This window comes from Sphingomonas sp. MM-1, assembly GCF_000347675.2.
Taxonomy (GTDB): domain Bacteria; phylum Pseudomonadota; class Alphaproteobacteria; order Sphingomonadales; family Sphingomonadaceae; genus Sphingomonas_E; species Sphingomonas_E fennica.
In genome coordinates, this window is record NC_020561.1 from 399,846 (window position 1) to 512,610 (window position 112,765).

Consider the following 112,765-nt stretch of genomic DNA (forward strand, 5'->3'; position numbering starts at 1 on the left):
GCCGCGCGCGTGGCGATCGGCGGCCTCGACGCGGCCGAACGCGCCAGCCTCGTCCACGCCAGCGTAGCGGAGGAGATCGGCCCGCTCGCCGGCCTCGATCCCGGCCGCGCCTCGGTGTCGGTCCGCGAGGTGGGCGACGCCATGACGGTAACGCTGGATTATGATGCGTCGGACGATCCCTTCCTGCGCTTCGGCCTGGTGCCCCTGCCCGATCGCCGCATCCGCCGCACCGCCGCCATCCGCCTGACGGGGCTTTGACGATGCGCCCCTTCCCCTCCCCCCTGGCCGCGCTGCGCCGGGATGCCGGCGGCGGCGTCACCATCCTTGCCGCCGCATCGATGATGGCCTGTCTCGGCTGCCTCGCGCTGGCCGTCGATCTCGGCTCGATCTATTTCGAAAGCCGCAGGCTTCAGGGCGTGGCGGATGCCGCGGCGATCGCCGCCGTCGCCGATGTCGTCCACGCGGACGCCGCCGTCCGCGCCACGGTGCAGGCGAACCGGCTGCCGGAGCCGGTCACCCAGAAGGTGGAGCTTGGCTCCTGGCGCGCCGATCCGGCGGTGCCGCTGGCCCAGCGCTTCACGCCGTCCCCCTCCGATCGCTCGGCGGCGCGCGTCACGCTCGGCACCGATGCCCGGCTCTATTTCGGCATCGTCTCGCTCGGCCGGCGCCACACGCCGATCCAGCGCAAGGCGATCGCGGCACGCTCCAACCTCGCCAGCTTCTCGATCGGGTCACGCCTTGCCGGCCTGCAGGGCGGCATCGCCAATGCGCTGCTCTCCGCGCTGGCCGGATCGCAGGTGAACCTGTCGGTGATGGATTATAATGCGCTGGCCCAGGCCGATGTCGATCTGCTCGCTTTCTCCGATGCGCTGCGCGCCAGTCTCGACCTCACGGCCGCCTCCTACGATCAGACGCTGTCGGCCGATCTCACCACCGGGCAGGCGCTGGAAGCGATCGCGCATGCGCTTCAGGATCAGGGATCGGCCGATGCCGCCGCCGCCGTCCGCAAGCTGCTCTCCACCGTCGCCGCCGCCAAGCCCGCCGCGCTCGACAACCTGATCGATCTCGGTCCGATCGGCGCGCAGGACCATGCCGTCCCCGGCCAATATGTGAAGGTCAACGCCTTCGATATGACCCGCGCGCTGCTGGAGCTCGCCAACGGCAACCGCCAGGTGGCGCTCGATCTCGGTGCCTCGATTCCCGGGATCACCAAGACGACGGTGAAGCTCGCCATCGGCGATCGCCCGGCCGATTCCCCGTGGCTCGCCGTCACCGCCAAGGGGGAACCGGTGATCCGCACCGCCCAGACCCGCGTCTATATCGAGGTGGAGGTGCTGCCCGCCGGATCGCTGCTCGGCATCGCCAATATCCGCCTGCCCTTGTTCATCGAGCTAGCCGCCGCCGAGGCCAAATTGTCCGCGATCGATTGTTCCAACCGCCGTGCCGGCGGCGCCACCCTGCTGGTCCGCCCGTCGATCGGCCACGCCGCGATCGCCAACCTCTATCCGGCGGATATCTCGAACCACAAGCAGCCGTTGGTGGAAGGGCCGGCCCCGCTGGTCAGCGTGCCGCTCGTCACCGTCACCGGCCAGGCCCGGGTCGATCTCACCGCGCCGGTGTGGAAGACGGTCGCCTTCTCGCCCGCCGAGATTTCGGCCCGCACGGTGAAGTCGGTCTCGTCGGACAGCCTCATCCAGGGGCTCGTGCTCTCGCTGATTTCCGGGCTGAACCTGAACGTGAACATCATCGGCCTGGGGATCGGCACCGGGCCGGTGGGCCAGCTGATCGGCAACACGCTGGCGCCGGTCGCGCCGGCGCTCGATGGGCTGCTCAACGCGCTTACCGACCTGCTCGGCCTGCACCTCGGCCAGGCCGACGTCCGGGTGAACGGCGTGCGCTGCGGCGCGCCGGCGCTGGTGGCGTGAGCGCGGCCGGGGGCCGCGCCCGCGCTCAATAACCCATCAGCTTCAGCACTTCCGCGCGCGATCGTTCGTCGTCGCGGAACACGCCCATCATCCGGCTGGTCGTCATCACCACGCCCGGCGTCTGCACGCCGCGCGCGGTCATGCAGGCATGCGTCGCCTCGATCACCACCGCCACGCCATGGGGGGCGAGATTGTCCCAGATGCAGTCCGCCACCTCGGCCGTCAGCCGTTCCTGCACCTGCAGCCGGCGGGCGAAGCCGTGCAGCACGCGGGCGAGCTTGGAAATGCCCACCACCCGCTCGCGCGGCAGATAGGCGATCGCCGCCTTGCCGATGATCGGCGCCATATGATGCTCGCAATGCGACTGGAAGGGGATGTCCTTCAGCAGCACGATCTCGTCATAACCGCCCACTTCCTCGAAGGTGCGGCTCAGATGGCGGGCCGGATCGTCGCCATAGCCCTTGCAATATTCCTTCCACGCGCGCGCGACGCGCTTGGGCGTATCCAGCAGGCCTTCGCGCGTGGGATCGTCCCCCGCCCAGCGCAGCAGGGTGCGGATCGCCTCCTCGACGTCTTCCGGCACCGCGATCTTCGCGGGGGTTTCCATCATCTCGCCCATGGCGGCTCCCATCCTCATCCGGCCGTCCTTCATCATTGAACATGCCCTTGATGAAAGCGCCTAGCCATCGGAGGCAGGCTTGCCAAGCATGGTCGGGCCGGCGGATCGGCCAAAATCCCCGATGAAGACGCGAACTGGCCCGCCGGCCCCGGCCGGATGGAGGATCAGGCCGCCTCCGCCTGCTCGGCCGCGTCCGCCAGCTTGCGGGCGATGCGGAAACGATGGAGCAGCGGCTCGGTATAGCCGTTGGGCTGCCCCGTTCCTTCGAATACCAGCGCGCGCGCCGCCTGGAAGGCAATGCTCTCCTCCGGTTCGGTCGCCATCGGGCGGTAGAGCGGATCGCCGGCATTCTGGGCATCCACCTTCGCCGCCATCCGCCGAAGCGCAGCCTCCACCTCCTCGGCGGTGCACACCCCATGCAGCAGCCAGTTGGCGATATGCTGGGAGGATATGCGCAACGTCGCCCGATCCTCCATCAGGCCGATATCGTGGATATCGGGCACCTTGGAGCAACCGACCCCCTGGTCGATCCAGCGGACGACATAGCCCAATATGCCCTGGGCGTTATTGTCCAGCTCCTCGGCGATCTCCTCCGCCGTCCAGTTGCGCCCTTCCGCCAGCGGGATGGTGAGCAGCCCGTCCAGCGGCGGCACTGCCTCGCGGGCGATCTCCGCCTGCCGGGCGAACACGTCGACCAGGTGGTAATGCATCGCATGCAGCGTCGCGGCCGTCGGGCTCGGCACCCAGGCCGTGCTGGCCCCGGCGCGCGGATGGGCGATCTTCTGGGCCAGCATGTCGGCCATCCGGTCCGGCGCGGCCCACATGCCCTTGCCGATCTGCGCCCGGCCCGAAAGGCCGCAGGCCAGGCCGATGCGGACATTGCGATCCTCATAGGCGGATATCCAGGCCGCGCCCTTCATCTCGCTCTTGCGGATCATCGGCCCCGCCTGCATCGACGTATGGATCTCGTCGCCCGTGCGATCGAGGAAGCCGGTGTTGATGAAGGCGATCCGATCGCGCACCGCGTGGATGCAGGCCGCGAGGTTGGCGGAGGTCCGCCGCTCCTCGTCCATCACCCCCACTTTCAGCGTGTGGCGGGCGAGGCCCAGCATATCCTCGATCGCGTCGAACAGCCGATCGGTGAAGCCCGCCTCCTCCGGCCCGTGCATCTTGGGCTTGACGATATAGACCGATCCCGCCCGGCTGTTGCGGAAACGGCCGTGCCCGGCCAGGTCGTGCATCGCGATCAGGCTGGTGACGATACCGTCCAATATGCCCTCCGGCGCCTCCGTGCCGTCCGGCAGCAGCACCGCCGATGTCGTCATCAGATGGCCCACATTGCGCACGAACAGCAGGCTGCGGCCCGGCAGGGTGAAATCGGTGCCGCCGGGCGCGGTCCAGGCGCGGTCCTCCTCCAGCGCCCGGGTCATCGTCCGGCCGCCCTTGTCGAAGCTGGCGGCAAGATCGCCCTGCATCAGCCCCAGCCAGTTGGCATAGGCCGCCACCTTGTCCTCGGCATCCACCGCGGCGACCGAATCCTCCAGGTCCACGATCGTGGTCAGCGCCGCTTCCAGGACGACATCGGCAATGCCGGCCGGATCGGTCGCGCCGATCGGGCTTTCGGAATCGATGCGAAGCTCGATGTGCAGGCCGTTATGCCGGAATAGCAGCCCGCCCGGCTTGCGGCCCACCAATTGCGCCGGATCGGCGAGGACGGGCTCGCCGCCCGCGAAATCGGCCCATTGCCCGGAAGCCAGCGGCACGGCCTCGTCCAGGAACGCCTTGGCCCGCGCGATCACGGCGGCGCCGCGTTCGGCATCATAGCCACCGGGCTTCGCCGCGCCGGGCAGCGCATCGGTGCCGTAAAGCGCGTCATACAGGCTTCCCCAGCGGGCATTGGCCGCATTCAGCAGGAAGCGCGCGTTGAGCACCGGGACGACGAGCTGCGGCCCCGCCATCCGGGCCACCTCCTCGTCGACCTGCCGGGTGCCGATCTCGAACGGCGCGGGCTCGTCGGCCAGATAGCCGATCGATCGCAGGAAGGCGCGATATTCCCTGGCATCGATCGGCTTGCCCGCCCGCAATTCGTGCCAGCGATCGATCTCGGCCTGCATCCTGTCCCGCTTCGCCAGCAGGGCGCGGTTTTCCGGGGCGAATCGCGCGAACAGCCCGGCCACCTCCGCCCAGAAGGCAGCGGCCTCCATTCCCGTGCCGGGCAAGGCCCTGGTCTCGATGAAATGGCTCAACGGCTCGGCTATGCGCAGTCCGGCGCGCTGGACATAGGCTGGCATGCGATCTCGACTCCCAATGAAAACCACGTGCGATCATGCCGCATCAAGCGGCACGCCATCGAACGCCTTTTCTGGGGAGGAGCAGGCTCCGCCTATATCGGCAATCCATGCGGGGCATGCAACCCCGCGCCGCCGCGAATCAGTCGATTCGCGCGACGGCCAGCGTTTCGGCCGGCAGCACGCGGGCCAGATCGGTGCTGATACGGCGGACGCCGCCGGCGCCTCCGCCCATCGCCCGGATCAGATCGGGCGCGCCGACGACGATCGTCTGCCGGCCCGCCGCATCGGCGCGCAGCCGCGCCATGCTCTGCGGGTCGTTCAGGATTTGCCTTGAGATCGAACCGGTTGCCGCCGGCTCGCCCAAGCGGTCTGCGATCACATGCCGCACCGCTATCGCATCGACGCCGTTTTCCACCAGCAGCTGATAGCCGCTATTCTGGGCCATGGCCGGCCCGGAAATCATCATGGAAACAGAGCAGAGCAACAGCCCAGCCACGGTATAAATGCGCATTTCGTCATCCTCTCCCGGCAGCCGCTGGCGTTTGCGCTCTCATCGGCGGATCAAATCCTGCACGGAAGTCGGGGGTGACGCAAGTCTCCCCTGATCGCTAGGATCGCGGGCATGAACCACCCCGCCCCCCTCGATCGCGAGGAAGCTCATATCCTCGAACGCGCGGCGGCCGCGCCCATGCTGGCCCAGGTGGAACGCTGGGCCGCCATCAACAGCGGATCGCGCAACCTTGCGGGCCTTGCCCTGATGGCGGAGGAACTGACCTCGGCCTTCGCCGTCCTGCCGGGCGATATCGCGCTCCTCGAAGCGGCGCCGGCGGATGCCGTGGCGGCCGACGGCGCCCGCGTCGCCATCGCCCACGGCCGCAACCTCCACCTCGCTGTCCGCCCCGACGCGCCCGTCCAGATCCTGCTCACCGGCCATATGGATACGGTATTCGCCGCCGATCATCCCTTCCAGGCGCTGCGCTGGCTGCCGGATGGCACGCTGAACGGCCCCGGCGTGGCCGACATGAAGGGCGGCATCGCCGTGATGCTCGCGGCCCTGTCCGCCATCGAAGCCAGCCCGCTTGCGCCGCGCATCGGCTATGAGGTCGTCATCAACAGCGACGAGGAAGTGGGATCGGCCGGCTCCGCCCCGCTGATCGCCCGCGCCGCGCGGGGCAAGGCGGCGGCACTCACCTATGAACCTTCGGCCCTGCCCGATGGCACGCTGGCCGGCGCGCGGCCCGGCAGCGGCAACTTTTCGGCCGTGATCACCGGCCGGGCCGCCCATGCCGGCCGCAACCCGGAAGACGGGCGCAACGCCATCGTCGCCGCCGCCGATTGCGCGCTCCGCCTCGCCCGCGCCGCGCGCGCCGGCCTTTCCGTCAATCCGGCCAGGATCGATGGCGGCGGCCCCAACAATGTCGTGCCGGATCACGCGATCCTGCGCTTCAACCTGCGCCCCGCCACGCCACAGGACGAAGCCCAGGCGAGGGCGATCATCGATGCCGTCATCGCCGAGGTCTCGGCCGAGCATGGCGTCTCCATCCATCTCCATGGCGGCTTCGGCCGTCCGCCCAAGCCGATGGATGCCGCCGCCGAGCGGCTTTACGCGCTGGTCCGCGATTGCGGCGCCGATCTGGGCCTGAAGCTTGGCTGGAAGCCCACCGGCGGGGTATGTGACGGCAACAACATCGCCGCCTGCGGCGTGCCCGTGGTCGATACCATGGGCGTCCGCGGCGGCGCGATACATTCCGGGGAGGAATATCTGATCGTCGATTCGCTGGGCGAACGCGCCCGCCTGTCCGCCCTCGTCCTGCTTCGCCTTGCCGCGGGGCGTCACGCATGAGCTTCGTCATTCGCCCGTCCCGCCCGTCGGATCTCGATTCGCTCTACGACATGGCCAAGCTCACCGGCGGCGGCTTCACCAACCTGCCGGCGGATCGCCCGTCGCTTGCGGCCAAGCTCGAACGTTCGGCCGCCGCCTTCGCCAAGGCGGAAGATGTCGAGGGGGACGATCTCTATGTGCTGATCCTGGAAGATACGCTGACCGGCAAGGTCGCCGGCACCGCGCAAATCTTCGCCAAGGTCGGCCAGCACTGGCCCTTCTACAGCTATCGGCTCGGCACGCTCACCCAGACCTCGCAGGAGCTGAACCGCACCTTCCGGGCGGAAATGCTCACGCTCACCACCGATTATGAAGGCTATTCGGAAGTGGGCGGCCTCTTCCTCCACCCGCGCGAACGCGCTGGCGGGCTGGGCTTGCTGCTGGCCCGCAGCCGCTACCTCTTCATCCGCCAGCATCGCGCACGCTTCGGCAAGCGGGTGCTGGCGGAGCTGCGCGGCGTGATCGACGAGGCCGGCGGCTCGCCCTTCTGGGACGGGCTGGCCGGCAAGTTCTTCGGCATGAACTTCCAGGAGGCGGATGCCTTCAACGCCGTCCACGGCAACCAGTTCATCGCCGATCTGATGCCCAAGCATCCGATCTACACCGCCATGCTGCCGGAAAGCGCGCGATCGGTGATAGGCCTGCCGCATCCCAGCGGCCGCGCCGCCATGCGGATGCTGGAGAATGAAGGCTTCCGCTACGAAGGCTATGTCGACATCTTCGATGGCGGCCCCACCATGGCCGCCTCGATCGACGATATCCGCTCGATCCGCGACGCGGCCGACGCCAAGCTGCGCAGCATCGATGCCGAGGAGGGGATAAACGTGCTCGCCGCAACCGGCCACCTCGCCGATTTCCGCGCCTGCTACGCCCAGGTCGATGTGGAGGCGGACGGCCGCGCCACCATCGATCGCCGGGCCGCCGATCTGCTCGGCGTCGCGGCCGGCGATGCCATCACCTTCGTGGCGCGCTGAACCATGGCAATCATCGAGATCAATTTCGACGGCATCGTCGGCCCCACCCACAATTATGCCGGGCTCAGCCTCGGCAATCTCGCCGCCACCGCCAATGCCGGCCGCACCTCGCATCCCCGCGCGGCCGCGCTCCAGGGCATCGCCAAGATGCGCGCCAACCTCGCCTTGGGGCTGCCGCAGGGGATATTGCCGCCCCATCGCCGGCCCGATCGCGCCTGGCTGGCTTCGCTGGGCACCACGGCGGAGGATGCCGATCCCGGTCTCCTCGCCAATGCCCTTTCCGCCTCGCCGATGTGGGCCGCGAATGCCGCCACGGTATCGCCCGCGCCCGACACGGCGGACAGCCGCTGCCACCTGACCGTCGCCAATCTCGTCACCATGCCGCATCGCAGCCATGAATGGCAGGGGACGCTCGCCCAGTTGCGGCTGGCCTTCGCCGATGCCGCGCATTTCGCCGTCCACGGCCCCGTGCCGCCGCCCTTCGGCGATGAAGGCGCCGCCAATCACATGCGGCTCGCCCCCAGCCACGGATCGCCCGGCGTCGAGATTTTCGTCTATGGCGAGAAAGGCGGCCCCTTCCCCGCCCGCCAGCATATCGAAGCCAGCCGGGCGGTGGCCCGCCTCCACGGCCTCGATCCGTCCCGCACCCTCTTCGCCGCCCAGTCGGAAGAAGCGATCGCCGCCGGGGCCTTCCACAACGATGTCGTCGCGGTCGCCGACGGCCGCGTCCTCTTCGCCCACGAACAGGCATTCGCGGACAAGGACCGCTTCTACGCGGACCTTCGCCGGCTGATGCCCGATGTCGAGATCGTCGAGGTCCCCGCCGCCCGCGTCAGCCTTGACGATGCGATCCGCTCCTACCTGTTCAACGCCCAGCTCGTCACCTTGCCCACAGGCGAAAGCGCGCTGATCCTGCCCACCGAGGCGCGGGATACGCCCGCCGTCTGGGCCTGGCTCAACGATATGGTCGCCGGCAACGGCCCGATCCGGCGGCTGGAACTGGTGGACGTGCGCGAATCCATGTCCAACGGCGGCGGCCCCGCCTGCCTGCGCCTGCGCGTCGCGGCCGACCCGGCGACGATCGACCCGCGCTTCCTGGTCGATCCCGCGCGGCTCGATGCCATCGCCGCCCTGGTCGAGCGCCACTGGCCGGAGGCGATCGCCCCGCAGGACCTCGCCTCCCCCGATCTATGGGTTCAGGCCGAGGCCGCGCGCGCGGCGCTGCTGGACTTCCTCGGCCTAAGCGAGCTGATCTGAAGATCGTGGCCTTCCCGCCGCTTTAGGGCCGCGCTCCCGTCCTCGCCGGGCTGGACGCGCAGGCGATGGCGATGGACGCTCACCCCATGTCCGAATCCATTATTCTCCAGCTTCTCCTCGACGAACGCGCCATCTACCGCCAGCTCTGCCGCTTCGCGGAGGCGATGGACCGGCGCGAATGGCACCGCCTCGATGATGTGCTGCTGGAAGATGCGGAGGCCGATTACGGCATCGGCCGTCGCTTCGGCCGGGCGGCGATCGTCACGGAAATGCGCAGCTTCCTCGATGGTTGCGGCCCCACCCAGCATCTTCTCGCCAATGTCGTGATCGATGTGGACGGCGATGCCGCGACGAGCAGCGCCTATGTGGCGGACATGCATGTCGGCCTTGGCGATCGCGCCCACCTCACCTTCCGCACCCTGGGCGATTATCGGGATCGCTGGGTCCGCACCCCCGCCGGCTGGCGCATCGCCGAACGGATCAAGCACAACCGCGCCCATGTCGGCGACATGGCGGTGCTGGGCCCCGGCCCTCAATAGCTTCCCCCTCGCGGCTTGGCTTCGCGCCTCGCATGCACTAGGGCTCCGGGCCTTCCGAGAAGGACCAGCGCTTGCCTGTTCAGACCAAGATTTGCGGCCTTTCCACGCCCGAAACGCTGGGTGCGGCCATCGCCCATGGCGCCGCTTATGTCGGCTTCGTCTTCTTCGCGAAAAGCCCGCGCAACCTCGATTTCGATCGCGCCGCCGCGCTCGCGGCCCTCATTCCCGGCCATGTCCGCAAGGTGGGCGTGCTCGTGAACCCCGATGACGCCTTCGTCGATCGGGCGGTGGCGGCCGCCGGCCTCGATATCCTGCAACTTCACGGCGCCGAGCCGCCCGAGCGCGCCGCCGTCCTCGCCCGCCGCCACGGCATCGGCATCTGGAAGGCCATTCCGGTCAAGGCCCGCGCGGATCTCGCCGCCGCCGCCCGCTATCGCGACGCCGCCGATCGCATCCTTTATGACGCCAAGACGCCAGACGAGGCCGATCTGCCCGGCGGCATGGGCCTGCGCTTCGACTGGCATCTGCTCGAAGGCTTCCGGCACCCGCTGCCCTGGGCGCTTTCGGGCGGCCTGGATGCCCGCAACCTCGCCGAAGCCGTCGGCGTCACCGGCGCGGATCTGGTGGATACGTCCTCCGGGGTGGAAACCAGCCCCGGCGTGAAGGATGTGGACAAGATCGCCGCCTTCCTCCAATCGGCGTCACAGCTATGACCCCAACTCCAGCCATACCCAATTCGCTTCGCACGCAGCCCGATGCGCGCGGCCATTTCGGCCAGTTCGGCGGCCGCTACGTCGCCGAGACGCTGATGCCGCTGATCCTCGATCTCGAGCGCGAATATCGCGCGGCCAAGGCGGACCCCGCCTTCAAGGCCGAATTCGACGATCTGATGAAGCATTATGTCGGCCGCCCCAGCCCGCTTTATTTCGCGCCCCGGCTGACGGAGCATCTGGGCGGCGCGAAGATCTACCTGAAGCGCGAGGAACTGAACCACACCGGCGCGCACAAGATCAACAACTGCATCGGCCAGATCCTGCTCGCCCGCCGCATGGGCAAGACGCGGATCATCGCCGAAACCGGCGCCGGCCAGCACGGCGTCGCCACCGCCACCGTCGCCGCGCGCTTCGGCCTGCCCTGCACCATCTTCATGGGCGCAGTGGACGTGGCGCGCCAGCAGCCCAACGTCTTTCGCATGAAGCTGCTCGGCGCCGAGGTCGAAGCCGTCCAGTCCGGCGCGCAGACGCTGAAGGATGCGATGAACGAGGCGCTGCGCCACTGGGTCGCCAACGTCCACGACACCTTCTACATCATCGGCACCGCCGCCGGCCCGCACCCCTATCCGGAACTGGTGCGCGATTTCCAGTCGGTGATCGGGGATGAAACCCGCGCCCAGATCATGGAGGCGGAAGGCCGCCTTCCCGATACGATCATCGCCCCCGTCGGCGGCGGATCGAACGCGATCGGCATCTTCCACCCCTTCCTCGACGATCCCGATGTCGCGCTGATCGGTGTGGAGGCAGCGGGCGACGGGCTCGATACGCCGCGCCATGCCGCCAGCATCGCCGGCGGCTCGCCCGGCGTGCTCCACGGCAACCGCACCTATCTGCTCCAGGACGAGGACGGCCAGATCGCGGAGGCCCATTCGATTTCCGCCGGGCTCGATTATCCGGGCATCGGGCCGGAACATAGCTGGCTGCACGATATCGGCCGGGTCCGCTACGAACCCTGCACCGATGCCGAGGCGCTGGCCGCCTTCCAGACGCTGTGCCGGCTGGAAGGCATCATCCCCGCGCTCGAATCCGCCCATGCGCTCGCCGTGGCCGAACGGATCGCGCCCACCATGGGCAAGGACGAGATCCTCGTCGTCAATGTCAGCGGCCGGGGGGATAAGGATATCTTCACCGTGGCAAAGGAACTGGGGGTGGAACTGTGAGCCGCCTTGCCGCCACCTTCGCGGCCTGCGCCGCCGAGGGCCGCGCCGCGCTCGTCACCTTCGTCACCGGCGGCGATCCCACGCCTGCGGCCACGGCCGATATCCTCGATGCGCTGGTCGCGGGCGGCGCCGACGTGATCGAACTGGGCATGCCGTTCACCGATCCGATGGCCGATGGCCCTGCCATCCAGCGGGCGAATCTTCGTTCGCTCGGCGCTGGAACAACCACCGCCATCATATTGGATATCGCCAGGAATTTCCGGCAACGCCACCCGCATGTGCCGCTGGTGCTGATGGGCTATGCCAACCCGATGGTGCGCCGTGGTCCGCAATGGTTCGCCGGGGCCGCGGCCGAAGCGGGCGTCGACGGCGTGATCTGCGTCGATATCCCGGTCGAGGAGGATGACGCGCTGGGGCCGACGCTCCGGGATGCCGGCATCGACATCATCCGGCTCGCCACCCCCACGACGGACAAGGCCCGCCTGCCCGCCGTGCTCGCTGGCGCCTCCGGTTTCCTTTACTACGTCTCGGTCGCCGGCATCACCGGGCTTCAGCAGGCCGCGCAGGCCAGCATCGAGGCGGCGGTGGCGGGGCTGAAGGCGGCCACCGATCTGCCGGTCGCGGTCGGCTTCGGCGTCCGCACGCCGGCGCAGGCGGCTGCCATCGCCAGGGTCGCCGATGGCGTCGTCGTCGGCTCCGCGATCGTGGAGGCGATCGGCGCCGCAGCCGCCGAAGGTCGCGATTCTTCGTCGGATGTATTCAATATCGTCAAAGGGTTGAGCGACGCTGTTCGCACCGCCCGACAGGAGCAGGCAGCATGAGCTGGATCGACAGGGTCCGCAAATCCATCCCCTTCATCGCCAAGCGGGAGACGCCGGACAATCTCTGGCATAAATGCCCCGGCTGCGGGCAGATGGTGTTCGTCAAGGAATATGAGGAAAACCAGTCGGTCTGCCCGCGCTGCGATCATCATGGTCGCATCGGCCCCGACGCGCGCTTCAACCAGCTTTTCGACGGCGGCGTCTATACGCTGCTGCCGATGCCGGCGGTGCGCGAGGACCCCCTCAAATTCCGCGATTCCAAGCGTTATACCGATCGCATCAAGGCCGCCCGCGCGGCGACGGGCGAGCAGGATGCGCTGATCAATGCCAAGGGCCTGATCGAAGGCAAGAAGGCCGTGGTCGGCGTGCAGGATTTCGCCTTCATGGGCGGATCGATGGGCATGGGCGTGGGCGCCGCCTTCGTGGCCGGGGCCGAAGCCGCGATCGCGGAACGCTGCGCCTATGTGATCTTCACGGCGGCCGGCGGCGCGCGGATGCAGGAAGGCATTCTTTCGCTGATGCAGATGCCCAAGACGACCGTGGCGATCGAGATGCTGCGCGAGGCCGGCCTGCCCTATATCGTCGTCCTCACCGATCCCACCACCGGCGGCGTCACCGCATCCTATGCGATGCTGGGTGACATCCAGATCGCCGAGCCGGGCGCCCTGATCGGCTTCGCCGGCCAGCGGGTGATCGAACAGACGATCCGCGAAAAGCTGCCGCCGGGCTTCCAGCGCGCCGAATATCTGCTGGAACATGGCATGGTCGATATGGTCACGCATCGCCACAAGCTGCGCGAGACGCTGGCCACCCTCGTCGATTATCTGGTGCCGGAACCGGCCTGAAGGCAATGTCGCCGCGCGGATGCGATGCCGGCCCGCCATTTCCGATGGAGGCCGGCGGGAGAGGTCCGGGCGGCGGAACTGGCGGGCGCGGCGCTTCGGTCCGCGCGCCGCACCGAAAGTAACCGTCCATGGCCGATCACGCCGTTTCCAGCGACCCCGCCGTCCAGGCCCAGCTCGATCGGCTGGCAGCACTCTCTCCCGGCCGCGATATCCTGGGGCTCGAACGCATCCGCGCACTGCTCGATCGCCTCGGCAATCCCGAACGCAGCCTCCCTCCCGTCTTCCACGTCGCCGGAACCAACGGCAAGGGATCGACCTGCGCCTATCTGCGCGCCGCGCTGGAAGCGGCCGGCCATAGCGTCCACGTCTATACCAGTCCGCACCTCGTTCGCTTCAACGAACGTATCAGGATCGCCGGGCAACTCATTGAAGATACAACCCTTGCCACCTTGCTGGCCGAGGTGCTGGATATCGCAGGCGATATTTCGCCCAGTTTCTTCGAAGTCACCACGGCTGCCGCTTTCCTGGCCTTCGCCCGCACGCCGGCCGATGCCTGCATCATCGAGGTGGGCCTGGGCGGCCGGCTGGATGCTACCAATGTCATTGCCCGGCCGGCGATCTGCGGCATTGCCCAGCTCGGCATCGATCATCAGGCATTCCTGGGCGACCGGATCGAGGATATCGCCGCCGAAAAGGCCGGGATAGCCAAGCCGGGCGTCCCGATCGTGACGCAGCATTATCCCGCCCCCGTCGCCAACCGGATCGGCGAGGTCGTCCGCGCGGCCGGCGCCCCCTGGCTCGCCAAGGGCGGGCAATGGGATTCGGTCGCTTATCAGGGGCGCATCCATTATCGCGACGAGGCGGGAAAGCTCGATCTGCCGCTTCCCCGTCTCCCCGGCCAGCATCAGACGCAGAATGCGGCGCTGGCGATCGCGATGCTCCGCCACCAGCAGGCCGTTCCCGTGCCCGTTTCGGCGTTACGCGCGGCGATGGGATGGGCCGAATGGCCTGCGCGGCTCCAGCATCTGGCCACCGGCACGCTCGTGGATCGCCTGCCACCCGGTTCCGATCTCTGGCTCGACGGCGGGCATAATCCCGCGGCCGCGCGCGTGATCGCCGATTTCTTCCGCGGCAAGGTGCCCGCGGGGCGGCCTTTCCACATCATCCTCGGGCTGCTCGAGAACAAGGACCCGCTCGGCTTTCTCAAGCCCTTTGCCGGGCGCACCGCCACAGTCCACACCGTGCCCATCCCCGGCCACGCCCATCATCTTCCCGCCGCATTGGCGGCCGCCGCCCGTTTGACGGGGCTCGGTGCCATGACGGCGGCAGACCCGATCGACGCCATCGCCTGGATCGCCCGGCACGCCGATCGCGCCCGCCCGCCGGTTGTCCTGATCGCGGGCTCGCTCTATCTCGCCGGCAACGTGCTGGCCGCAAATGGCACGCCGCCAACCTAATTGTCATTTGATATCAGGTGGAAACGCGCCATTCCTGACAGCCCATATCAGGCGGCGAACTGCTCCCTAATCACCCGCCGCAGCAGCTTGCCCGTCTCGTTATAGGGCAGCTCATCGACGAAGCGGATCGCCTGCGGCACGCGGCTGGAACGCAGCCGGCCCCGCACCAGCGCCTGCAATTCCTCCGCCGCCGCCTGCGCCCCGTTGGCCAGCACGATCGCGGCGGCCACGCCCTCGCCCCATTCCGGGTCGGGCATCGCCACCACCGCGCACTCAGCCACCGCCGGATGCGAGGTGAGCACCTCCTCGATCTCGCCGGGGGAGATATTCTCGCCGCCGCGCACGATCACGTCGTCCGCGCGCCCGTCGAGGAACAGGAAGCCCTCCTCATCCACCCAGCCGCGATCTCGGGTCGGGAACCAGCCGTCATCGTCGGTCTGGCGCCCAAGGCCATGATATTCGCCCGCCACCTGATCGCCGCGCACGAACACCAGCCCCGCCTCGCCGGGGCCGAGCAGCCGCCCGTCCTCGTCGCGGATGGCCAGTTCCACCGTCGGCAGCGGCCGCCCCACCGATCCCAGCCGGCGTCGCACCGCCGGATCGTCCGACTGCGCGGCCGCGCGGTGCGACGCCGGGTCCAGCAGGCAGATGGTGCTGCTCGTTTCCGTCAGGCCATAGGCGTTGGTGAAATCCACGCCGGGGAACAGCGCCATCGCCCGCTCGATCACCGGCAGCGGCATCTTGCCGCCGCCATAGGCCAGCGCCCTGAGCGCCGGCAGGTCCGCCTGCTCCCCGGTCGCGTCGAGATGCTCGACGATCCGTTGCAGCATGGTCGGCACCAGGAAGGCGTTGGAAATGCCGTGCACCCGCGCCAGCGCCAGCCAGCCGCCCGCCTCGAAATTGGGAAGCTGCACCATCCGCCGCCCGGCATAGATCGAGCTCAGCACCGCCGAAATGCCGGCGATGTGGTATGGCGGCACCGTCACGATGGCGGCATCGCCCTCATCCGCGCCCATGAACTCCACCGTGCCGAGGATATAGGCCAGCAGATTATCGTGCCGCAGGATCGCGGCCTTGGGCACGCCGGTCGTGCCGCTGGTGAACAGCTCCACGGCGATGCCGCGTTCCTCGTCCGGCGCCACCAGATCCTCGCCGCCGCCCGCCTTCGCCAGCGCCAGGAACTCGCCCGCGGCGATCGCGCTGATGCCGGCCGGCACCGCGCTCCGCCCGCTCACCAGCAAAGCGGGCGAAACCCGTTCCAGCAGGGCCGCGATCTCGGGCTCGGTCAGGCGGTAGTTGATCGGCACATAGGGTATGCCCGCCAGCGCCGCGCCGAACAGCGCGACCGGCGCCGCCGGCCCGTTGATGTCGAGGAAGGCCAGCCGCTCCGCCCCGCGCGCGATCGCCAGCGCGGCAGCACCCTTCGCCGCCGTCAGCAGCTCGCCATAGGTCAGGCTCTCGCCGTCGCACACCAGCGCCACGCGGTCCGGCATGGCGTCCGCCGCCATTTCCAGCAGCATGAAGATGTTCATCGCCGCCTCCTCAGTCGGATGAAGGCAGCGCCTTGGCCTGCTTGATGCCGATTTCCCGGCCGGCCACGGTGATCGTGCCCTCGCCGCCCTTGGTGCAGAGGAACTCCATCGTCTCCTCCGCGTCGGTATAACGCTTGCCGGTCAGCGATCCGCCGGCCAGCGCCGGATCGATCGTGGCGCCGTCGCCGGCCTCGTCGCCCGCCAGTGCCGGCGCACCGCCGATGCGCAGGTCCAGCGGCTCGGCGGGCACCCGCAGCACCATGATCTGCGTATCGCAGACCGCGCTTTTCAGCTTCATTCCCGCCTTATACTGTCTCGCCGCCATTCCGGCCCTCTCCGCCACAAAATGAACGGGATTCAGTCTAGGCGCGGCAGCGGCCGGGTCAAGGGGATTGATGGCGCCTTTTTATCATCCCCTCCGCCCTCACAGGTCGCCGCGCGGCTCCCTGGGCAGGCCCAGCCCGCGTTCGGCGATGATGTTGCGCTGGATCTGGCTCGATCCCGCATAGATCGTGTCCGAACGGCTCATCAGATGGGCATGGACCAGCCCGTCATAGCGATAATCCCCGCCGCCTATCTCGCCCGCCACGCCCAGCACGTCCATGGCCAGATCGCCGAGATCGCGGTGCCAGCGCGACCAGTATAGCTTGGAGGTCAGCGCCGCCTCGTCCAGCTCCGGGCTGCCGGCGTCGTTCAGCATGCGTAGCGCGTTGAAGCGCATGATCGAAAGCCCCGTCCAGGCATCGGCGATACGCTGGCGGATCAGCGGGTCCCGCGCCCGGCCGTTCGCCTTCGCAGCGGCGATAAGCTGGTTCATCTCCGTCTGGAAATGCATCTGCTGGACCAGCGTGGAGACGCCGCGCTCGAAGCCCAGCAACCCCATCGCCACCGCCCAGCCGTCACCCGGCCGGCCGACAAGATCGGCCGCCTGCGCCACCGCCCCGTCGAAGAACACCTCGGCGAACTCGCTCTCGCCGGTCATCTGGCGAATCGGCCGCACGGTGATGCCCGGCTGGTCCATCGGCATCAGCAGGAAGGACAGGCCCTTGGGCCCCTTGCTCCCCTCCTCGCTGCGCGCGACCACGAAGATCCAGTCGGCGATCGATCCCATCGAGGTCCAGATCTTCTGCCCGTCGACGATCCATGTGTCGCCGTCCAGCCGCGCGCGGGTGCGGACATTGGCGAGGTCGGACCCGGCGTTCGGCTCCGAATAGCCCTGGCACCAGATCGCCTCGCCGCGCGCGATCCCCGGCAGATGCCGCGCCTTCTGCTCCTCGGTGCCGTAGGCGATGATGGTCGGCCCGGCGAGTTCGATGCCGATATGGCCGATCCGCGACGGGGCATGGGCGCGGGCATATTCCTCGGCGAACACCACCTGCTCGGCGATGCTGGCGTCGCGGCCGCCATGCTCGGAAGGCCAGCCGATGCAGGAAAGCCGCGCCTGGCCCAGCTCCTGCTCCCAGGCGCGCCGTTCCTCGATCATGTCGACATGGTTGTTGAGGCCGCGCAATGCCTTGAACGGCCCGTTCAGCCGTTCTTCCAGCCAGGTCCGCGTCTCGTCCCGGAATTCCGCCAGCGAAACCGCCATCATATCCCCTCAAAAGGCCGCAGTCATTTTGCCATGGCGATGCGGCAAGGCTCGCTTCTTGTCAAATCCATCGTCGTTATGCGTAGCCCATGAAACATATCGTTCCGCAAAATGACGACATCCACACTCAAGCCATCGTCATATGAAGCAAGGGATAGGGCCGCCCCTCGTCGTCCCGCTCCGATCGCCCGGCAACCCGGAAGCCCAAATGCGCGTAGAAGCCCACCGCCTTGTCATTCTGCTCGTTCACGTCCACGGAAAGGGCCGTCCCGCCAAGGCCTGCCGCGCCCCCACGGGCATGATCGATCATCGCCGCTCCTATCCCGCGCCCGTGCATCGCGGGATCGACGAACAGCGAATCCACATGCGCCTCCGAAAGGCCCATGAAGGCGATCGGCCGGTCCCCCCCATCCACCGCCACCCACAGCGCGGCCCGGGGCAGATAGGCATCGCGCACCATCGCATCGATCGCGGCAAAGTCCTCCGCGCTCAGGAAATCATGCGTCGCGAGCACCGCCTCGCGCCAGATGGCATGCAGCCGCGTCACGTCGGCCGGCCGGGATCGTCTTATCCTCATGGTCATCGCACCGGGATAGACCGCCGCGCGGAGATTGGCAGCCCCCGGCCGTTCAGCCGACATGCCGGCGAACGAAATCCACCCGCATCGCCAGCGGGCCGCGCGGTAGCTCGATCAGATCATAGCCCAACTCGGCATAGGCCTGTCGCATCGCATGGAAGGTTGCCTCCGCCTCGGCCGGTTCCTGCCGGCGTTCCGCATCCTGGGTGAAGATTTCGGCCCAATAAGGCGCGATGAACACCGTGGGATTGTAACGGAACAGCTCGCCCGCCCGGCGGACATGATCCGGCACCGGCAGATCGCAGAGCCGCAGATAGCCGATCACATCCGGCACCCCGCGATCGAAGATCACCGGCCCGGCCATGGCCCGCGCCTCGCGATGCGATCGCAATTCCCAGCCCAGCATCAATTCGGCAAAGGCGGCGCGGTCATCCCATGGCAGGGCATGGCCGCCGATCGCCTGCTGATCCTGGATGATCGCCCTGCCCGCCTCCGGCATGTGGGCGAAGCCTTCAGCCGCCAGCGCGCCGACAAGGCTGCTCTTTCCCGAACCCGGCCCGCCGGTGATGATGTGGAGATGATCGGTCATGGTCCTCCCGCGCCGCCGATGCGGCCGCCTTCGTCGAAATCCTTGCCAGCGCCGCTCCATCCGCATAGAAGCGACGCCACATCAAGAGTTGGGGCGACGCCCAACGCCAACCTGCCGTTCCGGGCAAGGTGGCACTCCCCTTCGGGGGAGGATGTGGCCGAGCCGGCAACGAAACGGATCAAGCCACGGGCGTTCGTCTTCAGGAAGAAGGACGTCAGAGTGCCCATCAGGATTCCCGATCAGCTCCCCGCCGCCCGCACGCTGGAGGCCGAAGGCGTGGTGGTGATGCGCGAGGCGGATGCCGTGCGGCAGGATATCCGCCCGCTTCGCATCGGGCTGCTCAACCTGATGCCGGACAAGATCCGCACCGAAACCCAGATCGCCCGGCTGATCGGCGCCACACCCCTTCAGGTCGAGCTTACGCTGGTGCGCATCACCGGCCACACCCCGCGCAACACGGCCGCCGATCATATGGCCACCTTCTACCGCGCGTGGGAGGACGTGCGTTCCGAACGCTTCGACGGCTTCATCGTCACCGGCGCCCCGGTGGAGCATCTGCCCTTCGCCGAGGTCAGCTATTGGGATGAGCTGCGCGACATATTGGACTGGACGCAGACGCACGTCCATCACAGCCTCACCATCTGCTGGGCGGCCCAGGCCGCGCTGCACCATCTCCATGGCATGCCCAAGCATGATCTTCCCGCCAAGGCGTTCGGCGTGTTCCGGCATGACAATCGCGCGCCGGGTTCGCCCTATCTGCGCGGTTTCCCGGACGACATTCCCGTCCCCGTCTCGCGCTGGTCGGAAGTCCGGCACGATGACATCCCGGCGGAAAGCGGCCTTGAGATCCTGCTCGACAGCGATGAGACCGGCCTCTGCCTGCTGAACGATCCCCGCCACCGCATGCTGCACATGTTCAACCATCTGGAATATGACACGCAGACGCTGGCGAACGAATATTTCCGCGATGCCGCCGGCGGCGCGCCGGTGCCGCTGCCCGCCAATTATTTCCCCGAAGGCGATCCCGCCCGCCCGCCGGAAAACCGCTGGCGCGGCCTTGCCCATCTGCTGTTCGCCAACTGGATCAACCAGATCTACCAGACGACGCCGTTCGATCTCACCGCGATCGGCACCGGCCAGCCGCTCGACGCGGCCGCCTGAACGATACGCCCCGATCTTCGAGGAGCGGCCGATCCGAACCCATCGGATCGGCCGCTTCGCCTCATGTATCCCGTTCATGCCGGCCCGCCGCAACCTTGCCGCCAAGGCCATCCAGCCGGCCCAGCATCATGCCGCCCCATCCAACGCCATGCCCGCGCGCACCACGCCGCTCCCTCCCGCGCCATGCCAGCGCAGGCTGGCATCGGGCCGAGGCTGGCGCATGCACATCGCCCAGCACGGAAAAAAACCGCCAACCCCGCCGAATAAATCCAAATTAATCTAGGCCGTGAACCCATAAAAGTTGCCGCCTTCTCAGCCCTATGCCAGACCTTCCCGCGATGAAGGAGGGCAGATGACTGAAGTGCCATTCGTGGAGCGCAGGTTCGAGCTTGATGGCGGTAAATTGGTCGTCTGCTTTTTCACGCCATCGAAAGCGCCTGGAGGCGAGTTCCAATGCCGTTATGTCATAGGATGGCCGGAACGAGAGGTTCGCCGGTATGCGTGCGGTCTGGATGGGCTCCAAGCCCTCATGTTGGCCATGCGCATCGTCCATACCGAACTTATCGAGAGTGATGCGTATAAGGCCGGACGCCTTACTTGGTGCGATCAGGCTGATCTCGACCTTCCACCCACTTGGGGCGAGGGATCGCTATATGACCCGCCTCCACAGCCATAAACCTTTCAATCCCGCTTAGATTCTGATTCAGCGACGGCATGAGCCGATATGACCTGACTGACTTTGAGTGGCGCGTGATCGAGCCGCTGTTGCCCAATAAGCCGAGGGGCGTGCCGCGTGTCGACGACCGGCGCGTTCTGAACGGAATATTCTGGGTGCTGCGATCGGGCGCTCCATGACGCGATCTGCCGGAGCGCTATGGCCCGCGCACCACCTGCTACAACCGCTTTGCGCGATGGCGGAAGGCTGGCGTCTCGGATCGAATGATGGACGCCGTCACCGCCGCGCACGATGCCGACATCCAGATGATCCACAGCACTTCCGTTCGCGCCCACCAGCAGGCAGCGACGGCAAAAAGGGGGATCGAGATCATTGTCTCGGTCGCTCCCGAGGCGGGCTCACGACCAAAATCCATGCGGTCGTCGACGGGCAAGGCCTCCCGATCCGGCTGAGCCTGACCGCGGGGCAAAGCCATGACGGCCAAGCTGCTGACGATCTGCTCAATCATGTTGGTGCCGGAACAATCATTCTGGCGGACAAGGCCTACGATTCCGATCGCATCCGGGGTCTCTCCGCGAGAAAGGGGCATTCGCCAACATCCCGCCAAAGTCCAACTGCCGGTCAAAACCGTACTTCAGCACTTGGCTATACCGAGAGCGGAACCTGATCCAGCGCTTCTTTTCCAAGCTGAAGCACTTCCGCCGCGTTGCCACCCGCTACGACAAGCTGGCCGAAAACTTCCTGGCCATGGTCCAGCTCGCCTCAATGCGACTGTGGCTCCGTGCTTATGAGTCTACGGCCTAGGTTGAGAACCCATACAAGTTGTTGATATTTTCTGGTAAATATCTGCCTGCGATAGGTTCGAGCAGGAGCGGCGATGGCACGGCATTTGTTTTGGTTGTCGGATGAGGCGTGGGCGGCGATCGAGCCACATCTTCCGCATGGGCGCCCGGGCAAGCCTCGGGTCGACGATCGGACGGTGATCTCTGGCATCCTGCATGTGCTCAAGACAGGCTGCCGGTGGCGCGATGTTCCGGCTGCATATGGGCCGCCGACCACCATCTACAATCGCTACAACCGGTGGGCATCGCGCGGCATCTGGCAGCGCTTGTTCGAGAAGATCGCTGGTGCCGGGCCGGTGCCGGACGAACTGTCGATCGACAGCACGCATGTGAAGGCGCACCGCTCGGCAGCGGGCTCAAAAAGGGGGAGTGGCAGGAAGCGATCGGCCGCTCGCGCGGTGGGCGGACCTGCAAGGTCCACTGCCTGGCCGATGATCGCGGCCGACCGGTTGCCATCGCCCTGACACCCGGCAATGTCGCCGACATCAGCATGGCGGTGCCGCTGCTAAGCGTCACCGCTCCGGCCCGACGCCTGATCGGCGACAAAGCCTATGACGCCAACAGCCTGCGCCGCTGGCTCGCCGAGCGGCGCATCAAGGCCGTGATTCCGTCCACTGCCTCACGCCGCACGCCCTACCCGCTGAACAGGCGCATCTATCGCCGCAGGAATGTTATCGAGCGCCTCTTCTGCAGGCTCAAGAACTGGCGCCGCATCGCCACGCGATATGACCGATATGCCACCAATTACCTCGCCGCCATCGCACTGGTCGCCACCATCGCCGAGTGGATCAAATGAGTCCCCAACCTAGTCGCTTAATCACGACTCATCACCATCGACGCCAGCCGGCGCTGGCATGACGCTGCCAGGAAGGCCCGCCTCCGCTTTTCCTGCCGCATGAAGGTTCAACCGAAGTCCGATAGCAGCCGAGCATCGAACCGATGCCCTCAGCCTATCGGCAGACGGAAGCCCCATCCACGGCCATGCTCTCGCCGCTCACGAAGCTGGCGGCATCGGAACATAGCCACACGGCCGCTGCGGCGATCTCCTCCGGGCGGCCCATGCGGCCCATCGGTACGGTCGAATCCATCAGTTTCTGGCGTTCGGGATCGCCGCCGATCGATTTCGCCATCATCGGCGTGTCGGTGGTGCCGGGGCAGACGGCGTTCACCCGGATGCCGCGCGCCGCATATTCCTTGGCCGCCACCTTGGTCAGCCCCAGCACGCCATGCTTGGCCGCCGTATAATGCGGCATGCCCGGCGCCGCGATGAAGCCCGCGCCCGAGGAGATGTTGCAGATCGCGCCGCCGCCCTGCCGCAGCATGACCCGCGCCTCATGCTGCATGCACAGGAACACGGCGGTCAGGTTCACCGCGATCACGCGGTGCCATTCGTCCAGCGGAAAATCCTCGAACGCGCCCCAATTGCCGCTGATCCCGGCCGCGTTCACCGCGCAGTCGATCCGGCCGAACCGGGCGACGGCAACGTCGAACAGCTCGGCCACCGTTTCGGGATCGGCCAGGTCGCCGCCGAAGCCCAGGCCCTTGTCGCCCAGCCGCGCCGCGACGCGCCCGGCGGCCTCGCCCGAGATATCCGCCACCACCACATTGGCGCCGGCGGCGGCGAACTGCTCAAGGCAGGCCAGGCCGATCCCGCTGGCACCGCCCGTCACCAATGCCGTCTTGCCCGTGAAATCCATCAGATCGACCTCGATACCACCAGCTTCATGATCTCGCTCGTCCCGCCGTAGATGCGCTGCACGCGGGCGTCGCGCCACAGCCGGGCGATGGGATATTCGTTCATGTAGCCGGCGCCGCCATGCAGCTGCAGACAGGCGTCCACCACCTCCCACTGCATCTCGGTGTGCCACAGCTTGGTGGCCGCGCCTTGGAACTGGTCCAGCTCGCCGGCGATATGGCGGGCCAGCGCCCAATCCAGATGGGCCCAGCCCACCTGTAGCCTGGTCTTGATATCCGCCAGCACGAACTTGGTGTTCTGCTGGTCGAAGATGGTCTTGCCGAAGGCCTGCCGTTCCTTCACGAACTTCACCGCCTCGTCGAAGGCGCGCTGCGCCGCCGCCTGCGCGCCGATCGCCACCGAAAGCCGCTCCTGCGGCAGCTGGTTCATCAGATAGGCGAAGCCCTGCCCCTCGGCGCCGATGCAGTTGGTGATCGGCACGCGGACATCCTCGAAGAACAGCTCCGACGTGTCGGCCGAATGCTGGCCGATCTTGTCCAGGTTGCGCCCGCGCTTGAAGCCTTCGCGGTCGGCCTCCACCAGGATCAGGCTGATCCCCTTGGCGCCCAGCGCCGGATCGGTCTTGGCCACGACGATCACGATATCGGCGTTCTGGCCGTTGGTGATGTAGGTCTTGCTGCCGTTGATCACATAATGATTGCCGTCGCGCCGGGCGGAGGTGCGCACGCCCTGCAGGTCCGATCCGGCGCCCGGCTCCGTCATCGCGATGGCCGCGATCGCCTCGCCCGACACCATCTTCGGCAGCCAGGCCTGCTTCAGCTCCTCGGACGCATAATCCACCAGATAATCGGCGGCGATATCGGTATGGAGCGGCAGGCCGGCGGTGGAGCCGGAATACCACAGCTCCTCGTCCACGATCGCGGCATAGCCGAAATCCAGGCCCAGGCCGCCATATTGCTCGGGAACCTGCGGGCAGAGCAGCCCCGCCTCGCCGCACTTCAGCCAGAAGTCGCGGTCGACGATCCCCTCATGCTCCCAGCGGTCCAGGTTCGGAACCAGCTCGCGCTCGAAGAGCTTGCGCACCGTCTCCCGGAACTGTTCGTGGTCCGCCGTATAGGCCGTCCGCCCCCCGACATTCAGCATCGCATTCCTCCTACCTTTTGGGTTTCAGGTGAATGCGATTCATTTTTCTGTCAATGGAGCTCCGCGACATAGCGGGCTTCAAAGCCGATCAGCTCGTCGGTCCGCCCGGCGCGCACCTTCTCCGCCCAATCGGGATCGGCCAGCAGCGCGCGGCCCACGGCGACCAGATCGAACTCGCCCGCGTCCAGCCGCCTCTCCACCTCGTCGATCGGCCCCGGCGCGATCGTCGCGAACAGCGGCGTCGCCGGCGGCACGTCCAGCCCGACCGTGCCCACCGCGATCGTCGGCAGGCCGCTGATCTTCTTCACCCATCCGGCGAAGCTCAGGTCGGACCCGGCAAATTCCCGCCGACTGAACCGTGCGCCCGAACAGTGGAATATGTCGACGCCGGCCTCGGCCAGCACCTCCACCAGCAACGCCAGCTCGCCCGGATCATTCGCCAGCCGCACCGACCCGTCAGGCGATTTGTCCTGCGATATGCGGATCAGGATCGGGAAATCCGGCCCCGTCGCCTGGCGCATCGCCCGCACCACCTCGGCCGCGAATCGCGCCCGTTCCTTCAGCGTCGGCCCGTTCCAGCCGTCGCTGCGCAGGTTGGTCCCGTCCCAGAGGAACTGGTCGATCAGATAGCCGTGCGCCCCGTGGATCTCCACCGCGTCGCAGCCCAGCTTCGCGGCATTGGCCGCGGCTTCGGCATAAGCCGCGATGGTATCGGCGATCGCCTCCTCGCTCATCGGCTCGGCCACCGTCTTGCCCGGCCAGGGCAGGCCGGAGGGGCTGTCGATCGGCGCTTCGGGCAGGGCCTTGGTGGCCTCGTCCGGCCGGGCGCCGACATGCCATAGCTGCGGGGCGAATTTCGCGCCGGTGGCCTTCACCCCATCCACCACGGCCTGCCACCCCGCCAGCGCATCATCGCCGAACAGGTTGGGCACCGCCGGGTCGGAGCGCGATCCGTTGCGCCGGATGCCGGCGCCTTCGGACAGGATCAGCCCGACCCCGCCTTCGCCGCGCCGCCGGTAATAAGCGGCCACGTCCGCGCCGGGCACGCCGCCCGGCGATCGCTTGCGCGTCATCGGCGCCATCACGATGCGGTTGCGCAGCTTCAGCTTGGGGTGATCGAACGGCCGGAACAGCGGCGATGCGCTCATTCCGCGGCCTCCACCAGCGTCGCGGTGCCGGCCGTCGCCGCCTGCTTCCCGGCCTGGCGGCCGAAGAAGGTGCAATCGGCAAGGCTCATGCCCGAGCTGTAGCCATGCCCCCAACGCGGCAGGCCCGATGTCGCGCGGCCGGCAGCGTAGAGGCCACGGACCGCCCGGCCGGCGCTGTCCAGCACCTCGCCGGTCGGCAGGGTATTCAGCCCGCCCAGCGTGAAGAAGGAGAAGAAGCTCTCGCTGAAGTTCAGCTCCAGCGCCACGAACGGCCCCTCGTTCAGCACCTTCAGCCATTGCGGATGCTTGCGGTAGACCGGGTCGTGCCCTTCGGCGGCATAGCGGTTGAAGGTGTGGACGGTGGCGGCCAGCGTGCCTTCCACCATGCCCAGTTCCTGCTCCACCTCTTCCCAGGTCTCGCCCACGGCGGCGATCTCGATCCGCGAAAGCTCGAACGGACGCTCGAAGATCGCATTGTCCGCCAGCAGGAACACGCGTCCGCCCGGCTGGTCGATCATCGTGCGGCTGACGCGGCCGTGATAGCAATCCTCGTTGATGAAGCGCTGGCCGCGTTCGTTGACGATGATGCCGTAGACCAGCGACGGCGGCATGATCCACGGGCAGGTGGTGAAGAACTGGTCCATGTGGATGGCATCGCCGCCCGCGCCCATCCCCATCAGGATGCCGGAACCATTGTCATTCTCGCCGATCGGGTCGGACAGGCGCAGCGCCTCGGGCGCGTAGCGGCGCAGCATATCCTGGTTCATGCAGAAGCCGCCGGTGCAGAGCACGATCCCGCGGCTGGCCCGCACGAACTGCGGCTTGTTGTCGATCTTCACGACCAGGCCGGTGACGGCGCCGTCGCGATCGGCCACCAGCGAGAGCACCCGCGCGTCGCAGCGCACCTCTACGCCCAGCTCGCGCGCCTTGGCTTCCAGCACGTCGACCAGCCGGCGCCCGCCGCCCCAGCCCATATGCTGGATCACATGGCCGCGCGGCGCGGGCCTGGACTTTTCGCTGAACGGCCAGGCTTCCTCGCTGCCCGACCAGATCAGGGTATCGTCGGTCTCGGGCTCGATGATCTTGCCCGGCACGAAGGTGCCCTTATAGGGCACGCCCTGATCCTTGAGCCACTGGAAGTGCGCCAGGCTTTCCCGCGCATAGAGCGAGACCTTGGCGGCATCGGCATCGGGGCCGCCCGCCATCATCAGATAGGCTTCCAGCGCCTCGACGCTATCGTCGAACCCGGCTGCCTGCTGCACGTCCGTGCCGCCGCCGACATAGATCTCGCCGCCCGAAAGCGCGGAGGCGCCGCCGCTGCCCGATCCCATCTCGAAGATGGTGGTCCGCGCGCCGGCCCGTGCTGCCTCGATCGCGGCGCTGGCGCCGCTCGCGCCGAAGCCGACGATCGCGACCTCGGTCTCGATGTCCCAGTGCGCCACATTCTCATGCGCGAAAGGCCGCGCGGTAGTGAAATCGGTCATGCCCTATCCTCTCCGGCTCCGCCTTTTGGCTGGCGTTCGCCCCTCAGGCCGCGTCGCGGGCCTTGATCATGTCCAGCGCGACGTCGACGATCATGTCCTCCTGCCCGCCGACCATCTTGCGCCGGCCGAGCTCGACCAGGATCGCGCGGGTGTCGAGGCCGTAATCCGCCGCCGCCTTCTCGGCATGGCGAAGGAACGACGAATAGACGCCGGCATAGCCGAGCGCGAGCGTCTCGCGATCGACGCGGACCGGCCGATCCTGCAAGGGACGCACGAGATCCTCGGCCGCGTCCATCAGCTTCATCACGTCGCAGCCATGGTTCCAGCCCTTGCGGTCGACGGCGGCGATGAACACCTCCAGCGGCGCATTGCCCGCGCCCGCGCCCATGCCGGCAAGGCTGGCGTCGATGCGGATGCCGCCTTCCTGCACCGCGACGATCGAATTGGCGACGCCGAGCGAGAGATTGTGGTGCGCGTGCATGCCGCGCTGCGTCTCTGGCTTCAGCACCCGGTCATAGGCCTGGAAGCGGGCACGAACGCCATCCATATCCAGCGCGCCGCCGCTGTCCGTCACATAGACGCACTGCGCGCCATAGCTTTCCATCAGCAGGGCCTGCTGGGCGAGCTGCTCGGGCTCGATCATGTGGCTCATCATCAGGAAACCGGACACGTCCATGCCCAGATCGCGGGCAATGCCGATATGCTGCCTGGAAACGTCCGCCTCGGTGCAGTGGGTCGCCACGCGCACCGAACGCACGCCCAGGTCATAGGCGCGGCGAAGCTCCTCGACCGTGCCGACGCCCGGCAGGATCAGGGTGGTCAGCACCGAACGGGTCAGCACATCGGCCACGGCCTCCAGCCATTCCCAGTCGGTATGGGCGCCGAAGCCGTAGTTGAAGCTCGCGCCCGAAAGCCCGTCGCCATGCGCGACCTCGATGGCGTCGACGCCGGCCTCGTCCAGCGCCTTGGCAATCGCCCGGACATGATCGAGGCCATACATGTGGCGGATCGCGTGCATGCCATCACGCAGCGTCACGTCCTGGATGTAGAGCTTGGTGGTGGTGGGATCGAAGGTCATCGTCACTTTCTCCCGTCCCCTCCCGTCATTCCCGCGAAAGCGGGAATCCATGGACGCGGGACGTTTCCAAATCAGCCGTTCCACCTCCGTGGATCCCCGCTTTCGCGGGGACGACGGGAGGGGGGAGTGCCGCTCAGGCCGCGGCCTTCTGGTCCAGCAGGCGGCGCGCCATCAGCTCGCCAGTCGCCTTGGCGGCGGCAGTCATGATGTCGAGATTGCCCGAATAGCTCGGCAGGTAATCGCCGGCGCCCTCCACCTCGAGGAAGATCGAGGTCTTGATGCCGGTGAATTCGCCGCGGCCGGGGATCTTCAGCTTGTTGTTGTCGCCGAAGCGCTCGAACTGCACTTCCTGCTTCAGCCGATATCCCGGCACATATTCCTGAACCTTGGCCACCATCGCCTTCACCGATGCGCGGATCGTCTCCTCATCGGCCCCTTCGGAAAGCGTGAACACCGTGTCGCGCATGATCATCGGCGGCTCGGCGGGGTTGAGGATGATGATCGCCTTGCCCTTTTCGGCGCCGCCCACCTTCTCGATCGCGCTGGCCGTCGTGCGGGTGAACTCGTCGATATTGGCGCGGGTGCCGGGGCCGGCCGACCGCGACGAGACGGAAGCCACGATCTCGGCATAATGGACCTTGGCCACCTGGCTCACCGCCGCCACCATCGGGATGGTCGCCTGGCCGCCGCACGTCACCATGTTGACGTTGCCCTCGGCCAGATGCTCTTCCATGTTCACGGGCGGAATGGTGAAAGGGCCGATCGCCGCCGGCGTCAGGTCCACCACCAGCTTGCCGTCGGCGCGCAGCGCCGCATCGTGCACCTTGTGGGCATAAGCGGACGTCGCGTCGAAGACGATCCCGATCTCGGGATAGACGTCCATCGCCTTCAGACCGTCGAGCCCCTCATGCGTGGTGGCGACGCCGCGCTCGCGCGCCATAGCCAGCCCTTCGGACTTCTCGTCGATGCCGACGACAGCCACCAGCTCCATATTCTGGGGATATTTGATCATCTTGATCATCAGGTCGGTGCCGATATTGCCCGAACCGATGATCGCCGCCTTCACCTTACCCACGTCGCTGCTCCTCAGACGAACCGGGCGACGCAGCGCCCGATCCCATGCAGTTCCATCTCGAAAACATCGCCCGCAACCGCCGGCGCCAGCGGCACCAGGCTGCCGGAAAGGATGACATCGCCGGCATTCAGCGTCACGCCGTAAGCGCCCAGCGTATTGGCCAGCCATGCCACCGCCTGCAGCGGCGAACCCTGCACCGCCGATCCATAGCCTTCGGAAAGCGGCTCGCCATTCTTGGTCACGGTCACATGAAGGCCCGGCAGGTCCAGCCCGCGCGGATCGACGCGCGCCTCGCCCAGCACGAACACCCCGCAGGAGGCGTTGTCCGCCACGGTATCGACGATGCCGATCTTCCAGTCCTGGATGCGGCTATCGACGATCTCGAAGCAGGGCGCGATGCTTTCGGTCGCGGCCAGCACGTCCTCGGCCGTCACGCCGGGGCCGTTCAGGTCCGATTTCAGGATGAAGGCGATCTCGGCCTCCGCGCGCGGCTGGATCAGCCCCGTCGCGGCGATGTCGATATCGCCTTCCACCCACATGCGATCGGTGAGGAAGCCGAAATCGGGCTGGTGCACGCCCAGCATGTCCTGCACGGCCTTGCTGGTGACGCCGATCTTCTTGCCGACCACCTTCTCGCCATCGGCCTGCCGCCGCGCCAGCGCATCCAGCGAGATGGCATAGGCATCGTCGATGGTGAGCGCCGCATCGCGCGCGATGAGCGGGGGCACCGTCCGCCGCTCGCGCAGGGCCTGATAGAGTTCCTGCCCGTAAAGTTCCGCCTTGCTCAAAGCCTGATCCTCCCGATCGGTCTCGTGGCCACGCCCTTCTCCACCCTTACAGGAAGAAGAAGGACGGCCCCTCGCCCATCAGGCCGTTCGTCAGGTCCGGCCCCATATTGTTCGGATCGTTGGCGACGTGCGCGCGCGCGGCATTGAGGTCCAGCCAGGGCTGCACGATCGGGCTGCTATTGTAGATCGCGCGTCCGCCCAGCAGCGGCATCAGGTCGTCGACCAGATCAGCGCACCGCCGCACCACGCTGGACGACTGGTAGCGATAGAGGGTGCGCTTATCCATCGGGATCGGCTCGCCCGTCTCCGCGACCGCGATCAGATCGTCGAAGTTGCGGCGGAGGGTCAGCTCCATCTCGTCGAGCTGCGCATAGGCCTTGGCGATGGCGTTCAGCAGCACGGGATCGCTCTTGGAAGCCTTGCCCGTGTTGGTCGAAACGCGATCCTTGGTGATCTGCAGCGCCGCATCGATCGCCGCGCGGGTGCCGCCCAGCGCGGAGGACGAGACCAGCCGCAGGAACACCTGCGCCCAGGGCAGGCGGAACAGCGGCGCGTCATTCTCCTTCTGTCCCGGATTGGTGCAGAGGAAGCCGTCGGACGATTTGTGCGTGCGATAATCGGGCACGAAGGCGCGCTCGACGACGATGTCGTGGCTGCCGGTGCCCTGCAGGCCGAACACGTCCCAGGTGCGATCGATCGCATAATCGCTGCGGGGGACCAGGAAGGTCCGCATGTCCGGCGGATCGCCGGCGTTGAGCGGCGGGATCATCGCGCCCAGCAGCACCCACTGGCAATGCTCGCTGCCCGAGGAAAAGCCCCAGCGACCCGACAGGTAGAAGCCGCCCTCCGCCCGCTCCACCTTGCCGACCGGCTGGTAGGAAGAGGATACGAGGATGCTATCATCCTCGCCCCACACGTCCACCTGCGCCTGGTTGTGGAACAGCGCCAGCTCATAAGGATGGCCGCCGACGACGCCATAGACCCAGCCCGTCGACATGCAGCCCTGCGCCAGCAGCTTCTGCACCTCGAAGAAGACGTTGGGATGCATCTCGTAACCGCCCCAGCGCTTGGGCTGGAGGATGCGGAAGAAGCCGGCCGCCTGCATCTCGGCGATGGTCTCGTCGGGCACCTTGCACTCGGCCGTGGCCTGCGCCGCGCGGGCCTTCAGCGCCGGCACCATCGCACGGGCGCGCTCGATCAGCTCCTCAGCCGATGGAATCACCTGGGAGCCTTTCGAATTCAATGCAGTTGCCATCCAACTCTCCAAAAGAAACCCGCCTTGGCAGTGTCGCCGCCTGGCGACTGCCCCCGCCGGCAGGTTCACCTTATTCGTAGCGAAACTAGCATCCGCCTACGCAAGTCGTCAACACAACATGATATGATTCGCGCGGTCGCGAAGAGCAATGCGGGCGAGCGCCGCCCATGCCGATTCGAGCCACAAACAGATATGCGCAACAATTTGGCCTTTACGTTACGCATTTCCTATGTTGGATGGCCGATCGAAAAGGCATCGAATGAAGGAGGCAGGATATGGCTGACAAGGTGGCGGTCGTCACGGGTGCGAGTCGCGGCGCGGGCGCGGGCATCGCCCGGGCGCTGGGCGCGGAAGGATATAAGGTCTACGTCACCGGCCGCACCACCAAGGAGGGATCGGCCGATCTCCCCGGCACCATCCACAGCGTCGTCAAAGAAATCCAGGACGCCGGCGGCGAAGCCGTGGCCGTCGCCGTCGATCACGCGAAGGACGATCAGGTCGAAGCGCTGTTCAAGCGGATCGAGGCCGAGGATGGCCGGCTGGACGTCCTGGTCAACAACGTCGCCCATATCCACGATCAGCTCATCACCCCCGGCGGCTTCTGGGAACGCCCGCTCGGGCTGGTGGATATCCTGAACGTCGGCCTGCGCTCGCAATATGTCGCCAGCTTCTATGCCACGCCGCTGATGATCCGCACCGGCGGCGCGCTGATCGCCTTCACCTCCTCCTTCGGCAGCGTCTGCTACATGCACGGCCCGGCCTATGGCGCGCAGAAGGCGGGCGTGGACAAGTTCGCGGCCGACATGGGCGTCGACCTGAAGGATCATGATGTCGCCGCGGTCGCGGTGTGGATGGGTCCGCTCGTCACCGAACGCACCCGCCGCGCCGCCGATGAGCGGCCGGATCAATATACCGAATTCCTCAAGATCGGCGAGACGCCGGAATTCACCGGCCGGGTGATCGCTGCGATCCATCGCGATCCGAAGCGGATGGAGCTTTCCGGCCAGACGGTGATCGGCGCCGAGCAGGCCGAAATCTACGGCATCCAGGATAATGGCAAGACGCCGCCCTCCTATCGCGAGATGCTCGGCGCGCCGCGCATTCCGCACCCCGCCATCGTGCGCTGATCCACGGCGCGACCAAGCGGTACCATGAAGGAAAGGCCCGGCATCGTCCGGGCCTTTTCCGTTCCGGGCGGAGGCGCTAAGCGGCGGCGATGGCGAAGGCGAAACGAACAGGCCGCAAGCGGAAACCGGCGACGACATCGTGGCCCCGGCGCATCCTGCGCTGGAGCATCCGCGGGGCGATCGCCTTCGTCGCCGGATCGCTGGTTTGGGTGCTCATCTACAAGTTCGTGCCGCCCCCCGTCACCTTCACGATGATCGGCAATGCGGTGGACGGGCGCGGCATCCACAAGGACTGGATGAGCCTTTCGCGGATGGACCCGAACATGGCGCGCGCCGCCATCGGCGGGGAGGACTGGAATTTCTGCTCGCACAACGGTTTCGACTTCAAGGCCATCCAGCAGGCGATGAAGGAGAATGCCGATGGCGGCCGTATCCGCGGCGGATCGACGATCAGCCAGCAGACTGCGAAAAACGCCTTCCTGTGGCAGGGCGGCGGCTATTTCCGAAAAGGGCTGGAAGCCTGGTTCACCGTCCTGATCGAAACGATCTGGGGCAAGAAACGGATCATGGAGGTCTATCTCAACATCGCCGAAACGGGCATCGGCACCTATGGCGCCAATGCCGGCGCCCAGCGCTATTTCCGGCACGATGCCTCGCATCTGACCGCGACGGAGGCCGCCCGCATCGCCGCGGTGCTGCCGCTGCCCAAGAAGCGCGAGGCCGTCGCCCCCACCGGCTTCACCCGCCGCCACGGCAACCGCATCGCCACCCGTATCGGCGTGGTCCAGCGGAGCGGCTTCGATCGCTGCCTCCGCTGATCGGCACGATCAGCCGCCGGGCGCGGCGGCGCGGCGACCCAGCATTTCGTCGACCCATTCGGGCACCAGCAGGCCCGCCGGCCCGACCCGGCTTTCATGAAAGATGTGGCTTCCCGCCGAGGGGTCGAGATTGAGCTCGAGCGTCTCGGCGCCACGATAGCGCGCGGTCTGGACGAAACCGGCCGCCGGATAGACCGCGCCCGACGTGCCGATCGAAACGAAAAGGTCGGCCTCCGCCAGCGCCTCCTCGATACGCTCCATCTGGTAGGGCATCTCCCCGAAGAACACGATGTCGGGCCGCAGCGCACCCTCGCCTCCGCATAACGGACAGGCCGGGCCGTCGGCCAGCGTCCCCTCCCACCGCACGCGCCCGCCGCATTCCCGGCAGAACGCGGATTTCAGCTCGCCATGCATATGCAACATCCGCCGTGCTCCTGCCCGCTCGTGCAGGTCGTCGACATTCTGGGTCACGATCAGCAGTTCGCCCGGCCATTCGGCATCGAGCCGCGCCAGCGCATGATGCGCGGCATTTGGCACGACCCTCGCCAGCGCCGCGCGCCGCATGTCGTAGAAATTCTGGACAAGCGCCGGGTTGCGCGCCAGCGCCTGGGGCGTGCAGATTTCCTCGACGCGATGCCCCTCCCAAAGCCCGTCCGGTCCCCGGAACGTGGCCAGCCCGCTCTCCGCCGAAATGCCGGCCCCCGTCAGGACCAGGATGGTTTCGATATCACGCATGCCGCCACCATAAGCCGCGATCGCGGACATCGCCATGTCATGGCGCTGCAATATCGGCGCCATAAAGCCCCGTCATGGCGACACGTTTCCTACCGTCCATGGCCGGCGCGAAAGCCCAGGGTTCCGCGCGCGAATGGATGATCGCGATCGGCGCGGGCCTGCTGCTGTCGGCCGGGCTGGTGGCGCTGATCCGCCCCGCGCCGCCGGAAGGCGACTCCGGCGAGGCCGCCGTCTCCGCGCCATCGCCGATCACCGCCGAGCCCCAGGCGCCACCCCCGCCCGCGATGCCGGAGCCCCAGCCCGCGCCCGCCGCGCCATCGGCCAATATATCGGGGCTGATCCTGCGCGGCGTCATGGGGCCGAGCGCCACGGGTGCCGCGATCATCGAATTTCCCGGCGGTAGGCAGGGACGCTTCGTCGTCGGACGGGAAGTCCTGCCCGGCGTGGTCGTGAAGGCGATCGAGCCGCAATCCATCTTGCTTTCCGCCAACGGCACGGAAAGCCGCCTCGCCCTGCCCGGCGCGGACATCGCCTCGCTCGGCGGCCCGGCCAGGCCCGCCGCCCCGCCCGATCTCGCATCCCAGACCAACGCCTTCCGCACCGGCCTGACCCCCGTGAAAAGGGCGGACGGCCGCGTTACCGGCTTCACCATCCGCGAAGGCGTGAACATGCCCGCCTTCGCCGGGGCCGGCCTCAGGCCCGGTGACGTCATCGTCGGCGTCAACGGCCGCGCCTTCGCGAGCGAGGATGAGGTGAACAAGCTCGCCAACGAAATTGCAATCTCGCCGATGGTGACGTTCGAATATCGGCGCAACAACCGGACCATGGAGGCAAGACTGGAAACGACCAACCCGTAAACATGCGGTTCATTGCAGTTTCATGACAACAATATGACCGTCGGATGGCGAGGATATTTCAAATATATTTCATGTATATTCTCGGTCGTCTCATTCATCCCCTGTAATATTACTATCATTTTACCCCTCTAGGGCGACCCTCGCATCGGCACTGTCGAATCCCACGGGGCGGATTCGGGGAAAGCCGGCGGCCTGCCAAACACAGAGGGGCAAATATGAGCTATCTTCGTAACATCCTCCTCATGGGGAGCGCGCTTTCGCTGGTCGCGTGCGGCGCTGACGACGTCGCCTCGCCGGGCGACGGCGTCATCGTGACGCCCACGCCGACTCCGACCCCCACGCCCACCCCGACGCCGACTCCCACGCCGACGCCGACCCCGACGCCCACCGATTGCCCCACCGGCACCACCAACGGCGGCATCATCAGCGGTTTCCGCAACTGCGTGCTCCAGGGCCGCATCTCTTCGAACCTGCTGCTTCGGAAGATCGACGGCCTCGTCTATTCGCTTTCGGGCCGCGTCGACGTCGGCACCGATGTCGGCGGCGCGGGCACCGGCGGCCAGAGCGCCGTGCTCACGGTCGAACCGGGCGTGACCATTTTCGGATCGTCGGGCAACGACTTCCTCGTCGTGAACCGCGGCTCCCAGCTCTTCGCCGAAGGATCGGCCACCGATCCGATCATCTTCACCTCGCGGTCCAACGTCGAGGGCACGGCGACCGACAGCAGCCAGGGCCTGTGGGGCGGCGTCGTCCTGCTCGGCCGCGCGCCGATCAGCGATTGCAACACCAACACCACCGGCGGCGCGGTCGACTGCCAGAACGTGGTCGAAGGCACCACCAACGCGCTCTACGGCGGCGCCACGGCGAACGACAACAGCGGCACGCTCCGCTATGTCCAGATCCGCTATTCGGGCTTCGCGATCGCGCCGGGCAACGAGCTTCAGGGCCTCACCCTCGGCGGCGTCGGTTCGGGCACGGTGCTGGATCACATCCAGATCCACAACAGCTCGGACGACGGCATCGAAATCTTCGGCGGCCGCCCGAACCTGAAATATCTGGTCATCACCGGCGCGGACGATGACGGCCTCGATACCGACCTCGGCTACAAGGGCTTCATCCAGTTCGTGATCGCCGTGCAGCGCGACGCCAATAACGGCGACTCGATGATCGAGGCGGACTCGAACGGCAACGAAAACGCCACGCCGCGCCAAAATACGCGCCTCGCCAACTTCACCTTCATCCAGCGTTCCGAAGTGCAGGGGGAAAACACCATCCTGCTGCGCGGCGGCACCGACTATACGATGGTGAACGGCATCGTCATCGGCACCAGGAACTGCCTCGACATCGACGGCCAGGGCGGATCGACCACCCAGCCCGCCGATCCGGCCAGGGACGAAGCCGGCCCGCCGGTCTTCCATTCGATCGTGATGTCCTGCCCCACGCCGTTCCGTGACGAGACGGATACGCCCGCGGCGGAAATCCAGACGATCTTCAACAGCGGCACCAACAACAATGCCAATTACACGCCGACGCTGACGAACGTCTTCATCAACGGCGCCAACGAAGCGGCGGTGACCGCGTTCGACGCGAGCACGCTCGGCAGCTTCTTCCAGCGCACCAACTATATCGGCGCCGTCCGCGACGCGAACGACACCTGGTATGCCGGCTGGACCTGCAACGCGAGCTACGTCTCGTTCGGCAGCAGCAGCCGCAACTGCACCGCGCTCTGATCCGGCGCGCCTTCTGAACCGGGGGCGGCGGCCGCATGGGCGCCGCCCCGCACTCGTTATCAGGGATTCCGGGGGACATATGACGAAACCTCTCACCATGGGCAGCCTGCTCCTGCTCACCACCGCGCTGGTGGCGCCCTCCGCGCTGGCGCAGACAACGGGCGCGGCCGATCCGCAGGAGAAGGTCGAAGTCTCGATCCCCGGCGGCAGCGGGGGCGATATCGTCGTCACCGGCCGCAACATCCCGGAGCCGATCCGCGCCACGCCCGAGGTCGTTTCCGTCCTCTCGACGGCTGAAATCGCCCGCACCGGCGAAGGCGACATCGCCGGCGCGCTCCAGCGCGTGACCGGCCTCAGCGTCGTCGGCAACGGTTACGTGTATGTGCGCGGCCTCGGCGATCGTTATTCGGCCGCCCTTCTCAACGGCTCCCCCCTGCCCTCGCCCGAGCCGCTGAAGCGCGTGGTTCCGCTCGATATCTTCCCGACCAACGTGCTTTCCTCGGCGCTCGTCCAGAAAAGCTATTCGGTGAACTATCCGGGCGAATTCGGCGGCGGCGTGATCAACCTCACCACCAAGGCCGTGCCCACCAAGCCCTTCCTGGAATTCGGCGCCAGCGTCGGCGCGAATACCGAGACCACCGGCAAGCTCGGCTACACCTATTACGGATCGAGCACCGACTGGATCGGCTTCGACAGCGGCAATCGCGACGTGCCCGACGGCATCAAGCAGGCGATCAAGAGCGGCAAGCCGATCAACGGCGGCAACTACACCACGGCGGAGCTGCAGGGCTTCGCCTCCAGCCTCATCAATGCGCCCACCACGCTCCTGCAGCGCAACGGCGATATTCCCGCCAACTTCTCGTTCGATCTGTCGGGCGGCAAGTCCTGGGATACGGCCGGCGGGCAACTCGGCCTGATCGCCGCGGCCTCCTACAGCAACAGCTGGCGCACGCGCGACGTGCTGCAGCAGAGCTCGCTCGATCCGGAGCTCGCCGGCACGCCGCAAACCAATTTCAACACCGTCATCACCGAAAACCGCGTGCTGCTGAACGGCCTGCTCGGCCTTGGCTACGAATTCGGCGACGGCCAGGCGATCCGCTGGACCAACCTCTACATCCGCGACGTGCTGAAGCAGGGCCGCCTGTCGTCCGGCTTCGACCGCAACGTCTCCGATCCGGTCGCGGGCCAACCCGATCCGCTGATCAAGCAGAACACCTACTGGTTCGAACGCCAACTCATCGACACCCAGCTTGTCGGCGAATTCAAGTTCGGCAATTTCGATGTCGACCTGCGCGGCACCTATGCCAACTCCAAGCGCAAGTCGCCTTATGAGCGCGGCTTCAGCTACACCTACAACAACACCGCGCACGATTATATCAACAACCTCGCCTCGGGCGGGCAGAGCGCGGACATCGCCTTCAGCGACCTCAACGAGAATGTCTATGCCGCCGCGGGCGACGTCACCTATCAGCTGCCGACCGCGCTGAAGGCGAAGGTCTCGGCCGGCTACGCCTATACCAAGACGGACCGCAGCTCCTCGCGCTACCAATATCAATATTTCCGGCCGGATGGCGCTTTGCCGTTGGCGGTGGCGCAGGAACGGCCCGACTATCTGGTGTCGGACTATAATATCTACACCTACAACATCCAGCTGCGCGACGTCTCCTCCTCGCAGGGCGCGGCCGCTTATGATGCCGGGCTGGAGATCAACGCCGGCTATCTGCAGGCGGAGGCGGAATTCCTCCCCGGCCTGTCGGCAACCGCCGGCGTGCGCTACGAAGATGCCAAGGAAACCGTGCGGCCGATCGGCGAAGGGCTGGTGCAGACCAACCTCAAGAAGGATTATTTCCTGCCGGCGGCCACGATCACCTGGAACTTCGCGGAGGACATGCAGCTTCGCATCGCGGGATCGAAGACGATCGCCCGGCCTCAGTTCCGCGAGCTCGCCGAGCAGCTCTATCAGGATTATGAATCCGATCGCCAGTTCACCGGCAACCCTCGCCTGGTGGACAGCAAGCTCACCAATGCCGAGGCCCGCTACGAATATTATTTCGGCCGGGGCGAGCGGGTGACGGTGGCCGGTTTCTACAAGAAGATCGACAATCCGATCGAAACCGTGGCCTTCTTCGCTGGCGGCGGCGCGCTCCGCACCGGCTTCGCCAACGCGCCCGAAGCGCAGCTCTACGGCGGCGAGATCGAGCTTCAGAAATATTTCCCGCTTGAGCCCGTGTTCGGCAGCGCGGATTTCTGGGCCTCGCGGCGCCTGCTGGTCGCGGCCAACTACACCTACACCCATTCCAAGCTGAAGGTCGGCGACCAGATCGTCTATGGCCCGCAGCAGGATCAGATCGCGGCCAACCTGCTGTTCCGGGATGGCGCTCCGCTTACCGGCCAGTCCGATCACATCGCCAACCTGCAGATCGGCTTCGAAAGCACGGACAAGATCTCGCAGCAGACGCTGATGATCACCTATGCCAGCAAGCGCGTCACCAATCGCGGCCCGATCCAGGGCGAGGCACGCCAGCCCGATATCGTGGAAAAGCCCGGCCTGCGCTTCGATCTGGTCGCGCGCGAGGAAGTGAACTTCCTCGGCTCCACCGTCGAGATCAAGGCCGAGGCGCGCAACCTCACCGCCACCAAATATCAGGAATATCAGCAGTCGGATGCGGCGCGCATCTACCTCAACCGCTACGACATCGGCCGCAGCTTCTCGCTGGGCGCCAGCGTAAAGTTCTGATCTTTCTCGAAAGTCTAAGGCGCGCGTTCCGAAAGGAGCGCGCGCCTTTCCCTTGCGGACGGCCGTGCGCAACCCGCCCTCGGCGGAAACCCCGTCAATCGCCGTCGAACGCCACCAGCGCCCCGACCGGCACGCCCTCGGCCTCGATCTTCGCCACGCCGCCCAGATCGGGCAGGTCGATCACGAAGCCCGCGCCGCCCACCATCGCGCCCGCCTTGCGGAGCAGCCGGATCGCCGCCAGCGCCGTCCCGCCCGTCGCGATCAGGTCGTCGACCAGCAGCACCCGGCATCCCGGCACCACCGCGTCGGCATGCATCTCGATGCGATCCTCGCCATATTCCAGCGCATAGTCGACACCCACCGTCCGCCCCGGCAGCTTGCCGTTCTTGCGGATCAGCAGCAGCCCCGTTCCCAATCTCTGCGCCACCGCCGCACCGAAGATGAAGCCGCGCGCCTCGATGCCCGCGACCAGATCGAACGGCCCGTCATGCATCGTCGCCAGCCGGTCGATGGTCGCGGCCAGCCCTTCGGCATTCAGCAGCAGCGTGGTGATGTCGCGGAACTGGATACCGGGCTTCGGGAAATCGGGAATGGTGCGGATCAGCGCGGCCAGATCGGCATTGGCGGTATCGGTCATGCAGCGGTTCCCGTGGTTGGCATCACGGTTGATAAGGCAGCGACCGCTTATGGCATAGCCCCGCTACGGTCATCTTTGCCCAAACGAAATCGGCGGGAGCAGCCTCCAGGCCGCCCCCGCCGACAATCTCGATCCGGCCGAAACCGGCCTGAATGGCGGGCGACCGGAACCCGGCCGCCCGCTCATCCTCAGTGCTTGATGCCCGACCAGACGTTCCGGTAGGCCATGAAGGCCAGCCCGGTGGCGATCAGCAGGAAGATCACCACGGCAACGCCGGTGCGGTGGCGGCTCTCCAGCTTCGGCTCCGCCGTCCAGACGAGGAAGGCCGAAACGTCCTGCGCCATCTGGTCCACGGTCGCCGGAGTGCCATCGGCATAGGTGACCTGGCCGTCCGCCACCAGCGGGGGCGGCATCGCGATGTTCAGGTTCGCGAAATAGGGGTTGTAGTGCAGCCCCGTGCCGGTCTTGGAATCCGGGAACTTCTTCAGCAGTTCCGCCGGCTGGTCCTGATACCCGGTCAGCAGCGAATGGACATAGGCGGCACCGTCATGGCGGGCCTTGGTCATCAGCGACAGATCCGGCGGCAGCGCGTTGTTGTTCGCCGCACGCGCCGCAACCTCGTTGGGATAGGGCGTGGGGAACTTGTCGGCCGCCTCGGCCTTGCGCGTGGCGGGCTCGCCCGTGTCCGGGTTCACCGAAGGCACTTCGATGGCCCACTGCTTCGCGATCGCTTTCACCTCAGCTTCGGTGAAGCCGATTTCGTGCAGGTCGCGGAACGACACATATTTCAGCGAGTGGCAGGCAGCGCAGACTTCCTTGTAGACCTGGAAGCCGCGCTGGAGCTGCTGGCGATCGAACCGGCCCAGCGGACCGTTGCTCGCCAGCGCCAGCGGCTTGGGATGGAGGTGGAACTCATGCTCGGCGGTGGCGGCGGGCGGCTCCTTGATGAAGTTCACCGCGCCGACGACCAGCGAGAAGAGCAGGACGAATGCAAAACCCAGCCCGACGAGGGCACCGATGGGACGGACCATTATCGTTACCCCTTATTCCGCGGCCACGGCCTGCGCGTCGCCGGCGACTTCGCCATGCTTCGCGAGCACCGCCTCGGTGATCGAACCCGGCAGCGGCAGCGGCCGCTCGATGCGCGAGATGATCGGCAGGATGATCAGGAAGTGGGCGAAATAATAAGCCGCCGCGAGCTGCGAGATCATCACATAGGGTTCTTCCGCCGGCGCGCCGCCGCAATAGCCGAGGACGAGGACGTCCAGCACGAGAATCCAGAAGAACATCTTGAACGTCGGGCGGTAATTGCCCGAACGGACCGGCGACTTGTCCAGCCACGGCAGGAAGAACAGCAGCAGGATGGCGCTGAACATCGCCAGCACGCCCCACAGCTTCGCCGGCAGGATGAAATCCACCGTGAAGGCGCGCAGGATCGCGTAGAACGGCCAGAAATACCATTCGGGCACGATGTGCGCGGGCGTCGAAAGCGGGTTCGCCGCGATATAATTGTCCGGGTGGCCGAGATAGTTCGGCGCGAAGAACAGCATGATCGCGAAGATGATCAGGAACACGCCCAGCCCGAAGCCGTCCTTGGCCGTGTAATAAGGGTGGAACGGCACCGTATCCTGCGGCCCCTTCACATCGATGCCGGTCGGGTTCGAGGAACCCGGAATGTGCAGCGCCCAGATGTGCAGGATCACCACGGCGGCGATCACGAACGGCAGCAGATAGTGCAGCGAGAAGAAGCGGTTGAGTGCGGCGTTATCCGGCGCGAAGCCGCCGAGCAGCCACGTCTGGATCGGCTCGCCCACCAGCGGGATCGCACCGAACAAGCCGGTGATCACCTTGGCACCCCAGAAGCTCATCTGCCCCCAGGGGAGCACATAGCCCATGAAGGCGGTGGCCATCATCAGCAGGAAGATGACGAGGCCGAGCAGCCACACCATCTCGCGCGGGGCCTTGTAGGACCCGTAGAAAAGGCCGCGGAAGATATGGAGATAGACGACGATGAAGAAGAAGCTGGCGCCGTTGGCGTGCGCATAGCGCAGCATCCAGCCTGAATTCACGTCGCGCATGATATGTTCGACCGACGCGAAGGCGATGTCGCCGTTCGCCGCATAGTGCATGGCGAGCACGACGCCGGTGATGATCTGGATGGCGAGCGCCGCACCCGCGAGCACGCCGAAGTTCCAGAAATAATTGAGGTTGCGCGGCACCGGATAGCCGGCGCCCACCGCGTTATAGACGAGGCGGGGCAGCGGCAGGCGATCGTCGATCCACTGCATCACCGGATGCTTCGGCGCGTAATGATTTGCCCAGGGAAAACTCATTTCAAATCACCTCAGCCGATCTGCACGACGGTGTCGGACTTGAACGCATATTCGGGAACCTGGAGGTTCTTGGGCGCGGGGCCTTTCCGAATACGGGCGGCGGTGTCGTAGTGCGAACCGTGGCAGGGGCAGAAATAACCGCCGAACTCGCCGCGATTCTCACCCTCGCCCGCGCCCAGCGGCACGCAGCCGAGATGGGTGCAGACGCCCATGGTGATGAGCCACTGCTCCTTGCCCGCCTTGGTCCGTTCCGCCAGCGTCTGCGGATCGCGCAGGCTGTCGACGGGAACGGCATTGGCCTCCGCGATCTCCTTGGCCGTCAGGTGACGGATGAAGAGCGGCTGCTTGCGGAAGATCGTCTTGATCGCCTGTCCTTCGGCGATCTTGGACACGTCGACCTCGATGGAGGCCAGCGCCAGCACGTCCGCCGACGGATTCATCTGATTGATCAGCGGCAAAGCCACCGCGACCGCGCCCACGCCAGCGAAGCTGACGGCGGCGACGTTTATGAAGTCGCGACGCCGAACGCCTTCGCCTTCAGGCACGTCTGTTGGTTGTACTTGTTCGAGCGTCGCCATTCCGGAACCCTTGCGCTGCCACGAAATAAGCGCCCGCAAGGCAACCACCGTTGGCGACCACCCCTTAGACGCGACCGCCTGTTATTATCCCCCAGCGGTTCGGGCGCTGATAGCGTCGCATAGCACTCTTTGCCAACAGCATTTTGCGCACTCTTGCCCGGCCGGGACATATTCGCCTAGCGGGGCGCATGCGGATCGCTCTGTTCCAGCCCGACATCGCGGGCAATGTCGGCACCATTCTGCGCCTGGGCGCCTGTTTCGGCGTGCCCGTGGACATCATCGAGCCCTGCGGTTTTCCCTTTTCCGAACGCGGCCTCCGGCGCGCGGGCATGGATTATGCCGCCAGCGCCGATATCGCCCGCCATGCGGACTGGGATGCGTTCCGGGCCGCCACCGCGGGCCGCATCGTGCTGCTGACCACCAAAGCCGCCGTCCGCCTGCCCGAGGCGCGATTCCTGCCAAATGATATCCTGCTGATGGGGTCCGAAAGCGCCGGCGTTCCCGATCATGTCCACGAAGCGGCGGGCCTGGCCGTCAGGATTCCGATGCGGCCGGGATTCCGGTCCTTGAATGTCGCGGTCTCGGCTGGCATCGCGCTCGCCGAAGCCATTCGCCAGAACGGGAGCTTTCCGGAATGATCGAACTCGATGCCGAACAGGCGGCCGCGCGCGCCTGGTTCGAATCGCTGCGTGACCGCATCTGCGCCGAATTCGAAGCCATCGAGCGCGAGGCCGGCAGCGATGCCGCCTTCCAATACACCCCCTGGAATCGCGATGGCGATCCCGAGGCCGAAGGCGGCGGTGGCGTCCAGGGCGTGATGAAGGGGCGCGTTTTCGAAAAGGTGGGCGTCAACGTCTCCACCGTCGGCGGCGAATTCGCGCCTGAATTCGCCAGGACCATCCACGGCGCCGCCGAAAATCCCGGTTTTTTCGCGACCGGCATCAGCCTCGTCGCGCACATGGCCAATCCGCATGTGCCCGCCGTCCACATGAACACCCGCTTCCTGGTGACGACCAGGCGCTGGTTCGGCGGCGGCGCGGATCTCAATCCGCCCATCCCCAACGATGCCGATACCGCCGATTTCCACGCCCGGCTGAAGGCCGCCTGCGATGCGCATGACGCGGATTATTATCCCCGCTTCAAGCAGTGGGCGGACGATTATTTCTATATCCCCCACCGCAAGGTGCATCGCGGCGTGGGCGGCATCTTCTACGATCATCTCGAAGGCGATTTCGAAGCGAACTTCGCCTTCACCCGCGATGTGGGCGAGGCATTTCTCGATATCTTCCCCCGCATCGCCCGCCGCCGGATGCACGATCCGGCCAGCGCCGAGGATCGCGAACGGCTGCTCGCCTATCGGGGCCGCTATGCCGAATTCAACCTGGTCTATGATCGCGGCACCCTGTTCGGGCTCAAGACCGGCGGCAATATCGATGCGATCCTGATGAGCCTGCCGCCCGTCGCCACCTGGGCCTGAGCGCGATGCCGCTCGATCCGCTGCCGGCGGGTCAGCTCGCAGCCGTCGTCACGTCGCTGGAGATGCGTGCCCGGCCTCGGCCCGCGCCGATGCCGGCCTCGCCTCTCCGTCTCGTCCGCTGGACGGCCCCGACCAACGACGCCTATCGGACGCTGTTCCGCCGGGTGGGATCGCCATGGCTGTGGTTTTCGCGGCTGGCCATGGCCGAGGAGGAACTGGCCGCGATCCTCGCCGATCCGGCCGTGGAGCTGTTCGCCGTCGCCGATCCCCGCGGGATCGAGGTGGGCATGCTGGAACTGGACTTCCGCAGGCCCGGCGAATGCGAGATCGCCTTTCTCGGCCTCGTGCCCGATCTTGCCGGCCAGGGGCATGGCCACTGGCTGATGGCCAACGCGCTGGCGATGGGATGGCGCGCGGGGGTGGAGCGGATGTGGGTGCACACCTGCACGCTCGATCATCCCGGCGCGCTGGCTTTCTATCGCAGGTCCGGCTTCACGCCCTATGCGCTGGCGGTCGAAACCTTCGCCGATCCCCGCATCGCCGGGCTGCTGCCGCGCGACGCGGCGCCGCATGTGCCCCTGATCGCGCCCGATCCCGCTTAATCGAACAGCCGCGCCAGGTCCGGCCCCGTCAGCCGGCGATAGATCATCGTCAGCGTCGTGACGAAATAGACGGAAAGCACCGCGCTGACGCAGCCGGAAAGCAGCGCCAGCAGCAGGCGCCCGATCGCCTCCAGCCCCAGCAGCTTGCCCAGCCCGATCAGCACCGCCCCGCCCGCCAGCGATGCCGCGCCGCCGATCAGCAGGCTGCCGATGGCGAACAGCAGCATCACGCCCGCCAGCTTGGGGAAATACCCTTTGGTCAAGGCGAAGCTGCGCCGCAGCGCCGGCAGCACGCCCACCGGCTCCGCCACGATCACCACGTTCACCAGCAGCAAGCGGATGCCGACGAAGAACACGGCCGCCAGCAGCGCCAGCATATAAAGCATCAGCAGCAGCGCGGCGCCGCCGCCCATCTGCGGCGGCCCGCCCTGGCCGGGCAGCAGCGGGGCGACCGGCATGAAGGCCAGCATCGCCGCGAACGCCAGGATCAGGCTGGCACCGATCGCCACCGGCAACCGCCGCGCCGCATGGCCCAGCGCCTCCCCCACCGAAACGCCGCCGCCAAGCGCCAGCCGCGATATCGTGAGCGAGGCGAGCAGCGTCGACAGGAAGAGGATCGGCAGCGCCAGCACCCAGGGGCCGGCCGGCGTCCCGCCTTCCACCCGCGCGGGCATCGCCAGTTCCACCAGCGCGCCGGGCACCACCAGCAGCGTCAGCGCCACGGGCACCAGCAGCCCAGCCTCCCGCGCAACGAAGCGGCGGGCATCATCCCAGGCTGCGGTAATCGATAAGGCCATGCATGCTCCACGACCGGCGATGGCGATAGCGACTATGCCGGCCAGCACCCTCTACAGGGCGGGGGCACGGCCATGCAATCGGGCCTTGATCCTTTATTGCACGCATCCCAATTGGGGCGGATGAACCATGCCACGCCCGCCGTCGAATGGCCTGCCGCCATCGAATGGAACGTATCCGCCGGCCTCACCCCCTATCCCGTCGCGCTGGCGGCGATGGAGGCGCGCGTCGCCGCGATCGCCGCCGGCGATGCGGGCGAGCAGATCTGGCTGGTGGAACATCCGCCGCTCTATACGGCCGGCACCAGCGCCGATCCGGCCGAGCTTCTGGCCGGCGATCAGTTCCCCGTGTTCCGCGCCGGGCGCGGCGGGCGCTACACCTATCACGGGCCGGGCCAGCGGGTCGGCTATGCGATGATAAACCTTGCCGCGCGCGGCAGGGACGTGCGCCGCTTCGTCCACCAGCTCGAAGGCTGGCTGATCGATACGCTGGGCGATTTCGGCGTCGCCGCGCGCCGCGCCGAAGGCCGCATCGGCATCTGGGTGGACGATCCCGATGGCCGGGAAGCAAAGATCGGCGCCATCGGCGTGCGGGTGACGCGCTGGGTCACCTATCATGGCTTCGCCGTCAACATCGCGCCCGACCTCTCCCATTTCGGCGGGATCGTGCCCTGCGGGATCGCCGAATTCCCCGTCACCAGCATGGCCGCCCTCGGCCGTGCCGTGCCCATGGCCGAATTCGACGCAGCGCTCGCCGCCCGGCTCGATCCCTTCCTGGATTCGCTCTGCCAGCCCTGCCGCGACGCTTGAGGCACCGGCCGCGACCCGTTACTCCACCACCATCCCACAACCAGCCCGACCATCCAGGAGCCATTGATGCGCGATATTCTTTCCAAGCTGACCATCGGGGCGGCCGTTGCCGGCGCGCTTCTCGTTTCCGCCTGCGGCGGCAGCAAGGAAACCACCAGCACGGTCGTCGACACCAACACCGCCGAATCCTCGATGGAAGGTTCGGTGAACGACGTGACGGCCGTCGATGCGGCCGGTGCCAGCGACAATATGGTGATGGACGACAGCGCGGTTCCGGCCGACAACGCCGCCGAAACCAACGGGGCGGAGGCCGCGACGAACGCCCAATAAGCGCTCGTCCAAAGCTATTTGAGGCGGGGGCCGTCCGGCAGCGGGCGGCCCTTTTGCCGTCTCCGCCGGGGCCTGGGTGAGTCCCAACGGCCACAATCCGGCGCAATTTTGATGTTCACCCTTTATCTCCGCCCCCGCTTCATGCTTAACAGCCGCCATCAGTGGAGGGTGCAATGGTTTCACGTATAGGGCGGTTTGCCTTGGCGGCGCTGGCAACGGTGGTCACGGCGCAGGCGGCCCCAGCGGGCGCCTCCTATCTTTTCTGGGTGAAGCCCAGCTTCACGGGCGAACCCGTGCGCGGCGACGAACCGGGCATCGGCATCGCGCTTCCCAAGGCGACGCCCAAGGAATTGCAGGCCCACCTGCTCTGGAACATGCGCGCCGGCCTGAACGTGGCGGCGCTCCAATGCCAGTTCTCGCCTTCGTTGATGACGGTGCGCAATTATAACGATCTGCTGCGCCACCATGCTGGCGAGCTGAACGACGCATACAATACGCTGAACGCCTATTTCAAACGCACGACCAGCAAGACGTGGCAGAAGGCCTTCGATCAATATACGACGAAGACCTATAACGGCTTTTCCACCATGCACGCCCAGATCGGCTTCTGCGAAACGGCGGCTGCCATCGGCCGCGACGCGATCGGCCAGCCCAAGGGCAAGCTCCATCTGACCGCGGAAAACCGGATGCGCGAATTCCGCAACAGCCTGGTGCCGCAGAATGACGGCATCTTCGCGACCCGGCAGGTCCTCGCGCCGCGCCAGCTCGTGTCGCTTGCCCCGCAATGCTGGGACAAGAAGGGCCGCTACGTCGAGCGCAAGTGCGGCTGAGCTGACGCCCCGGCCGCGTCGGGACGCGGCCGCCGGCGCCTATCGCACGCCGATCAGCTTGTGCACCTGCGCGGACAGCCGCCAGCGGGGATTGGCAAGGACGAAGGCGATCGCGGCGGCGGTGGTTCCGGCGCGGTCCTCGCCGTCCATCGGCGAAACCAGGAAATGGTCGAAATCCCATTCCTCCATCGCGCGATGATCGTTGCCCGGCTGGGGCCAGACGATCTTCAGCTCGTTGCCGCGCCGCTGGACGATCTCCGTCCCGGCCTTGGGGCTCACGCAGATCCAGTCGATCCCCGCGGGCGCGGCGATGGTGCCGTTGGTCTCCACCGCGATCTCGAAACCGCGATCATGGAGCGCCGCGATCAGCGCGTCGTCCACCTGCAGCAGCGGCTCGCCGCCCGTCATCACCACGAAGGGTACGCCCCCTTCCGCGCGATCGAGCCCGGTCTCCCATAGCTCGCCGACCCTGGCAGCCAGCGCCTGCGCATCCGCGTAGCGCCCGCCATTGTCGCCATCCATTCCCACGAAATCCGTGTCGCAGAAGCGGCAGTCGGCGGTCGCGCGATCCTGTTCCCGCCCGGACCAGAGGTTGCAGCCCGAAAAACGGAGGAAGACGGCGCGGCGCCCGGCCTGCCTGCCCTCCCCCTGCAGGGTCAGGAATATCTCCTTGACCGCGTAGCTCATGGCCGGGCGGCGTAGATCGTCGGATCGGGGATGCCCGCATCCTCATATCCGCGCTGGCGCAGGCGGCAGCTGTCGCACAGGCCGCAATGCAGCCCCTCCGGCGTCGGATCGTAGCAGGACCAGCTCTGCCCCGCATCCAGCCCCAGCCGCACCGCCTCGGTGGCGATATCGGCCTTGGTCATGTGGAGAAGCGGGCTGTGGATCGTGAAGCCCCGACCCTCGACGCCCGCCTTGGTGGCGATGTCCGCCAGATTCTGGAACGCCTGGATGAAATCGGGGCGGCAATCCGGGTAGCCGGAATAATCGAGCGCATTCACGCCCAGGAAGATGTCCCGCGCGCCACAGGCCTCCGCCCAACCGAGCGCGAGCGAAAGGAAGATGGTGTTGCGGGCCGGGACGTAGGTGACCGGGATGGCATCTTCCTCCACGCCCGTCTTCGGCACGTCGATCGCATCGGTCAGCGCCGATCCGCCGAACAGGGAGAGATCTAGCGGCATGGTGATGTGGCGCGCCGCGCCCAGCATCGCCGCGATCCGCGCGGCCGCGGCCAGCTCCACGCTATGCCGCTGGTTATAGTTGACGGTCAGCGCGTTGATGGCGAAGCCCTGCTCGCGCGCAATGCCGCCCGCCACCATGGAATCGAGCCCGCCCGACAACAGCACTACGGCTCCGGGCCTGTCCTGGCTCATCTCTGTTACCTCTTCGCTTTCCCTCGGGTCCGCCGGCAACGGCGGAGGCGGCGCTCCAGACGGGCATCCGTCGTCGCGGAATTGCCGCCTGCCCTTTGGCTGATGACAAATGCCGGCGTGCAGCCCCGATCCTCCGGGCCCTTCCGCCAGGCTCGCCGCCGCTCTAGCCGATTTTGTGCGGCCGCGAAAGCAGGCGGCCGGCACCGAGCGGAAAGGCCGCGCGAACGGATGGGCGGCGATAAAAGAAGGGCCGCCCAAAGGGACGGCCCAGTTAGCCCGATCAGGGCTGGTTAGGGAGGGAATGTGCCAAACGCCGACACATGATTTCTTCTACACCGGCGCGCCTAAACCCGCGCTTAACGGCGGGTTATGCGCCGGTTAAGGCCAGGGTCCAGGCTGGCGCTCTTGGTCGGGCAATCGCCCATCCGCTGCGCATCGGCGGTGAAGGAGAAGGGCGCGTTGCCGGCGATGCCCTGCGTATCGATCGTCGCCGAACGCGGGGTCAGCAGCTTCAGCGTGGTCCGGCCCCAGCCGCTGCCGGGGCAGCTATAATGCACGGTGGCGCTGGTCCGCCGGTTATCGATCACCAGCCGGCTACACGGCGCGCCCGGATGGCGAAGCTGGACGAGGGTGCCGGCATCGGCAACGCAGACGTTGCGCGGCGCCTCGCCCTCCGGCTGCAGCCGCCACAGGCCGGGTTCCAGCATGCCGCCCGCGACCAGCGGCTGCGGCGCGGCATAAGCCGCTGGAACGGCGATGAATGGCGAAGCGATGGTAAGCATACGCAACAAGAACGAATGACGTAACATGACATCAACCCCGAATTCCCGCTGCGTTCGACCATCAACAAGCCGGTCCGGCAGCGTCGTCTTCTGACGTGGTCACGTTAAATCTTATACAACAGCCACCGATGTCGGGCGACCGCGTCGCCGCCCCGCATCCGGCATTTTCGTCGAAAGGTCTGTGAGCTTCGTCACTTCATCGGCTGATCGGTCGCTTTCGTCAGTCCGTGAAATCAGCGAGCGCGAAGCTGTAACGGCGCGAACAGAATTCGCAGTCGACATGGATCATGCCGTCCGAATCGGCCATCTCGGCGCGTTCGTCCGCCGGAAAGCGGGCGATGACCGAACGGATATGGTCGGCATTGCAGCGGCAATTCTGGCTGAGCGCGATGAGGGGCAGCACCCGCACCTCATCCTCCTCGTGGAACAGCCGCCAGGCGATCCCGTCCAGCGGCAGCGCGCCGTCGATCAGCTCGGCATCGGTGATCGTGCCGGCCAGCGCCACCACATGATCCCATTCCTCGTGGTTCTGGCGGACGTGCAGGCGCTCGCGCCCCTCCTCGCCTTCCGGCAGATGCTGGATCAGGATGCCGCCCGCGACATGCCCGTCGCGATCATTGCCGCCGGTCGCCAGGCGAACCAGGCTCGGCAACTGATCCGACTGGTTAAAATAGCTCTCCGCCGCCGCCGCCAGCGAACCGCCTTCCAGCGGCACGATGCCCTGATAGCGCTCGCCCGTGGCCGCCTGATCGAAGGTGATCGCCAGATAGCCGCGCCCGAACAGGGCGAACAGCGAAGGATCGGCCGGCATCTCGGCCAGCCGGTCGGCATCGTGGCGCACATAGCCGCGCATCTCGCCGCCGCGATAATCGCAGACGAGCAGGTCGACGACGCCGCCCTCCGTCTGCGCCTGGACGGTGAGCTGGCCGCCGGCATCCTTCAGCGTCGATCCCAGCAGCGCCGTCAGCGTCAGCGCTTCCGCCAGGAGGCGGCCGATCGCGGGCGGATAGCCATGGGCGGAAAGCACGCCATCCAGCACCGGCCCCAGGCGAACGATGCGACCGCGCGCGTGGCGCGACGGGATGGTGAAGGCCAGCGCATGATCGACATGGCCGCCAACCTGGATTTCGCTCTTGCCGTTACCGTTGGTCTTCAAGATCAATTCCTTGCGGTTCCGGCAGGGGCCGGAATTTCCAGGCCCCCATGTCGGTATGGAGGCGCCGGGATTCCAGCCCCTGCCGGAACGTTTGGGACAGGTCCGGCTTCAGCCCAGCAGGCCGAAGCACCACAGAAGCACGGATTTCTGCGCGTGCAGGCGGTTTTCCGCCTCGTCCCAGATCGCGGAATTGGGGCCGTCGAGCACCTCGTCGGTCGCTTCCTCGCCGCGATGCGCGGGCAGGCAGTGGAGGAATACCGCATCAGGCTTGGCGCCCGCCATCAGCGCGGCGTTCACCTGATAGGGCGCCATGGCCGCCAGCTTCTGCTCGGCATGCGCCTGCCCCATCGATATCCAGGTATCGGTGACGACCACGTCGGCGCCGTCCACCGCCGCCATCGGATCGCGCAGGATCGGCACGGTCAGCCCGCGCTTCAGCGCCGCGTCCAGCACCTCCATCGACGGCTCATAGCCCGTCGGGCAGCCGGCACGCACCTCGAAGCCCATCAGGCTTCCCGCCTCGATGATCGAATGGAGCACGTTGTTGCCGTCGCCCAGCCACGCCCAGCGCGTGCCGGCCAGCGCCTTGCGATGCTCGATCACGGTCAGCATGTCCGCCATGATCTGGCAGGGATGGCTGTGATCGGTCAGGCCGTTGATCACCGGCACGGTGGCATGTTCCGCCATCTCGATGATCTTGGCGTGATCGTCCGTGCGGATCATGATCGCATCGACGAAGCGCGAAAGTACCCGCGCCGTATCGGCGATCGTCTCGCCCCGGCCCAGCTGCATCGATCCCGCGTCCATCACGATGGTGGTGCCGCCCAGCTGGCGCATCGCCATGTCGAAGGACACGCGGGTCCGCGTCGAATTCTTCTCGAAGATCATCGCCAGCGTGCGGCCGGCCAGCGGCGCATCCGCATCCGCCCTGCCCTTCGGCCAGCCGGCGCGCGCCGCCTTGCGGTCGATCGCGTCGTTCAGCATCGCCGCGATCGCATCCCCGCCGGCATCGGCGAGGTCCAGGAAATGCCGGCTCACGCGGCGGCCGGCGGAGTGTAGCTCCGCGCGCCTTCCGAAAGCTTCTGGATGCATTCCTCGATATGGCTGTCGTCGATCACCAGCGGCGGCAGCACGCGGAACACGTTTTCGCCCGCCGCCACCGTCAACAGGCCATGATTATCGCGCAGATGGGCGACGAAATCGCGCGATACCGCCGGCTCCTTCATCTTGATGCCGAGCATCAGCCCCTTGCCGCGAATCTCCTCGAACAGGTGATCGTGGTTGGGCATCAGCTGCTCGAACGCCTGGCGCAGCCGCTCGCCCATCCTGGCGACATGATCCAGGAAGCCGGGCTCCAGCATCACGTCGAGGATCGCCTGCCCGGCCGCCATCGCCAGCGGATTGCCGCCATAGGTGGAGCCGTGGGTGCCGATCACCATGCCCTTGGCCGCCTCTTCCGTGGCGAGGCAGGCGCCCAGCGGGAAGCCGCCGCCTATACCCTTGGCCGCGGTCAGGATATCGGGGGTGATGCCGTAATGCTCATAGGCCCACATCTTGCCGGTGCGGCCATAGCCGCACTGGATTTCGTCGAGGATCAGCAGCAGGCCATGCTCGTCGCACGCCTTGCGCAGCCCCCGGATGAATTCGGGCGTGCCCGCCGTCATGCCGCCTTCGCCCTGCACCGTCTCCACGAGGAAACCGGCCGTCTCCTCGTCGATCGCGGCAAGCGCCGCTTCGAGATCGTTGAACTTCACATAGGTGAAGCCGGGCAGCAGCGGTTCGAAGCCGTCGCGCATCTTGGGCTGATCGGTCGCGCTGATCGCGCCCAGCGAGCGGCCGTGAAAGGCGTTCTTGAAGGTTATCAGCTTGTGCCGCTGGGGGTTGCCGTTGGCATAATGATAACGGCGCGCCGTCTTGATCGCGCATTCGATCGCCTCGACGCCCGAATTGGTGAAGAACACCGTGTCGGCAAAGCTGTTGTAGACGATGCGCTGCGCCAGCGCCTCGCCTTGCGGGCTGCCGTAGAGGTTGGAGACGTGCATCAGCGTCGCCGCCTGATCCTGAATCGCCCTGGTCAGATGCGGATGGCCATGGCCGAGCGCGTTGACGGCGATGCCGGCCGCGAAATCCAGATAGCGTTCGCCTTTCTCGCCGATCAGGTAGCAGCCCTCGCCTCGCACCGGCCGCACGCCGCACCGCGGGTAAACGGGCATGAGCGGGGTGATGGCCATCGAAACTGCTCCTTTCGCGAGAAAAAGGTCGGGAAAACTCCGGAAACGCAAAAAGGCGGCCCTGTCCGGCCGCCTTGTTCGGAACGGGCTTTTATCGCCGCCTCGCGGCCGCGACAACCCCTTGTCGATTCGCCGTTCGCGGAACGGCTTGGGCTAGTTCTTCAGCTTCCAGCCGCGGGCCAACAGCACATAGCAGATGGCGCCCAGCGCGGCGTTCACCGCCAGCAGCGCCGCCGCGCCGATCAGGATCGGCGAATCGGCGATGCCGATGAAGCCGTAGCGGAAGCCCGAGATCACGTAGAAGAAGGGGTTGGCATGGCTGATCTTCTGGAAAGCCGGGGCCAGCGCCTCGACCGAATAGAAGGTGCCCGAAAGCAGCGACAGCGGCTGCACCACGAAATTGGTGACGGCGGCCGCATGATCGAACTTCTCCGCCCAGATCGACGTCAGCACGCCCAGGAAGGAAAGCAGCGCCGATCCCATCAAGCCGAACCACACCACCGCCCAGAAATGCTGGGGCAGCACCTCGACGCCCGGCCAGAAGCACATGGCGAGCCACACCGCCAGGCCCACCAGCACCGCGCGCGTCATCGCCGCGGAAACCAGGCCGAACAGCACTTCGCCCGGCGACAGCGGCGGCATCAGATAATCGATGATCGTGCCCTGCATCTTGCCCACCAGCAGCGAGAAGCTGGAATTGGCGAAGGCATTGTTCATCATGCCCATCACGATCAGGCCGGGCGCGATGAAATTGGCGAAGGGTTCGCCCATCACCGAACGGCCGCCACCGCCCAGCGCGACCGTGAAAATCACCAGGTAGAGAAGCGTCGTCACGGCCGGCGCCCAGATCGTCTGGAGCTGGACCTTGAAGAAACGCCGCACCTCCTTGATATAGAGGGCGCGCAATCCTCCCCAGTTGACGAACGGGATCACCGGCACGCCGGGGGCGGAGCGCACCAAGTTTTCGGGCTGGTCGATCATGGGACATGCGCCTATCGACTGGCGAGCCCCACCGCAAGCGGGGCGAGAGTTAAGGACGACGAATGGCCTGGACGGACGAACGGATCGATCAGCTGAAGCGCCTCTGGGAGGCGGGCAACACCGCGAGCCAGATCGCCGAGGAACTGGGCGGGGTCAGCCGCAATGCGGTGATCGGCAAAGCCCATCGCCTCGGCCTGCAATCGCGCCCGTCGCCGGTGCGCGGCGGGGATTCCAGCGCGGCCGATGCCGCGCCCAAGGCCGCCGCGCCGAAGGCCGAGCCTGCGGCGGCCGCGCCTCCGCCTCCGCCTCCGGCGGCGCAGCCGGCTCCCCCGCCGGTCGCCAAGGCCGCTCCGCCCGCTCCGGCACCCACGCCGGCGCCCACAGCCGCCGCGCCTGCCGCTCCGGCCGCCCCGCAGACGGTGTTCCGCTCGATCGGTCCGGGCGGCTTCCAGCGCCAGTCCCCCGGCGAGCAGCAGGCCCCCTCCACGCCCGCCCCGCCCCGCCGGCTGGTGCCTGCCAAGCCTTCGGCCGAGGTTGCCGGCAAGACGAGCCTGCTCGACCTCAACGACAAGATCTGCAAATGGCCGATCGGCCATCCGGGCGAGCCGGATTTCCATTTCTGCGGTGAGCCGATCAATCCGGGCTTCCCTTATTGCCTGGATCATTGCTCGGTGGCCTATCAGGCGCAGCTTCCGCGCCGCGATCGCCGTCCGCCGCCGCCCATGCCCTATGGCGGCCCGCGCGTCCGCTAAAGGGATCGATATCCGATCAGAGATGAAGGGGCGGCCACGCAAGCGGCCGCCCCTTCATGCTTGCAGATCATATTGCTTGAAGAGGTCGTAGAGCGTCGGCCGGCTGATGCCGAGCAGCTTGGCGGCGTTGGAAACATTGCCCTCCGTTCGCGCCAGCGCCTGCCGGATCGCCCGGCGATCGGCCATCTCGCGCGCGGCCTTCAGGTTTATCAGCTCCGCATTGTCGGCCATATCGAGATCGAGATCGGCGGCCGTCAGCAGCTTGCCCTCGGCCATGATCACGGCCCGCTTCATCCGGTTCTCCAGCTCGCGGACATTGCCGGGCCAGGTCCAGTCGTTGAGCGCCGCCAGCGCGTCCGGCGCGAAACCGCGCACCGCAGGATTCATCTCCTTGGCGAAGCGGGTCAGGAAATGCTTGGCCAGCAGCGTGGCATCGCCATGCCGCTCCGCCAGGGTGGGGATGCGGACCACGATCTCGGCCAGCCGGTAGTAAAGATCCTCGCGGAAGCTGCCGGCGGCGATCATCGCTTCCAGGTCCTGATGCGTCGCGCAGACGATTCGCGTGTCCACCGGGATGGTCCGCCGGCTGCCGATCCGCTCGATCACCCGCTCCTGCAAGAAACGCAGCAGCTTCACCTGGAGCGGCAGCGGAATGTCGCCCACCTCGTCGAGGAACAGGGTGCCGCCCTCGGCCAGCTCGATCTTGCCCTCGGTGGTCTTGACCGCGCCGGTGAAGGCGCCCTTCTCGTAACCGAACAGCTCGGCTTCCAGCAGATTTTCCGGGATCGCCGCGCAGTTGATCGCCACGAAGGTGCCCTTGGCGCGATCGCTGGCATTGTGCAGGCCGCGCGCCAGCAATTCCTTGCCGGTGCCGCTCGCCCCCAGCAGCATCACCGAGACATTGGCGTTGGCGACGCGCTCGATCGTGCGGGCGACCTTCAGCATCTCCGGCGCCGCGGTCACGATGCTGCCGAGCACGGTCTGCCCGCCGGCGCCGGACGCGGCCAGCCGGGCATTCTCCTGCTCGATCGCGTGCAGGTGGAAGGCGCGGGCCACGATCAGCCCCAGCGTGTCGATGTCCACCGGCTTCTGGTAGAAATCATAGGCGCCCGATGCGATCGCCCGCAGCGCGCTCGCCCGCGCGCCGTGGCCGGATGCGACGATCACCTTGGTGTCGGGCTTCAGCCGCAGGATTTCCTCCAGCGTGGCGAAGCCTTCGCTCACCCCGTCGGGATCGGGCGGCAGGCCCAGGTCCAGCGTCACCACCGCCGGCTCCATCGCGCGCAGGGCATCGATCGCGGCGGTGCGATCGCCCGCGACGATGACGTCATAATCCTCATAGGCCCAACGGAGCTGCCGCTGGAGCCCCTCGTCGTCCTCGACGATCAGCAGGCGTGGTTTGTCGGTCATCTGGCTCATGATGGTTCCAAGGCATTAACGAATCGGTCGGGCCGCGCGGTGATCTGCATCACTGGCAGCACGATGGAAAAACGGGTGCCGGCGCCCTCCCGGCTTTCCACCTCCAGCCGCCCGCCCATGGCGGCGATCAGGCTCCGCGCCTCGAACGCACCGATGCCGAAGCCGCCGGGCTTGGTCGAGGCGAAGGGCTTGTAGAGCCGCGTCCGCACGAATTCGGCCGACATGCCCTGCCCCCTGTCGACCACGGAGATCACTGCCTCTAGGCCGCGCCGCTCGATATGGAGCCAGACCGGCTCGCCCGGCTGGCTGACGTCGATCGCATTCTGCACGATGTGGCCCAGCGCCTGTTCCAGCCGGGGCGGATCGGCCGCGGCCACGATCTCCTCGCTGCCTTCCACCCGCACCGGATGCTGGTGCGCGCGCGATGCCACCACACCTTCGGCCAGCGCCCGCAGCGCCACCGGGCGGGGTTCCGCCGGCCGGCCGGTATTGTGCTGGGAAAGCCGGGCGAGCAGATCGTTCATCTTCGCGGTGGAGCTGCGCAGCGTCGCGATCATGTCCGCCCGGAAATCGGGATTGTCGGCATGCCGCTCCGCATTGCGCGTCAGCAGGCTGAGCTGGCTCACCAAATTCTTGATATCGTGCATGATGAAGGCGAAGCGGCGGTTGAACTCGTCGAACCGGCGCACCTCGTTCAGCGCCTCCTGCCCCCGCGCCTCCGCCAGATAGCTTGCGACCTGCCGGCCGGCAACGCGCAGCAGATCGAAATCCTCCCAGTCCAGCCCCCGCTCCACGCGCGGACGGGCCAGCAGGACGATCCCGACGAGCTGGTCGTAATGAATGAGCGGCACGCCTGCCCAGGCGCGCTGTTCCGCCAATATCCATTCCGGCATCGTCGCCGCTTCCTCGCCGTCGGGGTGGGCGCGGACGTCCTCGAAATCGAGGATGCGGCCGCTCGCCTCCACCAGGCGGACGAAGGCGGCGTCGGCGGCGACGCTGGGCACGTCCATGGTCGGCCAGTTCCACTGCGCGACCAGCATCAGCCCGCCGCTGCCGTCCGGCCCCAGCAGCATGCCCGCCGGCGCCTCCATGATGTCCGCGATCGCCTGGATCACCCGCACGTCCAGCGGATCGGCGCCTTCCTCGGGCCGGCCGATCGTATCGGTGAAGCGCATCCATTCCACGCGATAATCGTAGCGATGCTGGAACAGGTGCTTGGCGATCTTCACCTTCAGCCAGGCCCGGATACGCCCGATCGGCAGGAACACGATGGCCGCCACCGACATGCCGAACACGACCGTCACCTGCGCAAGCTGCGCATAATCCCCGCCGATCAGCTCGATCAGGCGAGCGACGATCACCATCGCGATCAGGTAGAAGCCGATCGCCATCAGCGACAGCGACTGGAAGGTCACGGCGCGCGATATCCGCATCCGCCAGCGCGTGTTCCGCCGGCTGGCCAGCGCGAAGAGCGGCGTGAGCAGCGGCATGATGATGCCCCGCCCCTCGTAGAGCGGAATCGGCCAACTCTGGCCCAGATAGGCTACGGTGTAGAGGTTGAGATCGTAGATCCACATCGCCGCCAGCGCGATCATCGGCAGGCGGATGCCCCAGCGAGCGTCTGGCGTGGCGGCGGTGTAGAGGTTGTGGACGAGCACCAGCGCGCCCACCGCGAAGCTCATCCGCAACAGCAGGACCGCGAAGAACAGGGCGGCCGCCGTCGTCGGCGACGAGGGAACGAGGTGCCCGACCAGAAGATCGACCAGGATCTGCGCGCAGCCGACCCCCACCAGCACCCCATAGAGGCCGATGATCGCGGACCGCATCGCCAAGCCGGTGCCCAGGCGCAGCAGCCCGAACATGAAGCCGAGCCAAGCCAGGTTGCGCGCCGTTTCGCCGATGCTGGCCGCCTGCGAGCCCGGCCCCATCAGCGCCACCGCCGCCGCCCACACCGACGTCAGCGCAAAAGCGGCCATCAGCGCCCGCCGCTGCATCCCGCCGCGCGGCCGCCAGACCTGCCATAGCGCAAGCGCCATGAACAACGCCGCGGCAATGCCGTGGCCCCAGACGCCGACAGCGTCAATCATCCCCACCCAGCTCCTCTCCGGGCATATGTGCCCGAACCTCAGGCCCGATGAATAGCAAGAAATGCCGCGCGAAGGAAAAGCCCATCGCAAGGAGCCCGATCATCCCATGGCCGCCGGCCTTCGATGCGCGGCCACAATTCGCAAGATCAGCGGCCGGAAAAGTTCGGTGATCCGCTATCGCCGAAATTGACAAATAAATCCTGAACCATGCTATCGCTCATCGGAACGGGAGTGCCGCCCCAGTTGTTCCTGGGAGGGACATCGCCCGCGAAGGCCGGTGAAGTCGTGTAGCAGCAGGAGGTTTATGAGCGCGCCGCACAAGATCACACCGGTCATCCTCTCCGGAGGGTCCGGCACGCGGCTCTGGCCCCTGTCCCGCTCCATCCGGCCCAAGCAGTTGCTGAACCTGACGGCGGATCGCTCGATGCTCCAGCTCACGGCCGCCCGCGCCGAGGATGACAGCCGGTTCGATCCGCCGATCATCGTCGCCAACGAAGCCCATGCCGACGAGATCGAACGCCAGCTCGCGGATGTCGGCATCCGCCCGCAATCGCTGATCCTGGAGCCGGTTGCGCGCAATACCGCCCCCGCGATCGCGCTGGCGGCGCTCTCGGTGGCACCCGATGCCGTCCTGCTGGTGATGCCCAGCGATCATGTGATCGGCGATGTTCAGGCTTTCCACGCCGCGATCACCGATGCCCTGCCGCTGGTCGAGCAGGGCTGGCTCGCCACCTTCGGCATCGCGCCCGATGGGCCGGAAACCGGCTATGGCTACATCAAGGCGGGCGCGGAGCTCGCCCCCGGCATCCGCAAGGTGGACAGCTTCGTCGAAAAGCCGGACCGGGCCACCGCCGAGGCCTATCTCACGGAAGGCAGCTATGCCTGGAACGGCGGCATCTTCCTGTTCCGGGCCGACGCCTATCTGGCCGCCCTCGCCGAACACGCGCCCGCGATCGCAGAGGCCGCCAGAGCCGCCATGGCCGGCGCCACCAGGGCCGGCCCGCGCATCCATCCGGCGGTGGAGGCGTTCCGCGCCTCGCCTTCCGACTCGATCGACTATGCCGTGATGGAGAAGGCCGATCGCGTCGCGGTGGCACCGGTCAACATGGGCTGGTCCGACGTGGGAAGCTGGGATGCGCTCCATGCCATCACCAGCCGCGACGATGCCGGCAATTGCCACCATGGCGAGGTGATCGCGCTCGATACCAATAATTGCCTGTTCCGCACCGATGGCCCGCTGGTGGCCGCGGTGGGCGTCAGCGACCTGATCGTGGTGGCGACGGACGATGCGGTGCTCATCCTCCCGCGCGGCGCAAGCCAGGACGTCCGCCGCATCGTCGACGAGCTCAAGCGCACCGGCCACATAACGCTGGACCGCAAACGCTAGAATTTTCCTGCCGGAACGATTGCCGGATTTCGATGTGCCGCGCCAGGCGGGGGAAAACGAGCGCTTAGCCACCCTCCCTCGTCCTTCCCGCGAAGACGGGAGCCGCACACTCGCGCGGCTACTCCATTGCCTCGAACGCCATCGGCTCAATCCAGCCAGCCATTGCCAGTCTTAGGCGCTTTGATAAGCGTCGATGAAATGGTAGATTTCCGCGATGATCTTCTGGCTGCTCTTTGCCTTCGACGCGGTGATGACGGCGGTATTGCTGTTCTTCTTTACCATCGGCATCGCGGATCGATCCGTTTCGGCATCGAATATCGGCCTGTGGCTGCTGCTTCTTGGCGTGGCGGCGGCCTTTCTACTGGGCGGCCTCGCGCTCAAGCGCCGGGCGCATGACCGGATCGGCGCCGCACTGCTCCTGCTGCCGGCGCTGCCGGGCCTGGCCTATCTCGCGTTCGTGCTGATGATGGTGGTGATGCAGCCGCGCTGGAACTGAGTCGCCGCCGTAGCCCCCCTCAATCGCCCGCGAACACGAAGGGTGTCAGCCCCCTTTCCCGATCGTTGAGCAGCAGGGCGCGGCCGATCGGCGGTTCTGCCCGCTGCGGGCAATCCAGCCGGGTGCAGCGGCGGCACCCCATCCCGACTGGCACCGCCGCCCCGGCAAGATCCACTCCGCGCGCATGGACCACCGCCGCCGCATGTTCGGCGGCGACGCCGATCCCGATGGCGAACTCCGCCCGGATACCCTGCGGCGAGCGCACTTGCGACCGCACCGTCCGCGCCAGCGTGAACCAGCGCCCGCCATCCTCCAGCGCGACGAGCTGGCGCACGATCTCCCCCGGCCGGTCGAAGGCGTGATGGACGTTCCACAACGGGCAGCGCCCCGGCGCGGTCACGAGCGGCGATGCCGACGCCCCGGCATAGCGCTTCGACGCCTGCCCCGCCCGATCGATCCGAATCATGAAGAAGGGCAGCCCGCGCGCGCCGACGCGCTGCAGGGTGGTCAGCCGATGCGCCACCATCTCGAAGCCCGCGCCAAAACGGCGCTGCAACAACTCCAGATCGTAACCGGTGGCCTCGCACGCCCGGAGGAAGCGTCCGTAAGGCATCATCAGCCCGGCGGCGAAATAGGAGGTGACGGTGCGGCGGAACAGCCGTTCGGCGACCCGGTCGCCAAAGGCCGCGCCGGCCACCAGCGCCTCGATCTCCGCCCGCGCCTCCAGCTGGGCGAGCTGGAACGCCGCCTGGAAGGTGCGCGATGCCGGGTCCAGCATCTCCGACAGCTGCACCTGCCGGGCATGAAGGTCGAGCCGCCGCAACCGATCGGGCATCGCATCGACCGGCAATATACGGATCGCCAGCTGGTGCTTCACGCGCAGCCGATCGACGATCGCGCCGTAAAGGTCCCCCGCCCCCAGCCGCAGCTCGTCGGCCAGCGCCTCGGCGGCCGCGTCCAGATCGGGATAATGGTTGCGCCAGCGTTCCGTCTCGCGGCGCACCGCCGCAAGCGCGCCATTCTCCTCCTCCGCCAGCCCCGCGCCCGCGTCACGCAGCCGATCGAAGGCGCGGGCGAAGGCTTCCGCGCCGCCGGGGGCCGCCGCCAGCCATTCCGCCAGCTCCGCCCGATCGATGCCGAGGTCCGCGAACAGCGGGTCGGCCAGCCTGCGCCGCATCGCATCCGCCCCGCCGCCCGGCTCGTCGGCGGTCAGCATCCGGGGATCGAGGTCGAACCGATCCCCCAGCCGCAGCATCAGCGCCGCCGTCAGCGGCCGCTGGTTGCGCTCGATCAGGTTCAGGTAGCTGGCCGATATGTCGAGCGCCTCGGCCATGGCCTGCTGGGTGAGGCCAGTCGTGCGCCGCAGCCGCCGCACCGCATGCCCCGCGAAGATCTTGCCGTCGGCCATGACCGCTCCCACCCGTCCCGCCTTTGTAAATATATTACCGATTTACTTCTATCGGCACTTATCCGTCCACCCCTTTACGCGATAATCGGCCTGCCCACCCTCGCGGATCACGGGAATTCCTTCCAATTGACGGGACATCGCCGGGTCATCCCCCGGAGTTCGGATTGTAAAGGAAATTACCAATGGTCGATTTCACCGATCTCGTTGCCGCCCCGGAGGGCCGGTTCGACGGCATCCGCCGCACCTATTCGCCCGCCGATGTCGCACGGCTTCGGGGATCGGTGGCGATCGAGCATACGCTGGCGCGGCGCGGCGCGGAGAAGCTCTGGGCCTCGCTCCGGTCCGAACCCTATATCAACGCGCTGGGCGCGCTTACCGGCAACCAGGCGATGCAGATGGTCCGCGCCGGGCTGAAGGCGATCTACCTGTCCGGCTGGCAGGTCGCGGCGGATGCCAACACCGCCGGCGCCATGTATCCCGATCAGTCGCTCTATCCGGCCAATGCCGGGCCGGAGCTTGCCCGCCGGATCAACCGCACCCTCCAGCGCGCCGACCAGATCGAACATAGCGAGGGCGGCGCCAAGCGCGACTGGTTCGTGCCGATCGTCGCCGATGCGGAGGCCGGCTTCGGCGGCCCGCTCAACTGCTTCGAGATCATGAAGGCCTATATCGAGGCCGGCGCCGCCGGCGTCCATTTCGAGGACCAGCTGGCTTCTGAAAAGAAGTGCGGCCATCTGGGCGGCAAGGTGCTGATCCCCACGCAGGCGCATATCCGCAATCTCCAGGCCGCCCGGCTGGCGGCGGACGTGTGCGGCGTGCCCACCGTGCTGGTGGCGCGCACCGACGCGGAAAGCGCGAAGCTCATCACCTCGGACGTAGACGAGCGCGACCATGAATTCCTGACCGGCGAACGCACGCCGGAAGGCTTCTTCCGCCTGAAGGACGGCACCGGCGTCGATCATTGCATCAAGCGCGGCATCGCCTTCGCCGAACATGCCGACCTGCTGTGGTGGGAAACCAGCCATCCCAATCTGGAGGATGCCAAGCGCTTTGCCGAGGCCGTGCAGAAGGCCCACCCCGGCAAGATGATGGCCTACAACTGCTCGCCCAGCTTCAACTGGGAGGCGAAGCTGGACAAGGACACCATCGCCCGTTTCCAGCGCGAACTGGGGGCCATGGGCTACAAGTTCCAGTTCGTCACGCTGGCGGGCTTCCACAGCCTGAACCACGGCATGTTCGAGCTGGCGCGCGGCTACAAGGACCGCGGCATGGCCGCCTATTCCGAGCTGCAGCAGGCGGAATTCGCCAGCGAGGCGCAGGGCTACACCGCGACCCGCCACCAGCGCGAAGTGGGCACCGGCTATTTCGACCTGGTGGCCGAGGCGGTCTCGGGCGGCATGGCATCGACCACGGCGCTGAAGGAATCGACCGAAGCCGATCAGTTCGCCGTCGCGGCCGAATGATCGCACCACAGGATGAAAGGAGAAGCGTGATGACCGAACCCACCCGGAGCCGTGCCGTCTTCTCGACGGAGGATTTCCAGCTGCTGAAGGAAGCGGTGGCCCATTATATCAAGGCGGTTCAGGACAAGCCTGAATCCGTGAAATACAGCAACCTCTATCATCGCCTCGGCCGGCTTAGCTGAGGCACCAACGGGCTTTTCCTGGGGAGGAGAAGGCGCCCGCCGCGGGAGAAATCCCCGGCGGGCGTTTCCGCGTCACGGCTGCTGCCGCCAATGCCTCTTGAGGAAGGCCGCCAGCTTCGCCGTCTGCCGGGCATCCAGCGAAACCGCCTCGCCCAGCGCCGGCGCCTTGGGCCAGCCGGCATCGGCGATCGTCAGCCCTTCGGCCGAGCGTGTCCCCGCATAGCGCGGGATGACATGATAATGAACATGAGGATCGACCATCATCAGCATGAGATAATTGATCTTCTCATAGGTGACGGCGCGTTTCAGCGCCGCCTCGATATCGGCGCTCACGGTGCCAAGCTCGGCATAAGCGGCGGCCGGCAGCGATCCGAACGCCTTGGCCTCGCCGCGCGCGGCCAGCACCAGGCTGCCCAATGTCGGCTGATCGGGCCGCAGCAACACCACCCAATGGCGATAATCGGCGATCAGGGTGGCCGGATAGCCGAAGCGCAGGATGGTATCGTTCATGCCAGCCACGACCGTATCTCCCGCCCGCGCGCCTGGGCAAGCATCGCTTGGCCGAGCTGGACGAGATGGACGACGAACGAGATCACCGTCCACCACGCCACCGCGATCAGGCCGATATCGGGGCGCTGGAACAGCATGGAGACGAACAGGATCACCATGTTCGGGTTGCGCCGCGCGGTTATCAGGCGGAAATCGGAATCGACCTTGCGCCATACATGGATGTGCATGCCGAAGCGGCGGATGAACTCGCCCTCCACCAGCCGCTGCAGCACATAGACGCCGACGATCACGGCCAGCAGCGTCCACAGCATATCCGCGCCGATCGGCCGGCCATAGGCCGTCAGCCCCACGCCCCACGCCCACCACCAGAAGGGTGGATGGACGAGATCGATGCCATGATCGAACACATTGCCCCACCATGAGGATGTGATAGTGCAGCGGGCGAGCTTGCCATCCACCGTGTCCAGCACCATGAACACCAGCCCCATCGCCATGCCCGACCAGTAGTGGCCGTGCCAGAAGGCGATCGTCGCCGCCACGCACAGCGCGGCGCCCAGCGCCGTCACCATGTTGGGCGTCATGCCGATCCGCGCCGCAATCCGCGTCGCCACCAGCGCCCATTCCGGCCAGAGATATTTGGTCAGCAGGTCGGTCACGCCCTTATAGGCGCCGAAATAGCTGGCGCGCTCGGCCGCCTTCACGGTCGCCGGCGTCAGCGGCATGGCGAACGGGGTTTCGCGCTTGCGCAGCTCCTCGTTCACGATCGCCGCCCCGTCCTCATAGGCCGTCAGGCGCAACGCACCCGCATCGGCCAGCGGCCGGCCTTCCGCCATCGCCCGCGCCACCGCCGCGCGCTCCGCCGCGTCACGGACATGCGCGATCACCGGCACGCCGCCGATCGTCAGCACCGCGCCAGGCTGCCCGGCATGATAGCGCAGCCAGGGCGGATCGAACACGAAGGCGCGGTTCACCAGCACCGCCGGTGCCCCTTCCGCCGCATCGCCGAACGGCAGCTTCGCCGCCTTCGCCATCCGGCGAGTGCGTTCGTCTATCGTCATGCCCCAGATGCGGGTGGGATTTTCGCCGACGAGGTGAATCGCCGGATGGGTATCGGGCAAGGGGCGGATCCTGTGCTGGAAAGGAAAGCCCCTAGATATCGCAACGCGCCCGCGGTTCAACGGCGCTCATGCCTTTTCCTTTCGCCGCCGTATCGCAACCGGCAGAAGCGACAAGGGATATCTCGCAAGCGCGGGCCACTTGCTCTATTGCGCGTCCATCCATGTCGACGCCTGCCCCCCTCCGCCGCGGATCGATCCGCGCCATCCTGCTCAACACCGGCTGGATGCTGGGCGGCAAGGGCTTCGGCGCGGTGCTCAGCCTCATCTATCTGGCCATCGTCACGCGCTCGCTCGGCCTCGACGGGTTCGGCCAGTTCTCGCTGGCGCTGGGCGCCGGCCAGGCATCGGCGACGATCGTTTCGTTCCAGAGCTGGCAGATCATTGTCCGCTACGGCATGCGCTACGTCCATGAAGGGCAGAGCGATGCGCTCGCCCGCCTGGTGCGATTCGCCATCACCATCGATATCATCGCAGCCTTCGTCGGCGTGGCGCTGGTCATCGGCGGAACCCTGCTGCTGGCCGGCCGCTTCGGCTGGACGGACAGTTTCGCCTGGCAGGCGATCGGCACCAGCGCCGTGCTGGTCCTTTCGACGCATTGGACGCCGATCGGCGTGCTCCGCCTGCACGATCGCTTCGCCGCCGCCACCTTTGCCGAGGCGGTGACGCCATCGGCCCGCTGCATCGGGGCGCTCATCGTCTGGCTCACCACGCCCAGCGTGATCGCCTATCTGGCGGTGTGGGCGGTGGCGGAGGCGCTGACGGCGCTCGCTTACTGGTATGCCGCGCACCGCGTCCAGCCGTTCCGTTGGCCCCAGGGACGCATCCGGGACATCGTCGCGGAAAATCCGGGCATCGGCCGCTATGCCATGTTCACCAATCTCACCTCGATGCTGGGGCTGGGCAGCAAGGAATTCGCCGTCCTCATCATCGGCCTGGTGATCACGCCGGCCGCCGCCGGCAGCTTCCGCCTCGCCCAACAGCTCGCGCAGGGGCTGGCCAAGCTTTCCCAGCTGCTGGGCCGGGCGATCTTCCCGGAACTGGTCCGCAGCCATACCACCGCCGGCAACGAGGCGTTCGATGCGCTGCTCGCCCGCACCCTGCGGATGACGGCGATCGGCGGCGGCATCGTCTTCGTGCTGCTGCTCACCATCGGCAAGCCCGCGATCGGCCTGATCGCCGGCAAAGAGTTCCTGTCGGCCTATCCCGTGCTTCTGGCGCTCGGATCGGCCGCCGCCGTGGATTTCGCCGCCGTCGGCTTCGAACCGGCGCTGACGGCGATGGGCCGCGCCGATCTCGCGCTCAGGGTCCGCATCGTCTCCACGCTGATCCTCGTGGCGCTTCTGGCGGTCCTGCCGCAATATTTCGGGGTGATCGGCGCCGGTGTCGCGGTGCTGATCGCATCGATCATCACCTTCATCCTGATGTGGCGCACATTGCTGCGCCATCGGCGGCCTGAGCGTAATATGGGACCGGCCGAGTCGCCGGGAATCCGGGGACAATAGTCTCGCAAGCGCAGGCGGCGCATAATGGCGCCGATCGGGAGGGAGGCTCGAAAATCATGCGTGAAACAGGGGTATCGAACGCACGGCCGCGCCTGATGGCGCCGTTGTTCCTGGCCGTGATCGCCAGCGCCTGCGTCGCCCCGGCCCCGGCGCCCGCGCCGGCCAGGATCTCGCAGACGCCCGTCGGCCCGCCGCAGCCCCGCACCGCGCCGTTGCCCGCGCCTGTCGTTCCCCACCCGCCGGCCGGGCTCGAAGCCCGCATCGCCACGCTGGGGCAAAGCTTCGCCGGCAGCGTTGGCATCGCGGTGCGCGATGTCTCCACCGGCTGGGCAGTCAGCTACAACGCCCAGCGGCCGATGCCGCAGCAGAGCGTCAGCAAGCTCTGGGTATCGATGGCGGTGCTGGACGCCGTCGATCGCGGCACGATCAGCCTGTCGGAACCCGTCACCGTCCGGCGCGACAACCTGACCGTGTTCCACCAGCCGGTCCGCGCGATGATGGGCGCCAACGGCTTCGCCACCACTTATGGCGCGCTGATGCGCATCGCCCTCACCCAGAGCGACAATACCTGCAACGACATGCTGCTGCGCCGGGTCGGCGGGCCGGACGCGGTGCGGGGCATGATCCTGCGCAAGGGCCTGGGCCGCATCGCTTTCGGCCCCGGCGAAACCCTGCTGCAAAGCGGGATCGCCGGTCTCGAATGGCGGCCGGAATATGCGCAGGGCAACGGCTTCCAGGTGGCCCGCGCCGCCTTGCCCTATGCCCGGCGGCAGGCCGCGATGGACCGTTACCTCGCCGACCCCATGGACGGCGCCACGGCGGAAGCGATCGCGGGTGCGCTGGCCCGGCTCAAGCGCGGCGAGCTGCTCTCGCCCGCCTCCACCCGCTTGCTGCTGACGACGATGGGCGACAGCCGCACCGGCCCGCAGCGGCTGCGCGCCGGCCTCGCGCCGGGCTGGACGCTGGCGCACAAGACCGGCACGGGCCAGGAACTGGGCGGGCTGGCCACCGGCTATAATGATGTCGGCGTCATCACCGCGCCCGACGGCCGCAGCTATGCCGTGGCCGTCATGATCGCCAGCACCCGCCAGCCCATCCCCGTGCGCCAGCGGCTGATGGCCGATGTCGTCCGCGCCGTGGTGGCAAGCCATAGCTGGCTGGGATCGGCGCCCACCATCGCAGCGCAATAACCGCGATGCGATAGCAGGCGCGCCGCAGCCCACGTCGAGGATATTCACGATGCCGAACGAAAGACGGCCCGGAACCGAAGTTCCGGGCCGCAGGAATAGTCCGGCCTCACCGCTGGGGTATAGCCGGACCCGGGTCGCCTCGAGAAACCCTGGAAGGGAGGAAATCTGCCCTTCGAAACTCTTTCGCGGCGCAGCGCCGCTGACAAAAATTTTTCTAGGGCATGGCCGTGAGGGCAAACGTTGGTCTATCGTGAAAATAACGTGAAACCGACTTCGCTCACCCCTCCCCGATTCGTCGTGCGCCTGCACGGGGATTTCCGCATCTCTCAAAGGGATGCGGGGATCGTTACGGACTCGCTGACGCCTTCCAGCCGCAAGGCGCGGGCGCTGCTGGCCATCCTCGCCACCTCGCCCGAACAGCTCGTCAGCCGCGAACGGCTGATCGGCCTGCTGTGGAGCGAGCGCGGCGAGACCCAGGCCAGGGCCAGCCTGCGGCAGACGCTCGCGGAGCTGCGCCGCCTGCCTTATGCCGATGCGCTCCTGATCTCGCGGCGCGAGATACGCCTCGCGCCGACCCTGTTCGAAACCGATGCCGATCGCATTACGGCCTATGCCGCAGCGCAGGATTTCGCGGGGCTGGCCGCCGCACTCACCGATATCGACCGGACGATTCTGGCCGATCTGGAAGGGCTCGATCCCGCCTTCGACGACTGGCTGTTCGTCGAGCGCGAACGCCAGCGCAACCGCCTGGTGGTGGAGGTGCTGGCGGTCGTCGGCGCCGCGTCCGACCCCGAAAGCCTCGGCCATCGCCGCTCCATCCTCAGCGCGCTGCAGCAGGTGGATGGCGGGGACGAGGCGATCGTCCGCCTCGGCCTCTCGCTCGATCATCAGGCTGGCGATCACGCCGCCGTCCATCGCCGCTATCGCCAGTTCCAGGGCGCCCTGAAGCGCGATTACGACGCCCAGCCATCGGCGGAGACGCAGCAGCTCTTCCGCCGGCTGATCTCGGTCGCCCCGGTTGCGCCCGCCGCCGCGACGCCGCCACCCGCCCCGATCGCCGCGCCGACGATCGCGCCGGACAGCGTGCCTCACATCACCGAACGCCACGAGCCGCCGATCATCGTGCTCTCGCCCTTCGTCACCATCGGCGAGGGCGACGACGCGGCGATGGTCGCCCAGATCATGCACGATGATCTGCAGACCGCGCTCGGCGGCTTCCGCGACCTGCGCGTGCTGTCGATCGCGGACCCGACCCCGGAAAGGCTCGCCGCCGTGTGCGGCAGCTCGATCGCCAGCTATGCCTTGGGCGGCACGGCGCGCGCGCAGGATGGCGGCTTCCGCGTCAACCTCCGCCTGACCGCGCTCGATCGCGGCGTGCTCGTCTGGAGCCGCCAGATCACGGTGCAGGCCGCCACGCTCGGCAGCGTGGTGGACGAGCTGGTCGCCAGGATCGCCGGCGCCATCCTGCCGGTCGTGGTGCGCGATATCGGCCAGGCGCTCGATACCACCACCGGCGCGACGCCGGCCTCCAGCTCGCTCTATTTCGGCGCCCGTGCGCGGCTGCTCTCTTCCTCCACGCTGGCCGAAGTGCGCGAGGCGGCGGAGCTGTTCGAGAAGGTGATCGAGGAGGACCCCTCGATCGTCAACGCCCACCTTCACCTCGCCCGCATATACAATACCGATTTCATGCTGCGGCTGGCCGGGCACGATCCCGCGCCGCTGCGCGCCCGCGCCTTCGAGCTCAGCCTGCGCGCCGCCGCGCTCGATCCCGCCAACGGCCATGTCCATTCGCGGCTCGGCTGGTGCTATCTCCGGCGCGGCGACATCACGCAGGCGGTGCGCCGCTTCGAAAATTCGGTGGAGATCGGCCCCTATCACGCCGATGGCCTGAACGAAGCCGGTTTTGGCCTCTGCCACCTCGGCCTGCTCGATCGCGCGGGGGAGCTCATCAAGCGCGCGTTCGAGCTCAACCCCTTCCCGCCCGACGAATATTTCTCCGATGTGGCCGTGCTGGCGATGCTGCGCGGGGAGCATGACGAGGCCGAGGCCCAGTTCGAGATTTCGCGCGATCCCGCCATCCATTACCAGGCCGTGCGCTGCGCCAATCTGGCGCTCGCCGGCCGGATGGACCGCGCCCGCGAGGAAGCGGATATCCTGCGCAAGGCCTTCGCCCCGCTCTGGCACAATCCGATACCGCTCACCGATGCCGATATCGTCGCCGGCATCCATGTCTTCCTGCCGCTGCACGAGGCGGGGCATCGCGACATGTTGGAACGCGGCCTACGCGCGGCCGGCCTCTGCATATCGGCCTAGGGCGGCTTCGCCCGTCGGCTGGCGCAGGCGGCGGAACCATGGTGTTTCGGGCGGCGGCGGACAGGCGACGGGGCGATCAACGCCTTGCGCCAGCCTGTTTACCAGCCGCTCCGCATCGCGCCGCTTGCGGCTGATCACCCGGTCCGGCGCCGGCATCTCCCGCCCGGCGCGTTCCCGGAACAGCGCCGCCAGCCGATCCCAATTGCGATCGCGGAAGTTCAGGCGATCGGCGATCCGCAGCACGAGCCGCCTGTCGGCATCCGGCCAGTTCCGCGTGCAGGCGCCGACATCCACCAGCGCCACCGTCAGCGGGCGATGCGCCAGAGCGGGCGGCGCGTGGCTCACCATCACCGCATCGTCGCGCTCAATCAGCCCGGATCGATAGGCGCGGAATATCGCGCCCACGCCGATCATGCCGCAGGAATGAAGCTCCGCCGCGCGGATCGCCCCCAGGCTCGCCGCGCCCAGCACCGGCACGCCTTCCGCCAGCGCCGCCAATATCTCCTTGTGCCACACGCTCGGCCGCGTTTCGAAAATGCCGTCCACCAGCCCGATCGCGCGGGGCCGTTCGGCCAGCGCCCGCACGATATCGCCGCAGGCCGCCGGCGGGCGCAGCGCGATTCCGGGGGGAATCGGCTTGCCGCTCCCCCACAGGCTCGGCCCGGCAAAGAGGATCGCATCCCTCATGCGAAGGCCGACGGCCGTTCATGATCGCCGAAGCCCGGCGCCAACAGCTTCACGGTGGCAAGGCCGCTCGCCCCACCGCCCAGGTCGACGCAGACGATCGCATCCGCCCCCGCATCCCGGCAACGCTCCGTCAGCCGATCGCGCAGTTCCACCGCGTCGCCCGCCACCCAGGGCGGACCGGCGGGAAAGGGCCGCGCGCCATCGGCCTCGAACGCCAGCGTTTCCTTGGCGATCCCCAGCCGCTTTCCGGCCGGATCGCGATAATCCTCGTCCTCCAGATCGTCGCGCGCGCCGGCGATGAACATGATCCGGGCCTGCGCCGCCTCGCCGATGGCCGCCATCAGCGCCGCGGCAGGGTCAGGGTGGCAGGCGGACCCAACGCCCGGCGGCAGGACGAGGGTCGCCGCCCGGTCCATCTCCACCAGCGCGCAATAATAAGCCGGCACGCCGATCCCCTCGCCGATGTCCCACGCCATCAGGCGCAGGCCGGCATGCGCGATGCGGGCCAGCGCCGCGCGGATTCGGCGATCGGGAATGGCGCCAAGGGCGATGCGGGTGGCGCGCTTGGCGGCATGCGGCCGCTCCAGCCAGCGCGCGCGCCCTTCGCGCTCCAGCAATTCCAGCAGCGCCGCCACGATCGCCTCGTCCCGATCGGCGCCGGATGCCAGGCCGTTGCTGCTCTGCCGGATATCGGGCGCCACATCGCGCGCCAGATCCATGGAAACCATTTCCAGCGGCACCGCCATGCCGCCCCCGCCGACCAGATCATGCCCCGCCAGCCATTCGCGCGGGCGATCGCCGTCGAAGAGGCCGGGCTGGCCCGGCGCCATCGGCACACGCGCCCACAAGGCCGCCTCGCGCGCCCGCGCGGGCCGGAAATTGCCGTCGCCTTCGATGGTTTCGGCGCGGTGAAGCTCGATCGATTCCACCAGCGCCGAGATACGCGCGATAGCCGGATGGGCGCCCTTGCCCATCGATACGGCCAGCGAACGCGCCATCGGCCGCACCGCCTGGAACACCGGCAACCCGATCCGGTCGAGCCCGGTCAGGTCGGCCAATCGGGTGATCCCTGCCGCCGCCGCCAACGGACGAAGGCGCGCCAGCATCTCTGCCGGCGCGGCCTTCCGATAATGCTGGGCGGGAACGGTGCGGACCCGCCGCACCGGATCAGTTGTGGTTGCCGCCACCCGCGCTGCCCGGGTCCGCCAGGCCGCGCAGCGTTTCGTGGCTGCCGGCGGGCAGGCGCACCGCGGTAAGGGTCGGGCCGGTGGTGAAGGTCGCTTCCAGTTCGGCGATCGCATCCTGCGCGATCTGGTCGCCCCCCGGCGCCGCGACGAACGATTCCTCAGCCGCGAACACGTAACCGATGGTCACGTTCGGATTGGACGGGTCCGTGACCCGGATCGCATAGCGTGCGGCAGATGAATCCAAAGCTGTCGGCATAGTAAACCCCCTCGTCTTAACCAGGCCTTTGGCTAACAGAACTTAAGATGGACTGCCAGCGTTAAGGATCGCTTAAATCAGCAATACGTCCGTTAAATGACGATCCTTTGATCCATATCGGATGATGCCTGGATCGATTTGCGGCAAGCGCCGCGCTGGCCAGCTTCGGCCGGCGGCACCCCCGCGCCGCCGGCCGGCCCTGGTCAGCGTTCGTAGGCCTTGGGCAGCGCCCCGTCGTTCGCCGTGCGATAACGGTCGCGCAGCTTGTCCTGTCGGGTGCGGAGCGGCTGCTCCACGCCGTCGATCCATACCGAAAGGACGGCCGTGGAAAGCTCCAGCGGATCGCCGTCCCAGATCACCACGTCGGCGCGCCGGCCGGGGCGCAGCGATCCGATCTCGCCGCCCATGCCGATCGCCTCGGCCGGCAGCGAGGTGATGGTGGCAAGCGCCGCGCCCCAATCGAGCCCGGCCGCCCCCGGTATCTTGCCCAGCGCCACCAGATTGCCGGCATATTGCTTCACCTGCCGGGCCTGGCGGGCGTCATTGTCGTTGATCATGCCGATGCCGACGGTGACGCCGGCGTTGCGCAGCCGCCCGATGTTGGACTGGGTGGCCGCCAGCGATTCGAACGAAGCCGGCAAGTCCGCCAGCGCCGAGGCGATGACCGGCACGCCCGCCGCCTTCACCTGCGCCGCCACCGTCCACGCCTCGGTCGCGCCGACCAGCACCAGCTTGAGCGTCGGGAATTCCTTCTTCAGCTCCAGCGCCTGCAATATGTCGCTGCCCCGCTCGACATGGGCGAGAAGCGGCACCTGCCCGTTGACCACGGGCACCAGTGCAGCCGCGTCCGGCCGGGTCAGCAGCGCATCGTCGCCGCGCCTGCCGGCGGCCTGATCCCGCGCCTCGGCCAGCGCGTTGCGGAAGGCGGCATAGGTCGCCGGCCGGCTGCCGCCCGCCTGCGATGCGCCTTCCTCGCCGAACTCGACGAACTGGAACGCCCTGGCCTTGGTGATGGGGCTCATATCCGCGCCCAGATCGATCACCGCGCCCTGGCCGGCGAAGATCGATCCGTCGCTTTCCGGCGCCACCACCGCGCGGGTCACGCCTTCGGCCCGATTGAGCGTGATCGCGCTGGTGCGCGGGTTCACGGCCGGCGCCACGTCCAGCGCGGCGTTGAACGGCGACTTGCCGGCGGATGCGTCGTTGGTCTGGCGCACGCCATCCACCTCGACGATGCCGAGCCGGCTGAACCCGGCGACGAGGCCCGGCGTCACCCATTTGCCCTCGGCGTCGATCACGCGCGCGCCGGCGGGCACGGCCACGCCACGGCCGGCGGCGGCGATGCGGCCGTCGCGCATCACCACGGTGCCGCCGTCCACGGGGCCGGAACCGTCGCCGATGGCGAGCCTGGCATTGGTGATCGCCACGGTCTCGGCCATGGCGGGGGCGAACGGAGCGGCGATCAGCGCCGCCGCGGCGAGCAGGACCGCCTTCACTTCACATCTCCTTCGCCGGGCTGGCCCAGCTCGAAATCGGATACAGGCCGGCGCTTCGGATCCAGCGCGTCATACATCAGCGCCCCGTCGATCCAGACCTTTTCGGGCCGGGTGTAGACGCTCAGCGGATTGCCGTTCCACAACACCACGTCGGCCATCTTGCCCGGCTTCAGGCTGCCCGTCCGGTCGTCGATACCCAGCGCCTTGGCGGCGTTGATGGCAAGCCAGGTCCAGGCCACCTCGTCGGGAATGTCGATGCCCATGCGGCGGCCGGCGGCCAGCGCCTTGGCGGTTTCCTGGTTCAGCCGCTGGATGCCGTTCTCGTCGTCGGAATGGACGATCGCGCAGGCGCCCGCATTGTGGACGAGCGGCAAATTCTCCTTCACCGCGTCATAGGCTTCCATCTTGAAGCCCCACCAATCGGCCCACATCGCCGCGCAGATGCCGTTGGCCTTCAGCAGATCGGCGATCTTGTAGGCTTCCACGGCATGGTGGAACGCCGTGACCTTATAGCCGAATTCCTTCGACATATCGATCACGTTGGCCATCTCGTCCGCGCGATAGCAGTGGTTGTGGACCAGTATCTTGCCGCGCAGCACATCGGCCAGCGTGTCCAGCCCCAGATCGCGGGCGGGCGGCTCGCCGCCGTCCTTTTCATATTTGTCCCACTTGCGGCGATATTCCTCGGCCTTCGCCCAGGTCTGGCGGTCGACCGCGATATTGCCCATCCGCGTGCCCGGCGCCTGGCTGCGGCCGCCATAGACGCGCTTGGGGTTCTCGCCGCAGGCCATCTTCAGGCCGTAAGGCGCGCCGGGGAACTTCATGCCCTGCATGGTGCGGGCATAGACGTTCTTCAGCGTCACCGATCGGCCGCCGAACAGGTTGGCCGATCCGGGCAGGATCTGCAGCGTGGTGACGCCGCCATTGGTGAGCGCCCGGCTGAAGCCCGGGTCCTGCGGCCACACGCTATGTTCCGCCCACACCTGCGGCGTCACCGGCGAAGTCACCTCATTGCCGTCGGAATGCGCCTGCACCGCCGGGCTCGGATAATCGCCCAGATGGCTGTGGACGTCGATCACGCCCGGCGTCACCCACTTGCCTGTGCCGTCGATCACGGTGGCACCCTGCGGCGCATCCACCGTCTGGCCGATGGCCACCACCTTGCCGTCGGCGAACAGCACCTGTCCGTTCTCGATCCGGCCGCCCTCGCCGTCATAGATGGTGACGTTCGTCACCAGCGTCGGCACGCCGGGATAGGCATGGTAGGTCGATGGGAAGGGATCGCTGGAAGGCATCGCCCGCGGCGCATCCTGCGATGCCGGCTTCCGCTTGCCCTCGGCGGCCGATCCGGCGGCCACCGCAATTCCCGCCATCAACGCGATGGCGAATTTCCTATTGAACACCGTGCATCCACTTCTTGATGAGGGGAGAGATGAGGACCAGCACGACGCCGATCCCGATCGAGACCACGCCGATCGTCCAGAACACGTTCACATAAGTATCCAGGCTGACCTTCAGGTTGGTCACCTGCCCGCCCACCGTCTCGACGCTGGCGACCTGGGCGACCATGCCGGCCACATATTGCGCGACGGAGATGGAAAGGAACCACAGCCCCATCATCAGGCCGACGATGCGGGCGATCGAAAGCTTGGTGATCATGCTCAGCCCCACCGGCGAGATGCACAGTTCCGCCATCGAGTGGATCAGGTAGAGCAGCGCCAGCCACCAGAGCCCGACCTTGAAGTCCGCGCCCGCATAATGCGATCCCCAGACGAGCGCGAGGAAACCCAGCCCCACGCCGGCCAGCGCCACGCCGAACTTCACCGGGATCGAAGGCTCCAGCCCGCGCTTGGCGAGCGCCGTCCACATGATCGAGAAGAAGGGCGCCAGCGCGACGATGAAGAAGGCGTTGAAGAACTGGGTCTGCCCCGCCGTCATCTCGAACAGGCCGAACACCGAAAGATTGGTGTTGCGGTTGGCGAAGAGCGTGAGCGAGGAACCCGCCTGTTCGAACAGCGTCCAGAACACGACGTTGAAGATGATGAGCACGCAGGCCGCGAGCATCATCTGGAATTCCACCTTGCTGCCGACCTTGTAGGACCATGCCAGGATCACCGGCACGGCGACGAGGAAGGTTCCGAACAGCAGCTTGCCCATCAGCGGCAGCGCCAGCAGATAGCCCAGCATGCCCTCGCCGGACTTGGGCGCGGGCGAGTTCATCAGGTTCACGAACAGGAACCAGACGAGCGGGATCGCGACGATCGACAGGATGTAGATCAGCCAGGAACGGTCCGGGCCGGTCCGCACCGGCGGCTCGCCATAACCGTCCAGCTTGCCGCCGTCGAACTGGATCAGCGACCAGGAGAAGAGCATGCCCAGCGCCGCGAGGCCGAAGCCCGCCCACCAGCCGACCGCCACCGAAAGCCACGGGCAGAGGAGCTGCGAGAAGAGCGATCCCAGGTTGATGCCCATGTAGAATATGGTGAAGCCGGCGTCGCGGCGGCGGTCGCCGGGTTCGTAGAGCGTGCCGACGATGGTGGAGATGTTCGGCTTGAAGAAGCCGTTGCCCACCGTGATCATGCTGAGCGCGATCAGCATCACCATGGTGAAGAAGGTGCTGCGGTCGCCGCCGGCCTCGAAGCCGCCCTTCTGCACCGTGCGGGCGACCGATCCGTCGGCCGCGAGCAGCGATACCGTGCCGTCCTCATTGCCCTTGATCGCCAGGCGCGTGTCGCCGTCGATCACATATTGCTGCTTGGCGGCGGTCGATTTGTCGACCTGCACCTCGTAACGCTGCCCGTCGATCACCGCATAGGGCTTGGCGGTTTCGCCGCCGAAGCAGAGCGTGAAATAGCCGAGCGCCATCAGGATCGCGCCGAACTTCACCGATCGCTTCGATCCCAGATAACGGTCGGCGATCAGGCCGCCCACCAGCGGGGTCAGATAGACCAGGGCGGTGAACCCGCCATAAAGGCCGGTAGTCGTGCTGTCGTTGAACAGGAAATGTTCGGCGAGGTAGAGCGTCAGCAGCGCCCGCATGCCGTAGAAGCCGAATCGCTCCCACATCTCGGTGGTGAAGAGCCGCGCGAGCTGGCGCGGGTGGCCGAACCATGTGGGGCCATCGGTTCGTCGGGCGGATGCGGCGCCGGTTTCCGGGCTCGCATCGGCTGCGGGTTGGACCATCAGGATCACTTTCGATATGATATGCCGGGTGCCGAGCCCCGGCCGGATTGGCCGGCAGACTAGCGCCGATATTTCCCGTGTGAAGAAGATTGTTGCGCGGCGTCGGCGCTGATACCCATCGCGCCATGTTCAACGATCGCTCCTCCGCCATCGCGCTTCTCGCCTCCCGCCGCTCCGGCAAGCCGCGCGACATGGTCGCGCCCGGCCCCGATGCCGGCGAGCTTCGCCAGATATTGGCGATCGCCACGCGAACGCCCGATCACGGCAAGCTCGCGCCCTGGCGCTTCGTGGTCGTCCCGGCGGAAAAGCGCGATGCCTTCCACGCGCTGCTCCGCCGCGCCTATCTGGAGGGCAAGCCCGATGCCGGCCGGCTGGAACTGGAATCGATCGATCAGTTCGCCCATCAGGCGCCTGCGCTGGTGGTCGCGATGGCCAGGCCCGCGCACGCCAGCCACATCCCGCTCTGGGAACAGGAATTGTCGGCCGGCGCCGCCTGCATGAACCTGCTCACCGCCGCCCATGCGCTGGGCTTCGTCGGCGGGTGGCTGACCGGCTGGCCCGCTTATTCGGATATGGTGCGCAACGCCTTCGGCGGCGCGGACGAACGCATCGCCGGCTTCATCTTCCTTGGATCGCCTTCCCGCCCGCTCGAGGAACGGCCCCGTCCGGCCTATGAAGCGGTCGTTTCGTCGTGGGAACCAGACTTCGCTTGACGCGCCGTGCTGTATTATTACAGCATTACGCCGATGACTCAGGAAGCCCGTCCCGTCTATCTCCGCCTGCGCGATCATATCGCGGCCGCCATCCTCGACGGCACCTATGCCGATGGCGATCCGCTGCCCTCGGTGCGCGCCTTCGCGGCCGAACATGGCGCCAACCCGCTCACCGTGGCGAAGGCGTATCAGAGCTTCCAGGAAGACGGGCTCGTCACCGTCCGGCGTGGGGTGGGCATGTTCGTGGCGGAAGGCGCCACGCGCCGCCTGCTCAAGGCCGAACGCGAAACCTTCCTCAGCGAGGAATGGCCCCGCATCGCCGAACGCATCCGCCGGCTGGATCTCGATCCGGCCGACCTGCTCGATCGGGTCGCCGGCTGAATTTTCCGATATTCGGGCTTCCGTAACGGCCCCGCAGACGGCATGGGCTCCCCCGACTGACATTTAGGGGATTGGTTCATGCTCATCGCTTTGCTGCCCGGCGACGGTATCGGCCCGGAAGTCATCGAACAGGCCGTCCGCGTGCTCGATGCCGTGACGGGCGATGCCCTTTCCTTCGAACGCGGCCTCGTCGGCGGCGCGGCCTACAAGGCGGTGGGCCACCCCCTCCCCCCCGAGACGCTCGATCTCGCCCGCCGCGCGGACGCCATCCTGTTCGGCGCGGTCGGCGATCCCGATTGCGATGCGCTGGAACGCCATCTCCGCCCCGAACAGGCGATCCTCGGCCTGCGCAAGGAACTGGGCCTGTTCGCCAATCTCCGCCCCGCCCGGCTGTTCCCGGAACTGGCCGATGCCTCGGCGCTCCGGCCGGAAGTGGCGGCACGCATCGATCTCGTCATCGTCCGCGAAACCAACGGCGACGTCTATTTCGGCGAAAAGGGCATGCGCACCACCGCCGATGGCCTGCGCGAAGGCTATGACATCATGTCCTATAACGAGGCGGAAGTCGCCCGCATCGCCCGCGTCGGCTTCGAAACCGCGCGCGCGCGCCGGGGCCGCCTCTGCTCGATCGACAAGGCGAACGTGCTCGAGACCTCGCAGCTCTGGCGCGATGTCGTGATCGAGGTTTCGCGCGACTATCCCGATGTCACGCTCAACCACATGTATGTGGACAATGCCGCCATGCAGCTGGTGCGCGATCCGGGCCAGTTCGACGTGATCGTCACCGGCAACCTGTTCGGCGACATCCTGTCCGATCAGGCATCGATGTGCGCGGGCTCGATCGGCATGCTGCCCTCCGCCACGCTCAACAGCCGCAGCCAGGGCCTTTACGAGCCGATCCACGGCTCCGCGCCCGATATCGCCGGCCAGGGCAAGGCCAATCCGCTCGCCACCATCCTTTCGGCGGCGATGATGCTGCGCTATTCGCTCGGCAAGGCGGCGGAGGCCGACCGGATCGAGGCCGCCGTCGCCGCCGCGCTCGCGGCCGGCGCCCGCTCCCCCGATCTCGGCGGCAGGATGTCCACCGCCGAAATGGGGGATGCGGTGCTCGCGGCGCTCTGAGGCGCGCGCCGAATCGGGCGCCCGCCCCCTACTTCGCCAGTTCGCGCTCGACCGCCTCGACGATCTCGGGGCTGTCGGGCGCCACGTCCGGCGCGAAGCGCGCCACGACATTGCCGTCGCGGCCGATCAGGAACTTCTCGAAATTCCACAGGATGTCGCTGGGGTTGGCGCGCTTGAAGCCGTAACCTTCCAGCTTCGCCTCCATCCCGTCGCCGCCCTGGGCCTCGGGCTTCGCCGCGATCAGCGCGGCGTAAAGCGGATGGCGATCGGCGCCGTTCACCGCGATCTTGGAGAACATCGGGAAGGTCACGCCGAAATTGGTCTCGCAGAAGGACGCGATCTCGTCGTCCGTCCCCGGCTCCTGCGCGCCGAAATCGTTTGCCGGAAAGCCCAGCACCGCGAAGCCCCGGTCGCCATATTTCTCGAACACCGCCTCCAGCGCGGCATATTGCGGCGTCAGCCCGCATTGCGAGGCCACGTTCACCGCCAGCAGCACCTTGCCGGCATGATCGCCCAGCGTCGCATCGCCGCCGTCGATCGCCTTCAGCGGAATATCCCGAATTGCAGCCATTTCATCCATCTCCTCTGGTCGGGCGGCACCATATTCGGCCCCTTGGCATACGCAAGGGCGCGCTGGCGGATTGACGCGGCTTGCCCCGCCGCTGCAAAGCGATCCCCATGAAGAAGCTCACCGGACAGGATCGTTCCATCACCTCGCGCTGGCGCCCCGCCACCCAGGCCGTTCGCGGCGGCACGGCGCGCTCCAATTATGGCGAGACGAGCGAGGCTTTGTTCCTCACGTCGGGCTACGCTTATGATTGCGCGGGCGATGCCGCCGCCCGCTTCGCCGGCGATCAGCAGGGCATGACCTATTCGCGCCTGCAGAACCCGACGGTGGAGATGCTGGAACAGCGCATCGCTCTGCTGGAAGGCGCGGAAGCCTGCCGGACGATGGCGAGCGGCATGGCCGCGATGACGGCGGCCCTGCTCTGCCAGCTTAGCCAGGGCGACCATATCGTCGCCGGCCGCGCCGCCTTCGGCTCCTGCCGTTGGCTTACCGATACGCTGCTGCCCCGCTTCGGCATCACCGCGACGATCATCGACGCGCGGGACAACGATGCCTGGCGCGCCGCCATCCTGCCGAACACCAGGCTCTTCTTCTTCGAGACGCCGGCCAATCCCACGCTGGACGTGGTCGATCTGGAAGCCGTGTGCCGCATCGCCAAGGACGCCGGCATCCTCACCGTGGTGGACAACGCCTTCGCCACGCCGCTCCTCCAGCGGCCGATGGATTATGGCGCGGACGTGGTCGCTTATTCCGCCACCAAGATGATGGACGGCCAGGGCCGGGTGCTCGCCGGCGCGGTCTGCGGCACGGCCGATTTCATCGAGAACACCCTGCTTTCCTTCACCCGCAACACCGGCCCCACCCTTTCGGCCTTCAACGCCTGGGTGGTGCTGAAGGGCCTGGAAACGCTCGACCTCCGCATCCGCCGCCAGAGCGAGAATGCGCTGAAGGTCGCCCAATTCCTCGAAAAGCGTGTGCCCCGCTTGCTCTATCCGGGGCTTGCCAGCCATCCGCAGCACGATCTTGCGATGAAGCAGATGTCGGCCGGCGGCACGATATTGTCGCTCTACCTCGATGGCGGACGCGCGCAGGCGCACGGGCTGCTCGATGCGCTGGAGCTGGTCGATATCTCCAACAATATCGGCGATTCGCGCTCGCTGATGACGCATCCGGCCTCCACCACCCACAGCGGCCTTTCGGAGGCCGTCCGCGCGGAAATGGGCGTGGAGGAAGGCATGCTCCGCCTGAATGTGGGGCTGGAAGATCCCGAGGACGTGATCGAGGATTTCGATCGCGCACTCAAGGCGGTGGGCCTCTGATGCCGTTCGCCGCGCTCTTTCCCTATAGCGCGGCAACGCGGGACGTGATGGTCCGCGTCTCCGTCAGCTTCCTGCCGGAGCAGTCGGAACCGTCCAAGGGCCGCTGGTTCTGGACCTATCATATCCGCATCGAGAATGACGGACCTTTCGCCGTCCAGCTCCTCCACCGCCACTGGACGATATCGGACGGGCGCGGCGGCAGGCATGAGGTGCAGGGCGAAGGCGTGGTGGGCGAGCAGCCGGTGATCGAGCCCGGATGCAGCTATGATTATGTATCGGGCTGCCCGCTCCACACGCCGACGGGGACCATGGAGGGCAGCTATCATATGGTGGGCGAGGATGGATCAAGCTTCGACGTGCGTATTCCCCGCTTCCAGCTCATCGGCCCGGCGGTGACGGGATGAAGCGGACCCACCTTCCCCTGAACGGCCTGCGCGTGCTGGATGCGGCCGCCCGCCACCTTTCCTTCACCCGCGCGGCGGACGAACTGGCGGTGACGCCGGCGGCCGTGGGCCAGCAGATCCGCGCGCTGGAAGATACGCTGGGCGTGGTGCTGTTCCGCCGCACCGCCAAGGGGCTGGAACTGACGCCGGAAGGCGCCGCCGGCCTCGATGCGCTGCGTGCGGGCTTCCTCCAGTTCGAGGAGGCGGTGCGCGCCATGCAGGCGGGCCAATCCTCCAAGACGCTGACGATCGCCGCCCCGCGCGATCTCACCGCCAAATGGCTGAGCGCGCGCCTCGCCGCGTACGGCCGCACCGATCCCGAACTGCGCTTCGTGCTGATCGCGGCGGACGAGGAGCTGGATTTCACCCAGGCCAATCTCGATCTGGCGATTCGCTTCGTCGGCAATGCCGGCGAGCACGAGGGCGCCCCCCTCCCCGCGCCCGGCTTCGTCACCGTCGGCGTGGACGGCGGCAACGAGGCGCTGATCGGCTGGCCCGGCTGCCCGGCCAGCGACGTGGCCACCGCCCCGCTCACCGTGGCGGATGCCGGCCTCGCCATCGATGCCGCCGCGTCGGGCTTCGGCCGGGCCTGCGTGCCCGCCTTGCTGGCGGAGGCGGACATCGCCACCGGCCGCGTGAAATCCTATGCCAACCTGCCCGAAGGCCCGTCCTACTGGCTGCTCGCGCCGCTCCCGCAATGGCGGCAGAAGAAGGTGAAGGCGCTGGTTTCCGCCCTGCTGGACTGATCCGCGCGCGGCCCCGCCGTGGGCCGTTCGCCAGGGCATCCGCGGAATGAAAGAAATCTTTGAAAAATTCGACGCGATGGGCGTTGCATCCCCGGAAAGCTGCCGCTAAAGGGACCGCCTCGGGCGAGGGGCTGTAGCTCAGATGGGAGAGCGCTGCAATCGCACTGCAGAGGTCAGGGGTTCGATTCCCCTCAGCTCCACCAGACCCGAAGACGCTGATATCACTTTGAAAAAGTGATCCACCGAGGCCCTTAAGCAGGCCCAAAATCACATCCAAAACGAGCTTCTGGTATCGCACTGGTATCGCAAACGCCTTTTGGCTTCCCGCTACAATGGCGCGAAGCAGATTAGGCGTGCGAACCGACCTCGATCACCGTCCGGCAGCGAAGCAGCGCGAACTGGAACGCGCGATCGCAATCCTGTTTGAAGGGGGGCAACGATGTCGCCATGCTGGCGAGCGTAAGCTCGCCCGTGTCCCCAAGATCATCCTTTATGGCAGCCATGCAGGGGCTGGGTCGATGAACCGTATATTGCGAAGGGCTATCGATCGGATTTCGACCTACTGATCATCGTCAACTACAAGGCCGTCGCCGCCTCCCCCTAAGTCAGCGGGCCGGCAGTTATTCGCGTTGCGAAACCTCGAGCGCCACGGCGGCTTCGGTGGTCAGCAGCCGGAAGGTGAAGCTCTCCTGCAGATATAGCTCGACCATCTTGTCCGTATGGCTGAGATAGCCGATGGACAGATCCTGCCCAAGGTCCAGCTCGAAATCTCCGCCCCGCGTGGTCAGTACCAGGCCGCCCGCGATGCCGGGCGCCCAGACGATCTCTCCCTCCACGAGGCGCCGGATATGCTGCAGCACCGGGTAGCCTTCCTCGCTGCCGCCGCTGACCGCGGTGAACGGGTCGTCGCCCAGCACGAGCCGATAGGGCCCTTCCACGCCGGCGAGGCGCAGCCGGTCGACCGCCTGGGCAACGACGGCGGGATAGCCCGAGACGTCCGGGGGAAGCGTCACCGCCTCGTTGCTGGCGCCCGGACGGATGCCGCCGATATCCGCGCCGGCATAGCCGTCGAAAACCGCACGATTTTCGGCATAAGCGATCTTGCGCGCGGCTTCCTTCAGCGGTGCCCAGTCGGAATCCTCGGAACCGCGCTCCACGTCGTCGATCGCCGCGCGGGTGAGCGTAAACGGCACGCGCAGCTCAACGACGGCATTGGCGGTGCGCCGCACTGCCTCGACACCATCGGCCGGCGCCTCGATCGCTTTGGTATGGCCCGTGCTTATGGCAGCGAGCGTGGTCCCCTTCGGATCCGGCACGTCCACGACCCGGCGCGCTGCAAGATAGCGCTTGAGGGTACGGGTGGCCTCCTGGTCGATTTGCTCCCAGGCGGGGTCGGAGATCGGGGCGAGTTCGCGATGGAGGTTATTCATGTCCTGCCTCGTCTTTGAGTGATCCAATGCGGAGCGATCCGTTCGATGCTGGCTCGGGCGCCGGCGGCGCGGGCGCTTCGGGTATCGTCTCATCGCCACCGCTATCGTTGCCGTCGGCCATGGGCGGTTCTGGCGTTACCGCGTCCAGAAAGTCGGCCGACGGCACGAAATAGAGCGAGCCGGTCACCGCCCGGCTGACGTCGAGCAGGCGATCGTAATTGCCCGGCGGCAGGCCGATGAACATATTGTCGAGCATCCGCTCGATCCGCGCAGGCGAGCGGGCATAACCGATGAAATATGTCCCGAACTCGCCCTTGCCGACATCGCCGAACGGCATATTGTCGCGCAGGATCTGCAGCTGCTCGCCATTCTCTTCGATGTTCGTCAGCACGTTGTGCGCAAAGCTCGGCTTGGCCGCCTCGTCCAGCTCGACGTCCGACAGCTTCTCGCGCCCGACGATCTTCTCCTGCTGCTCGACGGGAATCGCGTTCCACTTGGCGATGTCGTGAAGGTATTTCTGGACGATCACATAGCTGCCGCCGGCGAAGATCGGATCATCCTCCAGGCCAATGACGGTGGCGTCGATCGCCGCCTGCTCGACGGGATTCTCCGTCCCGTCGACAAATCCCAGCAGGTCGCGATCGTCGAAATAGCGGAAGCCATGCACTTCGTCCGTCACCGACGCGAGGCCGGCAAGCCGCTTCATGATCTGCGCCGCCATCTCGAAGCACAGGTCCATGCGCGCGGCGCGGATGTGGAACAGCAGGTCGCCTGGGGTGGACGGCGCATGATGCACGCCGCGGATTTCGCGGAAAGGATGCAGTTCCCTGGGCCTTGGGGCTCCGAACAGCCGGTCCCATGCCTCGGAGCCGATGCCCATGATGCAGGAGAGCCCGCCGTCCGCCGCCCGGAACCCAACGCCGCGCACCAGCGACGATAGAATGGCGCAAAGGCCACGCACCGCAGCCTCTGGCTTGTCCCCCGCACCCATGGTGACGACCAGAAAGATGGCGGCGCGGGTGAGCCGCGCATCAACAGCCTGGGAACGGGCGGTAACATCTTGAGAGACAGTAGAGGGCACGCTCGACTCCTTGGCAGCCGGATCAACGACCATCCGTATGGCACGGCAGACGAGACATGGCCGGTCGCCCGAAGGAGGGCGCGCCGACTCATGTCCAAGGCTATCCTTAAGTCAGCTTGTAGGATGTGGCTCCGGTGCCGGCGAGCACCCCGCTATCTACGATCAGATATTCGTCGCGGATCGGCGTGCCGTCGAACCAGCTCTCCAGGATTTCCAGCGTGCCGGCCGCATAGCGCGCCTGCGCTGAAAGCGATGTGCCCGAGATGTGCGGCGTCATGCCGTTCCACGGCATCGTTCGCCAGGGATGATCAGCCGGGGCCGGCTGCGGGAACCAGACGTCTCCCGCATACCCGGCGAGATGGCCCGATTCGAGCGCCCGCACGATGGCGTCGCGCTCGACCAGCTTTCCGCGCGCGGTGTTGATGAGGTAGGCACCGCGCTTCATCTTCGCCAACATCGCTTCGTTGAAGAAATGCTCGGTCGAGGGATAGAGCGGCATCTGGAGGTTGACGATATCGACCGCCTTCACCAGCGACTCCGCATCCGGATGGAAGGTCAGGTCCAGCTCCTTTTCGACCTCGGGAGCAAGACGATGCGGATCGGTGTAATGGAGATGAAGCCCGAAGGGCTTGAGCCGGCGCAGCACGGCAAGGCCGATCCGGCCCGCCGCGATCGTGCCGAAGTGCATCCCCTCGACGTCATAGCTGCGCTCCACGCAATCGGCGATGTTCCAGCCGCCTTCGACGGCGATCTTGTGCGATGGCAGATAGTTCCGAACCAGCGACAGGATCATCATCACCACATGCTCGGCGACGCTGATGCTGTTGGACCCGGTGACTTCGGCGACGGTTATGTGCGCCCGCGCCGCCGCCTCCAGATCGGTGTGGTCGGAGCCGATGCCGGCCGTGACGACCAGCTTCAGCTTCTTCGCCTTGGCGATCCGCTCGGCGGTCAGATAGGCGGGCCAGAAGGGCTGGGAAATCACGATCTCGGCGTCGGGAAGATGCTTCTCGAACTCTGAATCCGGACCGTCCTTGTCGCTGGTGACGATCAGCTCATGGCCGTTCTTTTCCAGATACGCGCGCAGGCCCAGTTCGCCCGAGACGCAGCCGACCAGGTCGCCGGGCTTGAACCCGAGCGGCCCCTTCGGCGTCGGCGCGGTCTGGCCGTTGGCGTAGCCGGTGATGGTGGGGATGTCGTCCCGCGCATATTTCGGCGGGTAGCCATCGACCGGGTCGGGATAGAGAACACAGAGAACCCTGGCCATTGGAATGCCTCCTTGAATGGCTGGCCCGGCGATTTGCTCGCGCCGCCGTCAAGGAAAGCTGGACCCGAGCCCCCGGAGGGTCCAATCGTTTGCCCAAACCTCGTGATAACCGGAGATTATCAAGCCGGATCGGCCAAGGCTCCGTTGAGCATTGCCTCCAGGTCGAGATTGCCCGCGATCCGCCACGCCGCCTGCGACAGCACGGGCTGGTTCTCGCGGCGCAGGCGGACGAGGCAAACATCCTCGGTATGTCCAGGCGTGATGTGGTGAATCCGAAGCCCGCCGCCTTCGGCATGGGTCGACAAGACGCTGAGCGGCATGACGCTGAACGCTCGCCCGCTCCGGCATTCGACGAGCAGAGCGCGGATCGCGTTCGTCTCCAGCACAACCTTCGGCATCGCGCCCACGTCCTTGAAAATCTCTTCCAGCATCTGCCGGTTCTGCATGTCACGGCTCAGCAGGCAGAGCGGCAGGTCGGCGACGTCGGCCCAGCTCAATTCGTGCGGCAGCGAGGTCTGTTCGCTGGCGACGAGGACGTAGCGCTCCGAGAATAGCGGCATCACGTCATAGCCGTCGCCAGCCAACGATCGGTCGTAAAGCATCCCCAGGTGGAGGTCCTGAGACTTCAGCCGCTGGAGAATCTCCGGCGTGCTGAGCGACATAACCTTAAGGGTGAGCTGCGGGAGGATTTCCCGATATTCCGCGCTCAGCAGCGTGGCGGCATGAATTGCGGTCGGAATACCACCAATCGACAGATGCCCTTGTGGCACGCTTCGCACCAGATCGGCTTCCTGCCTCAATCCCTCCAGCGAGGCCAGCATTTGACGGACCCACAGGATAACGCGCTCGCCTTCTGGCGTTATCCCCTCGAAGGTGCGGTTGCGCTTGATGATCGTGATGCCTAGCTCGCGTTCCAGTTCCCTGATCCCGTTCGACAAGGCCGGCTGCGAGACATGGCAGCTTTCCGCTGCGCGGCCGAAATGCCGATGCTTGTCCAGGGCGATCAGATAGTTGAGCTGGCGTATGAACATTCAGAACACCCAGGGCAGCCGTCGGCAGCAGGCGTATAGCTCAATGCCGCGAGAACCAACTCCCAAGGCTATTGTAGCCTAGGTTCAGGACCTATTAAATTGCTTGCGGGGTGGCGAAAGATGCGGCGGCAAAAGGACCCGGCCGCTGATTCAGCCAATCTGAATTGACTGCTCCCGCGACGGCTGATCGGAACTGACGGCAAGTCTCAGGCACCGCCGCCTTCGGGCGATAAGATAGGAACAGCAAACCTTCGCGGCGGCGAATGCAGTCTCGCCAAGAGTGTCTGCTCGCACCAGAATCGGTCATTCGTTCCCCATCGAGCGGCCCGGCAAGAATGCGCCCATTTTGGCCGTTTGCCTCCCCTTCGCCAGGACTGGAAGCGGCCGTTCGCTTATGTGATAACGGCCCCCGCGCCCGATCTTACAGTAGGTTAGTCCGCACAGTGACAAAGACACTGGTCAGGGGGCAAACCTCGTGAACACGAAGTCATGTCCCTTCACGCGGGCTTCGTGACAAGCGAAGCAGGTTCGATGCTGAACTTCGTCCACCGGCTTCCCGCCGATGAACCGGCCAAAGCCCCAGCCCCCGGTTGCTGCGTACCGCCTGGAATCCTTGACCATGACCTGCACGGTCGTGGCGGAGCCTGGAATGGCGGCCGGCTCGAATTCCTGAGAGGGCGTGCGCTTCCAGGCAAGTTTGACCAGAACTGTCCCATCCGGGAACGGCAGGGTGCCGCTGCGATAGGCGTCGATCGCCGTCCTGTTCCCGACGATGGCGCGAAGCTCATTCAGCGGCTCCCCTTCCAGGGCGGGCGCGATCAATTCCCATTGGCGATACCCCTCGGGGAGCGAAACGCCGTAAATCGGCGAAACGGATCTCGCGTCGCCCTCCCCTTGCGCGCGTGATGCCATGGTCAGGGGGATGAACAGCGCTCCCACGAGCGGCAGGATGTGAACCGTCCTCATCGGTTGTCTCCGTCCTGTCCTCAGAGCCGATCAACATCGATGACGGCAAGCGCGAACGCCCGCGGCGCTTCCTGGGGCAGATTGTGGCCGATGCCGCCCGGTATCAGCCGGTGTTCGTATCGGCCGGTGAACTTGTTTCGATAAGCGGTGGGGTCCGGATGAGGTGCGCCGTTCGCGTCGCCCTCGAGCGTGATCGTCGGCACGGAAATCGCCGGGGCTGCGGCGAGCCGGGCTTCGAGCGCATCATAAACGGGCTCTCCCGTCGCCAAGCCTAGCCGCCAGCGATAGTTATGGATGACGATAGCCACATGGTCAGGGTTCGCAAATGCCTGAGCGGATCGCTCGAACGTGGCATCATCAAAGCTCCACTTCGGCGACGCAATCTTCCAGATGAGCTTGGCGAAATCATTCCGGTTCGCTTCATAGCCGAGCCGGCCGCGCTCGGTGGCGAAATAGAATTGATACCACCATTGCAGTTCGGCGGCCGGAGGCAAAGGCGCGCGATTGGCCACCTGGCGGCCGATCCCCACGCCGCGTCCGACAGCCGCGCGCCTTTGCGGGATAGCGTCGATGTCCTGATCGTCGGCGGTGGTTTCGGCGGCCTGCTCACCGCCGCACGAATGCGTGCTGCGGGCATCCGAAAAGTGCGGATCGTCGATGCTGCCAGCGATGTCGGCGGGACCTGGTACTGGAACCGTTATCCAGGCGCCGCCTGCGACGTCGAATCCTACATCTATTTTCCGCTGCTTGAGGAAACGGGCTACATGCCCGTCGAGCGTTACTCCAAGGCGGCAGAAATCCGTGCGCATTGCCGCCGCATTGCCGAACATTACCGCCTCTACGACGATGCTGTCTTCTCGACGCAGGTCACCGCGCTCGATTGGGACGGGCCCGCCGCGCGATGGATCGTGACGACCGACCGCGGCGATCGCATCCTGGCGCAATTCGTCGTGCTGACGACCGGTCCGCTCAACAAACCGAAGCTGCCTGCCATTCCGGGCATCGAAACCTTCACGGGGCACAGCTTCCACACCAGCCGTTGGGATTATGAATATACCGGTGGGAGCGCGGATACGCCGCTCGACCGGCTGCATGACAAGCGCGTCGGTATCATAGGCACGGGTGCCACCGGGGTGCAGTGCATCCCGCCCCTCGCACATTCGGCCGAGCATCTGTACGTTTTCCAGCGCACGCCATCATCCGTCGATGCCCGCAACAATGCCCCGACCGATCCGGCATGGGTGGCCAGCCTGAAGCCGGGCTGGCAGCAGCAAAGGATCGAGAGTTTTACCCACCAGCTCGCCGGCAATCTGGCCGAGCCCGATCTGGTGGCCGATGGCTGGACGGTGCTGGCGCAGGCCGTGCGTGAAAAGCTTGCGGCCGATCCCTCCGCCACGGCCGATGCCGCCGCCCTGCTGGAGCAGGCCGACCTTGAGAAGATGGCGCAGATCCGCGCGCGGATCGACAGCATCGTCACCGATCCGGCAACCGCCGAGGCGCTGAAGCCGTGGTTCAGCCTCTTCTGCAAGCGTCCATGCTTCCACGACGAATATCTCCAGATATTCAATCGACCGAACGTGACCCTGGTCGATACCGCGGGGCGCGGCGTGGAACGGATTACCGAGGCAGGCGTGGTTGCCGCAGGGAGAGAATATCCGCTCGATTGCCTGATCTTCGCGACCGGCTTCGAAGTCGGCACCGATTTTTCAAGGCGGTCGGGATTTGCCGTGCGCGGCGTGGATGGCGTCACGCTGAGCGATAAATGGGCCGAAGGCATGACAACCTTGCACGGCCTGCATAGCCGCGGCTTTCCCAATTGCTTCGTCATCAGCCACGCGCAGGCGGGCATGTCGGCCAACTTCCCGCATATGCTGGACGAACAGGCCCGGCATCTCGCTTATCTCGTCGGAACCTGTCTCGATCGCGGTATCGAAACGGTGGAGGCGACGGCCGAGGCCGAACAGGACTGGGTCGACACGATCCTTTCCATGAGCGAGGCACGCCGAAAGTTCCTCGAAGCCTGCACCCCCGGCTATTATAACAATGAGGGGCGGATGACGGACGCGGCCGCCCGCAGCGCGCCTTATGGCGCAGGCCCCATCGCCTTCATCCAATTGCTCAGGTCGTGGCGCGAGGAAGGCCTGCTGTCAGGTCTCGAGCAGAATGGCGAGCACGCACGATCGCACCGGAAGGGCCAATGATGACGCAAACCCGTAAAGCGAAGTCGATCTTCATCACCGGCGCAGCGTCCGGCATGGGCCGCGCGACGGCGCTGCTGTTCGCGAGCAGGGGCTGGTTCGTCGGCGCATTCGATGTCGATGTGGCCGGCCTGGAAACGCTCAAGACGGAAATCGGGCCGGACAATGGCCTGCTCCTGGAGCTTGACGTCACCGATCAGGTGGCCTTCGAGGCGGCGTTCGACCAATTCGGCTCGATCACCGGCGGCACGCTGGACCTGATGTTCAACAATGCGGGTACGGCGGTCGGAGGGTTTCTCGACGAAATGGACTGGGACGACATCATGAAGGTCGTCAACGTCAACTTCCTCGGCGTCATGATCGGCATCCGCGCCGCGATGCCGCTGCTGAAGGCGACACCCGGCGCGCTCTGCCTCACAACCTCCTCCTCATCATCGATCTGGGGGACTCCGGGGATCTCGGTTTACTCGGCGACCAAGCATGCCGTCCGGGGCCTGACCGAGGCGCTGTCCGTGGAGCTGAAGCGCCATGGGATACGCGCCGCGGACCTGCTGCCCGGCCTGATCGACACGCCGATCCTGTCGCCGGCCCTGCGCGCGATGGCCCCCCCTGAGGGAATGTGGCGCCTGGTGCCGCCCACGGAGGTCGCCGAAGCGGCGTGGGCGGCCTATCACGGCGATAAAGTCCACTGGTATGTGCCGGAAGGGTTGAAGGAATTCGATCTGGAAGCGACCGCCGATCCCGAAACGGTGCGGGAAGAACGGGCGGCGCTTGCCGGCCTGATCGGCTAGCAGGAAGAGGATCATCTGAATGTCGATCCTGGAAATGACGACCGAAGGTCTCGCGCCGGCAACTGCGAACGATGAGACGGAAATCGCCGCGCTCCATATTGCTTTCGAAGCCCAGCGCCGGGCCTTCGCGACCGACAGGAACCCATCGCTCGACGAACGCCGGAACCGCATCGAAACGCTGATGGCTATGATGGCAGCCAATCGCGAGCGGATCAGCGCCGCAATGAACGCCGATTTCGGCATCCATCCGGCTCCGGCATCGGATCTGCTCGAAGTGTTGAGCGTGCTCGGCCGTGCGCGCTATGTGCTCGACCATCTTGAAGAATGGATGCGGCCGTCGCCCCGCGACGTGGATAGCGGCCTGTTCGGCTCGGCCTCGGCATATGCCCAGAGCCAGCCCAAGGGCATCATCGGCAATATGATCCCGTGGAATTTCCCGTTCGATATCGGGGTCGGGCCGGTGATCGAAATGCTGGCCGCAGGCAATCGCGTCATATTGAAGCCTTCGGAATATGCGCCCGCCTGTGCCGCTCTGCTGCGGGAGATGATAGCGGCGGCATTCGATCCGGCCCTGGTTTATGTCGCCGTCGGCGGAACAGCGCTGGCGCGCGCCTTTGCCGCCCTGCCCTGGGATCATCTGCTCTATACAGGCAGCCCCAATGTCGGCCGCGAGATCATGGCAGCCGCCGCCCGCAACCTCACGCCGGTAACCCTGGAACTGGGCGGCAAATGCCCCGCGCTGCTGACCACGGGATCAATCACGCCGCGCAATGTGGAAGCCGTGATCGGAACCAAGGCCATCAAGAATGGCCAGATGTGCATCTCGGTCGATTATTGCATGGTTCCGGGCAAGGAGCTCGAAACGTTCATTCATCTGGCGGAGCACTATGCTGCCAGCGTGGCGGAACAGGCCGGGAACTCCGACCGCACCGGCATCATATCCGAACGGCATTTCGACCGGCTGGAATCCATGTTGCAGGAAGCGCGCGATAGAGGAAGCCGGATCGTGCAGCTTGGGACCGGCCATGCGGACAGGGCAGAACGCAGCATGCCCATGGTCCTGGTTATCGATCCCCCGCCCGACTTGCGGATCATGCGGGAGGAGATTTTCGGCCCGATCCTGCCGGTCATATCTTATGACGACCTCGACGCCGCGCTCGACACGATCAATGCGGGCGAACGGCCGCTGGGTCTCTATGTTTTCGGGGAAGACCAGCCCCTGATCGATCATGTGCTCGCAACGACGATATCCGGCGGCGCCGTGGTCAATGGCTGCGCCCTTCAAGGCGCGCTCCCGTCGCTCGGGTTTGGCGGCATCGGCATAAGCGGCATGGGACGCCATCATGGAATTGACGGATTTCGTGAATTTTCGAACCGACGCGGCATCGTCATGCGCGGGACCGACGACATGATCGACGCCTTTTTCCCACCTTATGACAAGGCTCGACAATTAGTTGCGGCAGCCTTTCCGCCATCGTGAGGCGCGACCAGGGTTCCGAACTGGGCGATTGGCGCCCTGCCTGCTGCCGTCAGCAGCAGCAGGATGAAACCCCGGCGATAGAGGAGCTTCTCGTCGACGAGTGCCTTAAGTAGCCATCCGATCTCGTCGCTGTCCAGGAAGCGCTTGTCCGTCTTGGAGCCCATCGAAAACCAGCTGGGGTTCAGCGTGGGCGCAGGATGGGCGGCGAGCTCGATGCCTGCCATCCGACCTTCACGACCCGAACACCAGCGGAGAAAACAGCTGAGCTCGCCAGCCATCTTGTTGACGCGCACCTTCAATGTCCTGGCCTTAAACGGTGTCCCAGCACTCGTTCTCGGTAAGTTGGCCGGGTATCGTCCTGCCGATTCGCGGCTTGAGGTCGCGGCGGAAGATCGCCCTTGTCGGACAATGTTCGTAGCTTGAGGGTTTTCCGATCGCCGCGCCGCATCGCTTCCATACAAAGCCCATAGACAACTTCGACCATGAGCGCCCTGGCCTTCAGCCCGCATGTTTCACGCGCGGATCCAACGTGAGAGAACTGCCGCACTGGTATCGCAAATTGCTCAATTTGATAAAAAAATTGGCAAATTTTCCTTGACAAAAAATCAAGAAATGGCGGAAAAGTGCCATCTTTAAGGCTCAGATGGCACAACCGCACTGCAGAGGTCAGGGGTTCGATTCCCCTCAGCTCCACCAGACCCGAACTTTCCGGAACCGGATCATGACGGCTCAGGCCACCGCGTTTCATCGCGATCCGGCGCATCCTGGTCTCCAGCCAATCCCGCACCTGTGAAGGGCACGCACCTTGGCAATCTGGCATAACGAAAGCATCGATCTCCAGGCGCTCACCGCCTTGGGCACGAACAACATGGCTGGCCATCTCGGCATCGAGTTCACCGATATCGGCGACAACTGGATCAAGGCCCGCATGCCGGTGGATGAACGCACCCGCCAGCCTTATGGCCGGCTGCACGGCGGCGCATCAGTGGCGCTGGCCGAAACGCTCGGCTCGGTCGCGGGCGTGCTCACCGTCGATCCCGCCACCACCGCCGTGGTCGGCATGGAAATCAACGCCAACCATATCCGCCCGGTGAAGGACGGCTTCGTCCATGCGGTCGCGACCGCCGAATCGATCGGCCGCACCACCCAGATCTGGACGATCCGCATCACCGATGCCGAGGAACGCCTCGTCTGCCTGTCGCGCATCACCCTCGCGGTCATTCCCCTCGCCAGGGCATAAGGCGGCGCCCTGCCCCCCTCTCAGGGTTTGATCGCGACCTTCAGCACGCCGTCGCGCTGGTGCGCGAACAGGTCGTAGGCGGTCTCGATATTGTCGAGGGAGAAATGGTGGGTGACGAGCGGCTCGGTGTTCACCCGGCCCGACCCGATCGTGTCGATCAGCCGGCGCATCCGTTCCTTGCCGCCGGGGCAGAGCGTGGTGATGATCTTGTTGTCGCCCAGCCCCGCCGCAAAGGCATCCACGGGGATGCGCAGATCCTCCGAATAGACGCCCAGGGACGATAGCGTGCCGCCCGGCCGCAGCACGCGCAGCCCCGCCTCGAACGTGGTCTGCGTGCCCAGCGCCTCGATCGAAACGTCCACGCCGCGCCCGCCGGTCAGCTTCAATATCTCGGATACCGGATCGACCTTGGTGAAATCCACCACATGATCCGCCCCCATGGCCCGCGCGATCTCCGCGCGGGCGGGGATCGATTCCACCGCGATTATCAGGCTCGCCCCCATCAGCCGCGCGCCGGCCGTGGCGCAGAGGCCGATCGGTCCCTGGGCGAACACCGCCACCATGTCGCCGATCTTCACCTTGCCCGATTCCGCGCCGCTGAAGCCGGTGGACATGATGTCCGGGCACATCAGCACCTGCTCGTCGGTCAGCCCGTCGGGCACCGGGGCAAGATTGGCCATCGCATCGGGCACCAGCAGATATTCCGCCTGCGCGCCGTCGATGGTGTTGCCGAACCGCCAGCCTCCGGCCGCCTTCCAGCCATGCCCGCCAGGGCCTCCGCACTGCGCGCCGCAGCCCGACAAGGAAGCGTTGGAATAGCCGCTCGGCGTGATGGCGCCCGCGATCACCCGCTGCCCCTCGCTATAGCCCTGCACCGCCGATCCCAGCTTCTCGATGATGCCCACCGGCTCGTGGCCGATCGTCAGCCCCGGCGCGACCTTATATTCGCCCTTCAATATATGGATGTCGGTGCCGCAGATGGTGGTGGTGGTGATGCGGATCAGCGCATCCAGCGGCCCCACATCCGGTATCGGCTTCTCGCCGAGGATGATCCGCCCCGGTTCGACGAAAATCGCGGCCTTCATCGATTGCGCCATGCCACCGCCTCCCGCTGGACGCCCCGGCGGCGCCAGCCGGTAAACTCGCCATGGCGATTATCGATCCCCGGAAAGGCCTTGCCGGAAATATTCCCCGGAAACGGGATGGTGCGGGCGGTCGGGCTCGAACCGACACTCCTTTCGGAACCGGATTTTGAGTCCGGCGCGTCTACCAGTTTCACCACGCCCGCACAGGCATTGGCCGGGGTCCGAATGGCAAAATCTCGGCGGCTCGTCCAGCGCCTTCATGCGCATCGCGCGCATCTTGCCCGCCAAAAGAAAAAGCGAAGAAATGGTGGCCTTATAATGCCGCCTCGGCCCGGGCCTTTCCTTATCCTCACCGGATCGGCTGCCGTATTTCCCCCCCCGCCCCTCGGGAAACAATTATGCGCCGTAACACGCGATGCGCGGCCTCCCTTCTATAATGGGTCCGACGGACCGTTATAGGCGGCTGGGGCGATTGAGGAAATTGCGTATAGATTTCAGTTTGTTCGAATATTCCATCTAATCGTCCGGCCAGATTTCCTGTGCGTCGTCCGTAACGACCAGAGAAGGAAATGTGGGATGAACTGGTTCACTGCTGACGCACCGATCCGGTTGAAGTTGCTTATTGCGTTCGGAACGATGTCCTTTCTCGTCGCCATCCAGCCGATGGCGGCACTGCTTTTCGGCGGCACGACGGCACTTGCCGTCGGCGGCGCCGTTCTTGTTGTCGCCATCCTTCTGGGCGCGTGGTTCCGCCGCGCGATCTCCACCCCCTATGTCGCCACCGTCGTGCGCATGGAGGCGCTGGCGGCCGGCGATCTCGAAAGCCCGATCGCCTTCACCGAATATCGCGATTGCGTGGGCCGGATGACCAAGGCGATGTTCGCCTTCCGCGACAATGCCCGGCAGCAGATCGCGCTCAACCAGGAAGCCCAGCGCAATGCGGAGATCGTGCGCGGCATGACCGCCAATCTCCAGCGCCTTGCCGGGGGCGACCTTACCGCGGAGATTCGCGAGGATTATCCGGAAAGCTATGCGGAGCTGCGCGCCAATTTCAACGCCGCGCTCGGCTCGCTCCGCCAGCTCATCGGATCGGTCACGGCCAGCGCCGCCACCATCCGCACCGGCAGCAGCGAGATCGCGCACGCATCGGAGGATCTCGCCCGCCGCACGGAAAGCAACGCCGCCAGCCTGGAGCAGACATCCGCCTCGATCACCGAGATGGACGAACGGCTCCGCGCGACGGCGGAGGCCGCGAACGGCACGGTCGAACGCGCCAACGGCGCGCTCGAGGTCGTCTCCAACGGCCGTGCGCTCGCCGAGGACGCGGTCGAGGCCATGGGCCGGGTGAGCGAAAGCGCCAAGGGCATAGACAGCGTGATCGAGGGGCTGGACAAGATCGCCTTCCAGACCCGCGTTCTCGCCATGAACGCGGCGGTCGAGGCCGGCCGCGCCGGCGAGGCGGGCCGTGGCTTCGCGGTCGTCGCCGATCTGGTCAGCGCACTCGCCATGCGCGCCGAGGAGGAAGCCAAGCGCGCCCGCGACCAGCTAACCGTCACCCAGACCGATATCGTGACGGCCGTGGCCACGGTGCAGAAGGTCGATGCCGCGCTCGACGGCATTTCCACCAATGTCGACGAGGTGCATGCGCTGCTGGAGCGGATCGCCGACGAAAATCGCGCGCAATCGAGCGCGATCGCGCAGATCACCGCCGCCATCTCGACCATGGACCGCGCCACCCAGCAAAATGCCGCGATGGTGGAGCAGACCTCCGCCGCCGCGCGCAACCTGATGGGCGAGGTCGGCAGCCTGGCCGATCAGGCCGGCCAGTTCCGCATCGGCGGCGACGATCCCGGCCGGGTCGCGGCCCTGCGGCCGGCGCTGAAGGCGGCCTGAAGCCTGAGGGACGGCGTGGGCCTCCATCCTACGCCGCCTCCAGGATGCGCGGGCGCCGGCCCAGGATCATGTCCGCCGCTTTCTCGGCGATCATGATGACGGGCATGTTGGTATTGCCGCCGATGATGCGCGGCATCACCGATGCGTCCACCACCCGCAGCCCCCCGATCCCATGGACCCGCAATTCCGGGTCCACCACCGCATTGCCGTCCACACCCATCCGGCAGGTGCCGACCGAATGATAATCCGCCTCGGCATGCGCGCGGATGAAGGCGTCGAGCGCCTCGTCGTCCGCGATGCCCGGCCCCGGCGCCAGCTCCGCGCCGCGATAGGGATCGAAGGCCGGCTGGGCGAATATCTCGCGGGCGATGCGGATGCCGTGGCGCATCACCGCCCGGTCGCACGGGTCCGCCAGATAATTCTGGTCGATCGCCGCCGCCGCCATCGGATCGGCCGAGGCGAGCCGCACCGTCCCCCGGCTTTCCGGCCGCACCACGTTGATGTGCGCGGCAAAGCCATGCTCGGGCGTCAGGTCGCGCCCATTATTGGCATAAAGCGCCATGACGAAATGGAACTTGATGTCGGGTTCCGCCAGCGCCGGATCGGAACGGACGAAGGCCACCGCCTCCATCCCCGGATCGGCCAGCGGCCCCTGCCGGAACAGCATATATCGCCCCAGCGCCATCGCGCCCGACAATGGGCTGAAATATTTGAACATCGATATGGGCTGGAGGCAGCGATGCTTCACCGCCACCGCCAGATGATCCTGCAGGTTCGCGCCCACGCCCGGCAGGTCGTGCAGCACCTCCACGCCATGCCCGCGCAGATGCGCCGCCGGGCCGATGCCGGATAGCATCAGCAGTTGCGGCGAATTGATCGCGCCTGCGCTCAATATCACCTCGCGCACCGCCCTTGCCTCGCAAGGCGCGCCCTTGCGCACATAGGCCACGCCCGTTGCGCGCCGACCGTCGAACAGCAACCGCGTCGCCTGCGCGCCGGTGACGATCGTCAGGTTCCGCCGCCCGCGCGCGGGGTCCAGATAGGCGGCCGCGCTGCTCGATCGCCGCCCTCCCCCGGCCGTCACGTCGGTGGGACCGAAGCCGTCGCGGAAGGCCCCGTTGCTGTCGGGATTGTAGCGATGCCCCGCCTCCACGCCGGCCGCCACGAAGGCGCGCGCCAGCGGATGCTTCACCCCCGGCCGGCTCACCCGGATCGGCCCGTCCCCGCCATGATAGTCGTCGGCGCCGGGTTCGTAGCTTTCGGCCCGCCGGAAATAGGGCAGCACGTCGGCAAAGCCCCAGCCCGGATTGCCGGCCGCCGCCCAGCCGTCATAATCGGCCGGCGTTCCCCGGCAATAGACCATGCCGTTGATCGACGATCCGCCCCCCAGCACCCGCCCGCGCGGCAGATAGAGGCTACGATCGTCCAGATGCCGCTGCGGCACGGACATGAATCGCCATGCGTAGAGCCCCCGCATCATGATCGGCAGCAGCCCGCCCGGCGCGCGGATCAGCGGGCTCCGGTCGCGCCCGCCCGCCTCGATCAGCAGCACGCTGATGCCGGGATCGGTGGACAGGCGGTTGGCGAGCACGCAGCCCGCCGAACCGCCGCCGACGATCACATAGTCATAAGCCTGCACCGGGCGATCAGGCGGCCGCCGTCATCCGGTCGATCTCGGCCAGCTCCGTGGCCGAAAGCTTCCAGCCGGCCGCGCCTGCATTATGCGCCGCCTGCTCCGGCCGGCTGGCGCCCGCGATGATGCTGGACACGCCCGGCTGTGCCGCCAGCCAGGAGAAGGCAAGCTCGATCAGGCTATGCCCGCGCTCCACCGCGAACGCTTCCAGCCGCGCCGCCAGCTCCCATTTCGCCGGGTCCTTATAGGGATCGAAGAAGGCCGGCGCGTCCGCCAGCCGCGCACCCGCCGGAGCCGGCTGGCCGGGCTTGTATTTGCCGGTCAGCACGCCGTTCGCCAGCGGGAAATAAGGCAGCACGCCCAGCCCATGCTCGACGATCAGGTCGCCCAGCTCCGCCTCCATGCCGCGGAACAGCAGATTATATTCGTTCTGGGTGGTGGCGAACGGGGTCAGCCCGTTGTCGGCCGCGACCGTCATCGCCTCGCGCAGCATCGCACCGGTCAGGTTGGAACAGCCGATCGCCCGCACCTTGCCCTGCCGCACCAGATCGTCCAGCGCGCGCAGCGTCTCCTCGATCGGCGTCTCGGGATCGGGGAAGTGAAGCTGGTAAAGGTCGATCCAGTCGGTCTTCAGCCGCTTCAGGCTCGATTCCACCGCCTGGGCGATATAGGCCCGCGAAGCGCCCTTCTTCTTGCCTTCCTCATCCAGCGGCGATCCGAACTTGGTCGCCAGCACGATATCCTTGCGCCGCGCGCCCAGCACCTCGCCGATGAAGTCCTCGGACGGGCCGTAGCTGTCGGACGTGTCGAGGAAGTTGATGCCGTTGGCCAGCGCCGCGTCGATGATCGATCGCGATCCTTCCAGGTCCGCCTTCCAGCCGAAATTGTTGCAGCCCAGCCCCACGATCGAAACCTTGATGCCGGTCTTGCCCAGATTGCGCAGTTCCAATGCCTTTCTCCTTCTCCCGCCGCCGGCATTGCGCCGGCGTCTTGATCCCGTGGGCGGCCCGGCCATAGGATCGGCCATGGCCATCACCGATATCGCCACCCGCACCTACAACCATGGGTGGCGGCTCGATCCCATCGTCCGCAGCCTGCTCGATACCGATTTCTACAAGCTCCTGATGCTGCAGATGATCCGGCGCCTCTATCCGGACGTGCGGGCCACCTTCGCGCTCATCAACCGCAGCACGGCGGTGCGCCTGGCCGACGTGATCGACGAGGGGGAGCTTCGCGCCCAGCTCGATCATGCGCGCGGCATCCGCTTCACCCCCAAGGAACTGATCTGGCTCGCCGGCAACAGTTTCTACGGCCGCACCCAGATGTTCAGCCCGGATTTCATCGCCTGGCTCGCCGAATTCCGGCTCCCCGAATATGATCTGCGCAAGGCGGACGGGCAGTATGAGCTGCGCTTCGCCGGCCCGTGGACGCACACCAGCATGTGGGAAATCCCGGCGCTCGCCATCGTCAACGAACTCCGCTCCCGCGCGGCGCTCAAGGATCGCGGCCGCTTTGCGCTCGACGTGCTCTACGCCCGCGCCAAGGCCAAATTGTGGGGCAAGGTGGAAAGGCTGGCCGCGCTGTCCGATCTCGCCATTTCCGATTTCGGCACCCGTCGGCGCCACGGCTTCCTGTGGCAGCGCTGGTGCGTCGAGGCGCTGAAGGAAGGGCTGGGCGATCGGCTGATCGGCACCTCCAACGTGCTCATGGCCATGGACAATGATCTGGAGGCGATCGGCACCAACGCGCACGAGCTGCCGATGGTGCTCGCGGCGCTGGCCGGCACCGACGCCGGCATCGCCGCCGCGCCCTATCGCGTGCTTCGGGACTGGCGCGATCTTTATGGCGGCAATCTCCTGATCGCGCTGCCCGACGCCTTCGGCACGGCCGCCTTCCTGCGCGGCGCGCCTGACTGGCTGGCCGACTGGACCGGCTTCCGGCCCGATAGCCTGCCGCCGATCGAGGCCGGCGAGCAGATCATCCGCTGGTGGCGGGAAAAGGGCCGCGATCCGCGCGAAAAGCTGCTGATCTTCTCCGACGGCATGGACGTGGATTCGATCGAGGCCACCTATCGCCATTTCCACGGCCGCGTCCGGCTCAGCTTCGGCTGGGGCACCAACCTCACCAACGATTTCCGCGGCTGCGCGCCCTTCCCCACCACCGGGCTCGATCCGATCTCGCTGGTCTGCAAGGTGGTGGATGCCGATGGCCAGCCGGCGGTGAAGCTGTCGGACAATCCGGCCAAGGCCACCGGCGATCCTGCCGAGATCGCGCGCTACCTCCGCATCTTCGGCGATGCCGGACGCACCGAGGCCGCCGTCACCGTCTGATCGTGGAAAGGGCGGCGATCCGGCTGTCATGGGTTCAGTCGATGGCGACCACGGTGGACATTTCGATCTGCAATCCCGCCAGCGCCAGCCGCTCGACGCCGATCACCGAGGATGCGTTGGCCGGGAACGGCCCGCCGTCCAGCGCCACGTTCATCGCCTTCACGAAATCCTGGAACTTCGCATCCGTCAGCCCGACGATGTAGAAGGTCATGCTCACGATATCCGCCGTGCCCGCGCCCAGCGCGTCGAGCGCGTGGACGACATTGCCGAAGGCCGCCACCACCTGATCGTGGAAGCCATCGGCATTCAGCCTGAAATCCTTGTCCAGCGCCGTCTGGCCGGCGATGAAGGCCAGCCGCTTGCCCGCCGGCGGCACGGAAATCTGGGCAAAGCCGTCCAGCCTGAACAGGCTGTCCGGGTTGATGTGCTGAACGCTCATGCTTGGCTCCGATCGTTGGAAGGCAGGGATCGTCAGGCGCCGCGCTGCTCGCGCACGAAGGCGCGCAGATCGTCCACGAACAGCGCCGGCTGCTCCATCGCCGCGAAATGGCCGCCGCGGGGCGCATCCGTCCAGCGGACGACGTTGTAGCTTTTCTCCACCGTGCTGCGCGGAAACTGGCCCATCTCGCCCGGGAAATTGGCGATGGCGACGGGCTTTGTCACGCGCGCGCCGGCCGGCACCGGCTCGTCGAACACGCCGCGATAAAGCCAGGATGCGGTGCCGAACGTGTCCGTCACCAGATAGATCATGATGTTGTCGATGATCCGGTCGCGCGCATAGACGGACCAGAGATCGCCATCGACCAGGTCGGACCAGGTGTGGAACTTCTCCAATATCCACGCCGCCACGCCCAGCGGGCTATCGGCCATCGCATGGTCCAGCGTCACCGGCTTGGTGGACTGGATCGCCATATATCCGCCCTCGCCCCGCCATATCGCCTGCAGCCGTTTCGCCGCCTCGATCTCCTCGGGCGTTTCGGGAATGGCTGCCGGGTCGGTCCAGCCGAAGGTGAAGTTCAGGTGCACGGCGCGGCAGCCCTGCCCTTCATAGCCCAGCCAGCCGGAAACCGAGGATCCCCAGTCCCCGCCCTGCGCGATATAACCGTCATGGCCCAGTTCCTCGCGCATCAGCTTGTCAAAGGCGCGGGCGATGGTGCGCGGGCCGATCGGCCGGGCGGGCTTGCCGGAAAATCCGTATCCGATCAGCGATGGGATCACCACCGTCACCGCATCCGCCGGATCGCCGCCGAAGCGCGCCGGATCGGTCAGCGGCTCGATCACCTCCATGAATTCGACGAACGATCCCGGCCAGCCATGGGTGATGATCACCGGCGTCGGGTTCGGCCCCTTGCCCCGCACATGGATGAAGTGGACGTCATAGGCCGCGTCGCCCAGGTCGATATGCGCCCGGAAATGCGGAAAGCGATTGAGCGCCGCCTTCCGCGCGCGCCAGTCGTAGCTTTCCAGCCAATAATCCACCAGCGACCGCATCTCCCCGATGCTCGTCCCGAACGCCCAGGGATCGCCGCTGGCCGGCGTCGGCCAGTGCGCGTCGCGCAACCGGCGGTTGATCCAGTCCAGCCTTTCCTGCGGCACGGCGATGGTGAAAGGCGTCACGCTCATCAAGGCACCCCGCAGGAGTGATTTCGGGGCAGGTGGAACATCCGCCGGCCCGGAAATCGCGTTGAACATGGGCTTTGCCAAGGCTTCCTCGGTTCGATCGGAACCGGAGCGGCCTCAGGCACGGCTTCCCTGCGCCCGAAGGTTATGCCCCCGCCTTTTCCAGGCAAGCCACGATCCGGGCCATGCTTTGATGATGCCGCACGAACTGGCGGAGGCCGGTTTCAGCTCCTGGCCGCGATCGCCAGCCCCTCGCGCACGGCCTCGGGCGTGATCGGGATGTGGCGCAGCCGCACCCCCACCGCGCGGAAGATGGCGTTGCCGATCGCCGGCGCCACCACCGTCGTCGCCGGCTCGCCCAGCCCCACCGGCGCCTCGGCGCTGTCGACGAAGCTGATGTCCATCGCCGGCACGTCGCCGATGCGCAGCGGCATATAGGTGTCGAGGTTGAGGTCGCGCACCTCGCCGTTCACGAACTCGGTGCCCTCGTGCAGTGCCATGCTGAGGCCCCAGAGCGCCGCCCCCTGCGTCTGCGCCAGCGCGCCATCCGGGTCCACGATGGTGCCGGCGTCGGTCACGATCGTCAGCTTCTCCACTATCACCTTGCCCTTGGCCCGCTCCACCCGCACCCGCGCGGCGCAGGCCACCCAGGTCGGCATGTCGCGTTCCTGGCCGAAGCTGGTGGCAAGGCCCAGCCCGGTGTCGGGCGGCAGCGGCTGCCCCCACCCGGCCCGCGCGGCCGCCCGGCGCACCACCTCCGCCTGCCGCAGCGCCCCGCCGACGGAACTGGGCGCCGTGCCCGCGTTGCGGCCCTTGCCGGTCAGCAGCTTCAGCCGGAAGGCGACCGGATCGACGCGCGCCTGCAACGCCGCCTCGTCCATGAAGCTTTCCAGCGCCCAGTTGGTCCAGCCCGGCCCCACCGATCGCAACCATCCCGGCCGGAAGCTGCTGTTGGCGAGGTCGTTGGGAATGGCCCGCACCCGCTGGCGGCCGACATCATACCAATGGTCCGCCCCGGCGATCGCGAAGGGATCATATTGGCCGCCGCGCAGTCCCTTGGCCAGCAGCGCGCCCGCCATCACCTGCGTCGGCCAGCCGGCGCAGGCATGATGCTCCATCGCCTGGATCTGGCCGCTGCCGTCGAAGGCCATGCGCAGCCGCTGCACCGATGGCGACCGCACCGAATCGAAACGCACGTCGTCCTCGCGGGTCAGCACCATCTTCACCGGCCGGCCCAGCGCCTTGGCCGTCAGCGCCGCCGGCACCGCATAATCGCCGTTCAGCCGCCGGCCGAACCCGCCGCCCAGCATGTAGGTGCGCATCACGATCGATGCCTCGGGCCGGTCCAGCGCCTTGGCCAGCGTCGGCAGGATCAGCGACTGCCACTGGTTGCCGGTATGGATTTCGAACATCCCGTCCTTCTCGAACGCCAGCGCGTTCACGGGTTCGAGCTGGAAGTGCAGCACCGTCGCCGTCGTGTAGATCCGCTCCAGCGTGGTTGCCGCCGCCCAGTCGAATTCGGGCGTGCTGTCGTCGTCGGCGACGTTCAGGTCCACGCCGCCCTCGGCGCTCGCCGCCAGCTCCGCCCCGCGGTCCTGTATCTGCTTTTCGGAAACGTCATGTCCCGGCCCCGGCGTCCACCGCACCTTCACATGGCGCGATGCCTTCAGCGCCGCCTGGAACGTCTCGGCGATCACCATCACCCATCCCGGCACGGTATCGGACGGGTCGTCCAGCGCGATGCTGCGGATATATCCCTTCACCTTGCGCGCATCGCCGTCGTCGATCGAAACCACCTTCGATCCGTTGCGCGTCGGCGGCAGCAGCGGGCGCGCATGGACCATGTTGGGCACGCGCGCATCGATGCCGTAGCGCGCGGTGCCGTCGATCTTGGCGGCGATGTCCACCGCCTCGGCCGGCCGGCCGATCAGCCGCCGGTCCTTCACCGGCTTGATCGGCAGCTTCTCCAGCTCCTCGGGCGTGAAGGTGCGGGTCAGCCCGCCGCGCCGGGCGATCTCGCCGAAGCCGATGCTGCGCCCGCCCGCCACCACCGCGCCGTTGCGCGCCGCGCAGGCCGATGGCGCCACGCCCAGCAGCCGCGCGCCGCCCTCGATCAGCGCGATCCGCCCCGCCGCCCCAGCCCGGCTGAACAGCGGGAAGGTCTGCCAGACGGACCAGCTTCCCCCCGTCACCATCAACCCCCATTTGGGGTCGGTATCGACATGGACGATGCGCACCTTGCTCCAGTCCGCCTCCAGCTCGTCGGCCAGGATGCGGGCCAGCGCGGTGCCGACATGCTGGCCCATCTCCGCGCGGATGATGTTGACGGTGACGATGCCGTCATGGTCGATCCCGAACCACAGATTGGGCTCGATCAGCCCGCCGTGGGGCGCGGCGGGCACGCCGCCGGGCACGGCCGGGTCCATCGCCGCATCGACGATGCGGGCAAAGCCGAAGCTGATCCCCGCGCCGGCCGAAAGCGCCAGGAAGTTGCGCCGCGAAAGCAGCGCCGCCGGCCCGGCCCCGCCGGCTTTCGACGACGCCGCGATCGGCCGGCTCATGCCGCCGCTCCCTTCGCCTTCGCAGTCCCCTTCGTCATCGTTGCGGCGGCTTCCTTTATCGCGGCGCGGATGCGCACATAGGTCATGCAGCGGCACAGGCTGCCGGCCATCACCGCATCGATGTCGGCATCGGTGGGCGCGGGGAAATCCTTCAGCATCGCCGCCACCTGCATGATCTGGCCCGGCTGGCAATATCCGCATTGCGGCACCTGCAACGCGCGCCAGGCCTTCTGCACCGGATGCGCGCCGGCCGGGTCCAGCCCCTCGATCGTGGTGATGTCCGCGCCTTCCACCGCCGCGAGCGGGGTGATGCAGGATCGCGTCGCCCGCCCGCCGACATGGACGGTGCACGCCCCGCACATGCCGATGCCGCAGCCGAACTTGGTGCCCGTCAGCCCGATATCGTCGCGGATCGCCCACAGCAGGGCGCTATCCTCGTCGGCATCCACCGAAACCGCGCGGCCGTTGATGGTGAAGCGGGTGGTCATGCCGTCTACTCCTGCCCCGGCCCGTGCGCGCGCACCTGGGCAACCTTGCGTTCCAGGTCCAGCCACGGCCCCTTCCTCGTCCGCGTCGCGCGCAGATAGGCGGCGATCCGCGCGATGTCCGCGTCGCTGAACCGCGAAAAGGCCGGCATCACCACGCCGGGCACGCCGTCATCCGCGCCCACGCCGTGCAGGATCACCTGGATCAGGTTGGTCGGATCGCCGAGGCTGACCGCGCTGTTCAAAGCCAGCTCCGGCCGCAGCGGATTGACCGCGTCGGCGCCGTTATAATGGCAGGACGCGCAGGCCGCCGTGTAGAGCCGGGCCGCCGGATCGTAAGTGAGCCCGCTGCCCACGCTGCTCGTCGCCAGCGCCTGCTGCACGGCGGGCGCCGCTATTCCCTGGCGCTGCTCGATACCGTCGCGATCGGAGAAATAGACGGCCAGCGCGTTGATGTCGCTGCCCGGCAGCCGTTGCAGCCCCCGCACCACCGGCGCCATCGGCCCCACCGCCGTGCCGTGATAATGGCTGACACCGCTCTGCAGATAGGCGATCAGCTCGTCCCGGTCCCAGGGCACGGGCGATGGATTGCCGGCATTCAGCGGCGGCGCCACCCAATTGTCGATAAGGGCGCCGGCATAGACCAGCGGGCGCCTTTCCGCGCCCAGCATGTTGCGCGGCGTATGGCAGGCGCCGCAATGGCTCAGCCCTTCGGCCAGATAGGCGCCCCGGTTCCATTCCGCGCTCTTCGCCGCCTGCGGCTGGAACCGGCCGGGCTTGAAGAAAAGCAGCTTCCAGCCCGCCTGCAATGCCCGGATGTTGAGCGGGAACGGCACGCCATTGTCCCGCGCCGGCGCCACCACGGGCTTGCGGGTCATGAAGAAGGCGTAGAGCGCGGATATGTCCGCATCGCTCAGCTTGGTGAAATGGTCGAAGGGAAAAGCCGGGAACAGGTGCGATCCGTCCCGCGCCACGCCTTCGTGCATCGCCCGGCGGAACGCCGCCTCGGGCCATGCGCCGATCCCGGTCTCCGGGTCCGGCGTGATGTTGGTGGAATATATCGTGCCGAACGGCGTTTCCATCGGATAGCCGCCGGCATAGGCCTGCCCGCCCTTGGCGGTGTGGCAGGTGGCGCAATAGCCGGCGCTGGCCAGTATCTCCCCGCGCGCGACCAGTTCGGGGGCGAAGGCCGATGCCGGCGGCGGCTGGATCGGGGCGATAGCGGATCGCCAGGCGAATATGCCGAAACCCACCAGCCCCACGGCCAGCACGGCGGCGATCCCGATCAGGATGCGCTTCAGCAATGCACGCCCCAGATCATGAACAGCCCGCCTCCCAAGCCGCCCGAGTCGATATGTCGATAGTTTCCGCCGGCTATTCCATTACGTCCAGAAGAAGTTTTGCGGGCGCTTATACATGGATGATATGATCGGGCAGCTCGTTCGGGTCCTGCCCGGTAAAGGGGAAATGCTGGGCCAGAAGGTCCCCGATCGCGCCGATTGCTTCGACCATGCCGTCGCCCGGCCGGCCATCGCGCACCGCATCCACCAGCAGCGCCATCGCCGCGCCCCAGGCTTCGGCGGGGATGCTGGCATGGATCGCGCGATCGGAAACGATCTCCGCCTGATGCTCGTCCAGCGAAAGATATAGCAGCACGCCCGTGCGCGATGCCGTGCGCCGCTCCGCCCCCACCTTGAACAGCGTCACCGCCCGGCGGCGGACGCGGCGCATCCTGGTGGAACGCGGCACCAGCGCCAGCCTGAGCGGCATCCAGTTCAGCGCCAGCCGCGCCGCCAGGAAGATCGCCGTCAGCACCGCCAGCAGGATGGTCAGCAGCTCGCGCACCGTCCATTCGGCGTGCCAGCTGCCCGTGATCGCTTCCAGCAGCCCGATAAACGCCTGCGGGAGGGCGGCGACGGCGGCGAAGCACAGCAGCATCACCAGCAGCGACCATTGCAGCGCCGCATCATGATAGGCGTCCGACCGGCGCGCCACGATCGCGATCACCTCGCCGTCAGTGCGTTCCTCCGCCGCGACGATGGCGGCGTTCACCCGCCGATGATCCTCGGCATCCAGATGCATCATCACCAGCTTCCCGAAGCCCCGCCGCCGCCGAAGGAGCCGCCGCCGCCGGAAAATCCGCCGCCGCCACCCCAGCCGCCGCCTCCCCAGCCACCGCCGCCGCCCCAGCGGTCGTCATCGTCGTCGCCCCAGCCGCCCATGCCCGGCCCCCACAGGATGATTGGCCCGCCGCCCCGGCGATAGACGCCGCCGCGCCGCCGCGATCGCAGCGTCATCAGCATCATCCCGCCGATGATGACGATCGGGATCAGCACGGCCGGGTCGAACTGCCTTTCCTTCGCCGCTTCGGTCTTCACGATCTCCTGCGCGCGGGCGGCCGCCTCGGCATCGGGCAGCTTTATCAGGTCGATCAGCGCATCGGCGCCGGCATCGATCCCGCCCGCCATGTCGCCGTCGCGGAAACGCGGCAATATCGCGCGGCGGATGATGATGCCCGAAAGCGCGTCGGTCACGATCGGGGTCAGGCCATATCCCGCCTCGATCCGCACCTTGCGCTCGTTCGGCGCCACCAGCAGGATCAGGCCGTCATTCAGCTTGGCGGTGCCGATCCCCCAGCTCCGCCCCAGCCGATAGCCGTAATCCTCGATCGTATAGCCCTGCAGGCCCGGCACCGTCGCCACCACGAACTGCCGGCCGCTGCCCTGTTCCAGCGCGGCCAGCTTCGCGGTCAGCGCGCTTTCCTGCTCGGGCGACAGGATGTTCGCGGCGTCCACCACCCGTCCGCTCAGCGGCGGGAAGGTCTGCGCGCCCGCCGCCGTGGCGGCCAGCAGCAGCCACAGCAGGGCGATCAGGCGTGTCAAAAGGATACCGTCGGCGCCTTGTCCGATCCGGGCGTCGTCGCCTCGAAGGTCGCCATCGGCTTCGATCCGTAGATCACCTTGGCGCCCACCACGTCGGGGAAGGTGCGGATGCGGGTGTTATAGGCCTGCACCGCCGCGTTATAATCGCGCCGCGCGATGCCGATGCGGTTTTCCGTGCCCTCGATCTGCGATTGCAGCGCCAGGAAATTCTCGTTCGATTTCAACTCGGGATAGGCTTCCACCACGGTGCGGAGCTGCCCCAGCGCCTGGGTAAGCTGGTTCTGCGCGTCGCCGAACTGCTTCAGCCGCTCCGGGTTGGAAAGGTCGTCGGTGGTGATGTTGATCGACGTCGCCTTGGCGCGCGCCTCCGTCACCTGGGTCAGCACGTCCTTTTCCTGCGCGGCATAGCCCTTCACCGTCGCCACCAGGTTGGGGATCAGATCGGCCCGGCGCTGATATTCGTTCTGCACGTCGGCCCAGCGCGCCTTGGCGGCTTCCTCATCGGTGGGGATGGCGTTGATCCCGCAGGAGGGCAGCGAAAGGATGGCGATCGGCGCCAGCGCGGCAAGGGTGGTGCGGCGAAAATTCATGGTCGGTCTCTCCCCAAAGCAGCGCCCGCTATACATGATGATCGGCGGCTTGCCGATATCCGCTCATGCCCGGCCCGCGATGAACGCCTCCAGTTCCTCCACCATCAGCTCCGCATGGATTCCCGCCAGCGCCTCGCCCGTGGCAAGATCGGCGCACACCTCGTCCAGCCGGCGGAGCAGCAGGTGCGCCCGCGCCCGTTCGCGCATGTCCCCCTCCGCCGCCGCGAAGCCCGGCAGGCCGGCGCGGGCGAGCCTGTCGATGATCTGATCCCGATCGCGCAGCAGCCTTTCGCGGAAGCTCGGCTCGAACAGGCGGAGCTGCGCCACCAGCGGCGTCACATAGCCATGATCGGCATAGAGCGCGGCCAGCCGGTCCAGCCACGCCCGCAGCCCGCCCGCCGTCCGCGCATCCGCCAACGCGTCGAACAGCGCCAGCCAGTCACCCGCGATCCCGTCATAGATGGCGATCGCCAGCGCCAGCTTCGATTCGAAATGGGTGTAGAAGGTCGCCCGGCTCACGCCCGCCGCGCGGATGATGTCGTCTATCGTCGCATGCACATAAGGCGCGGCCGCGAACACCTCGCCCGCCCCCGCCAGGATCGCCGCCCGCGTCCGCCGGCGCTGCGCCTCCCCCGCCGCCGTCCGCCCCGCCGGCCGCCCTCGCCGCCTCGCGCCCTCGATCGCCCCGTCCATACCGCCCCTTCATGGCCCTTGAATTTGACTATACTAACAGTCCACCATAATTCATCCAGAACCGGGCGAGAGGGGAAGGCACGAAATGAGCACCAGCCGGCAGGGCGATCACCCGCCCCTTCTGATCGATGCCGCCACCGTATCCGACTGGTCGGCCACGGCCGATGTGGTGATCATGGGATTCGGCATGGCCGGCGCCTGCGCCGCGCTGGAAGCCCGCGCCGCCGGCGCCTCGGTCATCATCGTCGAACGCACCAGCGGCGGCACCGGCAGCACGTCCGCCGCGGCCGGGCATTTCTATCTCGGCGGCGGCACGCCCGTGCAGCAGGCCTGCGGCTTCGATGACGATCCGGCGGAAATGGCCCGTTATCTGGAGGCCGTCGCCCTCGATCCCGATCGGGAAAAGATCCGCCTCTACAGCGAAGGCAGCGTCGCCCATTTCGATTGGCTGGAGGCGCAGGGCGTTCCCTTCGATCGCAGCTATTATCCGCAGAAGAACGTCGTCCAGCCCGGCCGCGAATGCCTGATCTGGACGGGCAACGAGCAGGTCTGGCCCTATCGCGACATGGCGAAGCCCGCGCCGCGCGGCCACAAGGTCGCCTTCGAGGGCGAGGAAGGCGGCGGCGCGCTGGCGCTCCGCATCCTTTCCGAACGCGCCGAAGCTGCGGGCGCCACGGTGATGGCCGATTGCAAGGTGGAAGCCCTGATCCGCGAAGGCGATCGCATCGTCGGCGTCCAGGCCCGCCGCTTTGGCGAGCCGGTGCATGTCCGCGCCCGCCATGGCGTGGTGCTGGCCGGCGGCGGCTTCGGCCAGAACCCCGATATGGTGGCGCGGCATGTGCCGATACTGGCGTCCGCTTATGTGCAGGGCAGCCCGCATGACGATGGGCTGGCGATCCGGCTGGGGGCCGCGGCCGGCGGCACCCTCATCCACATGGACGAAGCCTTCCTCACCTCGCCCTTCTATCCGCCGGAAAACCTGCTGAAGGGCATACTCGTCAACCGCGACGGCCAGCGCTTCGTGGCCGAGGATTCCTATCACAGCCGCTCGGGCATCTTCTCCGCCCGCCAGCCGGACGGCATCGTCTATCTCGTCGTCGATGCGGCGATCTTCGGCTATCCGCATTTCGCCTCGCTCACCAACCAGCGCCTCATCGACGGCTTCGCCACCGTGGCGGAGATGGAGGCCGGGCTGGCCCTGCCCGAAGGATCGCTGCAGGCCACCATGGCCGGATATAACCGGCACGCCGCCGATGGTGCTGACCCGGATTTCCACAAGCATCCGAAATGGCTGAAGCCGCTCGACGAAGGCCCCTATGCCGCCTTCGACCTGTCGTTCGGCCGCGCCGTCTATACCGGCTTCACGCTGGGCGGGCTGCGGGTGTCCGTCGATGGCGAGGTGCTGGATGCGGCGGGCACGCCCCTCCCCGGCCTCTACGCGGCCGGCGCCTGCGCGTCGAACATCGCGCAGGACAGCAACGGCTATGCCTCCGGCACCTGCCTGGGCGAAGCATCCTTCTTCGGGCGGCGCGCCGGCGCGCATGCCGCCCGCCTTCCCGCACGAAAGGCGACTGCATGACCAAGGCCCTGTTCGGCCCGATCGACCAGATCGGCTATCTCGTCGACGATCTCGATCGCGGCATCGCCCGCTGGATCGCCCAGCTCGGCGTCGGCCCGTGGACGGTGTTCCGCAATGTCAGCCTTCAGGGCCGCTATCGCGGGGTGGAAGGCATCGTCACCATGGATGTCGCCTTATCCTATCAGGGCGATGTCCAGATCGAGCTTATCCAGGCCACCAACGCCACGCCCTCGCCCTATCGCAATGCCGATGGCACCCCGATCCTCGGCATCCACCATATCGCCTGGGTGGTGGACGATCTGGGCGATGCCGTCGCCCGCGCATCCGCCAACGGGCTCAGCACCGTGTTCGAGGCGAGCAATCCCGCCACCAATGTCGCCTATCTCGAACCCGAAGGCGAAACGGGCGTGCTCTACGAATTCATCCAGGGCCAGGGCATGCGCGAGATGATCGTCGCCGGTGCCGCCGCCGCGAGGGCGTGGGACGGCAGCAACCCGATCACAACCATCGGCTAAAGGGCTGCCGGAGCGATCCGGCGGGCCGGATTACCGCCTCAGGCCGCCTCGAACGCGCCGGCAATCCATGTGCCGGCGACGTTCAGCGCATCGTCCAGCAGCACGAAATCGGCGGCGAGGCCGGGGGCGATCCGCCCGCGATCCGCAGCGACGCCCAGGAAGCGGGCCGGCGTGTCCGAAGCCATGCCGATCGCGGTTTCCGCGCCGATATCCAGCATCGCCACCGCGTTGCGCACAGCGCGCGCCATGTCGAGGTCCGATCCGGCCAGCGTGCCGTCCTCGTTCACGCACACGCCGTCGACCACGGTGATGCGGTGTCCCTGCAGCACGAAGCTCTTTTCCGCCATGCCCACCGTCGGCATCGCATCCGTCACCAGCGCGAAGCGATCGGCCGGCTTGCAGCGAAGCGCGAGGCGCATCGTCACCGGATCGACATGGCGGCCGTCGACGATCAGGCCGCAACATGCCGCCTCGTCCTCCAGCGCCGCGCCCACCGCCCCCGGCTCACGCGAGGTAAGCGGCGACATCGCGTTGAACAGGTGGGTGAAGCCGGACATGCCCTGATCCAGCGCGTCGCGGATCTGGCGGTAGGTGCCGGCGGTATGCCCGGCCGCGACCACGACGCCCGCTTCCACCAGCCGGCGGACGATGGCGGGCGTGGTCTTTTCGGGCGCCAGCGTCACCAGCGTCCGCCCGTGGCGAAGGCCGGTGACGGCAGCAATGCCGTCCTCGTCCAGCGCGCGGATCTTCGCCGGGTTGTGGATGCCCTTGCGGGCGACGTTCAGGAACGGCCCTTCGATATGGATGCCCAGCACGCCCGGCACGCCGGCCGCGATCGCCGCCTCCACCGCCGCGACACCGGCGCGGACCACGGAAAGGTCGTCGCTGATCAGCGTCGGCAGGAAGCCGGTGGTGCCGTAGCGGCGGTGCGCCGCGCCGATCGCGGCGATGCCCTCCACGGTCGGCATGTCGTTGAACAGCACGCCGCCGCCGCCATTGACCTGAAGATCGATATAGCCGGGCGCCAGCCGCTGGCCGGCAAGATCGTGCCGTTCCATATCGGCAGGCACATCGCCCTCGGCGGCGATCGCGGCGATGCGCCCGGCCTCGATCAGCACGGCCTGGCCTCCGACAAAGGCGGAATCGATCAGGATGCGGCCGTTGACAAGCGCGACCGTCATCACAGTGTCTCCGTCACCTTGGCGAGGTGGGGCGGCTTGTCGGGATCGAAGCCGCGACGGACCGACAGGGCGTTGGCGGCGCGGTAGAAGGACTGGATATGGAGCAGCGGCTCGATCGCAGCATCGCCCTCGATCGAAGGCAGGGGCGTGGCGCCCGCCGCCTCGCCGCCGGCGATGAACACCGGGCCGCCCCGCGCCGCCATCTCGGCC

General features: G+C 66.9%; 109 protein-coding genes, 2 tRNA genes, 3 pseudogenes and 1 riboswitch (2 of these 115 only partly in view). Of the genes and pseudogenes, 50 read left to right on the top strand and 64 right to left on the bottom strand.

Features of this window, described 5'->3' with window-relative positions; all coding sequences use genetic code 11:
- Together G432_RS01865 and G432_RS01870 are read left to right on the top strand one after the other, a co-directional pair.
- Positions 1–258 carry the 3' portion of a TadE/TadG family type IV pilus assembly protein gene (locus G432_RS01865; protein ID WP_015457112.1) on the top strand. The gene continues 177 nt to the left of window position 1, outside the view, so the window shows 258 of its 435 coding nt (coding positions 178–435); its start codon lies beyond the left edge, outside the window; it ends in the stop codon at positions 256–258.
- A 2-nt stretch (positions 259–260) separates the two neighbouring features.
- Positions 261–1,925 (top strand): pilus assembly protein TadG-related protein, encoded by a 1,665-nt coding sequence (locus tag G432_RS01870; RefSeq protein ID WP_015457113.1) that lies wholly within the window; start codon positions 261–263, stop codon positions 1,923–1,925.
- Between the two features lie 25 nt (positions 1,926–1,950).
- Here G432_RS01870 and folE read toward each other — a convergent pair whose 3' ends face one another.
- The 3 genes from folE to G432_RS01885 form a co-directional block, all read right to left on the bottom strand.
- Positions 1,951–2,556 (bottom strand): GTP cyclohydrolase I FolE, encoded by a 606-nt coding sequence (gene folE, locus G432_RS01875; RefSeq protein WP_041865068.1) that lies wholly within the window; start codon positions 2,554–2,556, stop codon positions 1,951–1,953.
- A 152-nt stretch (positions 2,557–2,708) separates the two neighbouring features.
- Positions 2,709–4,835 carry a malate synthase G gene (locus tag G432_RS01880; protein WP_015457115.1) on the bottom strand — a complete coding sequence of 709 codons (2,127 nt, stop codon included), beginning with the start codon at positions 4,833–4,835 and terminating at the stop codon, positions 2,709–2,711.
- A 139-nt stretch (positions 4,836–4,974) separates the two neighbouring features.
- Positions 4,975–5,346 carry a hypothetical protein gene (locus tag G432_RS01885; RefSeq protein ID WP_015457116.1) on the bottom strand — a complete coding sequence of 124 codons (372 nt, stop codon included), beginning with the start codon at positions 5,344–5,346 and terminating at the stop codon, positions 4,975–4,977.
- Between the two features lie 111 nt (positions 5,347–5,457).
- Between G432_RS01885 and G432_RS01890 the strand changes: the two genes are divergently transcribed.
- The 9 genes from G432_RS01890 to G432_RS01930 all read left to right on the top strand — a co-directional run bounded on the left by G432_RS01890 (position 5,458) and on the right by G432_RS01930 (position 14,543).
- Complete coding sequence (locus tag G432_RS01890) at positions 5,458–6,678, top strand: hydrolase (protein ID WP_015457117.1); 1,221 nt, start codon at positions 5,458–5,460, stop codon at positions 6,676–6,678.
- Complete coding sequence (locus G432_RS01895; protein WP_015457118.1) at positions 6,675–7,691, top strand: arginine N-succinyltransferase; 1,017 nt, start codon at positions 6,675–6,677, stop codon at positions 7,689–7,691. The genes G432_RS01890 and G432_RS01895 overlap by 4 nt, the downstream gene beginning before the upstream one ends.
- A 3-nt stretch (positions 7,692–7,694) precedes the next feature.
- The gene (locus G432_RS01900) at positions 7,695–8,948 is read left to right on the top strand and encodes an N-succinylarginine dihydrolase (RefSeq protein ID WP_015457119.1); all 1,254 of its coding nucleotides are present in this window, start codon (positions 7,695–7,697) and stop codon (positions 8,946–8,948) included.
- An 86-nt stretch (positions 8,949–9,034) separates the two neighbouring features.
- Positions 9,035–9,487, top strand: coding sequence for a nuclear transport factor 2 family protein (locus G432_RS01905; protein WP_015457120.1), 453 nt, complete (start codon positions 9,035–9,037; stop codon positions 9,485–9,487).
- A 71-nt stretch (positions 9,488–9,558) separates the two neighbouring features.
- Positions 9,559–10,200, top strand: coding sequence for a phosphoribosylanthranilate isomerase (locus tag G432_RS01910; RefSeq protein WP_015457121.1), 642 nt, complete (start codon positions 9,559–9,561; stop codon positions 10,198–10,200).
- Entirely contained in the window at positions 10,197–11,420 is a 1,224-nt protein-coding gene (gene trpB / locus G432_RS01915; RefSeq protein WP_015457122.1) for a tryptophan synthase subunit beta, read from the top strand. The genes G432_RS01910 and trpB overlap by 4 nt, the downstream gene beginning before the upstream one ends.
- On the top strand, positions 11,417–12,241 hold the full coding sequence (trpA, locus tag G432_RS01920; protein ID WP_015457123.1) for a tryptophan synthase subunit alpha: 825 nt from the start codon (positions 11,417–11,419) through the stop codon (positions 12,239–12,241). The genes trpB and trpA overlap by 4 nt, the downstream gene beginning before the upstream one ends.
- A complete protein-coding gene (gene accD / locus G432_RS01925; protein ID WP_015457124.1) occupies positions 12,238–13,086 on the top strand; it encodes an acetyl-CoA carboxylase, carboxyltransferase subunit beta in 849 nt (282 codons plus the stop codon). Before trpA ends, accD begins: the two co-directional genes overlap by 4 nt.
- A gap of 128 nt (positions 13,087–13,214) precedes the next feature.
- Positions 13,215–14,543: a bifunctional folylpolyglutamate synthase/dihydrofolate synthase gene (locus G432_RS01930; RefSeq protein WP_015457125.1), complete on the top strand. Its 1,329-nt coding sequence runs from the start codon at positions 13,215–13,217 to the stop codon at positions 14,541–14,543.
- 47 nt (positions 14,544–14,590) lie between these two features.
- Here G432_RS01930 and G432_RS01935 read toward each other — a convergent pair whose 3' ends face one another.
- From G432_RS01935 to G432_RS01955, 5 genes are all read right to left on the bottom strand, one after another.
- Positions 14,591–16,075, bottom strand: coding sequence for a class I adenylate-forming enzyme family protein (locus G432_RS01935; RefSeq protein WP_015457126.1), 1,485 nt, complete (start codon positions 16,073–16,075; stop codon positions 14,591–14,593).
- Between the two features lie 10 nt (positions 16,076–16,085).
- Entirely contained in the window at positions 16,086–16,373 is a 288-nt protein-coding gene (locus G432_RS01940; RefSeq protein WP_236626832.1) for a hypothetical protein, read from the bottom strand.
- A 126-nt stretch (positions 16,374–16,499) separates the two neighbouring features.
- The gene (locus tag G432_RS01945) at positions 16,500–17,663 is read right to left on the bottom strand and encodes an acyl-CoA dehydrogenase family protein (RefSeq protein WP_015457128.1); all 1,164 of its coding nucleotides are present in this window, start codon (positions 17,661–17,663) and stop codon (positions 16,500–16,502) included.
- A gap of 127 nt (positions 17,664–17,790) precedes the next feature.
- Entirely contained in the window at positions 17,791–18,303 is a 513-nt protein-coding gene (locus G432_RS01950; protein ID WP_015457129.1) for an acetyltransferase, read from the bottom strand.
- On the bottom strand, positions 18,293–18,829 hold the full coding sequence (locus G432_RS01955) for an AAA family ATPase (RefSeq protein WP_015457130.1): 537 nt from the start codon (positions 18,827–18,829) through the stop codon (positions 18,293–18,295). The genes G432_RS01950 and G432_RS01955 overlap by 11 nt, the downstream gene beginning before the upstream one ends.
- 73 nt (positions 18,830–18,902) lie before the next feature.
- Positions 18,903–19,012, top strand: a riboswitch (SAM-I-IV-variant riboswitch).
- A gap of 36 nt (positions 19,013–19,048) precedes the next feature.
- Between G432_RS01955 and G432_RS01960 the strand changes: the two genes are divergently transcribed.
- The 4 genes and pseudogenes from G432_RS01960 to G432_RS22255 all read left to right on the top strand — a co-directional run bounded on the left by G432_RS01960 (position 19,049) and on the right by G432_RS22255 (position 22,304).
- Positions 19,049–19,990, top strand: coding sequence for a homoserine O-succinyltransferase (locus G432_RS01960; protein WP_015457131.1), 942 nt, complete (start codon positions 19,049–19,051; stop codon positions 19,988–19,990).
- Between the two features lie 352 nt (positions 19,991–20,342).
- On the top strand, positions 20,343–20,666 hold the full coding sequence (locus G432_RS24385; RefSeq protein ID WP_443024287.1) for a DUF6968 family protein: 324 nt from the start codon (positions 20,343–20,345) through the stop codon (positions 20,664–20,666).
- A gap of 38 nt (positions 20,667–20,704) precedes the next feature.
- Positions 20,705–21,470, top strand: a pseudogene (locus G432_RS22250) (IS5 family transposase).
- A gap of 73 nt (positions 21,471–21,543) precedes the next feature.
- A pseudogene (locus G432_RS22255) lies at positions 21,544–22,304 on the top strand (IS5 family transposase).
- Between the two features lie 154 nt (positions 22,305–22,458).
- On the opposite strand, the gene G432_RS01980 reads toward G432_RS22255, so the two are convergent.
- The 8 genes from G432_RS01980 to G432_RS02015 form a co-directional block, all read right to left on the bottom strand.
- Entirely contained in the window at positions 22,459–23,205 is a 747-nt protein-coding gene (locus G432_RS01980; RefSeq protein ID WP_015457135.1) for an SDR family NAD(P)-dependent oxidoreductase, read from the bottom strand.
- Positions 23,205–24,347 (bottom strand): acyl-CoA dehydrogenase family protein, encoded by a 1,143-nt coding sequence (locus G432_RS01985; protein WP_015457136.1) that lies wholly within the window; start codon positions 24,345–24,347, stop codon positions 23,205–23,207. The genes G432_RS01980 and G432_RS01985 overlap by 1 nt, the downstream gene beginning before the upstream one ends.
- 50 nt (positions 24,348–24,397) lie before the next feature.
- Positions 24,398–25,495 carry an oxidoreductase gene (locus tag G432_RS01990; RefSeq protein ID WP_015457137.1) on the bottom strand — a complete coding sequence of 366 codons (1,098 nt, stop codon included), beginning with the start codon at positions 25,493–25,495 and terminating at the stop codon, positions 24,398–24,400.
- Entirely contained in the window at positions 25,492–26,979 is a 1,488-nt protein-coding gene (locus G432_RS01995) for an FAD-dependent oxidoreductase (RefSeq protein WP_015457138.1), read from the bottom strand. Before G432_RS01995 ends, G432_RS01990 begins: the two co-directional genes overlap by 4 nt.
- 43 nt (positions 26,980–27,022) lie before the next feature.
- Positions 27,023–28,057 (bottom strand): 4-hydroxy-2-oxovalerate aldolase, encoded by a 1,035-nt coding sequence (dmpG, locus tag G432_RS02000; protein ID WP_015457139.1) that lies wholly within the window; start codon positions 28,055–28,057, stop codon positions 27,023–27,025.
- 133 nt (positions 28,058–28,190) lie between these two features.
- Positions 28,191–29,132, bottom strand: a complete 942-nt coding sequence (locus G432_RS02005) for an acetaldehyde dehydrogenase (acetylating) (RefSeq protein WP_015457140.1) — start codon at positions 29,130–29,132, stop codon at positions 28,191–28,193.
- An 11-nt stretch (positions 29,133–29,143) separates the two neighbouring features.
- Positions 29,144–29,920: a fumarylacetoacetate hydrolase family protein gene (locus G432_RS02010; protein ID WP_015457141.1), complete on the bottom strand. Its 777-nt coding sequence runs from the start codon at positions 29,918–29,920 to the stop codon at positions 29,144–29,146.
- Between the two features lie 46 nt (positions 29,921–29,966).
- The gene (locus G432_RS02015) at positions 29,967–31,175 is read right to left on the bottom strand and encodes an acyl-CoA dehydrogenase family protein (protein WP_015457142.1); all 1,209 of its coding nucleotides are present in this window, start codon (positions 31,173–31,175) and stop codon (positions 29,967–29,969) included.
- A gap of 275 nt (positions 31,176–31,450) precedes the next feature.
- On the opposite strand from G432_RS02015, the gene G432_RS02020 reads away from it, so the two are divergent.
- Complete coding sequence (locus G432_RS02020) at positions 31,451–32,302, top strand: SDR family NAD(P)-dependent oxidoreductase (protein WP_015457143.1); 852 nt, start codon at positions 31,451–31,453, stop codon at positions 32,300–32,302.
- 89 nt (positions 32,303–32,391) lie between these two features.
- The gene (mtgA, locus tag G432_RS02025; RefSeq protein WP_015457144.1) at positions 32,392–33,120 is read left to right on the top strand and encodes a monofunctional biosynthetic peptidoglycan transglycosylase; all 729 of its coding nucleotides are present in this window, start codon (positions 32,392–32,394) and stop codon (positions 33,118–33,120) included.
- 9 nt (positions 33,121–33,129) lie between these two features.
- Here the strand turns inward: mtgA and G432_RS02030 are convergent, their stop codons facing one another.
- On the bottom strand, positions 33,130–33,855 hold the full coding sequence (locus G432_RS02030; RefSeq protein WP_041865073.1) for an NAD-dependent deacylase: 726 nt from the start codon (positions 33,853–33,855) through the stop codon (positions 33,130–33,132).
- 74 nt (positions 33,856–33,929) lie between these two features.
- Between G432_RS02030 and G432_RS02035 the strand changes: the two genes are divergently transcribed.
- The 3 genes from G432_RS02035 to G432_RS02045 all read left to right on the top strand — a co-directional run bounded on the left by G432_RS02035 (position 33,930) and on the right by G432_RS02045 (position 39,179).
- Positions 33,930–34,712 carry a type II secretion system protein N gene (locus tag G432_RS02035; protein WP_144061971.1) on the top strand — a complete coding sequence of 261 codons (783 nt, stop codon included), beginning with the start codon at positions 33,930–33,932 and terminating at the stop codon, positions 34,710–34,712.
- A gap of 215 nt (positions 34,713–34,927) precedes the next feature.
- Positions 34,928–36,442: a hypothetical protein gene (locus G432_RS02040; RefSeq protein ID WP_015457147.1), complete on the top strand. Its 1,515-nt coding sequence runs from the start codon at positions 34,928–34,930 to the stop codon at positions 36,440–36,442.
- A gap of 79 nt (positions 36,443–36,521) precedes the next feature.
- On the top strand, positions 36,522–39,179 hold the full coding sequence (locus tag G432_RS02045) for a TonB-dependent receptor domain-containing protein (protein WP_041864758.1): 2,658 nt from the start codon (positions 36,522–36,524) through the stop codon (positions 39,177–39,179).
- 94 nt (positions 39,180–39,273) lie between these two features.
- Here the strand turns inward: G432_RS02045 and G432_RS02050 are convergent, their stop codons facing one another.
- The 4 genes from G432_RS02050 to petA all read right to left on the bottom strand — a co-directional run bounded on the left by G432_RS02050 (position 39,274) and on the right by petA (position 42,727).
- Positions 39,274–39,816 carry an adenine phosphoribosyltransferase gene (locus tag G432_RS02050; protein ID WP_015457149.1) on the bottom strand — a complete coding sequence of 181 codons (543 nt, stop codon included), beginning with the start codon at positions 39,814–39,816 and terminating at the stop codon, positions 39,274–39,276.
- Positions 39,817–40,004: 188 nt separating this feature from the next.
- Positions 40,005–40,847, bottom strand: a complete 843-nt coding sequence (locus G432_RS02055) for a cytochrome c1 (protein WP_015457150.1) — start codon at positions 40,845–40,847, stop codon at positions 40,005–40,007.
- 12 nt (positions 40,848–40,859) lie between these two features.
- Positions 40,860–42,149: a cytochrome b gene (locus G432_RS02060; RefSeq protein WP_015457151.1), complete on the bottom strand. Its 1,290-nt coding sequence runs from the start codon at positions 42,147–42,149 to the stop codon at positions 40,860–40,862.
- Between the two features lie 11 nt (positions 42,150–42,160).
- Positions 42,161–42,727 carry a ubiquinol-cytochrome c reductase iron-sulfur subunit gene (gene petA / locus G432_RS02065; RefSeq protein ID WP_041864759.1) on the bottom strand — a complete coding sequence of 189 codons (567 nt, stop codon included), beginning with the start codon at positions 42,725–42,727 and terminating at the stop codon, positions 42,161–42,163.
- 188 nt (positions 42,728–42,915) lie between these two features.
- Here petA and G432_RS02070 point away from each other — a divergent pair, with 188 nt between their 5' ends.
- Genes G432_RS02070 through G432_RS02080 form a run of 3 tightly spaced genes read left to right on the top strand, consistent with a single transcriptional unit; the run spans position 42,916 to position 44,806 of the window.
- Positions 42,916–43,365: a tRNA (cytidine(34)-2'-O)-methyltransferase gene (locus G432_RS02070; protein ID WP_015457153.1), complete on the top strand. Its 450-nt coding sequence runs from the start codon at positions 42,916–42,918 to the stop codon at positions 43,363–43,365.
- Complete coding sequence (hemF, locus tag G432_RS02075) at positions 43,362–44,204, top strand: oxygen-dependent coproporphyrinogen oxidase (protein WP_015457154.1); 843 nt, start codon at positions 43,362–43,364, stop codon at positions 44,202–44,204. The genes G432_RS02070 and hemF overlap by 4 nt, the downstream gene beginning before the upstream one ends.
- A 5-nt stretch (positions 44,205–44,209) precedes the next feature.
- Entirely contained in the window at positions 44,210–44,806 is a 597-nt protein-coding gene (locus G432_RS02080; RefSeq protein ID WP_015457155.1) for a GNAT family N-acetyltransferase, read from the top strand.
- Here G432_RS02080 and G432_RS02085 read toward each other — a convergent pair.
- Entirely contained in the window at positions 44,803–45,603 is an 801-nt protein-coding gene (locus G432_RS02085; protein WP_015457156.1) for a hypothetical protein, read from the bottom strand. The two genes, G432_RS02080 and G432_RS02085, sit on opposite strands and share 4 nt — an antisense overlap.
- A gap of 120 nt (positions 45,604–45,723) precedes the next feature.
- On the opposite strand from G432_RS02085, the gene lipB reads away from it, so the two are divergent.
- The 3 genes from lipB (at position 45,724) to G432_RS02100 (ending at position 47,570) form a co-directional block, all read left to right on the top strand.
- Positions 45,724–46,410: a lipoyl(octanoyl) transferase LipB gene (gene lipB, locus G432_RS02090; protein ID WP_015457157.1), complete on the top strand. Its 687-nt coding sequence runs from the start codon at positions 45,724–45,726 to the stop codon at positions 46,408–46,410.
- Between the two features lie 66 nt (positions 46,411–46,476).
- A complete protein-coding gene (locus G432_RS02095; RefSeq protein ID WP_015457158.1) occupies positions 46,477–46,740 on the top strand; it encodes a hypothetical protein in 264 nt (87 codons plus the stop codon).
- Between the two features lie 200 nt (positions 46,741–46,940).
- Positions 46,941–47,570, top strand: a complete 630-nt coding sequence (locus tag G432_RS02100) for a hypothetical protein (RefSeq protein ID WP_015457159.1) — start codon at positions 46,941–46,943, stop codon at positions 47,568–47,570.
- Positions 47,571–47,609: 39 nt separating this feature from the next.
- On the opposite strand, the gene queE is transcribed toward G432_RS02100, so the two are convergent.
- The 7 genes from queE to G432_RS02135 all read right to left on the bottom strand — a co-directional run bounded on the left by queE (position 47,610) and on the right by G432_RS02135 (position 54,096).
- A complete protein-coding gene (gene queE, locus G432_RS02105; RefSeq protein ID WP_015457160.1) occupies positions 47,610–48,257 on the bottom strand; it encodes a 7-carboxy-7-deazaguanine synthase in 648 nt (215 codons plus the stop codon).
- Positions 48,254–48,946 (bottom strand): 7-cyano-7-deazaguanine synthase QueC, encoded by a 693-nt coding sequence (queC, locus tag G432_RS02110; RefSeq protein ID WP_015457161.1) that lies wholly within the window; start codon positions 48,944–48,946, stop codon positions 48,254–48,256. Before queC ends, queE begins: the two co-directional genes overlap by 4 nt.
- A gap of 356 nt (positions 48,947–49,302) precedes the next feature.
- The gene (locus G432_RS02115) at positions 49,303–49,728 is read right to left on the bottom strand and encodes a DUF3617 domain-containing protein (protein ID WP_236626885.1); all 426 of its coding nucleotides are present in this window, start codon (positions 49,726–49,728) and stop codon (positions 49,303–49,305) included.
- Between the two features lie 220 nt (positions 49,729–49,948).
- Entirely contained in the window at positions 49,949–50,884 is a 936-nt protein-coding gene (gene hslO, locus G432_RS02120) for an Hsp33 family molecular chaperone HslO (protein WP_015457163.1), read from the bottom strand.
- 108 nt (positions 50,885–50,992) lie between these two features.
- On the bottom strand, positions 50,993–51,922 hold the full coding sequence (argF, locus tag G432_RS02125) for an ornithine carbamoyltransferase (protein ID WP_015457164.1): 930 nt from the start codon (positions 51,920–51,922) through the stop codon (positions 50,993–50,995).
- Positions 51,919–53,115: an aspartate aminotransferase family protein gene (locus G432_RS02130; protein ID WP_015457165.1), complete on the bottom strand. Its 1,197-nt coding sequence runs from the start codon at positions 53,113–53,115 to the stop codon at positions 51,919–51,921. The genes argF and G432_RS02130 overlap by 4 nt, the downstream gene beginning before the upstream one ends.
- 153 nt (positions 53,116–53,268) lie before the next feature.
- Complete coding sequence (locus G432_RS02135) at positions 53,269–54,096, bottom strand: ABC transporter permease (protein WP_015457166.1); 828 nt, start codon at positions 54,094–54,096, stop codon at positions 53,269–53,271.
- A 62-nt stretch (positions 54,097–54,158) separates the two neighbouring features.
- On the opposite strand from G432_RS02135, the gene G432_RS02140 reads away from it, so the two are divergent.
- Positions 54,159–54,848, top strand: a complete 690-nt coding sequence (locus tag G432_RS02140) for a GcrA family cell cycle regulator (protein ID WP_015457167.1) — start codon at positions 54,159–54,161, stop codon at positions 54,846–54,848.
- A gap of 54 nt (positions 54,849–54,902) precedes the next feature.
- Here G432_RS02140 and prsR read toward each other — a convergent pair whose 3' ends face one another.
- Together prsR and prsK are read right to left on the bottom strand one after the other, a co-directional pair.
- Positions 54,903–56,267: a PEP-CTERM-box response regulator transcription factor gene (prsR, locus tag G432_RS02145; RefSeq protein ID WP_015457168.1), complete on the bottom strand. Its 1,365-nt coding sequence runs from the start codon at positions 56,265–56,267 to the stop codon at positions 54,903–54,905.
- Entirely contained in the window at positions 56,264–58,354 is a 2,091-nt protein-coding gene (gene prsK / locus G432_RS02150) for an XrtA/PEP-CTERM system histidine kinase PrsK (RefSeq protein ID WP_015457169.1), read from the bottom strand. Before prsK ends, prsR begins: the two co-directional genes overlap by 4 nt.
- 304 nt (positions 58,355–58,658) lie before the next feature.
- On the opposite strand from prsK, the gene G432_RS02155 reads away from it, so the two are divergent.
- Both G432_RS02155 and G432_RS02160 read left to right on the top strand, forming a co-directional pair.
- The gene (locus tag G432_RS02155; protein WP_015457170.1) at positions 58,659–59,741 is read left to right on the top strand and encodes a mannose-1-phosphate guanylyltransferase/mannose-6-phosphate isomerase; all 1,083 of its coding nucleotides are present in this window, start codon (positions 58,659–58,661) and stop codon (positions 59,739–59,741) included.
- A gap of 214 nt (positions 59,742–59,955) precedes the next feature.
- Positions 59,956–60,237, top strand: coding sequence for a hypothetical protein (locus G432_RS02160; RefSeq protein WP_015457171.1), 282 nt, complete (start codon positions 59,956–59,958; stop codon positions 60,235–60,237).
- A gap of 19 nt (positions 60,238–60,256) precedes the next feature.
- Here the strand turns inward: G432_RS02160 and G432_RS02165 are convergent, their stop codons facing one another.
- Positions 60,257–61,645 carry a helix-turn-helix domain-containing protein gene (locus G432_RS02165; RefSeq protein WP_015457172.1) on the bottom strand — a complete coding sequence of 463 codons (1,389 nt, stop codon included), beginning with the start codon at positions 61,643–61,645 and terminating at the stop codon, positions 60,257–60,259.
- A gap of 182 nt (positions 61,646–61,827) precedes the next feature.
- Here G432_RS02165 and aceA point away from each other — a divergent pair, with 182 nt between their 5' ends.
- Both aceA and G432_RS23605 read left to right on the top strand, forming a co-directional pair.
- Positions 61,828–63,108 carry an isocitrate lyase gene (aceA, locus tag G432_RS02170; RefSeq protein ID WP_015457173.1) on the top strand — a complete coding sequence of 427 codons (1,281 nt, stop codon included), beginning with the start codon at positions 61,828–61,830 and terminating at the stop codon, positions 63,106–63,108.
- 29 nt (positions 63,109–63,137) lie between these two features.
- Entirely contained in the window at positions 63,138–63,290 is a 153-nt protein-coding gene (locus tag G432_RS23605) for a hypothetical protein (RefSeq protein ID WP_015457174.1), read from the top strand.
- A 72-nt stretch (positions 63,291–63,362) separates the two neighbouring features.
- On the opposite strand, the gene G432_RS02175 is transcribed toward G432_RS23605, so the two are convergent.
- Together G432_RS02175 and G432_RS02180 are read right to left on the bottom strand one after the other, a co-directional pair.
- On the bottom strand, positions 63,363–63,800 hold the full coding sequence (locus G432_RS02175; protein ID WP_015457175.1) for an HIT family protein: 438 nt from the start codon (positions 63,798–63,800) through the stop codon (positions 63,363–63,365).
- Entirely contained in the window at positions 63,797–64,918 is a 1,122-nt protein-coding gene (locus G432_RS02180; protein WP_015457176.1) for a CDP-alcohol phosphatidyltransferase family protein, read from the bottom strand. The genes G432_RS02175 and G432_RS02180 overlap by 4 nt, the downstream gene beginning before the upstream one ends.
- Positions 64,919–65,079: 161 nt before the next feature.
- Between G432_RS02180 and G432_RS02185 the strand changes: the two genes are divergently transcribed.
- From G432_RS02185 to G432_RS02195, 3 genes are all read left to right on the top strand, one after another.
- Positions 65,080–66,420: a lipopolysaccharide biosynthesis protein gene (locus G432_RS02185; protein WP_015457177.1), complete on the top strand. Its 1,341-nt coding sequence runs from the start codon at positions 65,080–65,082 to the stop codon at positions 66,418–66,420.
- 56 nt (positions 66,421–66,476) lie between these two features.
- Positions 66,477–67,610 carry a serine hydrolase gene (locus tag G432_RS02190; RefSeq protein WP_051128690.1) on the top strand — a complete coding sequence of 378 codons (1,134 nt, stop codon included), beginning with the start codon at positions 66,477–66,479 and terminating at the stop codon, positions 67,608–67,610.
- A gap of 261 nt (positions 67,611–67,871) precedes the next feature.
- On the top strand, positions 67,872–69,923 hold the full coding sequence (locus G432_RS02195) for a trifolitoxin synthesis, TfuA (RefSeq protein WP_041865080.1): 2,052 nt from the start codon (positions 67,872–67,874) through the stop codon (positions 69,921–69,923).
- Here G432_RS02195 and G432_RS02200 read toward each other — a convergent pair.
- From G432_RS02200 to G432_RS02225, 6 genes are all read right to left on the bottom strand, one after another.
- The gene (locus G432_RS02200; protein ID WP_015457180.1) at positions 69,891–70,610 is read right to left on the bottom strand and encodes a TfuA domain-containing protein; all 720 of its coding nucleotides are present in this window, start codon (positions 70,608–70,610) and stop codon (positions 69,891–69,893) included. The two genes, G432_RS02195 and G432_RS02200, sit on opposite strands and share 33 nt — an antisense overlap.
- Positions 70,607–71,716 carry a YcaO-like family protein gene (locus tag G432_RS02205; protein WP_144062092.1) on the bottom strand — a complete coding sequence of 370 codons (1,110 nt, stop codon included), beginning with the start codon at positions 71,714–71,716 and terminating at the stop codon, positions 70,607–70,609. Before G432_RS02205 ends, G432_RS02200 begins: the two co-directional genes overlap by 4 nt.
- Positions 71,717–71,777: 61 nt before the next feature.
- Positions 71,778–72,053 (bottom strand): hypothetical protein, encoded by a 276-nt coding sequence (locus tag G432_RS02210; RefSeq protein ID WP_015457182.1) that lies wholly within the window; start codon positions 72,051–72,053, stop codon positions 71,778–71,780.
- A gap of 203 nt (positions 72,054–72,256) precedes the next feature.
- Positions 72,257–73,549, bottom strand: a complete 1,293-nt coding sequence (locus G432_RS02215; protein ID WP_015457183.1) for an amidohydrolase family protein — start codon at positions 73,547–73,549, stop codon at positions 72,257–72,259.
- Positions 73,546–74,922 carry an amidohydrolase gene (locus G432_RS02220; protein WP_041864760.1) on the bottom strand — a complete coding sequence of 459 codons (1,377 nt, stop codon included), beginning with the start codon at positions 74,920–74,922 and terminating at the stop codon, positions 73,546–73,548. Before G432_RS02220 ends, G432_RS02215 begins: the two co-directional genes overlap by 4 nt.
- 19 nt (positions 74,923–74,941) lie before the next feature.
- Complete coding sequence (locus G432_RS02225; protein ID WP_015457185.1) at positions 74,942–76,732, bottom strand: peptide MFS transporter; 1,791 nt, start codon at positions 76,730–76,732, stop codon at positions 74,942–74,944.
- A 125-nt stretch (positions 76,733–76,857) separates the two neighbouring features.
- On the opposite strand from G432_RS02225, the gene G432_RS02230 reads away from it, so the two are divergent.
- From G432_RS02230 to leuB, 3 genes are all read left to right on the top strand, one after another.
- Positions 76,858–77,445: a nitroreductase family protein gene (locus tag G432_RS02230; RefSeq protein ID WP_041864761.1), complete on the top strand. Its 588-nt coding sequence runs from the start codon at positions 76,858–76,860 to the stop codon at positions 77,443–77,445.
- Positions 77,446–77,478: 33 nt separating this feature from the next.
- Positions 77,479–77,826, top strand: coding sequence for a GntR family transcriptional regulator (locus G432_RS02235; protein ID WP_015457187.1), 348 nt, complete (start codon positions 77,479–77,481; stop codon positions 77,824–77,826).
- Between the two features lie 78 nt (positions 77,827–77,904).
- Positions 77,905–78,948 carry a 3-isopropylmalate dehydrogenase gene (leuB, locus tag G432_RS02240; protein WP_015457188.1) on the top strand — a complete coding sequence of 348 codons (1,044 nt, stop codon included), beginning with the start codon at positions 77,905–77,907 and terminating at the stop codon, positions 78,946–78,948.
- 28 nt (positions 78,949–78,976) lie between these two features.
- On the opposite strand, the gene G432_RS02245 is transcribed toward leuB, so the two are convergent.
- Positions 78,977–79,519, bottom strand: coding sequence for a glutathione peroxidase (locus G432_RS02245; RefSeq protein ID WP_015457189.1), 543 nt, complete (start codon positions 79,517–79,519; stop codon positions 78,977–78,979).
- A 107-nt stretch (positions 79,520–79,626) separates the two neighbouring features.
- Between G432_RS02245 and G432_RS02250 the strand changes: the two genes are divergently transcribed.
- The 5 genes and pseudogenes from G432_RS02250 to G432_RS23085 all read left to right on the top strand — a co-directional run.
- On the top strand, positions 79,627–80,835 hold the full coding sequence (locus G432_RS02250; RefSeq protein ID WP_015457190.1) for a trans-sulfuration enzyme family protein: 1,209 nt from the start codon (positions 79,627–79,629) through the stop codon (positions 80,833–80,835).
- Complete coding sequence (apaG, locus tag G432_RS02255) at positions 80,835–81,239, top strand: Co2+/Mg2+ efflux protein ApaG (protein WP_015457191.1); 405 nt, start codon at positions 80,835–80,837, stop codon at positions 81,237–81,239. The genes G432_RS02250 and apaG overlap by 1 nt, the downstream gene beginning before the upstream one ends.
- Positions 81,236–82,024 carry a LysR family transcriptional regulator gene (locus G432_RS02260; protein ID WP_015457192.1) on the top strand — a complete coding sequence of 263 codons (789 nt, stop codon included), beginning with the start codon at positions 81,236–81,238 and terminating at the stop codon, positions 82,022–82,024. Before apaG ends, G432_RS02260 begins: the two co-directional genes overlap by 4 nt.
- Positions 82,025–82,151: 127 nt before the next feature.
- Positions 82,152–82,227 (top strand) — tRNA-Ala (locus G432_RS02265).
- Positions 82,228–82,377: 150 nt separating this feature from the next.
- Positions 82,378–82,607: pseudogene (locus G432_RS23085) on the top strand (nucleotidyltransferase); the annotation flags it as partial.
- A gap of 37 nt (positions 82,608–82,644) precedes the next feature.
- Here G432_RS23085 and G432_RS02270 read toward each other — a convergent pair.
- The 6 genes from G432_RS02270 to G432_RS22260 all read right to left on the bottom strand — a co-directional run bounded on the left by G432_RS02270 (position 82,645) and on the right by G432_RS22260 (position 88,107).
- Positions 82,645–83,454, bottom strand: a complete 810-nt coding sequence (locus G432_RS02270; RefSeq protein ID WP_015457193.1) for a family 1 encapsulin nanocompartment shell protein — start codon at positions 83,452–83,454, stop codon at positions 82,645–82,647.
- On the bottom strand, positions 83,447–84,535 hold the full coding sequence (locus tag G432_RS02275) for a Dyp-type peroxidase (RefSeq protein WP_015457194.1): 1,089 nt from the start codon (positions 84,533–84,535) through the stop codon (positions 83,447–83,449). Before G432_RS02275 ends, G432_RS02270 begins: the two co-directional genes overlap by 8 nt.
- Before the next feature lie 106 nt (positions 84,536–84,641).
- Entirely contained in the window at positions 84,642–85,802 is a 1,161-nt protein-coding gene (locus G432_RS02280) for an NAD-dependent formate dehydrogenase (protein ID WP_015457195.1), read from the bottom strand.
- A 119-nt stretch (positions 85,803–85,921) separates the two neighbouring features.
- Positions 85,922–86,833, bottom strand: a complete 912-nt coding sequence (locus G432_RS02285) for a LysR family transcriptional regulator (RefSeq protein ID WP_015457196.1) — start codon at positions 86,831–86,833, stop codon at positions 85,922–85,924.
- Between the two features lie 459 nt (positions 86,834–87,292).
- On the bottom strand, positions 87,293–87,799 hold the full coding sequence (locus G432_RS02290; protein ID WP_015457197.1) for a cytochrome P460 family protein: 507 nt from the start codon (positions 87,797–87,799) through the stop codon (positions 87,293–87,295).
- Positions 87,800–87,819: 20 nt separating this feature from the next.
- Positions 87,820–88,107 carry a hypothetical protein gene (locus G432_RS22260; RefSeq protein WP_084673613.1) on the bottom strand — a complete coding sequence of 96 codons (288 nt, stop codon included), beginning with the start codon at positions 88,105–88,107 and terminating at the stop codon, positions 87,820–87,822.
- On the opposite strand from G432_RS22260, the gene G432_RS02300 reads away from it, so the two are divergent.
- From G432_RS02300 to G432_RS02310, 3 genes are read left to right on the top strand one after another with little or no spacing between them, the layout of a single operon-like run.
- Positions 88,108–90,000 (top strand): flavin-containing monooxygenase, encoded by a 1,893-nt coding sequence (locus G432_RS02300; RefSeq protein ID WP_084673614.1) that lies wholly within the window; start codon positions 88,108–88,110, stop codon positions 89,998–90,000.
- The gene (locus tag G432_RS02305; protein ID WP_236626833.1) at positions 89,997–90,788 is read left to right on the top strand and encodes an SDR family oxidoreductase; all 792 of its coding nucleotides are present in this window, start codon (positions 89,997–89,999) and stop codon (positions 90,786–90,788) included. The genes G432_RS02300 and G432_RS02305 overlap by 4 nt, the downstream gene beginning before the upstream one ends.
- Before the next feature lie 19 nt (positions 90,789–90,807).
- The gene (locus G432_RS02310) at positions 90,808–92,268 is read left to right on the top strand and encodes an aldehyde dehydrogenase family protein (RefSeq protein WP_015457201.1); all 1,461 of its coding nucleotides are present in this window, start codon (positions 90,808–90,810) and stop codon (positions 92,266–92,268) included.
- On the opposite strand, the gene G432_RS23090 is transcribed toward G432_RS02310, so the two are convergent.
- Positions 92,220–92,561 carry a hypothetical protein gene (locus G432_RS23090; protein WP_236626834.1) on the bottom strand — a complete coding sequence of 114 codons (342 nt, stop codon included), beginning with the start codon at positions 92,559–92,561 and terminating at the stop codon, positions 92,220–92,222. The genes G432_RS02310 and G432_RS23090 overlap by 49 nt on opposite strands.
- 2 nt (positions 92,562–92,563) lie before the next feature.
- A complete protein-coding gene (locus tag G432_RS23095) occupies positions 92,564–93,031 on the bottom strand; it encodes a hypothetical protein (protein WP_144061976.1) in 468 nt (155 codons plus the stop codon).
- Between the two features lie 42 nt (positions 93,032–93,073).
- Here G432_RS23095 and G432_RS02315 point away from each other — a divergent pair, with 42 nt between their 5' ends.
- Positions 93,074–93,508: a hotdog fold thioesterase gene (locus tag G432_RS02315; protein ID WP_015457203.1), complete on the top strand. Its 435-nt coding sequence runs from the start codon at positions 93,074–93,076 to the stop codon at positions 93,506–93,508.
- Between the two features lie 20 nt (positions 93,509–93,528).
- On the opposite strand, the gene G432_RS02320 is transcribed toward G432_RS02315, so the two are convergent.
- Both G432_RS02320 and G432_RS02325 read right to left on the bottom strand, forming a co-directional pair.
- Entirely contained in the window at positions 93,529–94,593 is a 1,065-nt protein-coding gene (locus tag G432_RS02320) for an NAD(P)-dependent alcohol dehydrogenase (protein WP_236626835.1), read from the bottom strand.
- 118 nt (positions 94,594–94,711) lie between these two features.
- Positions 94,712–94,796 (bottom strand) — tRNA-Leu (locus tag G432_RS02325).
- A 373-nt stretch (positions 94,797–95,169) separates the two neighbouring features.
- Between G432_RS02325 and G432_RS02330 the strand changes: the two genes are divergently transcribed.
- On the top strand, positions 95,170–96,486 hold the full coding sequence (locus tag G432_RS02330; RefSeq protein ID WP_015457205.1) for a methyl-accepting chemotaxis protein: 1,317 nt from the start codon (positions 95,170–95,172) through the stop codon (positions 96,484–96,486).
- 28 nt (positions 96,487–96,514) lie between these two features.
- Here the strand turns inward: G432_RS02330 and G432_RS02335 are convergent, their stop codons facing one another.
- Together G432_RS02335 and G432_RS02340 are read right to left on the bottom strand one after the other, a co-directional pair.
- Positions 96,515–98,125, bottom strand: a complete 1,611-nt coding sequence (locus G432_RS02335; RefSeq protein WP_015457206.1) for a GMC family oxidoreductase — start codon at positions 98,123–98,125, stop codon at positions 96,515–96,517.
- A 7-nt stretch (positions 98,126–98,132) separates the two neighbouring features.
- Complete coding sequence (locus G432_RS02340) at positions 98,133–99,068, bottom strand: aldo/keto reductase (RefSeq protein ID WP_015457207.1); 936 nt, start codon at positions 99,066–99,068, stop codon at positions 98,133–98,135.
- Positions 99,069–99,144: 76 nt separating this feature from the next.
- Here G432_RS02340 and pncB point away from each other — a divergent pair, with 76 nt between their 5' ends.
- Positions 99,145–100,449 (top strand): nicotinate phosphoribosyltransferase, encoded by a 1,305-nt coding sequence (pncB, locus tag G432_RS02345; RefSeq protein WP_015457208.1) that lies wholly within the window; start codon positions 99,145–99,147, stop codon positions 100,447–100,449.
- Positions 100,450–100,483: 34 nt separating this feature from the next.
- On the opposite strand, the gene G432_RS02350 is transcribed toward pncB, so the two are convergent.
- The 9 genes from G432_RS02350 to G432_RS02390 form a co-directional block, all read right to left on the bottom strand.
- Positions 100,484–100,888: a RidA family protein gene (locus G432_RS02350; protein WP_015457209.1), complete on the bottom strand. Its 405-nt coding sequence runs from the start codon at positions 100,886–100,888 to the stop codon at positions 100,484–100,486.
- Positions 100,889–100,920: 32 nt separating this feature from the next.
- Complete coding sequence (locus G432_RS02355) at positions 100,921–102,072, bottom strand: epoxide hydrolase family protein (RefSeq protein ID WP_015457210.1); 1,152 nt, start codon at positions 102,070–102,072, stop codon at positions 100,921–100,923.
- A gap of 221 nt (positions 102,073–102,293) precedes the next feature.
- Positions 102,294–104,630: a xanthine dehydrogenase family protein molybdopterin-binding subunit gene (locus tag G432_RS02360; RefSeq protein WP_015457211.1), complete on the bottom strand. Its 2,337-nt coding sequence runs from the start codon at positions 104,628–104,630 to the stop codon at positions 102,294–102,296.
- Entirely contained in the window at positions 104,627–105,118 is a 492-nt protein-coding gene (locus G432_RS02365) for a (2Fe-2S)-binding protein (protein WP_015457212.1), read from the bottom strand. The genes G432_RS02360 and G432_RS02365 overlap by 4 nt, the downstream gene beginning before the upstream one ends.
- Positions 105,119–105,123: 5 nt before the next feature.
- Positions 105,124–106,419 (bottom strand): cytochrome c, encoded by a 1,296-nt coding sequence (locus G432_RS02370; protein ID WP_015457213.1) that lies wholly within the window; start codon positions 106,417–106,419, stop codon positions 105,124–105,126.
- A gap of 106 nt (positions 106,420–106,525) precedes the next feature.
- On the bottom strand, positions 106,526–107,200 hold the full coding sequence (locus tag G432_RS02375; RefSeq protein WP_015457214.1) for a TPM domain-containing protein: 675 nt from the start codon (positions 107,198–107,200) through the stop codon (positions 106,526–106,528).
- A complete protein-coding gene (locus G432_RS23100; protein WP_015457215.1) occupies positions 107,200–107,997 on the bottom strand; it encodes a TPM domain-containing protein in 798 nt (265 codons plus the stop codon). The genes G432_RS02375 and G432_RS23100 overlap by 1 nt, the downstream gene beginning before the upstream one ends.
- Positions 107,994–108,587 (bottom strand): LemA family protein, encoded by a 594-nt coding sequence (locus G432_RS02385; RefSeq protein WP_015457216.1) that lies wholly within the window; start codon positions 108,585–108,587, stop codon positions 107,994–107,996. The genes G432_RS23100 and G432_RS02385 overlap by 4 nt, the downstream gene beginning before the upstream one ends.
- Positions 108,588–108,650: 63 nt before the next feature.
- The gene (locus G432_RS02390) at positions 108,651–109,280 is read right to left on the bottom strand and encodes a TetR/AcrR family transcriptional regulator (protein WP_015457217.1); all 630 of its coding nucleotides are present in this window, start codon (positions 109,278–109,280) and stop codon (positions 108,651–108,653) included.
- An 85-nt stretch (positions 109,281–109,365) separates the two neighbouring features.
- On the opposite strand from G432_RS02390, the gene G432_RS02395 reads away from it, so the two are divergent.
- Together G432_RS02395 and G432_RS02400 are read left to right on the top strand one after the other, a co-directional pair.
- Positions 109,366–110,859, top strand: coding sequence for an FAD-binding protein (locus G432_RS02395; protein ID WP_015457218.1), 1,494 nt, complete (start codon positions 109,366–109,368; stop codon positions 110,857–110,859).
- Complete coding sequence (locus G432_RS02400; RefSeq protein ID WP_015457219.1) at positions 110,856–111,374, top strand: VOC family protein; 519 nt, start codon at positions 110,856–110,858, stop codon at positions 111,372–111,374. The genes G432_RS02395 and G432_RS02400 overlap by 4 nt, the downstream gene beginning before the upstream one ends.
- A 38-nt stretch (positions 111,375–111,412) precedes the next feature.
- Here the strand turns inward: G432_RS02400 and nagA are convergent, their stop codons facing one another.
- Entirely contained in the window at positions 111,413–112,555 is a 1,143-nt protein-coding gene (nagA, locus tag G432_RS02405) for an N-acetylglucosamine-6-phosphate deacetylase (RefSeq protein WP_015457220.1), read from the bottom strand.
- A protein-coding gene (locus tag G432_RS02410) for an SIS domain-containing protein (protein WP_015457221.1) crosses the window boundary here: on the bottom strand, positions 112,555–112,765 show its final stretch. Its footprint extends 821 nt past the window's final position; only the last 211 of its 1,032 coding nucleotides appear in the window; its start codon lies beyond the right edge, outside the window; it ends in the stop codon at positions 112,555–112,557. Before G432_RS02410 ends, nagA begins: the two co-directional genes overlap by 1 nt.

Excerpts from the sequence above, each read along its gene's own strand:
- G432_RS01905 (WP_015457120.1), top strand. The coding sequence starts at position 9,035 with ATGTCCGAATCCATTATTCTCCAGCTTCTCCTCGACGAACGCGCCATC.
- G432_RS02060 (WP_015457151.1), bottom strand. The coding sequence starts at position 42,149 with ATGAGTTTTCCCTGGGCAAATCATTACGCGCCGAAGCATCCGGTGATG.
- G432_RS02230 (WP_041864761.1), top strand. The coding sequence starts at position 76,858 with ATGTTCAACGATCGCTCCTCCGCCATCGCGCTTCTCGCCTCCCGCCGC.
- G432_RS02305 (WP_236626833.1), top strand. The coding sequence starts at position 89,997 with ATGATGACGCAAACCCGTAAAGCGAAGTCGATCTTCATCACCGGCGCA.
- G432_RS02210 (WP_015457182.1), bottom strand. The coding sequence starts at position 72,053 with ATGCCGACAGCTTTGGATTCATCTGCCGCACGCTATGCGATCCGGGTC.
- G432_RS01940 (WP_236626832.1), bottom strand. The coding sequence starts at position 16,373 with ATGAAGCTGAAAAGCGCGGTCTGCGATACGCAGATCATGGTGCTGCGG.
- aceA (WP_015457173.1), top strand. The coding sequence starts at position 61,828 with ATGGTCGATTTCACCGATCTCGTTGCCGCCCCGGAGGGCCGGTTCGAC.
- queE (WP_015457160.1), bottom strand. The coding sequence starts at position 48,257 with ATGAGCTACGCGGTCAAGGAGATATTCCTGACCCTGCAGGGGGAGGGC.
- G432_RS02160 (WP_015457171.1), top strand. The coding sequence starts at position 59,956 with ATGATCTTCTGGCTGCTCTTTGCCTTCGACGCGGTGATGACGGCGGTA.
- G432_RS02355 (WP_015457210.1), bottom strand. The coding sequence starts at position 102,072 with ATGAGCGTGACGCCTTTCACCATCGCCGTGCCGCAGGAAAGGCTGGAC.
- G432_RS02055 (WP_015457150.1), bottom strand. The coding sequence starts at position 40,847 with ATGGTCCGTCCCATCGGTGCCCTCGTCGGGCTGGGTTTTGCATTCGTC.
- G432_RS02320 (WP_236626835.1), bottom strand. The coding sequence starts at position 94,593 with ATGAAGGCCGCGATTTTCGTCGAACCGGGGCGGATCATCCTCGGCGAG.
- G432_RS01900 (WP_015457119.1), top strand. The coding sequence starts at position 7,695 with ATGGCAATCATCGAGATCAATTTCGACGGCATCGTCGGCCCCACCCAC.
- G432_RS02015 (WP_015457142.1), bottom strand. The coding sequence starts at position 31,175 with ATGGCAACTGCATTGAATTCGAAAGGCTCCCAGGTGATTCCATCGGCT.
- mtgA (WP_015457144.1), top strand. The coding sequence starts at position 32,392 with ATGGCGAAGGCGAAACGAACAGGCCGCAAGCGGAAACCGGCGACGACA.
- lipB (WP_015457157.1), top strand. The coding sequence starts at position 45,724 with ATGAACCATGCCACGCCCGCCGTCGAATGGCCTGCCGCCATCGAATGG.
- G432_RS02080 (WP_015457155.1), top strand. The coding sequence starts at position 44,210 with ATGCCGCTCGATCCGCTGCCGGCGGGTCAGCTCGCAGCCGTCGTCACG.
- G432_RS02280 (WP_015457195.1), bottom strand. The coding sequence starts at position 85,802 with ATGGCCAGGGTTCTCTGTGTTCTCTATCCCGACCCGGTCGATGGCTAC.
- G432_RS02045 (WP_041864758.1), top strand. The coding sequence starts at position 36,522 with ATGACGAAACCTCTCACCATGGGCAGCCTGCTCCTGCTCACCACCGCG.
- G432_RS02070 (WP_015457153.1), top strand. The coding sequence starts at position 42,916 with ATGCGGATCGCTCTGTTCCAGCCCGACATCGCGGGCAATGTCGGCACC.
- pncB (WP_015457208.1), top strand. The coding sequence starts at position 99,145 with ATGGCCATCACCGATATCGCCACCCGCACCTACAACCATGGGTGGCGG.
- G432_RS02225 (WP_015457185.1), bottom strand. The coding sequence starts at position 76,732 with ATGGTCCAACCCGCAGCCGATGCGAGCCCGGAAACCGGCGCCGCATCC.
- G432_RS01980 (WP_015457135.1), bottom strand. The coding sequence starts at position 23,205 with ATGGATTTCACGGGCAAGACGGCATTGGTGACGGGCGGTGCCAGCGGG.
- G432_RS02020 (WP_015457143.1), top strand. The coding sequence starts at position 31,451 with ATGGCTGACAAGGTGGCGGTCGTCACGGGTGCGAGTCGCGGCGCGGGC.
- G432_RS02200 (WP_015457180.1), bottom strand. The coding sequence starts at position 70,610 with ATGAGGGATGCGATCCTCTTTGCCGGGCCGAGCCTGTGGGGGAGCGGC.
- G432_RS02155 (WP_015457170.1), top strand. The coding sequence starts at position 58,659 with ATGAGCGCGCCGCACAAGATCACACCGGTCATCCTCTCCGGAGGGTCC.
- nagA (WP_015457220.1), bottom strand. The coding sequence starts at position 112,555 with ATGACGGTCGCGCTTGTCAACGGCCGCATCCTGATCGATTCCGCCTTT.
- G432_RS02030 (WP_041865073.1), bottom strand. The coding sequence starts at position 33,855 with ATGCGTGATATCGAAACCATCCTGGTCCTGACGGGGGCCGGCATTTCG.
- dmpG (WP_015457139.1), bottom strand. The coding sequence starts at position 28,057 with ATGACCTTCGATCCCACCACCACCAAGCTCTACATCCAGGACGTGACG.
- G432_RS02140 (WP_015457167.1), top strand. The coding sequence starts at position 54,159 with ATGGCCTGGACGGACGAACGGATCGATCAGCTGAAGCGCCTCTGGGAG.
- G432_RS01945 (WP_015457128.1), bottom strand. The coding sequence starts at position 17,663 with ATGGCGGTTTCGCTGGCGGAATTCCGGGACGAGACGCGGACCTGGCTG.
- hemF (WP_015457154.1), top strand. The coding sequence starts at position 43,362 with ATGATCGAACTCGATGCCGAACAGGCGGCCGCGCGCGCCTGGTTCGAA.
- G432_RS24385 (WP_443024287.1), top strand. The coding sequence starts at position 20,343 with ATGACTGAAGTGCCATTCGTGGAGCGCAGGTTCGAGCTTGATGGCGGT.
- queC (WP_015457161.1), bottom strand. The coding sequence starts at position 48,946 with ATGAGCCAGGACAGGCCCGGAGCCGTAGTGCTGTTGTCGGGCGGGCTC.
- G432_RS02300 (WP_084673614.1), top strand. The coding sequence starts at position 88,108 with ATGGTCAGGGTTCGCAAATGCCTGAGCGGATCGCTCGAACGTGGCATC.
- G432_RS02190 (WP_051128690.1), top strand. The coding sequence starts at position 66,477 with ATGCGTGAAACAGGGGTATCGAACGCACGGCCGCGCCTGATGGCGCCG.
- G432_RS01930 (WP_015457125.1), top strand. The coding sequence starts at position 13,215 with ATGGCCGATCACGCCGTTTCCAGCGACCCCGCCGTCCAGGCCCAGCTC.
- G432_RS02235 (WP_015457187.1), top strand. The coding sequence starts at position 77,479 with ATGACTCAGGAAGCCCGTCCCGTCTATCTCCGCCTGCGCGATCATATC.
- leuB (WP_015457188.1), top strand. The coding sequence starts at position 77,905 with ATGCTCATCGCTTTGCTGCCCGGCGACGGTATCGGCCCGGAAGTCATC.
- G432_RS01885 (WP_015457116.1), bottom strand. The coding sequence starts at position 5,346 with ATGCGCATTTATACCGTGGCTGGGCTGTTGCTCTGCTCTGTTTCCATG.
- G432_RS01935 (WP_015457126.1), bottom strand. The coding sequence starts at position 16,075 with ATGAACATCTTCATGCTGCTGGAAATGGCGGCGGACGCCATGCCGGAC.
- G432_RS01880 (WP_015457115.1), bottom strand. The coding sequence starts at position 4,835 with ATGCCAGCCTATGTCCAGCGCGCCGGACTGCGCATAGCCGAGCCGTTG.
- G432_RS02115 (WP_236626885.1), bottom strand. The coding sequence starts at position 49,728 with ATGCTTACCATCGCTTCGCCATTCATCGCCGTTCCAGCGGCTTATGCC.
- G432_RS01870 (WP_015457113.1), top strand. The coding sequence starts at position 261 with ATGCGCCCCTTCCCCTCCCCCCTGGCCGCGCTGCGCCGGGATGCCGGC.
- G432_RS02135 (WP_015457166.1), bottom strand. The coding sequence starts at position 54,096 with ATGATCGACCAGCCCGAAAACTTGGTGCGCTCCGCCCCCGGCGTGCCG.
- G432_RS02270 (WP_015457193.1), bottom strand. The coding sequence starts at position 83,454 with ATGAATAACCTCCATCGCGAACTCGCCCCGATCTCCGACCCCGCCTGG.
- G432_RS23095 (WP_144061976.1), bottom strand. The coding sequence starts at position 93,031 with ATGCGCCGGATCGCGATGAAACGCGGTGGCCTGAGCCGTCATGATCCG.
- G432_RS02390 (WP_015457217.1), bottom strand. The coding sequence starts at position 109,280 with ATGGACGGGGCGATCGAGGGCGCGAGGCGGCGAGGGCGGCCGGCGGGG.
- G432_RS02040 (WP_015457147.1), top strand. The coding sequence starts at position 34,928 with ATGAGCTATCTTCGTAACATCCTCCTCATGGGGAGCGCGCTTTCGCTG.
- G432_RS02205 (WP_144062092.1), bottom strand. The coding sequence starts at position 71,716 with ATGCTGGCGCGCCTTCGTCCGTTGGCGGCGGCGGCAGGGATCACCCGA.
- G432_RS01990 (WP_015457137.1), bottom strand. The coding sequence starts at position 25,495 with ATGAGCGCATCGCCGCTGTTCCGGCCGTTCGATCACCCCAAGCTGAAG.
- G432_RS02035 (WP_144061971.1), top strand. The coding sequence starts at position 33,930 with ATGGCGACACGTTTCCTACCGTCCATGGCCGGCGCGAAAGCCCAGGGT.
- G432_RS02330 (WP_015457205.1), top strand. The coding sequence starts at position 95,170 with ATGAACTGGTTCACTGCTGACGCACCGATCCGGTTGAAGTTGCTTATT.
- accD (WP_015457124.1), top strand. The coding sequence starts at position 12,238 with ATGAGCTGGATCGACAGGGTCCGCAAATCCATCCCCTTCATCGCCAAG.
- G432_RS01890 (WP_015457117.1), top strand. The coding sequence starts at position 5,458 with ATGAACCACCCCGCCCCCCTCGATCGCGAGGAAGCTCATATCCTCGAA.
- G432_RS23605 (WP_015457174.1), top strand. The coding sequence starts at position 63,138 with ATGACCGAACCCACCCGGAGCCGTGCCGTCTTCTCGACGGAGGATTTC.
- G432_RS02310 (WP_015457201.1), top strand. The coding sequence starts at position 90,808 with ATGTCGATCCTGGAAATGACGACCGAAGGTCTCGCGCCGGCAACTGCG.
- G432_RS02360 (WP_015457211.1), bottom strand. The coding sequence starts at position 104,630 with ATGAGCCGGCCGATCGCGGCGTCGTCGAAAGCCGGCGGGGCCGGGCCG.
- apaG (WP_015457191.1), top strand. The coding sequence starts at position 80,835 with ATGCCGTTCGCCGCGCTCTTTCCCTATAGCGCGGCAACGCGGGACGTG.
- G432_RS02290 (WP_015457197.1), bottom strand. The coding sequence starts at position 87,799 with ATGAGGACGGTTCACATCCTGCCGCTCGTGGGAGCGCTGTTCATCCCC.
- prsR (WP_015457168.1), bottom strand. The coding sequence starts at position 56,267 with ATGAGCCAGATGACCGACAAACCACGCCTGCTGATCGTCGAGGACGAC.
- G432_RS01895 (WP_015457118.1), top strand. The coding sequence starts at position 6,675 with ATGAGCTTCGTCATTCGCCCGTCCCGCCCGTCGGATCTCGATTCGCTC.
- G432_RS02245 (WP_015457189.1), bottom strand. The coding sequence starts at position 79,519 with ATGGCTGCAATTCGGGATATTCCGCTGAAGGCGATCGACGGCGGCGAT.
- G432_RS02365 (WP_015457212.1), bottom strand. The coding sequence starts at position 105,118 with ATGACCACCCGCTTCACCATCAACGGCCGCGCGGTTTCGGTGGATGCC.
- G432_RS01955 (WP_015457130.1), bottom strand. The coding sequence starts at position 18,829 with ATGACCGATCATCTCCACATCATCACCGGCGGGCCGGGTTCGGGAAAG.
- G432_RS02350 (WP_015457209.1), bottom strand. The coding sequence starts at position 100,888 with ATGAGCGTTCAGCACATCAACCCGGACAGCCTGTTCAGGCTGGACGGC.
- G432_RS02260 (WP_015457192.1), top strand. The coding sequence starts at position 81,236 with ATGAAGCGGACCCACCTTCCCCTGAACGGCCTGCGCGTGCTGGATGCG.
- G432_RS02220 (WP_041864760.1), bottom strand. The coding sequence starts at position 74,922 with ATGGCGGGAATTGCGGTGGCCGCCGGATCGGCCGCCGAGGGCAAGCGG.
- G432_RS02385 (WP_015457216.1), bottom strand. The coding sequence starts at position 108,587 with ATGAATTTTCGCCGCACCACCCTTGCCGCGCTGGCGCCGATCGCCATC.
- G432_RS01995 (WP_015457138.1), bottom strand. The coding sequence starts at position 26,979 with ATGACCGATTTCACTACCGCGCGGCCTTTCGCGCATGAGAATGTGGCG.
- G432_RS02395 (WP_015457218.1), top strand. The coding sequence starts at position 109,366 with ATGAGCACCAGCCGGCAGGGCGATCACCCGCCCCTTCTGATCGATGCC.
- G432_RS01985 (WP_015457136.1), bottom strand. The coding sequence starts at position 24,347 with ATGCTGAATGTCGGGGGGCGGACGGCCTATACGGCGGACCACGAACAG.
- G432_RS02285 (WP_015457196.1), bottom strand. The coding sequence starts at position 86,833 with ATGTTCATACGCCAGCTCAACTATCTGATCGCCCTGGACAAGCATCGG.
- G432_RS02050 (WP_015457149.1), bottom strand. The coding sequence starts at position 39,816 with ATGACCGATACCGCCAATGCCGATCTGGCCGCGCTGATCCGCACCATT.
- G432_RS02130 (WP_015457165.1), bottom strand. The coding sequence starts at position 53,115 with ATGGCCATCACCCCGCTCATGCCCGTTTACCCGCGGTGCGGCGTGCGG.
- G432_RS02250 (WP_015457190.1), top strand. The coding sequence starts at position 79,627 with ATGAAGAAGCTCACCGGACAGGATCGTTCCATCACCTCGCGCTGGCGC.
- G432_RS02400 (WP_015457219.1), top strand. The coding sequence starts at position 110,856 with ATGACCAAGGCCCTGTTCGGCCCGATCGACCAGATCGGCTATCTCGTC.
- G432_RS02165 (WP_015457172.1), bottom strand. The coding sequence starts at position 61,645 with ATGGCCGACGGCAAGATCTTCGCGGGGCATGCGGTGCGGCGGCTGCGG.
- G432_RS02375 (WP_015457214.1), bottom strand. The coding sequence starts at position 107,200 with ATGATGCATCTGGATGCCGAGGATCATCGGCGGGTGAACGCCGCCATC.
- G432_RS02095 (WP_015457158.1), top strand. The coding sequence starts at position 46,477 with ATGCGCGATATTCTTTCCAAGCTGACCATCGGGGCGGCCGTTGCCGGC.
- prsK (WP_015457169.1), bottom strand. The coding sequence starts at position 58,354 with ATGATTGACGCTGTCGGCGTCTGGGGCCACGGCATTGCCGCGGCGTTG.
- G432_RS02185 (WP_015457177.1), top strand. The coding sequence starts at position 65,080 with ATGTCGACGCCTGCCCCCCTCCGCCGCGGATCGATCCGCGCCATCCTG.
- G432_RS02175 (WP_015457175.1), bottom strand. The coding sequence starts at position 63,800 with ATGAACGATACCATCCTGCGCTTCGGCTATCCGGCCACCCTGATCGCC.
- G432_RS01950 (WP_015457129.1), bottom strand. The coding sequence starts at position 18,303 with ATGTCGGCTGAACGGCCGGGGGCTGCCAATCTCCGCGCGGCGGTCTAT.
- G432_RS02085 (WP_015457156.1), bottom strand. The coding sequence starts at position 45,603 with ATGGCCTTATCGATTACCGCAGCCTGGGATGATGCCCGCCGCTTCGTT.
- folE (WP_041865068.1), bottom strand. The coding sequence starts at position 2,556 with ATGGGAGCCGCCATGGGCGAGATGATGGAAACCCCCGCGAAGATCGCG.
- trpB (WP_015457122.1), top strand. The coding sequence starts at position 10,197 with ATGACCCCAACTCCAGCCATACCCAATTCGCTTCGCACGCAGCCCGAT.
- petA (WP_041864759.1), bottom strand. The coding sequence starts at position 42,727 with ATGGCGACGCTCGAACAAGTACAACCAACAGACGTGCCTGAAGGCGAA.